98 protein-coding genes, 1 tRNA gene and 6 pseudogenes (1 of these 105 only partly in view) are annotated in these 113,139 nt (G+C 65.8%); 57 read left to right on the top strand and 48 right to left on the bottom strand.

What is annotated here, in order from left to right:
* Positions 1-179 carry the end of a GyrI-like domain-containing protein gene (locus AC2W7L_RS08205; RefSeq protein ID WP_167200536.1) on the top strand. Its footprint begins 334 nt before the window's first position, so only the last 179 of its 513 coding nucleotides appear in the window; the start codon falls outside the window, past its left edge; the stop codon is at positions 177-179.
* 63 nt (positions 180-242) lie between these two features.
* Here the strand turns inward: AC2W7L_RS08205 and pknB are convergent.
* The 7 genes and pseudogenes from pknB to AC2W7L_RS08170 all read right to left on the bottom strand — a co-directional run bounded on the left by pknB (position 243) and on the right by AC2W7L_RS08170 (position 9,985).
* Positions 243-2,128: pseudogene (pknB, locus tag AC2W7L_RS08200) on the bottom strand (Stk1 family PASTA domain-containing Ser/Thr kinase).
* Positions 2,129-2,244: 116 nt separating this feature from the next.
* Entirely contained in the window at positions 2,245-4,089 is a 1,845-nt protein-coding gene (locus tag AC2W7L_RS08195) for a protein kinase domain-containing protein (protein WP_486004053.1), read from the bottom strand.
* Positions 4,086-5,555 (bottom strand): peptidoglycan D,D-transpeptidase FtsI family protein, encoded by a 1,470-nt coding sequence (locus AC2W7L_RS08190; RefSeq protein WP_370035145.1) that lies wholly within the window; start codon positions 5,553-5,555, stop codon positions 4,086-4,088. Before AC2W7L_RS08190 ends, AC2W7L_RS08195 begins: the two co-directional genes overlap by 4 nt.
* The gene (locus AC2W7L_RS08185) at positions 5,552-7,192 is read right to left on the bottom strand and encodes an FtsW/RodA/SpoVE family cell cycle protein (protein ID WP_486004052.1); all 1,641 of its coding nucleotides are present in this window, start codon (positions 7,190-7,192) and stop codon (positions 5,552-5,554) included. Before AC2W7L_RS08185 ends, AC2W7L_RS08190 begins: the two co-directional genes overlap by 4 nt.
* A complete protein-coding gene (locus AC2W7L_RS08180; RefSeq protein WP_486004051.1) occupies positions 7,192-8,559 on the bottom strand; it encodes a PP2C family protein-serine/threonine phosphatase in 1,368 nt (455 codons plus the stop codon). Before AC2W7L_RS08180 ends, AC2W7L_RS08185 begins: the two co-directional genes overlap by 1 nt.
* A 53-nt stretch (positions 8,560-8,612) precedes the next feature.
* Complete coding sequence (locus AC2W7L_RS08175) at positions 8,613-9,122, bottom strand: FHA domain-containing protein FhaB/FipA (protein WP_486004050.1); 510 nt, start codon at positions 9,120-9,122, stop codon at positions 8,613-8,615.
* Positions 9,119-9,985 carry a DUF3662 and FHA domain-containing protein gene (locus tag AC2W7L_RS08170; RefSeq protein WP_369863825.1) on the bottom strand — a complete coding sequence of 289 codons (867 nt, stop codon included), beginning with the start codon at positions 9,983-9,985 and terminating at the stop codon, positions 9,119-9,121. The genes AC2W7L_RS08175 and AC2W7L_RS08170 overlap by 4 nt, the downstream gene beginning before the upstream one ends.
* A 431-nt stretch (positions 9,986-10,416) precedes the next feature.
* Here AC2W7L_RS08170 and AC2W7L_RS08165 point away from each other — a divergent pair.
* Positions 10,417-10,500, top strand: a tRNA-Leu gene (locus AC2W7L_RS08165).
* A gap of 453 nt (positions 10,501-10,953) precedes the next feature.
* Here the strand turns inward: AC2W7L_RS08165 and AC2W7L_RS08160 are convergent.
* From AC2W7L_RS08160 to AC2W7L_RS08125, 8 genes are read right to left on the bottom strand one after another with little or no spacing between them, the layout of a single operon-like run.
* The gene (locus AC2W7L_RS08160; RefSeq protein ID WP_486004049.1) at positions 10,954-12,180 is read right to left on the bottom strand and encodes a hydroxymethylglutaryl-CoA synthase; all 1,227 of its coding nucleotides are present in this window, start codon (positions 12,178-12,180) and stop codon (positions 10,954-10,956) included.
* Positions 12,177-13,280 (bottom strand): hydroxymethylglutaryl-CoA reductase, encoded by a 1,104-nt coding sequence (locus tag AC2W7L_RS08155; protein ID WP_486004048.1) that lies wholly within the window; start codon positions 13,278-13,280, stop codon positions 12,177-12,179. The genes AC2W7L_RS08160 and AC2W7L_RS08155 overlap by 4 nt, the downstream gene beginning before the upstream one ends.
* Entirely contained in the window at positions 13,277-14,455 is a 1,179-nt protein-coding gene (gene fni, locus AC2W7L_RS08150) for a type 2 isopentenyl-diphosphate Delta-isomerase (RefSeq protein ID WP_486004047.1), read from the bottom strand. The genes AC2W7L_RS08155 and fni overlap by 4 nt, the downstream gene beginning before the upstream one ends.
* Positions 14,445-14,756 carry a hypothetical protein gene (locus AC2W7L_RS08145; RefSeq protein ID WP_486004046.1) on the bottom strand — a complete coding sequence of 104 codons (312 nt, stop codon included), beginning with the start codon at positions 14,754-14,756 and terminating at the stop codon, positions 14,445-14,447. Before AC2W7L_RS08145 ends, fni begins: the two co-directional genes overlap by 11 nt.
* Positions 14,717-15,616, bottom strand: a complete 900-nt coding sequence (locus tag AC2W7L_RS08140; RefSeq protein ID WP_486004045.1) for a phosphomevalonate kinase — start codon at positions 15,614-15,616, stop codon at positions 14,717-14,719. Before AC2W7L_RS08140 ends, AC2W7L_RS08145 begins: the two co-directional genes overlap by 40 nt.
* Positions 15,613-16,629, bottom strand: coding sequence for a diphosphomevalonate decarboxylase (gene mvaD / locus AC2W7L_RS08135; RefSeq protein ID WP_486004044.1), 1,017 nt, complete (start codon positions 16,627-16,629; stop codon positions 15,613-15,615). The genes AC2W7L_RS08140 and mvaD overlap by 4 nt, the downstream gene beginning before the upstream one ends.
* Positions 16,626-16,940: a hypothetical protein gene (locus AC2W7L_RS08130; RefSeq protein WP_486004043.1), complete on the bottom strand. Its 315-nt coding sequence runs from the start codon at positions 16,938-16,940 to the stop codon at positions 16,626-16,628. Before AC2W7L_RS08130 ends, mvaD begins: the two co-directional genes overlap by 4 nt.
* Positions 16,937-17,299: a GHMP family kinase ATP-binding protein gene (locus tag AC2W7L_RS08125; protein ID WP_486004062.1), complete on the bottom strand. Its 363-nt coding sequence runs from the start codon at positions 17,297-17,299 to the stop codon at positions 16,937-16,939. Before AC2W7L_RS08125 ends, AC2W7L_RS08130 begins: the two co-directional genes overlap by 4 nt.
* Between AC2W7L_RS08125 and AC2W7L_RS08120 the strand changes: the two genes are divergently transcribed.
* Positions 17,202-17,495, top strand: a complete 294-nt coding sequence (locus tag AC2W7L_RS08120; protein ID WP_486004063.1) for a hypothetical protein — start codon at positions 17,202-17,204, stop codon at positions 17,493-17,495. The genes AC2W7L_RS08125 and AC2W7L_RS08120 overlap by 98 nt on opposite strands.
* Before the next feature lie 176 nt (positions 17,496-17,671).
* On the opposite strand, the gene AC2W7L_RS08115 is transcribed toward AC2W7L_RS08120, so the two are convergent.
* The 3 genes from AC2W7L_RS08115 to AC2W7L_RS08105 form a co-directional block, all read right to left on the bottom strand.
* A complete protein-coding gene (locus AC2W7L_RS08115) occupies positions 17,672-18,997 on the bottom strand; it encodes an RNA polymerase sigma factor (protein ID WP_486004042.1) in 1,326 nt (441 codons plus the stop codon).
* A 13-nt stretch (positions 18,998-19,010) separates the two neighbouring features.
* Positions 19,011-19,445: a YciI family protein gene (locus AC2W7L_RS08110; RefSeq protein WP_486004041.1), complete on the bottom strand. Its 435-nt coding sequence runs from the start codon at positions 19,443-19,445 to the stop codon at positions 19,011-19,013.
* 167 nt (positions 19,446-19,612) lie between these two features.
* Positions 19,613-20,986: an FAD-binding oxidoreductase gene (locus tag AC2W7L_RS08105; protein WP_486004040.1), complete on the bottom strand. Its 1,374-nt coding sequence runs from the start codon at positions 20,984-20,986 to the stop codon at positions 19,613-19,615.
* Between the two features lie 148 nt (positions 20,987-21,134).
* Here AC2W7L_RS08105 and AC2W7L_RS08100 point away from each other — a divergent pair, with 148 nt between their 5' ends.
* The 3 genes from AC2W7L_RS08100 (at position 21,135) to AC2W7L_RS08090 (ending at position 24,580) form a co-directional block, all read left to right on the top strand.
* Positions 21,135-22,937 (top strand): bifunctional 3'-5' exonuclease/DNA polymerase, encoded by a 1,803-nt coding sequence (locus AC2W7L_RS08100; protein WP_486004039.1) that lies wholly within the window; start codon positions 21,135-21,137, stop codon positions 22,935-22,937.
* Positions 22,938-23,019: 82 nt separating this feature from the next.
* Positions 23,020-24,096 (top strand): NAD(P)-dependent alcohol dehydrogenase, encoded by a 1,077-nt coding sequence (locus AC2W7L_RS08095; protein ID WP_486004038.1) that lies wholly within the window; start codon positions 23,020-23,022, stop codon positions 24,094-24,096.
* A 16-nt stretch (positions 24,097-24,112) separates the two neighbouring features.
* Positions 24,113-24,580 (top strand): VanZ family protein, encoded by a 468-nt coding sequence (locus AC2W7L_RS08090; RefSeq protein WP_486004037.1) that lies wholly within the window; start codon positions 24,113-24,115, stop codon positions 24,578-24,580.
* Positions 24,581-24,616: 36 nt separating this feature from the next.
* On the opposite strand, the gene AC2W7L_RS08085 is transcribed toward AC2W7L_RS08090, so the two are convergent.
* A complete protein-coding gene (locus AC2W7L_RS08085) occupies positions 24,617-25,090 on the bottom strand; it encodes a MarR family winged helix-turn-helix transcriptional regulator (RefSeq protein ID WP_486004036.1) in 474 nt (157 codons plus the stop codon).
* A gap of 98 nt (positions 25,091-25,188) precedes the next feature.
* On the opposite strand from AC2W7L_RS08085, the gene AC2W7L_RS08080 reads away from it, so the two are divergent.
* Positions 25,189-25,563 (top strand): VOC family protein, encoded by a 375-nt coding sequence (locus tag AC2W7L_RS08080; RefSeq protein WP_486004035.1) that lies wholly within the window; start codon positions 25,189-25,191, stop codon positions 25,561-25,563.
* Here the strand turns inward: AC2W7L_RS08080 and AC2W7L_RS08075 are convergent, their stop codons facing one another.
* The 4 genes from AC2W7L_RS08075 to AC2W7L_RS08060 all read right to left on the bottom strand — a co-directional run bounded on the left by AC2W7L_RS08075 (position 25,564) and on the right by AC2W7L_RS08060 (position 29,052).
* Positions 25,564-25,827: a DUF1905 domain-containing protein gene (locus AC2W7L_RS08075; protein ID WP_486004034.1), complete on the bottom strand. Its 264-nt coding sequence runs from the start codon at positions 25,825-25,827 to the stop codon at positions 25,564-25,566.
* Between the two features lie 45 nt (positions 25,828-25,872).
* The gene (locus AC2W7L_RS08070) at positions 25,873-26,844 is read right to left on the bottom strand and encodes a methyltransferase family protein (protein WP_486004033.1); all 972 of its coding nucleotides are present in this window, start codon (positions 26,842-26,844) and stop codon (positions 25,873-25,875) included.
* On the bottom strand, positions 26,841-27,746 hold the full coding sequence (locus AC2W7L_RS08065; RefSeq protein WP_486004032.1) for a PhzF family phenazine biosynthesis protein: 906 nt from the start codon (positions 27,744-27,746) through the stop codon (positions 26,841-26,843). Before AC2W7L_RS08065 ends, AC2W7L_RS08070 begins: the two co-directional genes overlap by 4 nt.
* A 118-nt stretch (positions 27,747-27,864) precedes the next feature.
* Complete coding sequence (locus tag AC2W7L_RS08060) at positions 27,865-29,052, bottom strand: ROK family transcriptional regulator (RefSeq protein WP_062240223.1); 1,188 nt, start codon at positions 29,050-29,052, stop codon at positions 27,865-27,867.
* 95 nt (positions 29,053-29,147) lie between these two features.
* Between AC2W7L_RS08060 and AC2W7L_RS08055 the strand changes: the two genes are divergently transcribed.
* From AC2W7L_RS08055 to AC2W7L_RS08010, 10 genes are all read left to right on the top strand, one after another.
* Positions 29,148-30,248, top strand: coding sequence for a Gfo/Idh/MocA family protein (locus AC2W7L_RS08055; protein WP_486004031.1), 1,101 nt, complete (start codon positions 29,148-29,150; stop codon positions 30,246-30,248).
* Positions 30,249-30,267: 19 nt separating this feature from the next.
* On the top strand, positions 30,268-31,782 hold the full coding sequence (locus AC2W7L_RS08050) for a sugar ABC transporter ATP-binding protein (RefSeq protein ID WP_486004030.1): 1,515 nt from the start codon (positions 30,268-30,270) through the stop codon (positions 31,780-31,782).
* Positions 31,779-32,864, top strand: coding sequence for an ABC transporter permease (locus AC2W7L_RS08045; protein ID WP_486004029.1), 1,086 nt, complete (start codon positions 31,779-31,781; stop codon positions 32,862-32,864). Before AC2W7L_RS08050 ends, AC2W7L_RS08045 begins: the two co-directional genes overlap by 4 nt.
* Positions 32,861-34,009: an ABC transporter permease gene (locus AC2W7L_RS08040; protein ID WP_486004028.1), complete on the top strand. Its 1,149-nt coding sequence runs from the start codon at positions 32,861-32,863 to the stop codon at positions 34,007-34,009. The genes AC2W7L_RS08045 and AC2W7L_RS08040 overlap by 4 nt, the downstream gene beginning before the upstream one ends.
* 16 nt (positions 34,010-34,025) lie before the next feature.
* Complete coding sequence (locus AC2W7L_RS08035) at positions 34,026-35,243, top strand: substrate-binding domain-containing protein (RefSeq protein WP_486004027.1); 1,218 nt, start codon at positions 34,026-34,028, stop codon at positions 35,241-35,243.
* A 22-nt stretch (positions 35,244-35,265) separates the two neighbouring features.
* Positions 35,266-36,171 carry a sugar phosphate isomerase/epimerase family protein gene (locus AC2W7L_RS08030; RefSeq protein WP_486004026.1) on the top strand — a complete coding sequence of 302 codons (906 nt, stop codon included), beginning with the start codon at positions 35,266-35,268 and terminating at the stop codon, positions 36,169-36,171.
* Positions 36,168-37,181 carry a sugar phosphate isomerase/epimerase family protein gene (locus AC2W7L_RS08025; RefSeq protein ID WP_486004025.1) on the top strand — a complete coding sequence of 338 codons (1,014 nt, stop codon included), beginning with the start codon at positions 36,168-36,170 and terminating at the stop codon, positions 37,179-37,181. The genes AC2W7L_RS08030 and AC2W7L_RS08025 overlap by 4 nt, the downstream gene beginning before the upstream one ends.
* Positions 37,182-37,401: 220 nt before the next feature.
* Complete coding sequence (locus AC2W7L_RS08020; RefSeq protein WP_486004024.1) at positions 37,402-38,151, top strand: M50 family metallopeptidase; 750 nt, start codon at positions 37,402-37,404, stop codon at positions 38,149-38,151.
* 113 nt (positions 38,152-38,264) lie between these two features.
* Entirely contained in the window at positions 38,265-38,942 is a 678-nt protein-coding gene (locus AC2W7L_RS08015; RefSeq protein WP_486004023.1) for an HAD family hydrolase, read from the top strand.
* A 398-nt stretch (positions 38,943-39,340) separates the two neighbouring features.
* Entirely contained in the window at positions 39,341-41,446 is a 2,106-nt protein-coding gene (locus tag AC2W7L_RS08010; protein ID WP_486004022.1) for an HNH endonuclease signature motif containing protein, read from the top strand.
* Between the two features lie 110 nt (positions 41,447-41,556).
* Here the strand turns inward: AC2W7L_RS08010 and AC2W7L_RS08005 are convergent, their stop codons facing one another.
* Entirely contained in the window at positions 41,557-43,170 is a 1,614-nt protein-coding gene (locus AC2W7L_RS08005) for a nucleobase:cation symporter-2 family protein (protein ID WP_486004021.1), read from the bottom strand.
* A gap of 533 nt (positions 43,171-43,703) precedes the next feature.
* Between AC2W7L_RS08005 and AC2W7L_RS08000 the strand changes: the two genes are divergently transcribed.
* Positions 43,704-45,167, top strand: coding sequence for an 8-oxoguanine deaminase (locus AC2W7L_RS08000; RefSeq protein ID WP_486004061.1), 1,464 nt, complete (start codon positions 43,704-43,706; stop codon positions 45,165-45,167).
* A 117-nt stretch (positions 45,168-45,284) separates the two neighbouring features.
* Positions 45,285-45,737 carry a DUF2871 domain-containing protein gene (locus AC2W7L_RS07995; protein WP_486004020.1) on the top strand — a complete coding sequence of 151 codons (453 nt, stop codon included), beginning with the start codon at positions 45,285-45,287 and terminating at the stop codon, positions 45,735-45,737.
* A 99-nt stretch (positions 45,738-45,836) separates the two neighbouring features.
* Here the strand turns inward: AC2W7L_RS07995 and AC2W7L_RS07990 are convergent, their stop codons facing one another.
* On the bottom strand, positions 45,837-46,649 hold the full coding sequence (locus AC2W7L_RS07990; protein ID WP_486004019.1) for a MerR family transcriptional regulator: 813 nt from the start codon (positions 46,647-46,649) through the stop codon (positions 45,837-45,839).
* A gap of 72 nt (positions 46,650-46,721) precedes the next feature.
* The gene (locus AC2W7L_RS07985; protein WP_486004018.1) at positions 46,722-47,468 is read right to left on the bottom strand and encodes a FadR/GntR family transcriptional regulator; all 747 of its coding nucleotides are present in this window, start codon (positions 47,466-47,468) and stop codon (positions 46,722-46,724) included.
* A gap of 186 nt (positions 47,469-47,654) precedes the next feature.
* On the opposite strand from AC2W7L_RS07985, the pseudogene eat reads away from it, so the two are divergent.
* The 8 genes and pseudogenes from eat (at position 47,655) to AC2W7L_RS07945 (ending at position 56,185) form a co-directional block, all read left to right on the top strand.
* Positions 47,655-49,090: pseudogene (eat, locus tag AC2W7L_RS07980) on the top strand (ethanolamine permease).
* 47 nt (positions 49,091-49,137) lie between these two features.
* Positions 49,138-50,556, top strand: coding sequence for a glutamine synthetase family protein (locus AC2W7L_RS07975; RefSeq protein WP_486004017.1), 1,419 nt, complete (start codon positions 49,138-49,140; stop codon positions 50,554-50,556).
* 25 nt (positions 50,557-50,581) lie between these two features.
* A pseudogene (locus AC2W7L_RS07970) lies at positions 50,582-50,845 on the top strand (gamma-glutamyl-gamma-aminobutyrate hydrolase family protein); the annotation flags it as partial.
* A 70-nt stretch (positions 50,846-50,915) separates the two neighbouring features.
* Complete coding sequence (locus tag AC2W7L_RS07965; protein WP_486004016.1) at positions 50,916-51,305, top strand: gamma-glutamyl-gamma-aminobutyrate hydrolase family protein; 390 nt, start codon at positions 50,916-50,918, stop codon at positions 51,303-51,305.
* Positions 51,302-52,668 (top strand): annotated as a pseudogene (locus AC2W7L_RS07960) (aldehyde dehydrogenase family protein). Before AC2W7L_RS07965 ends, AC2W7L_RS07960 begins: the two are co-directional and overlap by 4 nt.
* Positions 52,669-52,711: 43 nt before the next feature.
* The gene (locus AC2W7L_RS07955; RefSeq protein WP_486004015.1) at positions 52,712-53,488 is read left to right on the top strand and encodes a 3-oxoacyl-ACP reductase; all 777 of its coding nucleotides are present in this window, start codon (positions 52,712-52,714) and stop codon (positions 53,486-53,488) included.
* 29 nt (positions 53,489-53,517) lie between these two features.
* Complete coding sequence (locus AC2W7L_RS07950) at positions 53,518-54,285, top strand: type 1 glutamine amidotransferase (protein WP_486004014.1); 768 nt, start codon at positions 53,518-53,520, stop codon at positions 54,283-54,285.
* A 226-nt stretch (positions 54,286-54,511) separates the two neighbouring features.
* Positions 54,512-56,185 carry an alanine/glycine:cation symporter family protein gene (locus AC2W7L_RS07945; RefSeq protein WP_486004013.1) on the top strand — a complete coding sequence of 558 codons (1,674 nt, stop codon included), beginning with the start codon at positions 54,512-54,514 and terminating at the stop codon, positions 56,183-56,185.
* A 36-nt stretch (positions 56,186-56,221) separates the two neighbouring features.
* On the opposite strand, the gene AC2W7L_RS07940 is transcribed toward AC2W7L_RS07945, so the two are convergent.
* The 8 genes from AC2W7L_RS07940 to AC2W7L_RS07905 all read right to left on the bottom strand — a co-directional run bounded on the left by AC2W7L_RS07940 (position 56,222) and on the right by AC2W7L_RS07905 (position 63,895).
* On the bottom strand, positions 56,222-57,061 hold the full coding sequence (locus tag AC2W7L_RS07940) for a hypothetical protein (protein ID WP_486004012.1): 840 nt from the start codon (positions 57,059-57,061) through the stop codon (positions 56,222-56,224).
* Positions 57,058-57,672, bottom strand: coding sequence for a DUF6114 domain-containing protein (locus AC2W7L_RS07935; RefSeq protein WP_486004011.1), 615 nt, complete (start codon positions 57,670-57,672; stop codon positions 57,058-57,060). Before AC2W7L_RS07935 ends, AC2W7L_RS07940 begins: the two co-directional genes overlap by 4 nt.
* Positions 57,672-58,286, bottom strand: a complete 615-nt coding sequence (locus AC2W7L_RS07930; RefSeq protein WP_486004010.1) for a DUF6230 family protein — start codon at positions 58,284-58,286, stop codon at positions 57,672-57,674. The genes AC2W7L_RS07935 and AC2W7L_RS07930 overlap by 1 nt, the downstream gene beginning before the upstream one ends.
* 482 nt (positions 58,287-58,768) lie before the next feature.
* Positions 58,769-60,313 carry an AbgT family transporter gene (locus AC2W7L_RS07925; protein ID WP_486004009.1) on the bottom strand — a complete coding sequence of 515 codons (1,545 nt, stop codon included), beginning with the start codon at positions 60,311-60,313 and terminating at the stop codon, positions 58,769-58,771.
* A 58-nt stretch (positions 60,314-60,371) separates the two neighbouring features.
* On the bottom strand, positions 60,372-61,262 hold the full coding sequence (locus tag AC2W7L_RS07920) for a creatininase family protein (RefSeq protein ID WP_486004008.1): 891 nt from the start codon (positions 61,260-61,262) through the stop codon (positions 60,372-60,374).
* Complete coding sequence (locus AC2W7L_RS07915) at positions 61,262-61,954, bottom strand: FadR/GntR family transcriptional regulator (protein ID WP_486004007.1); 693 nt, start codon at positions 61,952-61,954, stop codon at positions 61,262-61,264. The genes AC2W7L_RS07920 and AC2W7L_RS07915 overlap by 1 nt, the downstream gene beginning before the upstream one ends.
* Before the next feature lie 58 nt (positions 61,955-62,012).
* Complete coding sequence (locus tag AC2W7L_RS07910) at positions 62,013-63,083, bottom strand: CE1 family esterase (protein WP_486004006.1); 1,071 nt, start codon at positions 63,081-63,083, stop codon at positions 62,013-62,015.
* Positions 63,084-63,235: 152 nt separating this feature from the next.
* Positions 63,236-63,895, bottom strand: a complete 660-nt coding sequence (locus tag AC2W7L_RS07905; protein WP_486004005.1) for a GntR family transcriptional regulator — start codon at positions 63,893-63,895, stop codon at positions 63,236-63,238.
* A 224-nt stretch (positions 63,896-64,119) separates the two neighbouring features.
* Between AC2W7L_RS07905 and AC2W7L_RS07900 the strand changes: the two genes are divergently transcribed.
* Positions 64,120-65,136 (top strand): 1-aminocyclopropane-1-carboxylate deaminase, encoded by a 1,017-nt coding sequence (locus AC2W7L_RS07900; protein ID WP_486004004.1) that lies wholly within the window; start codon positions 64,120-64,122, stop codon positions 65,134-65,136.
* Here the strand turns inward: AC2W7L_RS07900 and AC2W7L_RS07895 are convergent.
* Positions 65,111-65,401, bottom strand: coding sequence for a hypothetical protein (locus AC2W7L_RS07895; RefSeq protein WP_486004003.1), 291 nt, complete (start codon positions 65,399-65,401; stop codon positions 65,111-65,113). The two genes, AC2W7L_RS07900 and AC2W7L_RS07895, sit on opposite strands and share 26 nt — an antisense overlap.
* A 318-nt stretch (positions 65,402-65,719) precedes the next feature.
* Here AC2W7L_RS07895 and AC2W7L_RS07890 point away from each other — a divergent pair, with 318 nt between their 5' ends.
* Together AC2W7L_RS07890 and AC2W7L_RS07885 are read left to right on the top strand one after the other, a co-directional pair.
* The gene (locus AC2W7L_RS07890; protein ID WP_486004002.1) at positions 65,720-67,561 is read left to right on the top strand and encodes a transketolase-like TK C-terminal-containing protein; all 1,842 of its coding nucleotides are present in this window, start codon (positions 65,720-65,722) and stop codon (positions 67,559-67,561) included.
* 240 nt (positions 67,562-67,801) lie between these two features.
* Positions 67,802-69,196: an NAD-dependent succinate-semialdehyde dehydrogenase gene (locus AC2W7L_RS07885; RefSeq protein WP_486004001.1), complete on the top strand. Its 1,395-nt coding sequence runs from the start codon at positions 67,802-67,804 to the stop codon at positions 69,194-69,196.
* A 246-nt stretch (positions 69,197-69,442) separates the two neighbouring features.
* Here the strand turns inward: AC2W7L_RS07885 and AC2W7L_RS07880 are convergent, their stop codons facing one another.
* A complete protein-coding gene (locus AC2W7L_RS07880; RefSeq protein WP_486004000.1) occupies positions 69,443-70,099 on the bottom strand; it encodes a hypothetical protein in 657 nt (218 codons plus the stop codon).
* 132 nt (positions 70,100-70,231) lie between these two features.
* On the opposite strand from AC2W7L_RS07880, the gene AC2W7L_RS07875 reads away from it, so the two are divergent.
* The 4 genes and pseudogenes from AC2W7L_RS07875 to AC2W7L_RS07860 all read left to right on the top strand — a co-directional run bounded on the left by AC2W7L_RS07875 (position 70,232) and on the right by AC2W7L_RS07860 (position 73,761).
* Positions 70,232-71,176 (top strand): class I adenylate-forming enzyme family protein, encoded by a 945-nt coding sequence (locus AC2W7L_RS07875; protein WP_486003999.1) that lies wholly within the window; start codon positions 70,232-70,234, stop codon positions 71,174-71,176.
* Between the two features lie 35 nt (positions 71,177-71,211).
* Positions 71,212-71,535 (top strand): annotated as a pseudogene (locus tag AC2W7L_RS07870) (beta-ketoacyl synthase N-terminal-like domain-containing protein); the annotation flags it as partial.
* Positions 71,502-72,569, top strand: a complete 1,068-nt coding sequence (locus AC2W7L_RS07865) for a beta-ketoacyl-[acyl-carrier-protein] synthase family protein (RefSeq protein ID WP_486003998.1) — start codon at positions 71,502-71,504, stop codon at positions 72,567-72,569. The pseudogene AC2W7L_RS07870 and the gene AC2W7L_RS07865, both read left to right, overlap by 34 nt.
* Positions 72,556-73,761, top strand: coding sequence for an acyl-CoA dehydrogenase family protein (locus tag AC2W7L_RS07860; protein WP_486003997.1), 1,206 nt, complete (start codon positions 72,556-72,558; stop codon positions 73,759-73,761). Before AC2W7L_RS07865 ends, AC2W7L_RS07860 begins: the two co-directional genes overlap by 14 nt.
* An 89-nt stretch (positions 73,762-73,850) precedes the next feature.
* Here AC2W7L_RS07860 and AC2W7L_RS07855 read toward each other — a convergent pair whose 3' ends face one another.
* Positions 73,851-75,386, bottom strand: coding sequence for a sodium:solute symporter family protein (locus AC2W7L_RS07855; RefSeq protein ID WP_486003996.1), 1,536 nt, complete (start codon positions 75,384-75,386; stop codon positions 73,851-73,853).
* Positions 75,387-75,805: 419 nt separating this feature from the next.
* Here AC2W7L_RS07855 and AC2W7L_RS07850 point away from each other — a divergent pair, with 419 nt between their 5' ends.
* The 3 genes from AC2W7L_RS07850 to AC2W7L_RS07840 all read left to right on the top strand — a co-directional run bounded on the left by AC2W7L_RS07850 (position 75,806) and on the right by AC2W7L_RS07840 (position 78,418).
* Complete coding sequence (locus AC2W7L_RS07850) at positions 75,806-76,174, top strand: type II toxin-antitoxin system RelE/ParE family toxin (protein ID WP_486003995.1); 369 nt, start codon at positions 75,806-75,808, stop codon at positions 76,172-76,174.
* A complete protein-coding gene (locus AC2W7L_RS07845; protein ID WP_009884979.1) occupies positions 76,167-76,475 on the top strand; it encodes an addiction module antidote protein in 309 nt (102 codons plus the stop codon). The genes AC2W7L_RS07850 and AC2W7L_RS07845 overlap by 8 nt, the downstream gene beginning before the upstream one ends.
* 269 nt (positions 76,476-76,744) lie before the next feature.
* Positions 76,745-78,418 (top strand): ATP-binding cassette domain-containing protein, encoded by a 1,674-nt coding sequence (locus AC2W7L_RS07840; RefSeq protein ID WP_486003994.1) that lies wholly within the window; start codon positions 76,745-76,747, stop codon positions 78,416-78,418.
* 87 nt (positions 78,419-78,505) lie between these two features.
* Here the strand turns inward: AC2W7L_RS07840 and AC2W7L_RS07835 are convergent, their stop codons facing one another.
* The 5 genes from AC2W7L_RS07835 to AC2W7L_RS07815 all read right to left on the bottom strand — a co-directional run bounded on the left by AC2W7L_RS07835 (position 78,506) and on the right by AC2W7L_RS07815 (position 82,895).
* Positions 78,506-79,156: a dihydrolipoamide acetyltransferase family protein gene (locus AC2W7L_RS07835; protein ID WP_486003993.1), complete on the bottom strand. Its 651-nt coding sequence runs from the start codon at positions 79,154-79,156 to the stop codon at positions 78,506-78,508.
* Complete coding sequence (locus AC2W7L_RS07830) at positions 79,041-79,979, bottom strand: biotin/lipoyl-containing protein (protein ID WP_486003992.1); 939 nt, start codon at positions 79,977-79,979, stop codon at positions 79,041-79,043. Before AC2W7L_RS07830 ends, AC2W7L_RS07835 begins: the two co-directional genes overlap by 116 nt.
* Positions 79,979-81,085, bottom strand: a complete 1,107-nt coding sequence (locus AC2W7L_RS07825) for an alpha-ketoacid dehydrogenase subunit beta (RefSeq protein WP_486003991.1) — start codon at positions 81,083-81,085, stop codon at positions 79,979-79,981. Before AC2W7L_RS07825 ends, AC2W7L_RS07830 begins: the two co-directional genes overlap by 1 nt.
* Positions 81,082-82,188, bottom strand: a complete 1,107-nt coding sequence (pdhA, locus tag AC2W7L_RS07820; protein WP_486003990.1) for a pyruvate dehydrogenase (acetyl-transferring) E1 component subunit alpha — start codon at positions 82,186-82,188, stop codon at positions 81,082-81,084. The genes AC2W7L_RS07825 and pdhA overlap by 4 nt, the downstream gene beginning before the upstream one ends.
* 191 nt (positions 82,189-82,379) lie before the next feature.
* Positions 82,380-82,895: a YqeB family protein gene (locus AC2W7L_RS07815; protein ID WP_486003989.1), complete on the bottom strand. Its 516-nt coding sequence runs from the start codon at positions 82,893-82,895 to the stop codon at positions 82,380-82,382.
* Positions 82,896-83,010: 115 nt separating this feature from the next.
* On the opposite strand from AC2W7L_RS07815, the gene AC2W7L_RS07810 reads away from it, so the two are divergent.
* Both AC2W7L_RS07810 and AC2W7L_RS07805 read left to right on the top strand, forming a co-directional pair.
* Complete coding sequence (locus AC2W7L_RS07810) at positions 83,011-83,622, top strand: TetR/AcrR family transcriptional regulator (RefSeq protein WP_486004060.1); 612 nt, start codon at positions 83,011-83,013, stop codon at positions 83,620-83,622.
* Between the two features lie 172 nt (positions 83,623-83,794).
* Positions 83,795-85,750: a hypothetical protein gene (locus AC2W7L_RS07805; protein WP_486003988.1), complete on the top strand. Its 1,956-nt coding sequence runs from the start codon at positions 83,795-83,797 to the stop codon at positions 85,748-85,750.
* A 240-nt stretch (positions 85,751-85,990) separates the two neighbouring features.
* Here the strand turns inward: AC2W7L_RS07805 and AC2W7L_RS07800 are convergent, their stop codons facing one another.
* A complete protein-coding gene (locus AC2W7L_RS07800; RefSeq protein WP_025777249.1) occupies positions 85,991-86,446 on the bottom strand; it encodes an Lrp/AsnC family transcriptional regulator in 456 nt (151 codons plus the stop codon).
* Positions 86,447-86,808: 362 nt separating this feature from the next.
* On the opposite strand from AC2W7L_RS07800, the gene AC2W7L_RS07795 reads away from it, so the two are divergent.
* From AC2W7L_RS07795 to AC2W7L_RS07770, 6 genes are all read left to right on the top strand, one after another.
* Complete coding sequence (locus AC2W7L_RS07795) at positions 86,809-87,585, top strand: electron transfer flavoprotein subunit beta/FixA family protein (protein WP_486003987.1); 777 nt, start codon at positions 86,809-86,811, stop codon at positions 87,583-87,585.
* An 11-nt stretch (positions 87,586-87,596) separates the two neighbouring features.
* A complete protein-coding gene (locus AC2W7L_RS07790) occupies positions 87,597-88,574 on the top strand; it encodes an electron transfer flavoprotein subunit alpha/FixB family protein (protein ID WP_139906505.1) in 978 nt (325 codons plus the stop codon).
* Between the two features lies 1 nt (position 88,575).
* Complete coding sequence (locus AC2W7L_RS07785; protein ID WP_486003986.1) at positions 88,576-91,098, top strand: cytochrome b/b6 domain-containing protein; 2,523 nt, start codon at positions 88,576-88,578, stop codon at positions 91,096-91,098.
* A gap of 254 nt (positions 91,099-91,352) precedes the next feature.
* Positions 91,353-92,702 (top strand): MFS transporter, encoded by a 1,350-nt coding sequence (locus tag AC2W7L_RS07780; protein WP_062860490.1) that lies wholly within the window; start codon positions 91,353-91,355, stop codon positions 92,700-92,702.
* 68 nt (positions 92,703-92,770) lie between these two features.
* Entirely contained in the window at positions 92,771-94,024 is a 1,254-nt protein-coding gene (locus AC2W7L_RS07775) for an aminopeptidase P family protein (protein ID WP_486003985.1), read from the top strand.
* Positions 94,025-94,052: 28 nt separating this feature from the next.
* The gene (locus AC2W7L_RS07770; RefSeq protein WP_039211582.1) at positions 94,053-94,760 is read left to right on the top strand and encodes an IclR family transcriptional regulator; all 708 of its coding nucleotides are present in this window, start codon (positions 94,053-94,055) and stop codon (positions 94,758-94,760) included.
* Between the two features lie 51 nt (positions 94,761-94,811).
* On the opposite strand, the gene AC2W7L_RS07765 is transcribed toward AC2W7L_RS07770, so the two are convergent.
* Positions 94,812-95,474 carry a GntR family transcriptional regulator gene (locus tag AC2W7L_RS07765; protein WP_486003984.1) on the bottom strand — a complete coding sequence of 221 codons (663 nt, stop codon included), beginning with the start codon at positions 95,472-95,474 and terminating at the stop codon, positions 94,812-94,814.
* A gap of 136 nt (positions 95,475-95,610) precedes the next feature.
* Here AC2W7L_RS07765 and glyA point away from each other — a divergent pair, with 136 nt between their 5' ends.
* From glyA to AC2W7L_RS07725, 8 genes and pseudogenes are all read left to right on the top strand, one after another.
* The gene (glyA, locus tag AC2W7L_RS07760) at positions 95,611-96,972 is read left to right on the top strand and encodes a serine hydroxymethyltransferase (protein ID WP_486003983.1); all 1,362 of its coding nucleotides are present in this window, start codon (positions 95,611-95,613) and stop codon (positions 96,970-96,972) included.
* The gene (locus AC2W7L_RS07755; protein WP_486003982.1) at positions 96,972-98,189 is read left to right on the top strand and encodes a sarcosine oxidase subunit beta family protein; all 1,218 of its coding nucleotides are present in this window, start codon (positions 96,972-96,974) and stop codon (positions 98,187-98,189) included. Before glyA ends, AC2W7L_RS07755 begins: the two co-directional genes overlap by 1 nt.
* Before the next feature lie 22 nt (positions 98,190-98,211).
* A complete protein-coding gene (locus AC2W7L_RS07750; RefSeq protein WP_025777259.1) occupies positions 98,212-98,502 on the top strand; it encodes a sarcosine oxidase subunit delta in 291 nt (96 codons plus the stop codon).
* A pseudogene (locus AC2W7L_RS07745) lies at positions 98,499-101,425 on the top strand (2Fe-2S iron-sulfur cluster-binding protein). Before AC2W7L_RS07750 ends, AC2W7L_RS07745 begins: the two are co-directional and overlap by 4 nt.
* Positions 101,418-102,152: a sarcosine oxidase subunit gamma gene (locus AC2W7L_RS07740; protein WP_486003981.1), complete on the top strand. Its 735-nt coding sequence runs from the start codon at positions 101,418-101,420 to the stop codon at positions 102,150-102,152. Before AC2W7L_RS07745 ends, AC2W7L_RS07740 begins: the two are co-directional and overlap by 8 nt.
* Positions 102,152-103,618: an L-serine ammonia-lyase gene (locus AC2W7L_RS07735; protein WP_486003980.1), complete on the top strand. Its 1,467-nt coding sequence runs from the start codon at positions 102,152-102,154 to the stop codon at positions 103,616-103,618. Before AC2W7L_RS07740 ends, AC2W7L_RS07735 begins: the two co-directional genes overlap by 1 nt.
* 57 nt (positions 103,619-103,675) lie before the next feature.
* Positions 103,676-104,530, top strand: coding sequence for a formyltetrahydrofolate deformylase (purU, locus tag AC2W7L_RS07730; RefSeq protein WP_092009573.1), 855 nt, complete (start codon positions 103,676-103,678; stop codon positions 104,528-104,530).
* 80 nt (positions 104,531-104,610) lie between these two features.
* On the top strand, positions 104,611-105,291 hold the full coding sequence (locus AC2W7L_RS07725) for a GntR family transcriptional regulator (RefSeq protein ID WP_486003979.1): 681 nt from the start codon (positions 104,611-104,613) through the stop codon (positions 105,289-105,291).
* A 41-nt stretch (positions 105,292-105,332) separates the two neighbouring features.
* Here AC2W7L_RS07725 and AC2W7L_RS07720 read toward each other — a convergent pair whose 3' ends face one another.
* The 3 genes from AC2W7L_RS07720 to AC2W7L_RS07710 all read right to left on the bottom strand — a co-directional run bounded on the left by AC2W7L_RS07720 (position 105,333) and on the right by AC2W7L_RS07710 (position 108,617).
* Positions 105,333-106,316 carry an Ldh family oxidoreductase gene (locus tag AC2W7L_RS07720; RefSeq protein WP_486003978.1) on the bottom strand — a complete coding sequence of 328 codons (984 nt, stop codon included), beginning with the start codon at positions 106,314-106,316 and terminating at the stop codon, positions 105,333-105,335.
* A gap of 50 nt (positions 106,317-106,366) precedes the next feature.
* Positions 106,367-107,290 (bottom strand): IclR family transcriptional regulator, encoded by a 924-nt coding sequence (locus tag AC2W7L_RS07715; protein ID WP_486003977.1) that lies wholly within the window; start codon positions 107,288-107,290, stop codon positions 106,367-106,369.
* 88 nt (positions 107,291-107,378) lie between these two features.
* Positions 107,379-108,617 (bottom strand): PucR family transcriptional regulator, encoded by a 1,239-nt coding sequence (locus tag AC2W7L_RS07710; RefSeq protein WP_486003976.1) that lies wholly within the window; start codon positions 108,615-108,617, stop codon positions 107,379-107,381.
* Between the two features lie 209 nt (positions 108,618-108,826).
* Here AC2W7L_RS07710 and AC2W7L_RS07705 point away from each other — a divergent pair, with 209 nt between their 5' ends.
* The 4 genes from AC2W7L_RS07705 to AC2W7L_RS07690 all read left to right on the top strand — a co-directional run bounded on the left by AC2W7L_RS07705 (position 108,827) and on the right by AC2W7L_RS07690 (position 112,046).
* Positions 108,827-110,359, top strand: a complete 1,533-nt coding sequence (locus AC2W7L_RS07705) for a long-chain-fatty-acid--CoA ligase (RefSeq protein ID WP_486003975.1) — start codon at positions 108,827-108,829, stop codon at positions 110,357-110,359.
* A gap of 81 nt (positions 110,360-110,440) precedes the next feature.
* A complete protein-coding gene (locus tag AC2W7L_RS07700; protein WP_486003974.1) occupies positions 110,441-110,794 on the top strand; it encodes a nitroreductase family protein in 354 nt (117 codons plus the stop codon).
* A gap of 174 nt (positions 110,795-110,968) precedes the next feature.
* Positions 110,969-111,772 (top strand): ABC transporter ATP-binding protein, encoded by an 804-nt coding sequence (locus AC2W7L_RS07695; protein ID WP_486003973.1) that lies wholly within the window; start codon positions 110,969-110,971, stop codon positions 111,770-111,772.
* 82 nt (positions 111,773-111,854) lie between these two features.
* The gene (locus AC2W7L_RS07690) at positions 111,855-112,046 is read left to right on the top strand and encodes a hypothetical protein (RefSeq protein WP_446656423.1); all 192 of its coding nucleotides are present in this window, start codon (positions 111,855-111,857) and stop codon (positions 112,044-112,046) included.
* Positions 112,047-112,053: 7 nt separating this feature from the next.
* Here the strand turns inward: AC2W7L_RS07690 and AC2W7L_RS07685 are convergent, their stop codons facing one another.
* Positions 112,054-113,001, bottom strand: a complete 948-nt coding sequence (locus AC2W7L_RS07685; RefSeq protein ID WP_486003972.1) for a serine/threonine dehydratase — start codon at positions 112,999-113,001, stop codon at positions 112,054-112,056.
* Positions 113,002-113,139: the final 138 nt, after the last annotated feature.

Below are 113,139 nucleotides of genomic sequence, written 5' to 3'. Positions count from 1 at the left end.
TGCGCAGCCACCTCGGCGGATATGACGGGCTCGGGGAAGCCTGGGCGCAGCTGGTCAAGGACGCGATGGCGGCCGGGCATGGTCCGGGACTGCCGTTCATCGAGCTCTATGTCACCGAACCAAGCCCCGAGGCGGATCCCGCCGATATGCGCACCGACCTGTTCCTCACCCTGGAGTGAGAGACAGCGGCCGGGCCAGTCGATGACTGACCCGGCCGCTGTGCGCTGCGAGGACCGAGAGCTTCAGTTGCCGATGACTTCGGACCAGTTGTCGAAGAGCCCTCCGCCCATCGAATCCTTGTCCTTGTCTTTGTCTTCGTCATCTCCGCCGCCGTCATCTCCGCCGTTGTCGTCGCCGGGAACGGTCGGAATGCCGCCGGGGACCGAGGGAATCGAAGGCGAGGGCTCCGGCGGCTTCTTGGCCACCTTCACGGTGACCTCCGAGCCCTGCTTGACCTCGCTGCCGCCGGTCGCGGACTGTTCGAAGACCTTCTTTTCGGCGTGGTCGGCGGTCTCGACCTCTTCGGTCTTGCAGGTGAGCTGGTACTCATCGCCCTCGAGGGTCTGGCAGGCCTCCTCGGCGGTCTGACCGGTGACATCGGGGACCTCGACCATGCCCGAGGAGACGACGAGGTCGACATTCGAATCGACGTCGACTTCCTGACCGGTACCGGGCTTGGTCTCGATGACGACGCCCTTCTCCACATCCGGGGAATTCTGCGAGATATGGGTGCCGGCCTGCAGCTTCGCGTCGTTGATGACCTGCCGCGCCTCCTCCTCGGTCTTGCCGGAGACATCGGGGACCTTCACGGACTCGGGGCCCGACGAGATGATCAGCTTGACCACGCTGTCCTTCTCCACCCGCTGACCGCCGGGAGGATCGGTCTCGATCGCCTTGCCCTCGTCGACCTCGGCGCTGTACTTCTCGTCGCGGTCGACGCGCAGTCCCTGTTGGATGAGGGCTGCCTCTGCCTCGTCGGCGTCCATATCGGCCACATCCGTGACCTGGACCTGAATGACCTCGGGGGGTTTGTTGATCTCGTACACCCACAGGGCCACGGCGGCCAGGGCGAGGAGGACGAAGATGCTGCCGATCCAGACCCAGGCGCGCGACCGCTTCTGCGGCGGCCGCTCCTCCTGGTTGGTCATGATCGTCGAGACCGGCCCGGTCTCGGGAGCGGCCTCGGCCTCGTTGGCATGAGCCATCGGAGCGGTCATCGGCGGGGCCATCATCGGATACGCCTGCGTGGCGTCGACGTCGTCCTCGAAGCTCATGGGGCGGCCGTCGCGGGCGGCGAGTACGTCCTCACGGAAGGTGTAGGCGTCCTGATAGCGGGAGTCGCGATCCTTGAGCAGAGCGTGCAGCAGGAGCCGGTCGACGGCCGGTGGGATGTTCGGGTTAAAGAAGCTCGGCGGCTGCGGGGTCTCCCCGACGTGCTGGTAGGCCACGGCCAGCTGGGAGTCGCCGACGAATGGGGGACGGCCGGCCAGCAGCTCATAGAGGAGGCAGGCGGTCGAGTACAGGTCGGAGCGGGCATCGACGACCTCGCCGCGAGCCTGCTCGGGGGAGAGGTACTGGGCGGTGCCGACCACCGACTGGGTCTGCGTCAGACCCGAATTGTCCTTGAGCGCTCGGGCGATCCCGAAGTCCATGACTTTGATGTCGCCCTCGGGGTGAGCATGACGTTCGCAGGCTTGATGTCGCGGTGGACGATGCCGTTGCGGTGGGAGTACTCGAGTGGAGCCAGCACCCCGGCGATGACATTGAGGGCCTCGTCGACGGTGAGTGTGCCGTGCTCGTTGAGGACTTCGCGCAGGGTCTGACCCTCGACGTATTCCATGACGATGAACGGCACGGACACGGACGAGCCGCCGGATTCGACGAATTCCTCTTCTCCCGAATCGTAGACGGAGACGATTCCGGGATGATTGAGACCGGCAGCGGACTGGGCCTCGCGCTTGAGCCGGGTGTGGAACGACGGATCACGGGCGAGATCGGAACGCAGAAGTTTGATGGCCACGCGACGTCCGAGACGGTTGTCGACGCCCTCATGCACTTCTGCCATGCCCCCACGGCCGAGGAGCGCACGAACTTCGTAACGCCCCGACAGCACCTTGGGTTCACTCATGTATGTCCTCCGCTTGTCTCACCCGGTCTCACGGTTCATTCTCACCTGAACCGGGTCGAGTTTCAGTATCTCAAACTCTTCGCTTCTCGTAATCGCTGGTCAGTATCGCTCAATGTCTATTCATCGCCGGGGTTTCCGATCGGGTCGCCGAGGGCATCCGAGCTGCTCAGCCCGCCCGGATTGTCGCCTGCCCCGTCATTGCCGCTGTTCGGGTTCGAGCCGCCGTTGCTATCGGACGAAGCCGAATCTCCGGAACTCGACGAGTCCGAGCTGCTTGAGCTGTCCGACGAACTCGAGGAATCCGATTCGCTCGAGCTCCCGGAGTCCGACGAGGAATTCGAAGAGGAGTTCGACGAACTCGAGGAGTCCGAACCGGTGTCGCTGTTCGCCGAGTCGGATCCGGAGTCCGAACCCTGGTCCTGCGAATCGGACGAGGAACCGGAGTCCGAGCTCGACTCGGAGTCATTGCCCAGCCCCGAATCGGATCCGGAGTCAGAGGCCGGTTCCTCGGGCTGTTCGGCGGGTCCGGCAGAGATGTAGAGAGTCACGGTGTCGCCTTCTTCGAAGGTGTATCCGTTGTCGCCTTCGCCGACGTCCGCGACGGTGCCGGCTGCCCGATCCGAGTTGATATCGGTGGTTTCGACCTCGAGTCCCTTGTTCTCGAGGTTCTGCGTCGCCGAGGATTCCGTGAGTCCGATGTAATCGTTCTTATCGATCTCGATCGTCTTCGCCGCCTCCGAGGTGGGAGCCGAGGTGGACGGTTCCGGTTCGGGTTCGGCATTGCCTCCGCCGAGGAAGAACCACAGCAGGGAGCCGACGGCGATGAGGGCGATGATCGCGAGGATCCAGATGAGGATGCGGCCCTTGTTCGACTGCTTGTCCTTCTCCAGATCCTGGTTCTGCGGATCGTTGGGGTCGATCTGTCCCGTGTTTGCGGCGGCTGCACCCGCTCCTGCGGCACCCGCGCCGGCGATTCCGGCTGCGGCACCGTTCGGGTACACCTGAGTGGCGTCGTTCGACGAGGTGACGGGCAGGGTCTTCGTCGTGGCTGCCGGCTCCGGATTGTTGAAGACCTGGGTGAGCGCTTCGGACGCGGCGGCACCGTGACGCATCTGCGGCACGAGCTCCTCGGCTCCGGCGATGTCACCGGCGGAGAGCGCCTCGGCGGCCTTGGCGACCTTGAAGGCATCCGAGGGACGACGTTCGGGCTTCTTCTCCAGCAGGCAGTCGACGAAGCGGCGCAGCGGTTCGGAGACCGTGTCCGGCAGCGGCGGGTGTTGCTGATTGACCTGGGCGATGGCGATGGCCACCTGCGAGTCCCCGGTGAAGGGACGCTGACCGGCCAGGGCCTCATAGGCGATGATGCCCAGGGCGTAGAGATCGGATCCGGGTCCCGATCCCTTGCCGGTGGCCTGCTCGGGAGCGAGGTACTGGGCGGTGCCCATGACCTGCCCGGTCTTCGTCAGCGGGGCCTGGTCGGTGACTCGGGCGATGCCGAAGTCGGTGATCTTGACTCGGAAGTCCGGCGTCATGAGGATATTGCCGGGCTTGATGTCACGGTGGATCACACCCACCTTGTGCGCGGCGCCGAGGGCCTGAGCGGCCTGGGTGACGATCGAGAGCGTATCGGTCTCGGACAGGGGCGCGCTGCGTTCGATGATCGCCGACAGTGCTTCACCGGGCACGTATTCCATGACGAGGTAGGGCGAACCCTGCTCGTCGCCGTAGTCGTAGACACCGGCGATTCCCGGGTCGGAGACACGACCCATGTTCTGGGCCTCGGCACGGAACCGGGCGAGGAAGGTCGATTCGGAGAGGTATTCGTCCTTGAGGATCTTCGCGGCGACCTCACGGCCGAGTACGGAATCCACACCCTTCCAGACCTCACCCATGCCGCCGACGGCGATGCGGGAGGTGAGTTTGTAACGGTCGCCCAACAGGGTGCCTTCGACGGGTCTCATTTCTCGACCACCGCTTCCATCATGTTCTTCGCGATCGGTCCTGCGACCGTCGCACCATAAGCTTCATTGCCCGCGTTTCCGCCGTTCTCGACCACGACCGCGACCGCGACCTGAGGGTCATCGGCCGGGGCGAAGGAGATGAACCAGGCATGGGGCGCCGCGCCCGTGGCGTGCTGGGCGGTGCCGGTCTTCGCTGCGACCTTCGTGTCGCCCATCTTCGCCACCGAGGCGGTGCCGTCGTCGACGACACCGGTCATCATCTCGGTGAGCTTGTCGGCCGTATCTCCGGACACGGCGCGCGACATCTGACTCGGACGGGTCTCGGAGATCGGTTCGAGGGTGTTCGCATTGAGCACCCTGTCGACGAGCTGAGGCTTCATCATCTTTCCGCCGTTGGCGATTCCCGCAGTCATCATCGCCATCTGCAGCGGAGTCGACCGGACCTCGTACTGACCGAGCGAGGACTGAGCCAGCTGCGGCGGATTGAGGTCGGACGGGAATGAGGACGGGGTGACATTAAGAGGGATCTCGAGATCCTCGCCGAAGCCGAACTTCTCGGCCTGCTTCGCGATCGCGTCCTCTCCGAGGTCCATCCCGAGGGAGGCGAACGAGGTGTTGCAGGATTCGGCGAGCGAATCGGCCAGGGTCGGCTTGCCGCCGTTGCGGCACGCACCGGGATGCGAGTTGCCGATCGTCGCCGTCGTCTGCGGAAGATCGAGCGTTGCCGGTCCGTTGAGCTGCGAATCGGGATCGTAGTCACCTGATTCCAGAGCGGCCGCTGCAACGAGGACCTTGAATGTCGATCCGGGCGGGTACAGGTTGCCGCCGATCGCGCGGTTGTAGGCGGGCTTGCCGTCGGCAGCTTCGAGGTTCTTGTAGGCCTCGCTGGCTTCGGTCGAGTCGTGGCTGGCCAGGGCGTTGGGGTCCCAGCCCGGGGTCGAGGCCATGGCCAGGATCTTCCCGGTCTTCGGGTCGAGGGCCACGGCCGCACCGTTCTGGTTGCCCAGCCCGTCCCATGCGGCCTGCTGCACCTTCGGGTCGATGGTCAGCTCGACCGCTGCGCCGCGTGGCTGCTCACCGGTGAAGAAGCTGCCGACCTTGTCGTAGAACAGGGCGTCGGAATCGCCGGAGAGGTAGTCGCCGGCGGCGCGCTCCATGCCCGAGGCTCCGGACACGACGGAGTAGTAGCCGGTCAGCGAGGCGTAGGCGCGCGGATCGAGGTTCTCAGAGCCGTATTTGCGCTGGTACTTGTACTTGTCGTCGACAGGCTCCGAGTACGCGATCGGGGTGCCGTCGACGAGGATCGGACCGCGATCACGGGCCAGCTGGTCGAGGATCCGTCGGTTGTTCAGCGGATTGTTGTTCAGCGAATCCGCGGTCACGTACTGCACCCAACTCGTCGACCCGAACAGGAGCGCGAACATGACGAATCCGACGACGGCGATATGCGTCAATGGCTTCTTCATCGTTCACCTCCGGTGGGTCGTTGGTCGGTGGGATCGGTGTCGTTGGATGTCCCGCCGCGCTTGAGTGCGCGGTCATCCGCGGGCGGCAGGTTCGTCGTCGGGGCTTCGCCGTCGAACTCACGGGAATCGGCCGGCGGCAGATTCGTCGTGGGAGCATCCTCGTCGACGGTGCGCGCCGAGGCGGCCGTGCCCTGTGCGGGAACGGCTCCTTCCGCGTCCGCTGAGTCCACCTCCGCGGCGGGGGCGCCCGCGGGAACGGGCTCGGGATCCTCGGTGATGGTGAGCACGCCGGTGTGGAACTCCTCCACGGGGCGCCTGGCGTTGTCCGAGATCCGCAGCAGCAGGGCGATGATCATCCAGTTCGCGATGAGCGAGGATCCGCCTTGGGCGAGGAACGGCGTGGTCAGACCCGTCAGCGGGATGAGGCGCGTGACGCCGCCGACGACGACGAAGACCTGCAGGGCGATCGTGAACGACAGGCCCGTTGCCAGCAGGGTTCCGAAGCCGTCGCGCAGCTGCTGAGCGGTGCGGATTCCGCGCTGGAAGATGAAGAGGTAGCAGAGCAGGATGACGAAGAGTCCGGCCAGGCCGATCTCCTCACCGAAGCTGGCGTAGATGAAGTCGGATTCGGCGTAGGGGACCATATTCGGTCGGCCCTCGCCGAAGCCGGTGCCGATGAGTCCGCCGTTGGACATGCCGAACAGACCCTGCACGAGCTGGTAGGAGCCACCGGGAGACTTGTTGTACTCCTCGGCGGTCAGCGCATTGAGCCAACCGGACACACGCTGGCCCACATGGGAGAAGAGGAATGTGGCGGCAACCGCGCCGGCGGAGAAGAATCCGAGGCCGAGGATGATCCATGAGACCTTCGAGGTGGCCACGTAGAGCATGGCGACGAAGAGACCGAAGAAGAGCAGCGAGGTGCCGAGGTCACGTTCGAAGACGAGGACGCCGACGCTGGCGACCCAGGCGACGACGATGGGGCCGAAGTCGCGCAGACGGGGGAAGCGGATGCCGAGGATCTTCGGGCCGGCGGCGACGAGCTGGTCCTTGTAGGTGACGAGGTAGCCGGCGAAGAAGATGGCCAGCAGGATCTTCGCGATCTCACCGGGCTGGAACGACAGCGGACCGACGCCGATCCAGATACGGGCGCCGTTGATGGTCTTGCCGATGCCCGGGATGAGCGGAAGCAGAAGGAAGACCAGAGCGGCGAAGCCCGAGACATAGGTGTAGCGGCGCAGCCAGCGGTGGTCGCGGACGACGAAGATCACGACGATGGCCAGACCCACGCCGAGGCTCATCCACACCAGCTGGGTCATCGCCGAACCGAGGTATTCGTCGCGGCCGAGGTCGACACGGTAGATCATGGCCAGGCCGAGTCCGTTGAGCAGCACCGCGATCGGCACGAGCACGGGATCGGCGTACTTCGCCTTGATCCACACGATGATGTGGAGGATGACGCCGAGAGCCGCCAGCCATGCGGCATAGCCGTAGACATTGGCCGGGATGGTGTCTTCGACGCCGAGGCCGACCAGAGCATAGGCGCTGGTGGCGACGGCGATAGCCAGGATCAGGAGACCGAGCTCCGCCAGACGGTAGGTTCTGGGGCGCGCGGTCTGCGAGGGAGCCTGGTTCATCACTGCGACTCCCGGGTGATGGCGTCACTGGGGTCCGCGGACTTCGAATCCGGAGGTGATGGCGCCGGGTCGCTCGGACTCGTCGAGTCCTGCACGTCGCCGGACATGCCGGAGGAGCGATCGGATTCCTTGCGGAGATTGTCGATGATGCGATCGGCCTCATCGCGTGAGCCGGCGGGAATAGATCCGCGGAGGCGGTCCTGGGAGTAGCTGTTGAGGCTGCCGACCTCGATGTCCGTGGTGTCGACGAGGCGGCTGAGTTCGATGGGCCCGAGCGTCGTGTCGAGGCCGCGGTAGAGGGAGACCTTGCCGTCGTCGTTGGCGACGTAGTACTGGTGGCTGACGTAGTTATAGGCGAAGAATCCGCCGACGGCCAGCGCGACGATCACGATGGCGGTGATGATCCACCCGAGGTAGGACCTTTTCTCGACCTCTTCGTCGAGGTCGGCCTCCTCGTCTGCAGCGGTGTTGGTCCGCAGCTGCTGAGTAGTGCCGTCCCGAGCTTCGACGTCCTCGCCGTCTACGGTCTGGATCGGTGCCGTGTCGGCGGATGCGTCGTTGTCGGCGAAGGTTTCGTGGGCTTCGGTGTCAACGGCCGCCTCGGCGTCGGGGTTCGCACCGATCGCGGCGTAGCGGGGGTTGAGGTGGACGGAGCCGACGGACACGCCTTCGGTGGTCTCGACCTCGCCTTCGAGGACATCGCCGACGACGACGGTGACGTTGTCGGCTCCGCCGCCGGCCAGGGCCAGGTCGATGAGCTGACGGCAGGCCTCGTCGGGGTCGGCGACCTCTTTGAGCACGCGGGTGATGTCGTCGATGTCGGCGAATCCGGTCAGACCGTCCGAGCACAGCATCCAACGGTCACCGACCTGGGCCTCGCGCAGGGACAGGTCGAGGTCGGGGGAGGCCCCGACGTCGCCGAGGACCTTCATCACGACCGAGCGCTGCGGGTGGGTCTCGGCCTCCTCGGGGGTGATCCGGCCTTCGTCGACGAGCATCTGTACGAAGGTGTGGTCGTGGGTGATCGGCTGGAGCTTGTCGTCGCGCAGCACATAGCCGCGGGAGTCGCCGATATGGGCGAGAGCGAAGCGGTTGCCGGGAGCACGCAGGAGGGCGGTGACGGTGGTGCCCATTCCGGCGAGTTCGGGCTGTTCGCCGACGCCGCGGCAGATGCGGTCGTTGGCTTCGAGGATCGAGGTGCGCAGGATTTCGAGGGCGTCCTCGCCTCCGGGCTCGTGGTCGAGCTCGGCCAGGCGGGAGACGGTGATCGCCGAGGCGACGTCTCCGCCTGCGTGACCGCCCATTCCGTCGGCGATGAGCAGGAAATTGGGTCCCGCGTAGCCGGAGTCCTGGTTGTTCTTACGCACCAGCCCGGTGTGAGACCGGGCTGCCGAACGGAGAGTGATGGTACCGCCGGTCGTCACGATTGGGTCTCCAGGGTCGTATGTCCGATGGTGATCCGGGTGCCGATGGCCAGTTGGATGGGTCCGGTCATGCGTGAGCCGTCGACGATGGTGCCGTTGGTCGATCCGAGGTCTTCGAGCATCCATGCGCCGTTCTTCGCGGAGATCCGAGCATGATGGCTGGAGGCGAAGTCGTCATTGATGATGATCGTATTGTCGGGGGCTCGACCGAAGGTCACAGGTGCTCCCGAGAGCATGAGCGTCTGCCCGGCCAAGGGGCCGTCGGTGATGCGGATGGTGCCCGGATGGGCGTGGGTGACCGGGGCCGCCGCCGGACGCGGTGCGGGAGCCGGACGGGACGGTGCCGGCGGGGCGGACTTGGAGCCGCCTCGGCGGGATTTCCTTCCGGCACGGGTCTTCCGGGGGCCGAAGATGTCGCGCCGGAGGACTCCGGCGACTCCGAGGACGAAGAGCCAGAGGATGATGAAGAATGCCAACCGGAAGACGGTGACGGTGAATTCGCTCACTGGGCGTCCCGCTCGTTGTAGTGGACCTCGGCCTCGCCGGCGAGGAGGATGTCGCCGTCGGAGAGGGTCGCTGATGTCAGTTTGCGTCCGTGCAACAGTGTGCCGTTCGTCGATCCGAGGTCATTGGCCACGGCGCGGTCGCCCTCGACGACGATCTCGAAGTGACGGCGTGAGACGCCGGGATCGTCGATGACGAAGTCGGAGCTCGACGAGGAACGGCCGAAGGTGTTCGTGCCCTGTCGCAGCATCTGCGTGCGACCGTCGATGGTCACGCTGGCTTCGATGGTGCGAGCGGGTGCGGGTGCCGGGGCGGGGCGCGCGGCGGGGTTCGCCCGCGGTGGCGTAGCCGGGGCCGAACGCGCGGGTTCGGGAGTGCGGCGCGGGGTCACGGGGCGGGAACCGGAGTTCGGGGATTCGCCGACGATCGGATTCGCCCGCGAGATCGGGTCGTAGCCGCCGCGGTTGGCAGGCTGGGCGGCAGGAGATCCGTCGGGACGTTGGGTCGAGGACACGACGCGGTACATGCCCGTGTCGAGGTCGTCGGCGAGAGCGAATTCGACGGAGACGGGACCGACGAAGCTGTAGGCCTGTTCGACGGCGTGGTCGCCGACGATCTGGCGCAGATCGGAGCGCAGCTCGGACTCGAGGCCGGAGAGCCGGTCATGGTCGGTCTGCGAGAGCTCGATGACGTAGTGGTTGGCCGTCAGAGTGCGACCGCGGGAGACCACGGCGGCCTTGTTGTCGGCCTCACGGCGCAGTGCTCCGGCGAGTTCGACGGGTTCGACCTGGGATCGGAAAGCCTTGGCGAAGGCGCCGTTGACGACGTTCTCCAGCCCCTTCTCGAAGCGATCGAGTAACCCCATGGCACCTCCTCATCAGGTGTTGCCGTTGCCGGACGAACTCTTCGCCAAGCGTCTTTGAGTGCTCTGACCAGGTGGTCGTGATCACGTGCACTCTGGGCACATCAACACCCAATCCTAACGCGGTGAAGCTCTCAACTCACGTTACGCGAGTTCGCGGGGCGAAGCTGTGCCGGGATTCCCTGCGCGCGTCCAGGGAAGTTCGAGGGAATGCAGACGGTGCGGGCGGGTGGCTGTGCGGGGCCGGCGCGCGTGAAGCGGAGGGGGAGTGTGCGGGTGCGGCGGGGGGCTGTGCGGGATGTGCGCGGTTCGCGCAGGTGAACGAGTGTGGGCGGCTGTGCGGAGCGAAAATGTGAAGGTGGACACGTTTGAGCCGATTCGGCATTCTCGGTTTTAAGTTTCGCCTCCTCCGATGCTAGAGTCGTCTCTTGTTCGCGCGAGTGGCGGAATTGGTAGACGCGCTGGCTTCAGGTGCCAGTGGCCGCAAGGTCGTGGGGGTTCAAGTCCCCCCTCGCGCACAGCGAATGAGAAGCCCCTCACCAGGATCTGCAGAAGGTCCGGTGAGGGGCTTCTTCGCGTCCGCGCGGGTGGTCGCCGCAAACGGCCCAGTTTGAGGTGAGCAGCACGTGTTTGAACATGGGCTGCTCACCTTAAACAGTGCTGATTCCAATCTGAGTCGAAGGCACCTGGGCGCGGGGCGCTGGGTGCACCCGGGTGGCAGCGCAGCCCCGCAGCCCCGCAGTCGGCAGTCCGCGCTCGGCAGAATGCGAAATGGTGCTGTTTCCTCTGAAATGCACACAGAAGAACGTGAGCAGTTCAGAGAAGACAGCACCAATTACGACCTGAGGCCCACCTGAGGCCCACGTGAGGCCTACATGAGGGCCGCACGAGGGCCCGAGTGAGCCCTGGGGCTGCGAAAAGCCCGGCGTGAGGACCGAAGTGAGGCCTGCGTCGGGAGCCGGGGACCAGGCTCAGGCGCGCTCGTAGTGGCGGGCGCGGCCCTTGACGCCGGCGAAGCGGAACGGTCCCGCGGTCACCTTCGGCGTTGAGGCGTCCTCGGCGCTGGAGAGCTCGGCGGCGTGAAGTGCGCGATAAGCGTCGATTGACAGCGGCACTCGGGCGTCCAGTGCCTCCGTGACGGCCTGTCGGCGCGACTGCTGCTCGTAGCCGGGGACGACGCGGGCGGTGAAGAACTCGCCGACGCTGCCCGAGCCGTAGCTGAAGAGTCCGATGCGCTTGCCCGCGAGATCCGCATCGTGGTCGAGCAGCGAACACAGTCCCGCATAGAGAGAAGCGGTATAGGAGTTGCCGAGACGGCGGTTGTACAAGGTGCTCGTGGCCAGTCCGGTATCGCGCGGCCTGGTGGAAGCTGAGCCACCCGCAGTCCCCGCGACGATCTCCGTGTCGAGATCCTCACCGGTGAGTCCGGCGAGGTGGACCTGCGCCTTCTTCGCCATCTTCGTGAACGGCTGGTGGTAGAGCACGCGGTCGATCTCGGCCATCGCCGGTCCGCCCTGCGCGGCCAGATCGGTCCAGGCTCCGGTGAGCGCATCGAGGTAGGCGGTCACGGACAGGGCTCCGTCGACGATCGCGGTCGTCGAATCGTTCGGGCGCCAGAAGTCATCGACGTCGGCCGAGTTGAGACCCGAGACCGGTTCGATCTCGAGCAGCTTCGGATCCGCGGAGACGAGCATCGCCACGGCACCGGCGCCCTGAGTGGGCTCACCGGGTGTGTCGAGCTCGTAGCGGGCGACATCCGAGGCGATGACGAGCACCCGCTGTCCGGGAGACCGGGTGACGATGCCGACGGCGGCCTGCAGGGCGGCCGTCGCCGAGTAGCAGGCTTCTTTGACCTCGACGACCCGCATCTGCGACGGCAGGTCGAGCAGCGAGTGCACGGCCATGCCGGCGGCCTTCGACTGGTCGATGCCCGATTCGGTGGCGAACAGCATGGTGCGGATTCCCTCGGTCCCGCTGCGCTCGATGATCGGCGCAGCGGCCGCGGCGGCCATGGTGACGACGTCCTCATCGGGAGCTGGGAAGCTGAACTCGTCCTGGCCGAGGCCGAGGTGGAACTTCGCAGGATCGGTGCCGTTCGCCTCGGCGAAGTCATCGAGCCTGACGACATGGTGGCTGGTGGCCAGTTCGATGTCGTCGATGCCGATTGGTGCAGTGCCCGCAGCAGTGTGTGATGTCATGCGGCCTCGCCGTCCTCTCGCTGAGTCTCGGCAGCGCGCTGCTCGTCAGCCTTGCGTTCCATCTGACGGTGAGTGTCCATCAGCTCACCCGGGTTCGTCTGCGCGGCGAGCAGGGACAGCTCACCGCAGAGCACGGTGGCGGCCATGAGCGCCGCCAGGCGACGCGAATTCGCTCCCGGCTCGCGATCCTCGCGGCAGCCGAGGCGCTCCAGTGCCTCATCGACATGAGGCAGATCCTTGCCGTTGCCGACGGTGCCGACGATGAGGTGCGGCAGAGTCGTCGAGAAGTACAGGCCCTCGGGGCGGTTCTCCGCATAGGTGATGCCCTGTGAGCCCTCGACGATGTTCGCGGCATCCTGACCCGTGGCCAGGTAGAACGCGAGCAGCATATTCGCATAGTGGGCGTTCGCCGAGCGCAGGGCGCCCGCGATCGTCGACCCGACGAGGTCCTTGCGGATGACGATCTCCGTCATCTTCTCCGCGGTCGTGCGCAGGCGGCGCTCGACGACCTCGTGGGGCAGGAGGATCTCGGCGACGACATTGCGTCCGCGTCCGAGGATCCCGTTGACCGCGGTGGCCTTCTTGTCCGAGCAGTAGTTGCCGGACACCGACCCGTAGTCGAGGCCGAGGTGCCACGACAGGATGCGCTCCATGAGCGAGTCCGAGGCCTGGGTGACCATATTGTGGCCCGAGGCGTCATTCGTGCGGAAGGCGAAGCGGACGAAGAGCAGATTGCCGACGATCTCCGGATGGATCTCGATGAGCCGGCAGTGATTGGAACCGGCCTCGACGACCGATTCGAGTTCGGGAGTCCGGTGGCGGATGGCCCGCGCGGCCGCCTCGGCGCCGATCGCGGATTCGGCCACGAACAGCACGGACCGGGTCATCCGCTCATCGACGATGACGGTGCGGATCCCGTCCTCGATCTCACGCGAGATCGAGGCCCCGCGGCCGACGGAGGGCCACAGCGGGGTCTCATACGTTGCCAGGGGCACGGCCACCTCGGTGTGGGTGCCGTTCGGAGCCAGCGCTTCGCCGCTGACCCGCAGGGGACCGACCCACGTGGTGGGGATCCCGGTGATCGTGGTCTGCTGATTCACAGCTGATTCCTCCTCGAAAGAGCGTCGGTGCGGTGCGAGAGCGCGGTGGCGTCGATTCCGCGCAGACGGACGAACTCGCCGAGGCGACCCCGAGTGAGCAGGTCCGTGCCCGTGAGATCCGTGGATCGTTCGGCCCCGAGCAGTGCGAACAGAGCCGAGGTCTGAGTCTGCCAGGTGCGCACGAGGTCGACGAGTCCGTCCGGACCGTGGTCGAGCACTGTCTGCAGGAACGTGCCGGCGACGCCGACGGCGCGAGCACCGCAGGCCAGTGCCTTCACGACATCATAGGGGTTGCGCACTCCGCCGGAGGCCAGGAGCACACGGTTCGAGATTCCGTCGTCCATCAACGTTTCGGTCGTCCACTCAGGTGGGGCGTCGAGCAGGCAGGCCAGTGCCGACTGGCCGAACCCGGTGAGCATGGAGAAGTCTTCGGCCGGTGAGCGATCGTTCTCGATGCGCAGGAAGTCCGTGCCTCCGGCGCCGGAGACATCGGCGAACTGGACCCCGATCTCGGCGAGCAGCGTCAGCGTGCGGCGGCTGAGTCCGAATCCGACCTCTTTGACGACGACGGGCACGGGGCAGGCGGCGACGATGTCCTCGAGGCCGGACAGCCAGGTGGAGAAGTCGCGGGTGCCTTCGGGCATCGCGGTCTCCTGCACGGGGTTGATGTGCAGCTGGAGGGCATCGGCGCGCAGCAGTTCGACAGCGCGGCGGGCATCATCGGCGCTGCGACCGGCACCGAGGTTGCCCATGACGAAGCCGTCCGGGTTCTCCTCGCGGATGACGGTGAAGCCCTTGGCGGCCTCGGCGTCGTCGAGAGCCACGCTCATCGATCCGCAGGCCATGGGCAGACCGGTCTCGGCGGCGGCGATGGCCAGATCCCGATTGATCTTCGCCGTGGTCTCGGTGCCGCCGGTCATACCGTTGACGTAGAAGGGCGTCGGCCAGGTCCACTCGCCCAGCTCGACGCTGAGGTCGACGCGTTCGGGGCTCGTGCCCGAGAGCGCATGGTGGACGAATTCGAGGTCGTCGAAGTCGGTGCGGCGGGGACCTTCGGTCTGCTGCGCCGAGGCGAGGCGAACGTGGTCGTCCTTGCGGGAGGCCCGTGAGGCCTTGGTCTCCGGAGACTCTGCTGATGCCGCTGTTTCAACGGATGCCGGGGTCTCAGAACTCATCGATCTCGCCTTCCTCTCGGTGGGCACCGAGGTCCAGGGGTCGGATTCCGGCGGCTTCCCAGCCGCTGAGAATGGTCTGTGCTTCGGTGTGCGAGTGGGCGAGGGCGATTCCGCAGTCGCCGCCGCCGGCGCCGGAGGGCTTTGCGGCGGCACCGTGGGTTTCGGCGATCTCGCACAGATCGTGCAGGGCTTCGGTCTCGATGAGGCTGCCCGTGGAATCGCTCAGCCGTCGCAGCAGGGCGCGCACGGAGCGGATCGTGGTCAGGCTGGCCTCGGCGTCGTCGGCATCGAAGGCCGCCACGAGATCGTCGACGAGGATCTGGGACTCGGCGGCGAAGGAGACGAGCGGGCGGGTCTTCGCTGGAGGTGAGGCAACGGCCCCGGCCGGGTCGACTCGGCGGAAGTGTCGTCTGCCCGTTCGCTCGCGGTGTCGTCCGCCCGTTCGTTCGGGGAGTGGACGCGTGTGACGAGGTGTTCGGTCGACGCCGGTGATCCGGTCCAGCCGACGAGGAGGTCGAGCGAACTCGGGGGGGTGACCCGTCTGGCCGAGCAGTCGGCCCATTCCGCGCAGGTCATGGCGGAGACGACTCCGTGGGCTTCGCGATGAGCGTGCAGGGCCGCACGGTCGGGGGAGGAGTAGCGGATCCAGCCGCCGAAGGTGCTGGCGGCGAGATCCCCGCCGGAGGCCTTCGTGGAGATCGCGATGGTCGCGAGGACGGCGAGTTTGAAGCGTTCGGTCAGGGTGAGGCCGAGCCCATAGAACTCGTCGAGAGCGGCGATCGTCGCCACGGTCACCGCCGCCGATGAACCGAGGCCGAACTTCCGGCCGTCGGCGTCATTGAGTTCGCTGGAGATCTCGAGATCGAAGTAGCGGGGGCTGGCACCGCGGCCGGAGCGCAGCTCTTCGACGGTGGAGATCGCCGAGAGCACATAGTCGAAGGGACGCTCGTCGACGATGATGTGCTCACCATCGTCTTCGCGCCGCCAGATGACGGGGGCCTGACCGTATTCGCTCGAATGGATGCGGCCGGCGCCTTCGCTCTCGGTCAGACGCACGGTGATGCACCGGTCGACGGCGATGAGCACGGCGGGCTGTCCGGGTTCGACGACGGCGTACTCGCCGGCGATGAACAGCTTGCCGGGCGCCCGGGTCTCGATCATGCCCGGCTGCCTTCACCCGCAGCCGTGGTTGCTGCGTCTGCGGGCGGTACTTCGTCTGCGTCTGTGAGCAGGTGGGCTCCCGGTCCGGGGCCCACGACTCGGACGTCGCCGAAGCCGGAGAGCTTCTCGGCCAGCGCCTCGGCGTCATGGGGGCGGACGATGACGGCGACGTTCGGGCCGGCATCGGCGGTCGAATAGGCTTCGATCCCGTTCTCGCGGGCTTCGGCCACGGCGTCGAAGATCGCGTGGCTGGTCGGGTTGAGGAACCGGATCGGCGGCACCGTCGACTGGATGAGACCATGCATGCGCAGTGCGTGGGATTCGGTGATCTCACCGATGCGAGAGAAGTCCCCGGCAGCGCAGGCGGCGACCATCTGCTCCAGATAGTCCTCGGTCGAGGACACCCAGCCGGAGTAGAAGGGAGAGGTGGCGGCGGTCAGGCGCATGGCCTCGCGGGAGGACACGGCCTTCCGGGCCCGGTTGACGGTGACGATGATCATCCGCATATCAGGGGCGGACACGGTCTCGGCGAAGGACGATTCGTCGTCGCCGGCATGCCAGACGGCGATGCCATCGGGAATCGAGCGGCAGGCCGACCCCGAGCCGCGGCGGGCCAGACGGCTGAGATCCTTGGGCCCGAGATCGAGGTCGAATGCCGCGGCGGCCGCTGTGGCCAGGGCCGCGAACCCCGACGCCGAGGAGGCCAGACCGGCACCCGTGGGCACGGAGTTGCGGGACCGGACGAGGACCCGGTCATCGCGTCCGGCCAGGGCGCGGACGTGGTCGAGGAAGGTGGAGATGCGGTCGGTCTGACCGGGATCGGCGAGTGCGCCGTCGAGTTCGAGGACATCGGTCTCGGCGTCCGGGGCGGGCACCACGGTGGTCGTGGTCTCGAAGTGGTTCAGCGTCAGCGACAGACTGCCCGCGGCGGGCAGGATGAGCTCCTCATCGGCCTTGCCCCAGTACTTGACCAGGGCGATGTTCGGGTAGGCCCGCGCCGTCGTCGTTCTCATGTCGGTCTGACCTCCGTCGTCCAGGTGCGGGGTGCTCCCGCCTTGCGCAGGGCCTCGGCGAGCTCCTCGGCCGAATCATCGTCATCGGCCAGGGCGAGCACGCAGCCGCCGAGTCCGCCGCCGGTGAGTTTGGCACCCCAGGCTCCGGCCGCCGTGGCGGCGTCCACGAGGGAATCGAGAGTCGGGGTCGACACACCGAGGCTGCCGAGCAGCCCATGGGCTTCGTTCATCAGGGTGCCGATCGCCCCACGATCACCGGAGCGGATGTTGTCGACGGCGGAGTCGGTGATTTCGGCGAGACGGTCGATCATCCCCCCGATGCGCACAGGATCGGCGTCACGGCGGGCACGGACCCCTCCGACTGCCTCAGCGGTGGACCCGTGATGACCGGAGTCCGCGAGGACGAAGACGAGGCGCTGACCGACGTCGATGGTCTGGGCGCACCCGGTCTGGAAGCGGATGGGGGCGGGTTTGGCCACGGCCCAGGCGTCGATTCCGCTGGGTCGGCCATGGGCGACGGTCTCGGCCGCCTGCACGATCTCGTGGAGGGTGTTCTCGTCGAAGACCGTCGCATGCAGGTTCGCGACGGCGCGGCCACGGAGGTGGCCACGGCGGCGCTCGAGCCCAAGCCGCGGCTGTGGGGGATCGCCGAACGGATGAGCAACTCCACCTCGGCGTCGGGATTTCCCACGGCCTTCAGCGCGGCGTTGAGACCGGCGACGACGGGGCCCATCGGCTCCGGAGCGGTCTGCGCATTTCCGGAGAACAGCTGGCTCTCGATCCGGGTCTCCTGGTGCGGGGACCGGCGGATGTCGGTCTGGACTCCGAGCCCGTGCAATGGCACTGCGACGGCCGGAGAGCCGTAGACAACCGCGTGTTCGCCGAACAGGATCGCCTTTGCGTGGGCGAAGCCCTGGGATGTGCCCTGGGCGGGTTCGGTCTGAGAGGAATTGTGCATGCAGGATGGTTTCGGAGTCTGTGGATTGATTTCACCATCATATGCCGTACCCCGGCTCATCCCGAAGACGAGGTGACGTCCGTCTCAGGTGGGTCCTGCCGAGAGGTAGTCACGTTCGGCCGGATCGGTGGTCAGGTCGAGGGCGCGCCGACGGGCGGTGGTCGCCTCGTCGATGCGGCCGAGGCGGGTGAGCAGATGCGCCCGCAGCACCCAGGCAGGTTGGAAGGCGGAGACGCGCTTATCGTCTTGGCCGTCCGGGGCGACGCCCAGCGCGTCAAGAGCTGCCAGTCCCGCCTCGGGCCCCTCGATTTCGGCGAGGATGGCCGCCCGGGAGACCGAGCCGCCGAGGCTCGGCGCGAGCTTTGCGAGGTCGTCGTGGAGGCGCAGCAGCATCGGCCAATCCGTGGATCCGGTGCGGATTCCGGCCATATGGAGGAGTTGGATGGCCGCCTCGATGCCGAATCGGCCGACGTGTCCGCAGCGGTGGACCTCGACGAGGTGGCGCTCGCCGGCCTCGGTGAGTGTTCCGTCCCAGCGGTCCGGGTTCTGGTCGGACAGGGGCACGAATCGTCCGTCGTCGCTGCGGCGAGCGGGGAACCGGGCGGCGGAGAGGTGGATGAGGGCGGCCAGTCCGTGGGATTCGCCGTCACCGGGGCAGAGTTCGGCCACGAGGCGGGACAGGTACAGGGCCTCGCCGATCATGCCCTCCCGTGGCTGAGCGGCCGCCTGAGCCCATTCGATGGCGAAGGCCCCGTAGATCGTCTCAAACACATCGGGCAGACGGGACTCGAGGTCGAGACGGTCGGGACTGCCGAAGGCGACGCCGAGTCCGGCAACGCGCTTATTCGCCCTGGTCAGGCGGGCCGAGACGGTGGCGGCGGGCAGGGCCATGGCAGAGGCGATCTGCTTCGCCGTCATCCCCATCACGGCCGAGAGCATGAGCAGCGGCCGCGCGGGCGGGTCGATGTCCGGATGAGCGCACGCGGCGAGGAGTTCGAGTCGCCGGTCGGGCAGAGCGTCGGGATCGTGTTCGGCGGGATCAGTGCTGGAACCTGTGCTGGAACCTGTGCTGGCACTGGCGCCGTGATCGGTCCCGAGTTCGGAGGCACCGGCGCCGAGGCGGTCGATCGTCTCCTCGTCGAGGGCGGTCGAGGTCCGCGCCGCCGCCGATTTCCACACGTCTCGGCGGGCATTGAGCGCCACACGGTAGAGCCAGCCTTCCGGATTGGCGGGCGGTCCCTGGTCCCGCCACGCGGTGACGGCGGGTTCGAGCGCGGTGGACAGGGCATCCTCGGCGCCGGAGATATCGCCGTCGGCGGCCGCGATGAGCGCGATGATCCTGCCCCAGCCGTCCTGGGACAGGATCATCGCCCGCTCGGCAGGATCGGTGGTCTCTGCGGGCTCGGTCATCTTGGTCAGGCGTTCAGGACGACCGGTTCGGCCGGGACGGGCAGTCGCCCGGCTGGGACGGGCTGTCATCCGGTCGGGTCCAGGCCCCGTCGACGAAAGAGGTCGCGGCGGGTCGGACCTCGATCGTGCCGTAGTTCGTGCCGGGGAACTTCTCTGCCCAGGCCAGGGCCGCCTCGGTGTCGGGAACGTCGATGACGACGACCCCGGCCAGGGCCTCCTTCGCGGCGGCGAAGGGTCCGTCTTCGATGACGACCTCGCCCGTCCGCCGGGTCACGGTCTTCGTCTCCGTGTGGGGTGCGAGCATCTCCCAGGCGACGAAGACTCCGGCCGAGGTCAGGGCCTGGCCGAAGTCGTCCATGAGGCGCATCATCTCCTGGATATCCTCTGTGGTGGGGGCCGGGCCGTCGGCTCCGGGCTCGGGGGCGTGGAAGATCAGTGAATAGCGCATGGTTCGCTCCGTTCTGTGTGAGACGGCCGCGTTTCGGCCGCTCATCGTGAAGACGATCGAATCGACGGCGATTCGACACCATGCTCAAGATTCTTCCACGGAATCCCTCCGCCGAGGCGGCCCTGACCTATCCGGGGACGCCCCGACCGGCCCGAGGCCGGACCGTCTCAGACGAGTCCGGTGTAGACCGATCCCGGGTTGAAGATGTTGTCCGGATCGAGGGCCTGCTTGATCCGGTGATTGAGCTCCATGACATCTTCGCCGAGGTAGGGCGCGAGCCACGGTGCCTTGAGCCGGCCGACGCCGTGCTCACCGGTGATCGTCCCGCCGAGGCCGGTCGCCAGGTCCATGACCTCGCCATAGGCGATCTGCGCGCGCTTCTGCTGTTCCTCATCCTTGGGATCGAGGACGAGCAGGGGATGCGTGTTGCCGTCGCCGGCATGGGCGATGACGGCGATCGTCACCTCGCGGTCGGCCGCGATCTTCTCGATGCCGAGCACCAGATCGCCGAGCTTCGGCAGCGGCACGCCGACATCCTCGAGCAGCAGCGCACCCTTCTTCTCCACGGCCGGGATCGCGATCCGGCGAGCCGTGACGAAGGCTTCGCTCTCCTCGGGGTCGGTCGTGAGGTAGCACTCGGAGGCCGCGTTGCTGTTGCAGATCTCCTCGATGATCGCCGCCTGAGCGCTCGCGTGCTCTCCGGGTTCGTCGGACTGGATGACGAGCATGCCCTCGGCCTCACGGTCGAGACCCATCTTCAGCTCGTCCTCGACAGCGTTGATCGAGGGCTTGTCCATGAACTCGAGCATCGAGGGCCGCATCGCCTTCGCAATGTCGAGGACGGCGTTCGTGGCGTCGGCGAGCTTCGGGAACATCGCGACGACGGTCGTCGGGGGCAGCTGGGCGGGGATGAGGCGCAGGGTCACCTCGGTGATCACGCCCAGGGTCCCCTCCGAGCCGACGAACAGCTTCGTCAGCGGCAGACCAGCGACGTCCTTGAGCCGGGGTCCGCCGAGCTTCACGGCCCGACCGTCGGCGAGGACGACGGTCATCCCGAGGACGTAGTCCGTGGTCACGCCGTACTTCACGCAGCACAGTCCGCCGGCGTTCGTGGCGATGTTTCCGCCGATGGAGCAGAACTCGAAGGACGAGGGGTCCGGCGGGTACCAGAGGCCGTGCTCGGCCGCGGCGGCTTTGACCTCGGCGTTGAAGGCGCCCGGCTGGACGGTGGCCATGCGGGTGACCGGGTCGATGCTGATCTCGCACATCCTGTCCAGGGACAGCACGATTCCGCCGTCGATCGCGGAGCTGCCTCCCGACAGGCCGGAGCCGGCGCCGCGGGGCACGATCGGGACCTTCGCCTCGGCGGCGATGCGCACCACCGTCTGCACCTCCTCGGTGGTTCTCACCCGGACCACGGCGGCGGGCACCCCGGCATCGGGATCGTTCGCGCGGTCCCAGCGGTAGGCATCCATCGAATCGGGATCGGTGATGACTGCCCCGGCCGGCAGGGCGGAGGTGAGAGAGGAGACAACGTCCATGTTGCGTATCTGCCTTTCGAGCGGAGTTCGGCACCCGGAATTCGCTCTTGACGTTACCAGGATCACGTTCGCCGCAGAAGGCCAGGGTCACGGTGCGGACGGGCGCTCGGAAGGTCGTCCGCGAGCACCCGCGGCGTAGGCTGGATCCATGACCTCCGCCCCCGATCAGCCGCCCGCCGCCTGCGTCCTCGGCACGCTGCCCGGCACAGTGTTCGAAGGCCGTCGGATCGGGATCGTCGACCTCGATCGCGAGGGTCGGGAGATCGGTCGAATCGACCTCGCCGAGGAGGCCCTGCCCGACCATGTCCGTGACCGTGAGAACGGGGCCCGAGGAGGGCAGAGCGCATCCGGGGGAGAGCAGAACGGGGCCCGCCCGCGGTGGGTCTTCAGCGACACCCCGAAGTGGTATCCGCCCCTGTTGGCCGCCGGAGTGAGCATCGAACGCTGCCACGACCTGCGACTGGCTCATGCGATCCTCGCCCGTTCCGAACTCGTCACTGCACCCGAGGCGGTGCGCGCAGCCGCCGACTGGGATGCCGCGCCCGCCGATGCCGCCGCACCGGAACAAGCGGCCGCTCTCTTCGACGTCGATGCCGGGCGCGGATTCATCCCCCAGGTTCCGCACGATCTCGAGGCGACCCTGGCCGAATATGTGCGGCAGACCGCGGCGATCGAAACCGCGAGCGATCCGGGACGGCTGCGGCTGCTGCTCGCCGCGGAATCGGCGGGAGGACTCGTCGCTGCGGAGATGCGCGCGGCAGGTGTGCCCTGGGATGAGGCCGAACACGACCGAATACTGACCGAACTGCTCGGGCCCCGGCCGATCCGCGACGGGAAGCCGGAGAAGATGCTGGCCAAGGCCGAGGAGGTTCGGGCCGCTCTCGACGATCCGCGGGTCAACCTCGATTCGCCGAACCGACTGCTCGCGGCCCTGCGCAATGCGGGAATCAACGTCGCCTCGACCTCGAAATGGGAGCTGCAGACGAGCGAGCATCCCGCGATCGAACCCTTGCTCGAGTACAAGAAGATGGCCCGGCTGCTCTCCGCCAACGGCTGGCACTGGCTCGACGAGTGGGTCGACGAGGGCCGCTACCGGCCGGTCTATGTGCCCGGCGGGGTCGTCACCGGACGGTGGGCGGCCAGCGGGGGAGGGGCCCTGCAGATTCCACGGCAGCTGCGGCCGGCGCTGCGCGCCGACGAGGGGTGGCGGCTCGTCTCCGCCGACGTCGCCCAGCTCGAACCCCGCGCGCTGGCCGCAATGTCGGGCGACCGGGCGATGGCTGCAGCCGGCTACGGCCGCGACCTCTACTCCGGGCTCGTCGACGCCGGCGTCGTGGCCACCCGGCAGGAGGCGAAGATCGCCGTCCTCGGCGCGATGTACGGATCGACGACCGGGGAGGCCGGGGCCCTGGTGCCGCGGCTGCGGCAGAATTTCCCCGCCGCGATGCACCTCGTCGATTCCGCCGCCGAGGCGGGACGACAGGGCGGAGTCGTGTCCACTTGGCTGAGCCGGACCTCCCCGCCTCCGGGTGAGGGCTGGCAGCGACTGCAGAGGGCGGCGAACCGCTTCGACGCCACCGGCGCCGATGAGCAGAGAGCGCGTCGGGCCGCCGGTGACCAGGGACGCTTCACCCGCAACTTCGTCGTCCAGGGCACCGCTGCCGAATGGGCGCTGGCGTGGCTGGCCGACCTGCGCCTGCGGTTGGCACGGCTTCCTGAATTCGACGGCACCCGCCCAGCCGCAGCCTCGGGGCCGGTGTTCTCCCGTCGTGCCCACCTCGTGTTCTTTCTCCATGACGAGGTCATCGTCCATGCCCCGGCCGAACAGGCCGAGGAAGCGGCGGAGGCGATCAGGGCGGCGGCCGCCTCGGCGGGTCGATTGCTGTTCGAGGATGCCCCCGTCGATTTCCCGCTCGATCTGAGCATCGGCGAGCGGGCGATCAAAGAATAAGTCCATGTGCATGGAATAGACTGCGAGCCGCAGGTGCTGGACGATGTGGCCCAGCAACGGACACGGAATCCAAGGAGAGCACATGAGCATCAGCGTCAAGGCACTGCAGAAGACCGGACCGGACCAGCCGTTCCGCGTGGCCACGATCGAACGCCGGGATCCCCGACCCGATGACGTCGTCATCGACATCAAGGCCGCAGGCATCTGCCACAGCGACATCCACACCATCCGCAACGAATGGGGCGAGGCGCACTTTCCGCTCACCGTCGGCCACGAGATCGCCGGCGTCGTCGAAGCCGTGGGCTCGGACGTCACCGATTGGAAGGTCGGCGACCGCGTGGGAGTGGGCTGCATGGTGAATTCGTGCGGAGAGTGCGAGGAATGCGAGGCCGGACAGGAACAGAACTGCCTGAACGGCAACGTCGGCACCTACAACGTCGAAGATGTCGACGGCACGATCACCCAGGGCGGATACGCGCAGAAGGTCGTCGTCAACGAACGCTTCGTCTGCCGCATCCCCGAAGCCCTCGACTTCGACGTCGCGGCCCCGCTGCTGTGCGCGGGCATCACCACCTACGCACCGCTCAACCGCTGGGGTGCCGGAGAGAAGAAGAACGGTGCGCCCAAGAAGGTCGCCGTGCTCGGACTCGGCGGACTCGGCCACATGGGCGTGCAGATCGCCGCGGCCATGGGAGCTGAGGTGACCGTTCTCTCGCGCACGCTGAAGAAGGAAGCCGCGGCCCTGGAACTCGGGGCGACGCGGATGCTCGCCACCACCGAGGAGAACTTCTTCTCCGACCACGCCGGCGAGTTCGACCTCATCCTCAACACGATCAGCGCCGACATCCCGGTCAACCGCTACCTGCGTCTGCTCAAGCCGCGCGGGACTATGGCCGTCGTCGGACTGCCGCCCGAGAAGCAGGAGTTCTCCTTCGGCGCCGTCATCGGCGGGGCCAAGGCGATCGCCGGATCGAACATCGGCGGCATCGCCGAGACCCAGGAGATGCTCGACTTCTGCGCCGAACACGGCATCGCCGCGAAGATCGAGACGATCCCCGTCACCGAGGCGGACGCCGCCTACGACCGGGTCGTGGCCGGAGATGTGGTCTTCCGCGTCGTCATCGACACGGCGAGCTTCGACACGGTCGACGCCGTCTAGTCGGTCGGGGGGAGCGATGACGGGGTCGAGGCGCAGGCTGCGGACAGTGCCGTTGGTCCTGCTCATCCTCTACACGGTCTTCATCGGCCTCGTCACGCTCACACCCAACCAGATGGACACCGGACCCGGCTCGTTCATCGCGGGCCTGCTCGAGTTTCTCGCCTCCCACCGAGTGACCGCGTGGATCGACTACGACATCCTCGAGAAGCTCGCCAATGTCGGAATGTTCATCCCCTTCGGCCTGCTGGTAGCCCTCCAATGCGGCCGCAGACGCTGGTGGGTCGGCTGGGTCGCGGGAATCGCGTTCACCTGCATCATCGAGGGCACTCAGGCGACCCTGCTCTCACCCACGCGCTTCGGCACGGTCAGCGATCTCGTCACGAACAGCCTCGGTGCGGGAATCGGTGCGGTAGTCGGGCTCATCGTCATGACGATCTGGCAGCCGAGGATGGACCAGGTTCCCACTGACCACGAGGTCCGGTGAGGCCGGGTCCCGGTGACGGCCGTGTGCCGCCGACCCTCAGCCGTCCTCCGGCTCCTCGAGTGCCGCGATGCACTGCCCGAGTGCCTCGGTGACCATCGTCCGAGTCTCTTCGTCGAGCGGTGAGACCATGCGAGCCGTGACCACCTCGACTCGGGACACGGCCTGATCGAGCGCCTCAATGCCTGCCGGGGTGAGGCGAGTGGGCAGGACGCGACCGGAGTCCGCCTTGGCCGGTCTCGTGATCAGCCCCCGTTCCTGGAGTCCGCGCAGCAGAGTATTCATCGTCTGCCGGGTGACGAAGGCGCCGCGGGCGAGCTCGGAATTCGATGCTCCCGGCCGTCGCCGCAGCTGCTCGAGGCAGTTGTACTGCGGCGTGGTCAGCTCCAACGGTCGCAGCGTCTCATCCATCCGGGACCGCAGCGCCGACTGCAGATGCTTGAGCTGGTAGCCGAGCAGCGACTCGAGTCTGTCCTCCCCGACGGCTTCTCCAGCATTAGTCTCTTGACTCATGTAAGCATTCTGACATACATTTCTGATGTCAGGTTACTGACATAAGACGAGAGCGGGTCCTGCCATGCGGCGGGATGCCGAAAGAGAAGGAGAACACCATGAATGCGTCAGTGAGCGGTCCGGACTTCATCGCCCTGCAGGTGCGCGACGTGGAAGCGGCCGCACAGTTCTACGAATCGCAGCTCGGGCTGACCCGAGCCCCGGCCGCCCCGCCCGGAGCGGTCGTGTTCACGACCTCGCCGATTCCCTTTGCCGTGCGCGAACCGCTGCCCGGCGTCGACCTCGACTCCGGCGATCGCCCGGGAAACGGAGTGGCGCTGTGGCTGAGGTGCGATGATGCGCAGGCACTGCATGATTCCCTCGCCGAGGCGGGGGTGGAGATCCTCCGTGCGCCCGCACCCAGCCCCTTCGGGCTGACCTTCACGATCACCGATCCCGACGGCTATGCGGTGACCCTGCACGACGCGGGGTGATCAGCGCAGCGAATCGACGATCTTAGCGATCCGGCGATCGTGGGTCTCACCGCCGGCGACCCCGATCTTCTCCCGGTGTTCCTTGGCCAGCGGGAGCAGGTACTTCCCGCCCATCACCGCGGTCGTCGAGGGATAGGAATAGCCTTCGATCGTGACGATGACCGGGACCCGCTTGCCCACGCCGAAGCCGAGGACGATGTCCTCGGGAACCTCGATGCCGACATTGTTGCCCAGGGCGAGAAGTTCGGTGGTGAACGTGACCATGGGGCCTCCTCGGTGAGTGGTCGTTCTCAGCCGAGCGTAGGCCGATCAGTCCTCGTCGACAAGGTCGGGAGACGAATCGGCGGTCGAGAATGTCGGCCACCAGCAGCGCACCCGCTTGGCGTAGTCGCGGTATTCGTCTCCGAAGCGCTCGATGAGGTCGGCCTCCTCGTGGGGGCGGATGAGCCAGTTCCACAGCAGTGAGCCGATGAGGGCGTACACGACGACGAGCCACGAGCCGATGAGCAGGCCCATCGCCATCCCCTGGACGATGCCGGCGATGGCCATCGGGTTGCGGACGAAGGCATAGGGTCCGCGGGCGACGAGATGGTGGGCCATCTGCGAGGGCAGCGGGGTGCCGGAGCCGAAGTTCGCGATCGCTCGGGCCGACCAGACGCCGATGACGCTGGAGAGGGCGAGCAGGGCGAAGCCGACGACGACGAGGAGGATCGGGAACTTGTAGGCCAGATTCCACCGGTCTTCGAAGGCATTGATGATGACCGGGATGATGATGAGGAAGACGCCCCAGAAGACGACGATCTGAATGGTCGTGTGCACGAGCACGCGAGAACGCACTCGAGTATGGGAGCTGTGGAATGCGAAGGGTCCGATGAGGAGTTTCTCGGACGGGATGCGGCCGACGATCATGAGCACACCGGCAAGGAGGCTGCCGAGCGCGGCGAGGATCATGAGTACGGCACCGAGGCCCGCCTCGGTGGTGGCGGTGGCATAGATGACCATGCCCAGCGCTACGAGCACGGTCCATGCGGTGGCGATCCACACCGCCCAGCGGAAGTTGAGTGCGGCCAGGGCGGAGCCGATGACGAAGAGTGGGATGTCGACGAACGCGATAAGCAGCGGATTGATGCTGCCGAGCGTCGCGGTCGCCACTCCGGGGATCATCGCGGTGCCCAGCCACCATGCCGCTCCGGCGAGGGCCTGGAGGGCGAAGTACATGCGGCCGTGGAAGACGCGCACGCGCTTCTTCGGCTTGTTCGCTTCGGTGAGATGTCGATTCATGTGTGCACCGTCCCGCGGACGCAGATGGACGTGGCTCCGCTGACCCAGATCTCGTCGGCCTCGGCCGTGATGGAGATGACTCCGGAGCGGCCGAGCGCGGTTCCCTGAGTCGCGGTGTAGCGGTTCGGGGTGAGGTTCTCGCCGATGAGCCATTGGGCGACGGAGGCGTTGAGGCTGCCGGTCACCGGATCCTCGGCGACGCCGACTCCGGGCACGAAGGCGCGGATCTCGTATTCGTGGTCCGCTGCTTCCGGGTGGGCGCCGAGGACGCCGAGCTTCGCATCGGGGATCGCCGAGAAGTCGGGGTTGAGAGCGAGCACCTGTTCGGCGCTCGCCAGTCGCACGGCCGCCCAGCCGGGTCCGTTGTCGGCCCACTGGTGATCGAGGATCTCGGAGCGATCGACGCCGAGGGCGGTCGCGATCTGGTCGACGTACACGTCGTCGAGCGGCCCCGAGCGCAGGCGATCGGGGGCGGCGAAGGCGAGGGTCTCGGAGGGTTCGACGGTCGGGTCGGTCTGGTTGGTCAGGTCGATTGTTTGGGTCGGGCCGCCTCGGCGAGGGGATCTGCGGATGTCGACGAGGCCGGCACCGCATTCCTGGACGATGCGGTCCTCGTGCTTCGGGGCGCCGCCGGCGTCGAGCCAGGCCGCGGCCGAGCCGAGCGTGGGGTGGCCGGCGAAGGGCAGCTCCCGGTGCGGGGTGAAGATGCGCAGGCGGTAGTCGGCCCCGGGATCGTCGGGTGGGAGGACGAAGGTGGTCTCGGACAGGTTCGTCCAGTTCGCAATGCGGGCCATCTGCGTCTCATCGAGGCCATCGGCGTCGACGATGACCGCGACGGGGTTGCCCTGGAAGGGCACGGCAGAGAAGACATCGACCTGGGCGAAACGACGGTGCTGTGACAATGACACTCCTTCGCATGATGCGGACCACGCTGCGAGCGGGGGATTGCGCGGGCGCTTCTCACAGTGTAAAGGCCCAGGCCGGAGCGTCGGTGGATTGGCCCGCGGCGGCGCGGGGGTGTCAGGTGTGGAGGGCGGCGGATATCCGCTCGGGTGACAGCGCCGCATCAATGGCCAGACGGGCCGCGCCGAGGATTGCGGCGTCTCCGGCTGCACGCGAAGGGGCGATCGTGAGGTGCTCGGTCGACAGCGGGATCGACCGTGCGTAGACGACTTCCCTGACCCCTGCGACCAAGTGTTCTGCGGCCTGTGCCATGGTCCCGCCGATGAGGATGAGCGCCGGATTCATCAGGCTCACGCACGTGGTCAGCACCTCACCGAGATCGCGACCGGCTTGGCGGACGGCCTGAATGGCCTGCAGGTCCCCGTCTTTGGCGAGACGGACGACATCGCCGGGCGTAGCAGCGGGTATTCCGGAATTGGTCAGGTCCCGTGCAATCGCTCGTCCGGAGGCGACTGCTTCCAGACACCCGCGATTGCCGCATGCGCAGGGGATGTCCGCAGCACGGGAGAGTGCGACATGGCCGATATCGCCTGCTGCGCCGTGGGAGCCGCGGCGCAGGGAACCGCCGGAGATGATTCCGGCCCCGATGCCCGTGGCGACCTTGACGAAGATCAGGTCGGATGCTTCGGGCCAGGCCGCAGTCTGTTCGCCCAGTGCCATGATGTTGACATCATTGTCGACGAGGACCGGCGCCGAGAATGTCTTCTTCAGTGCTCCGGGGAGGTCGAACCGGTCCCAGCCGGGCATGATCGGAGGGTTGATCGGTCTGCCCGTTGAGAATTCGACGGGACCGGGCAGCCCGATTCCGATGCCGACGACTTCTCCGATGCTGCGCCCGGTCTGTTCGAGCAGTTGGAGGGCGGCAGTAGTCATCCAGTCGACGGCATCGTCGGGACCTGTGGAGATGGCGCGTTTGGCGCGATGATCGGCAAGCAGCTCGCCGGCCAGGTTCGTCACCGCGATCCGCGCATGTGAGGCCCCGAAATCGGCAGCGACGACGACGCGGGCCCGAGGATTGAAGGCGAACTGCGAGCTCGGTCGACCTCCAGTGGATACCGCATCATCGACCGGGGCGATGAGTCCCAGTCCCAGCAGCTGTTCGATCCGGTGCGCCACTGTCGGGCGAGACAGGCCTGTCGAGCGAACCAGTTCCGCTCGCGTCCGCGGTCGACTGTCACGCAGCAGCTGAAACAGGCCACCGGCATGGGACAGGTCGAAAGTGTGCGGATCGGTCGACAACGTCATCCATTCAGTTAACCACATTGCGACTTCTGAGCGATCGACTAAATACTTTTGAAAAAACATTGACAAAAGAGGTGATGCAGACAACATAATGGTTCATGGTCAATGTTGCTCAAGCGGTTCCGCAGGTCCCTCGAATCGGCCTCCTCGGCGGCGGTTTCATGGGTCGTGTCCACAGTCGAGCCGCACGTTCAGCCGGAGCCGTGCTCGACAGCGTCTCCGCCTCCAGCCCAACGCGAAGCGCCGAGGTCGCCGATGAATTGGGGTTCGGACGGCCGGCGTCGGGAACTGAGTTGTTTGAGCGATCGCTCGACGTAATCCACATCTGCACTCCCAACGACGTCCACGCTGCGCAATCCCTGCAGGCACTGGACGCAGGGGCGAACATCATCTGCGAAAAGCCGTTGGCCACGAATTCGTCGGACGCGCGTGCCGTGTTGGCCCGCGCCGAGGATGCCCGGCTGCTCGGGACGGTTCCCTTCGTCTACCGCTACCACCCGATGGTGCGTGAAGCCCGCGCCCGATTCCGCGAGGGCCGGGCCGGGACGCTGCTGACCGTCGACGCCGGATATCTGCAGGATTGGCTGCTTGGCTCGGGCGATGAGAACTGGCGCGTCGACTCCGAACGCGGCGGCCCCTCGCGGGCGTTCGCCGACATCGGCTCCCACCTCGTCGACCTCATCGAGTTCATCGTCGGCGACCGGATATCGTCACTGGTGGCGACGAGGAGAACCGTTCACCCGCGCCGAGGCGGCAGCGCAGTGACCACGGAGGACACCGTGGCGGTGACCGTCGAGTTCTCCGGCGGCGCCATCGGCTCGCTGCTCGTATCCCAGCTGGCGCCCGGCCGCAAGAACGGGCTGACCGTGGAGATCGCCGGCACCGAGGCGAGCATGCGCTTCGAGCAGGAGCGGCCCGAGCAGCTGTGGTTCGGTCAGCGTGCCGACAGTCGCCTCCTCGTCCGCGACCCCGACTCCCTGTCCGCCGACGCCGCCCGCCTGTGCAAGGTTCCGGCCGGGCACCCGCAGGGCTATCAGGATGCCTTCAATGCCTTCGTCGCCGACTCCTATGCGCTCTTCGCCGGCGAACAGAGAGAAGGGGTGCCGGTGTTGGCCGATGGTCTGCGCGCCCTGCTGATCACCGAAGCTGTTCTGAAGTCTGCCGACCATCGTTCTTGGGTCGAGGTCGAGTCGCTGTGATCACCGCAGGAGCACAGACATGAGTACTGCAGAATCGGTTTGTCCGGTCCTCTCGGCCGCCGGAATCACGAAGGGCTTCTTCGGAGTCGAAGTTCTCCACGGAGTATCGCTTGACGTTCGCTCCGGAACCGTCCACGGGCTCGTCGGTGAGAACGGGGCAGGAAAGTCCACTCTGATGAAGATCATCGCCGGAGTCCATCAGCGAGATTCCGGCGAGCTGCGGATCAACGGCGAACTGGTCGACTTCACTCATCCTGTCGAGGCCGAACGAGCCGGAGTCGCCACCGTGTTCCAGGAGTTCAATCTGCTGCCGGACCGTACGGTCGCACAGAATGTCTTCCTCGGACGCGAACCGCACAAATGGGGAATCGTCGACGCCGCCGCGATGAAGCGGCGGACCCAGGAGCTCCTCGACGAACTCGACGTCACCGGAATCACCCCAGAAGCGAAGGTCGGCTGGCTGACGGTAGCCGAGCAGCAGATCGTCGAGATCATCAAAGCACTGTCCGTCGATGCGAAGGTCATCTCGATGGACGAACCCACGGCGGCACTGTCGGACAACGAGGTGACCGTTCTCTATCGCGTAATCGACACGCTCAAGGCCAAAGGCGTCGCGATCATCTATGTGTCACACAGGCTGCAGGAGATCTTCGACCTTTGCGATGAGATCACCGTGCTGAAGGACGGATCCCTGGCGGCCTGCAGACCACGAGTCGAGTTCGACCATGCGAGCCTCGTGCGAGCGATGGTCGGCCGTCCCATCAGTGCATTCTTCCCGGAACCCGAACCTGGGACGACCATCGGAGAGCCTCTGTTGGAAGTGAACGACGGAGGGAATGAGCAGCTCGACAGCATCGAACTCGAACTGCGTGCCGGGGAGATCCTCGGCGTCTCCGGCCTCCAGGGCTCCGGGCGGACAGAACTGCTCGAAGCCCTCTTCGGAACTCAGCCGTTCACACGAGGTGCGGTTCGCCTGTCCGGGCAGTCGGTGAGCATCGGCACCGCTCGGCAGGGCGTGCGACACGGACTGGCTCTGGTGACGGAAGATCGCAAAGGCACTGGTCTGGCACTGTCGCAATCCATTTCGGACAATGCGCTGCTGGCTGTCCGAGCCGTGTTCCCGTCGAGAACTGCCCTGGTGAAGACGGAGATCCCGTCGATTCTCGAATCGCTCGAAATCATCAGCCGGGGACTCGATCAGGAAGTGCGAGCGCTGTCCGGAGGGAATCAGCAGAAGGTCGTCCTTGCGAAATGGCTGGCGATCTCGCCCCGGATCGTGCTGCTCGACGAACCTACCCGCGGGATCGACGTCGGAGCAAAGGTCGCGGTCTACCGACTGGTCCGGAGCCTGGCGCGCCGAGGCGTGGGGATCATCTTCGTTTCGAGTGAGCTTCCGGAGGTCCTGGGATTGGCCGACAGAATCCTGGTGATGGCCGATGGGCGGATCGCTGGAGAGCTGCCTCCCGGTTCGAGTGAAGAGGAGGTCCTGTCGATGGCGACCGGAACCGAAGCCCCGGTGGTGACAGAACGGTGAGAACTCGATTGCGCCGTCTCGATACGACGGCTCTGGTATACATCGCCTTGGTGATCGTGCTCATCATCGCCGCGATTCTCGTCTCCACAACGGGTCGCAACCTCTTCAGCCCCGGAAACATCCGAGACATCCTCACCGGTATGAGTGTGCTCGGCTTCGTTGCGATCGGACAGACACTCGTCATCCTCGGTGCATCCCTCGATCTGTCGGTTCCCTACGTCATGAGCCTGGCGAGCCTGATCGCTGCCCAGACGATGGACGGCAGAGACGGGATGGTGATCCCGGCAGTGCTGCTCACCGTGGCGATCACGGCTCTCATCGGGCTGGCCAACGGACTGTTCGTCACGGTGCTCAAAGTCCACGGCTTCGTCGCGACTCTCGGAGTCGGCCTGATGCTCAAGGGATACCTGGATACGAACTATCAGGGCACTGAAGGCGAAGTCCCCTGGTCATTCCAGCTCTTCGGAGCTTCGGGAATCGGGCCGGTTCCGATCTCGACGGTCGTCATGCTGGCCTTGGCTGCTCTTGTCGCCTTCATCCTCGTACGCACCACCTTCGGTCACCACCTCTTCGCCGCGGGAGGCAACGCAGAGGTCGCTCGCCTCTCAGGAGTCCGCGAACGCCTGCCGATCATCGGTGCGCATATCGGCAGTTCGGTCTGCGCGGGATTCGCAGGGCTGCTGCTGGCGAGTCGACTGGGAGTCGGAAGTCCGACCGTCGGCTCACAAGGCACTTACGATCTGCTGTCCATCGCGGCAGTCGTTCTCGGCGGCACAGTCCTCATGGGTGGGCGAGGATCGATCTGGGGAACCATCGGCGGAGTCGCGATCTTCGCGGTCCTCGACAACCTCATGAGTGTCATGCAGTTCAATCCCTTCCTCAAGGACGTCATCCGCGGGCTCGTCATCATCGTCGCCGTCGCGCTCTACGCGCGGCGCCGGATCACCGCCCGCCGGATCAGGTTCGCCCAAGCACCGCAGGGTCCGAACATCGCAACCGACAACCGCGCCGGCAGTGAGACTCCGCAGACTGAGAACCTCGGCGAGCGGGCGGCCGTCACCGGAGAGGGGAGCAGGTCATGATCTCCTCAACCGCGAACCCACGGTCGGGGCAGGCACAATCCGCGTCTTCACGGTCGGGGCAGGGCCGCCTCGGTGTCGGGGAACGGTTTGCCGAGCTCGGCCGGCGGGCACTCGATCCGAAGGGGATCGTCGTGGTCCTCCTCATCATCATCCTCCTGGCCATCGTCGTGCTCAATCCGAGCTTCGCTGAGCCCGGGTCACTGATGCGCTTCATCCAAAGGGTCGCACCCATCGCGATCGTGGCGATCGGACAGTATTTCGTCATCGTCAGCGGTGAGTTCGACCTGTCGATGGGAGCAGTCGTCACAGCTCAGGTGATGACGGTCGGGCATCTCGTCGGAGCCGATGAGTCGAAGACCGTTCCAGTGCTCTTCATCCTCGTCGGAATCGGCATCCTCGTCGGTCTGGTCAACGGATTGGCCACGACGCTGCTGCGCGTGCCCTCCTTCATCGTCACGCTGGGCACGATGCTCGTCATCCACGGTGCAATCATGTGGTGGACCGGAGGCGTGGCGACGAGCAACCCTGCCGAGAATTTCCGGCAGATCGGACGGGGCGGGTTCGCGGACATCCCGCTCATCGATTTCATTCCCTATGCCGTGCTCATTCTGGCGGCAGTGATCCTTCTGGCAGTGTGGCTGTCGCGTCGGCCCTTCGGCCGGACACTGGTTGCGATCGGAGACAATTCGGCGGCAGCGACCTTCGCGGGCACTCGGGTGTGGTGGACCAAGACCTCGGCCTTCGTGATCTCGTCACTGTCGGCCACAGTCGCCGGCGTACTGCTGGTCGGTTTCGCAGGGGTGCATCCCTCGGTGGGGCAGGGGTACGAATTCACGGCGATCACCGCCGTCGTCCTCGGCGGAGTGGTCCTCGGCGGAGGACGAGGCACTGTCCTCGGCGCTCTCACCGGAGCATTCACCTTGGAAGCCCTGTTCACCCTGCTCAACTTCACCGCGGTTCCGGCAACCATGCGCGATGCGATCCAAGGCGCGATCATCATCGCTGCGGTCGCCTATTCGGGAGTGGTCTTCGCCCGCCGACGCAGACGCGGCCGGACTCCAACCTCGACGGATTCACTGACCACCTCGGCGGAGACCACTCCGTCGACCACACCGGCCGGCGGCGATGATGCCGTACGGCAATGACAGAGGAGAAACCATCATGAGAACAGGACTGAGACCAGTGCTGAGGACAGCGGTCGCGCTGATCGGTGCCTCCGCGCTCATCGCTGTGGCCGGGTGCACAACCGACCCGACGGTGGAACCCGGCGGAGGTGAGGGCGGCGGCGAGGACTCCTCCGAGGAGTGGTTCGATCAGAAGCTCTATGATCGCCAGTTCGAAGAACGCGACGCCCTCCCCGAAGGGCCCGAGGACAAACCGTACCTGCAGATGATCAATCCCGAAATGGGAGACACCTCGGAGTTCAAGTCCGAGGGCGGGAAGAAGATGTGCTTCGCCAATGCTTCGATCTCGAACCCCTGGCGGCAGACCGGCTGGATCACCATGAACGAACAGCTGAAGGATCTCAAGAAGAACGGTGTCATCACCGAGATGGAGACCCGCGACGCGCAGGACAACGACGACACCCAGATCGCCGACATCGACTACTTCATCTCGGAAGGCGATTGCGACGGTTTCATCATCTCGCCGAACTCGACCTCGGCGATCACTCCAGCCGTTGAGCGCGCCTGCAAGACCGACAAGCCCGTCATCGTCTTCGACCGGGGTGTGGAGACCGATTGCGCTGTCACCTTCATCCATCCGATCGGCGGCTTCGCATGGGGCATCGACACCTCACAGTTCCTCATCGACAACCTGGAGAAGGGAGACAAGGTCGTCGCACTCCGGATTCTGCCCGGCGTCGATGTGCTCGAACAGCGGTGGGCGGCAGCCGAGAAGCTCTTCGCTGAGGCCGATATCGAGGTCGTGGACTACTTCACAGAGGGAGACCCGGCCGAGATCAAGAAGGTCGTCTCCGATGAACTCGCCAAGGGCGACGTTCAGGGGGTGTGGATGGACGCCGGCGATGGTGCAGTGTCTGCCGTCGAAGCCTTCGAGGATGCTGGAAAGGACTACCCGGTGATGACCGGCGAGGACGAGCTCAGCTTCCTGCGCAAATGGAAGGACACGGACATGACGGCTCTGGCCCCTGTGTACTCGAACTTCCAGTGGCGGACGCCGCTGCTCGCTGCGGAGATGATCTTCAAGGGTGAAGAGGTCCCGACCGAATGGGTGCTGCCGCAGAGCCCGATCACAGCCGAGGACCTCGATGAATACCTCGATCGGAACAAGGGAATGCCCGACGGGCACTATGCGAAGTTCGGCGGCGAGGACCTGTCCGGATTCCCTGAGGTGTGGCAGGACAGGGTCATTCCCTGAACCGTGAGAGTCGAGTCGGACCATGACACGTGAGATCGGAATCAACACCTGGGTGTGGTTGTCACCGCTGACGACCGACCGCCTCGGTGAGTTCGCCGGGCGTGCCCGTGAGTTCGGGTTCGATCTGCTCGAACTGCCGGTGGAGGCGCCGGGGGACTGGGATCCCGGTGCCGCCGCCGAGGCGGTGGCCGATGTGGGCCTGAGCGCGCGGATCGTCGGGGCGATGGGTCCTGGCCGGGATCTCATCGACCCGAGGTTCCGGGCGGATACACAGGAGTACCTCCGTCATTGCGTAGAGGTGGCTGTCCAGGTCGGTTCGTCCACTGTGGCCGGTCCGTTCACGGCATCGACCGGCCGCGTGTGGCGGATGGACGCCGGGGAACGGACCGCCGTGGTTCGGTCACTTCGAGAAGCTCTGCGTCCCGTTGCCGAATTTGCGGCTGCAAGAGGCGTGACTCTCGCCGTGGAGCCTCTCAACCGCTACGAGACGAGCATCATCAACACCGTCGAACAGGGGCTCGACGCGCTGGACCCCCTGCTGGGCGAAGGTATCGGCTTGGCACTGGACAGCTACCACCTCAATATCGAGGAACGGTCACCGGCCGCTGCGATCAGAGCCGCTGGGGAACACTGCCGGGTCGTGCAGGTCTGCGGCAACGATCGTGGGCCGGTGGGAGGCGATCACACGGATTGGGAGGCGTTCTTCGACGCGCTCGACGACATCGGCTACCTCGGTCCGCTCACTGTGGAGAGCTTCACCGGCGACAATGACACGATCGCCGTGGCTGCTTCGATCTGGCGACCGTTGGCAGAGACTCAGGACGCACTGGCGCGTTCGAGCGCTGAGTTCCTCACCGCGCTTCAGTCGGCGCGGGCCGGTGCAAACAAACACGATCACTCATCTAGTACTGCAGAGGAGCAGCCATGAGCGACAGTTCTCATCCCGTCACTCTTTTCACCGGCCAATGGGCCGATCTGCCGTTCGAGGAGGTGGCTCGGTTAGCTGCCTCTTGGGGTTACGACGGTTTGGAGATCGCTTGTTCCGGCGACCATCTCGATTTGGTCAGGGCCGATGAGGACCCTGCCTATCTGCGGTCGAGGCTCGAAGTCCTCGACCGGTATGGACTCAAGGTGTGGGCGATATCGAATCATCTCGCCGGTCAGTCCGTCTGCGACGATCCGATCGACTTCCGGCATCAGGCGATCGTCCGAGACTATGTGTGGGGCGACGGTGAGGCGGAAGGAGTGAGGCAGAGAGCCGCCGACGATATGAAGCGCGCAGCCCGGGTGGCGCGGGGCCTCGGGGTCGACACAGTCGTCGGATTCACCGGCTCGAAGATTTGGCCCTATGTCGCGATGTTCCCGCCTGTACCGGCGGCGGTCATCGACGAGGGGTATGAAGACTTCGCGAAGCGATGGAACCCGATTCTCGATGTCTTCGACGGTGAAGGGGTCAGATTCGCGCACGAGGTTCATCCCTCGGAGATCGCGTACGACTATTGGAGCACCGTACGGGCGCTGGAGGCGATCGACCATCGCGAAGCGTTCGGTCTCAACTGGGACCCCAGCCATCTGCTGTGGCAGGGAATCGACACAATCGGCTTCATCACGGACTTCGCAGATCGCATCTATCACGTCGATTGCAAGGACACCCGGCTGCGGCCCCCGACCGGCAGAAGCGGAATCCTCGGGTCTCATCTGGCCTGGGGCGATCCTCGGCGAGGGTGGGACTTCGTCTCGACTGGTCATGGCGATATGCACTGGGAGGACGCGTTCCGGGCGCTCGCTTCGATCGGATACAGCGGGCCGATCTCCATCGAATGGGAAGATGCCGGGATGGATCGGCTCCACGGCGCGGCCGAGGCGGTCGGTCGGATCCGCGAATTGCTGTGGAAACGACCGGAGACCTCCTTCGACGCAGCGTTTTCGAATCAGTGAGGCGACAAGAGCATCAGCCCAGGTGATGCTTGTCGCGGGGTCGCGGCGCACCGACCTCCCGAATCGCTCAGGCGCACTGAACTCCCAAAGCGCGCTGAGGCGCCTTGACCCCGCGATCTGTCTGGCCGCCCCTCCTCCTGAATCGCTGCGCCCATACCTCCCGAATCTCTGAGGAGGTCCTGAGGGTCCCGCTCAGGAGCGGTTCGTACACTGGTCCGCTATGGACTTCAAGCAGGCAACGGCGACGTGGTGGGACGCCATCACCTCGGGCTTCGGGCGACAGGACGGACTCGAGCTCGACGTCCTCGGGCTCGTGCTCGTCATCGGGATTCCCCTGGTCGTGACCGTGACTCCGGGGATCTGGAGGTTCTTCGGACTGTTCGTGACCTTCGTCCACGAGCTCGGTCACGCTTTCGCCGCCCTGATGACGGGGCGCGTGGTCAAAGGGATCTCGCTGAACTTCGACCATTCGGGGCAGATGAACTCCTTCGGCCGGGTCGGCTTCTCAGCCACCTGGGCGGGTTTCTGGGGATATCCGGCACCGGGCGTGCTCGGACTCGTTCTGGCCACCTCGGCGGTCTTCGGTTGGGCCCCCTTGGCCCTGTCGGTGGGTGCGCTGATCCTGTTGGTCGCACTCATCTTCATCCGGAACCTCGCCGGTGCGATCATCGCCGTGATTACGGCGATCGCGGCGCAGCTCGTCGTCGTGTTCCTGCCGTTGGAATGGATCTCGGTCTTCGTCGCAGCACTCGGCACGGCGCTGACGATCGGATCGCTCAAGGACCTCGTCAAGGTCATCCGCGTCCACACCCGCAGACGCCATGTGCAGCAGTCCGATGCCTATATCCTCGCCCAGGGCTCGTCGTTGCCCGCCGGTGGCTGGCTGACGCTGTTCGCGCTGGTCATCATCGTCTGCGCGATCGCCACAGCGCGGGTGCTGTACACGGCGGTGTCGGTCGGCGCGGTGTGATCGCGGGGTTCCCGGGGGTTATGAGGTTCCCGGGGTCCTGAGCTGGTGGGGCGAAGGAACCGTGAACCGGCGGGCCGTGATTCCGTGTCAGTGGCGGATGGCAGAATCGGAACATGGCCCCACATCCGAAATTCTCCGCTGTCCTCTTCGATTGTGACGGGGTCCTCGTCGACTCCGAAAGCATCACGAACGGCGTGCTCCACCAGATGCTGCAGGAGCTCGGCTGGCAGCTGACCGCCGAGGAGTGCATTGCGCGATTTGTCGGCAAGATGCTCCGCGACGAGGCCGATGTCATCGAGGAGCACACCGGATTCCGCATCGACATGGAGTGGATGGAAGAGTTCCGCCGGCGGCGCAATGCCCAGCTCGAGGCCTCCCTCAAGGCGATTCCGGGCGTCGTCGACGCGGTTCACCGCATCGCCGAGATCTACCCGGGCAGGATCGCCTGCGCCTCGGGAGCGGATCGCCCGAAGATCGAGTTGCAGCTGCGCAAGATCGGCCTCTTCGATGCCTTCGACGGCCGGATCTTCTCCGGCCTGGAGCAGCCGAATTCGAAGCCCGCCCCCGACGTCTACTTGGCTGCCGCCGAATCATTGCAGATCAACCCCGCCGAGGCGGCCGTGATCGAAGATTCCCCCACCGGCGTGATCGCCGGTGCTGCGACCGGATCCCATGTGCTCGGGTTCTGCCCGGATTCTCCCGTTCATCAGAGTGCGGAGACGCTGTTGGCTGCGGGTGCTGCCGAGACCTTCAGCGCGATGGAGCAGCTGCCTGCCCTGTTGACCGAGTAGGTGTCTGGTCCGGAGGGATGCCATTTCGGGCTTCAAGAGGACCGAGTGGCTGATGCGCGACTGGGATCGAGCTGACTTAACAAACTACATCAAACAGAAGTGAAAGCGTATGGGGTTCTTTTTGTAATTGAACTGTGACATTCATTTATTCTGTTTGAGGGTAAAATAGAACTAAGGCATTCACATCGACGTGAAAGGCGGTGAGACCGATGAAGGATCCTCAGGATCCAGGAGACAGCGGTCTCGAGCCTGCCTCGAATGAATCCGTTTCGGGCTCCCCTGCGTCTTCAACGGAACCCGCTTCCACGCCGCAGGTGTCTCTGATCGGCCCCGACTCGCCCCGTCGTCTCGACGTCGATCCTGATTCGCCTATGGCCGTTGTCGTCAGCCTGGCTCACTTGAGCACGGGCGTTCGTCTCGCCGAGTTCCAGGCCGTCGCCGGTCTGTTTCTGTCCGATGCGATCGAGAAGCTCCGCTACGCCGCGGGTGACAAGATCTACTACCACGCCACGTTCACCCAGACGGCCAATCGTTTCATCACGGCACGTGACGGCCTGCTCCCCGAAAAGGACGATTTCGTGGACCCCTGGGAGTGCACTGGCTTCGTTTTCGATGACAGCGCCCTCGATGAGCCTGATGACGCCGACCCAATCGCTGACGATTCCGCTGAAGCGGGAGCCGAAACAGACGACGCCGATGCCGCACCTGTCCCTTCGGCGTCAGCTGAGGTTGTTGCCGACGAAGACGGCAATGATGTTGCCGAAACTGGCGATGCTGCTGACGCGAGCACCGATGGCGGCGCCGACGATGACACCAGCGCTGATGCAAGTGCGGACTCCTGCGCCGCGGATAGCGTTGCTGAGCAGTCGCCGGCTCCGACGGCGAGTTTGCTTCCGAATTTCCCCAAGTTCGGGCTGCACAAGTCCTTCAACAGCTGGGTCCACGACCTTGCCACGCGCGAAGAGATCGCCGAACTGACCACGGTCCTCGGCTCGACGAGCGACGGGGCCTACAGCGAGATCACGAACGCCGTCACGCTGTCATTCGGACTGCCTAAGTTCCTGCAGCGCTGCCTCGCCGGTGAGTTCACGCTCGAGCATGTGCTTGCCGCGACCCGTGCCATCAAAGACGTCGCTTTCGAGTACCTGCCTCGCCTCGATTCCTACCTGGGTGACCGCCGTGCTGATATCACGCTTGAGACCTTCAGGAAGTCGCTCAATCTCAAGATTGCGGCGCTCGTGCCCGTCGATGACCGGACCGAACTGGCAGCCAAGCGCCGCCGGGTCGACATCATGACCTATCCCGATGGCACCGCCTCGGTGACTCTGTCCGGACCCGCCGTAGAACTCAACGCCTTCTACCTGCGCATCGAGGCTTTTGCACGAGCGATCCGCAACGGCAACATCTCGGCGCTCACCGACGAGAACACCGCTGGTTTCGAGGTTGCCGATCAGAACAGCATCGCCGCCCTCATGTTTGATATCGCCACGCGGGCAACGCCACAGATGGCCATTGTCGTGACAACGCACGACACGTCGACCGGTGAGACGACAACCAAGGAGATCGCCCTCGAGGCTGCAGACGAATCGGACCCTACAGCTCCGATCACTGCGGCCGAGGTCGACCGCACCGCGCAGGCTGCGCAACGTGAAGCTGAAGCGGCCGCCGGCACCGGCCTCGACGTGAAGACCACCATCAAGCTCGTCATGCCCACCCACGGACAGTGGGTGCGTGAACAGGCGAAGATGATGGTGACGGTTCCGTATCTCACTGCGGTGGGAAAGTCGGAGCTGCCGGGAACGTTCTCGGACGGCACTCCGGTGCCGCCGGATGCGGCTCGGGCCCTCGCGGGTGAGTGCCCCACTTGGCACCGGATACTCACTGATCCCGCTACCGGGACACCGATCGATGCTCGTTCACGCAGCTACTACATTCCAGCAGACGTGCGTGCGCCCTTGACCGGAAAATGGCAGTCCTGCACTGCTCCGGGGTGCAACCGACGGGCAGAGACCTCGGAAGTTGACCACATCATCCCCTTCGACCACGCAGATCCGGCCCGGGGCGGTCAGACGACGTTCGAGAATCTCCACCCACTGTGCAAACCCGACCACCAGGCAAAGACCGACCGCAAGTTCTCGATCCGAATGACCGAGGGCGGGGCGGTGGAGTATTCCTTCACCCGTGGGGTTGTCGCACGAATGTATCCGCCGGACAATCCGATCAACTCCGAGCACGCTCGACAGGTGGAGAACTATGCCCAACTGCCGAACCTGCTTGACCGAAGGAACTTCGGCAATACGGAAAAGCGTTGCGACGACGGAGATTCGAGCCCAGTTGGACGACTGGAGACCACGGATCCATCCCGCAGTTCCGGACGAGGGGACGAGTGTGTCCGAATCGTCGTGGCTGACGGCGGGAAAGCCCGTGCATCACAGAAGTCCAAGCCCGGCCAGGGGGCGGCGTGGAACGACTATTGGGACTCCGGAGATCCGCCACCGTTCTGACGGCGGTCCTGATCTGACGGCGAGCCTGTTCTGACAGCGGTCCTGATGCGAACGATGCCCCGGCCGCGCCTTCACAGGCTGCGACCGGGGCACGGGCGTTGCTTCTTGGACTAGTTCCCTTCATCCTCGGCGATGAGGCGGCGGACATCGTCCTGACTGCGGACCTCACCTTTCTGCGCAGCGTCGATGACCTTCTCGTGCTGCTCGTCGGTGACGACGGGAACTTCTTCTCCGTTGCAGTCGACGACCTTCCCGTCCTTGATGGTATCGCCTTCATAGAGGATGGCTTCGTTATCGATGAGGCGCTGCAGCTCTTCCTTGCGGATGACGCGTCCGGTGCCGGCCACGAAGACCGATCGGTCGGAGCGATCCTTCGTCTTCACTCCGATGTGGTTGAAGACGAGGTTGAGCAGCACGGCCATGAGCGTGGCCGAGGAGATGCCCGAGTGCAGGATGATGCCGACCCAATCGGGGAAGGCGTTGTAGAAGTCGGGCTCGACGACCGGAATGATGCCGAAGGCCAGCGAGACCGCCACGATGATCATATTGAGGTTGCCCTCGTACTCGACTTTCGACAGCGTGCGGATGCCCGATGCGGCGACCGTGCCGAACAGGACGATTCCCGCGCCGCCGAGAACCGGAGTCGGCACTGCGGCAATCAACCCGCCCATCACCGGCAGCAGACCGAGCACCACGAGGATCGCACCGCCGGCAGTGACGACGAAGCGCGACTTCACTCCCGTGATAGCGACCAGACCGACGTTCTGCGCAAAAGCCGACTGAGTGAAGGAGTTGAAGATCGGCGAGACCGCCGAGGACAGCATGTCAGCGCGCAGACCCGAAGAGATGCGCTTGGAGTCGACCTTCGTATCGACGATCTCGCCGACGGCGATGATGTCCGCAGTCGTCTCGGCGAAGGTGACGATGATGACGATGAACATCGAGATGATCGCCGCTGCCGAGAATGTCGGCATACCGAAGGCGAACGGCTCGGGGAACGCGAAGATTCCGCGATCGAGTACATGGGAGAAATCGGCCCAGCCGAAGATGAGGCAGCCGATGGTGCCGATGACGATGGCCAGCAGAATCGACAGCTGGGAGATCATGGCGACGGGAATTCGGCTGAGGATGAGCACGATGGCCAGGGTGACTACGGCGATGAGGATATTGCGCGCGCTGCCATAGTCGGCGGCCTCGGCGTCCCCGCCCATGGCCCAGCCTGCGGCCACGGGCATGAGTGACAGACCGATTGTGGTGATGACCGTTCCGGTGACCACCGGCGGGAAGAACTTCACGATGAGTGCGAACGCCGGAGCGACGATCAGACCGATCACCGAGGCGACCAGCACCGATCCGAAGACCGCAGGCAGGCCGTCGCCGCCGGCCAGAATGGACGTCATTGTGGCGACACCGGCGAACGAGACGCCCTGGACCAGCGGCAGCTGCGAGCCGAAGAACGGCACACCGACCGACTGCAGAATCGTTGCGAGACCACCGACGAACAGACAGGAGGCGATGAGGAGGCTGATGCCGTTGCCGTCGAGACCGGCGGCATTGCCGATGATGAGGGGAACGGCGATGATTCCGCCGTACATGGTGAGCACGTGCTGCAGACCGTAGGCGAACGAGCTGCCGACGGAGAGCCGTTCGTCCTCCGGGCGGGCTGGCTTGCTCGCGGCCGCAGACTTGCGGTCGTTGCTGGGCGACTGATGGGATACCGACATCTATCTCTCCATTGAGTGCGTCCTCGGGCGAAGACCTCACTGTGACTGACCGACCTCAGTGGCCGGTGTAGCGTGCGAGCGGGCATCAGATCGACCGAGGGATCGGTTGCATAATTCCGTTATGCGAAAGGAAACTTCCTTATCGCAAAACTCTAAAGGAATACCATTTGCGCCGCAAGCCATTTTAGTGACCCGCGGCACATGTTAGAGTTCACGGCAGTCGTGTACCCATCCCTCGACAATCTACTGATCGTTCGCTCAGTTCGATGGTTTTGGATCATCGTACCGTCTCGCCGACCGGTGGGTACATTCGGGGATCCCGGATGGGATACCGACCGGCGGAGCAGCAGACGCCGGAAAACCTGAGCTGGTGGCGTCGGCCCTAGTTCTGTCGCCACTGACCAATAGTGCGCGCTCGTCGCGCACGGTTCAAGAGGAAAGGCGACACGATGATCGGCAATAACGAAACCGAGACACCGACCGCAGGGAGCTCCTCGGCACCGGGGAGCTCCCCGACATCGGGGAACTCCCAAATGCCGGGCACCTCTCCCTCAGACCGGGTCTGGCTGCGCGATCCGCTGGCCGTCCACCTCGGTGCCGGTGTCGACCCGAACCGGGCGGCGCGGGGAATCGTCATCGATCGGACCACCGGGACCATCGTGGAACTCGTTCCCGCCGGTGGCGAGCCCAGATCCGGGGGTGTACCCACGTCCGGTGGCGAACCCACGTCCGCAGGGGCCGTAGGGGCTCTCGACGCCGGCGGGTCTCTCGAAATCATCGACGCCTCGGAACACGTCATCACTCCCGGACTGATCAATACGCATCATCACTTCTATCAGACGCTGACTCGGGCATGGGCGCCCGTCGCGGACCTGCCGCTGTTCGGGTGGCTGCAGAACCTCTATCCGATCTGGGCCAGACTGACTCCGCGCGCGCTCGAACTCGCCACGACCGTGGCGATGGCCGAACTCCTGGAATCCGGGTGCACGACCGCCGCCGATCACCACTACCTGTTCCCGACCGGCATGGACGAGGCCATCGACATCCAGGTCGACGTCGTCCGGAAACTCGGCATGCGCGCGATGCTCACCCGCGGGTCGATGTCCTTGGGTGAGGAGGACGGCGGACTGCCGCCGCAGCAGACCGTCCAGAAATCGGATGTCATCCTCGCCGACTCACGCCGCCTCGTCGAGACCTACCACCAGCGAGGACCCGGCGTGCAGATCCAGATCGGCTTCGCCCCGTGCTCCCCGTTCTCCGTAACCACCGAGCTCATGCGCGACAGCGCCGCACTCGCCGCCGACCTCGATGTCCGTCTCCACACCCACTTGGCCGAGACCATCGACGAAGAGGACTTCTGCCGCGAGACCTTCGGACTGCGCACCGTCGACTACCTCGAATCTGTCGGCTGGCTGGGGGAGCGGACCTGGTTGGCACACGGCGTGCACTTCGACGATTCGGAGATAGGTCGTCTCGGCGCCGCCGGGGTCTCCGTCGCACACTGCCCGACGTCGAACATGCGCCTGGCCTCGGGCATTGCCCGCGCTGTCGAACTCGAGGACGCCGGAGTCAATGTCGGGCTCGGCGTCGACGGATCCGCGTCGAACGATGCCTCGAACCTCATCCGCGAGGTCCGCCAGGCCCTCTACATCCAACGTCTGCGCTACGGCGCCGAGGCGGTCACCTGCGACCGCGTCCTCGACTGGGCGACGAAGGGATCGGCGGCGGCACTCGGTCGTGATGATATCGGCACCATCGAGGTCGGCAAGCAGGCCGACCTTGCGATGTTCCGTCTCGACGGCCTCGCATTCTCCGGATCCCACGACCCGATTCCCGCGCTCGTCCTCTGCGGCGCGGAGAAAGCCGATCGGGTGATGGTCGGCGGGCAGTGGCGGGTCATCGACGGCCAAGCCATCGGCGTGGACGGACACGCACTCGATAAGGAAGCGCTCATCGCCGCGCATCAGGAGGAGGCGCGCCGCCTCGTCGCCGGGTGAGAGATAGGGCGCCGTCGGCCCCACGCGCCTGTGTGATGGAACATCAATCGAAAGTTGGGGATGGAGTTCAATCCCGTGGGTCAGGAAATCGCGCCCACGAATTGATGAAGTGGAAGCATGAAGAAGATATTCAACGCAGCTTTCACGTACATGATCATCGGCGTTCTCTCGGGACTGTTCTACCGCGAGTTCACCAAGGCCAACGGCTTCCCGTCCGGTGAGTTCACACAGCTCGGCCTCGTCCACACTCACCTGCTCACGCTCGGTTTCATCGTCCTCCTCATCGTCCTTGCGCTCGACAAGGTGTTCGGACTCTCCGACACGAAGCTGTTCTCGTGGTTCTTCTGGCTCTACAACTCAGGCGTGATCCTCACCGCGTCGATGATGGTCTGGCACGGTTCCCTCACCGTCCTCGGCGAGGAGCCGAATGCCATGATCGCCGGAATCGCCGGCCTCGGGCACATCGCCCTGTCCGTCAGCCTCGTCCTGTTCTTCCTCGCCCTGCGCAAGAAGGTCGTGGCCGGCAAGGCCGTCACCGGTGGTGCGGAGGCGACTTCGCTGGCGCGCTGACCGGCACACCTTCGCCGAGGCGCGGCTGGGGCCCGCACCCAACGACGTCACCGTCGTGGTGCGGGCCTTCTGCCGTCTGCTTCGGCTGCGCCGAGGATGTCACACGATGATCGGCTGCTGGAGTTCGACGATCCATCCCGCTTGGACGGAGGTGTCGGAGGCGGCGTTGTCCCCCGTTTCGAGATAGACCTCGCGGCACGGGCCTGTCAGGGAATACCCCTGACTGATGCACCACTCGGAAAGGTGCTGCCAGCTGGCGCCGATGCGGCTCATCGACCCCTCGTGGATGAGAGTCGCCGCAGTGCACGACTTCAGCTCTGTGATCTGCAGATTCTCAAGCCCCTCAACTGATTCCGTGCGATACCCGCAGGTGACCTCGGTTCCGTGCCCGGTGTCGGAGTAGATGCCGACGCCGGCTGCGTGTCGTAGTCCCGCCTCAGCGAGACGGTCGGCCACGCTGCCGAACAGCGTTCCGATCTCAGACGTGTCGAACGGCGGCTCGCCGAGAACGACCGTCTGTCCGAGGACTCTCTCCGCAGGCAGTTCCTTGATGATGCAGTCTGGATGGCTCATGTCTGTCCCTTCGATGAGTGCCAGCCGAAATTCGACTTCGGCCAGCTTCGCGGCTGCTGCCGACTGTTCGGCTCGTAGTTGATGACGACGCAGATTGAGCATGCCGGTCAGCTCGGTCGTGCTGAGGTCGGCATCAAGAAGTTCGGCGATTTTCCGCAGCGGGATCCCTAGGGCGTTGAGCGCCATGATTCTGTTGAGCCGCGGCAGCTGCGCCACTGTGTAGTTGCGGTGTCCGGTGAACGGGTCGACCGAATCCGGTGTCAGCAGATCCATCGACTCATAGTGGCGGAGCATGCGCACCGACACTTGCCCCAGCTGCGCGAATTCACCGATCCTCATGTGCTCTCCTCGTCGTCAGCGACAGTCCACCACCTGACACGGTGTCAGGTTCAAGAGCATTCGCCGCTGGTCTCACCTCTGTTCGAGGAATCCGCGCAGCAGCTTCTCGGTGCCTTCCGCATGCTGTGCGGCGAGATCGGCGGCACGATCAGGGTCAGAGGCGAGTATGGCGTCGACGAGCTCTCGGTGCTGATCGCAGGAGTGCTCGACGTTCGTATGGATGAAGGGGATCCGGTCGAGCAGGGCGTTGACCCGATCGCGAGTGCTCGCTGAGGCGTAGATGAGTGACGGCATGTGCGTGAGTTCGGCGATCATGAGGTGGAATCTGGCATCGAGCACGCGGAACTGTTCGGCGGAGGCGAACACCGTACGACAATCCGTCTCCGCTGCGGTCAGGGCAGCGACCTCGGTCGGGGAGAGGTCTCGCTCGGCGACGATGCGGGCCGCGGCTGTCTCGAGAACCAAGCGAAACCGGACGGCATCATCGAGCTCGCCGGGGTCGATGCGCTCATCGGTGTCGGCGGACGGCAGTCGGGTCACAAAGGTGCCGCCGTAGCGACCGCGACGGGACGTGACGATGCCCGCAGTCTGAAGCTCGATGAGCGCCTGCCGCAGGGTCGCCCGCGAGACCCGGACCTGGGCGGCGAGTTCGCGCTCGGCCGGCAGTTTGTCGCCGACGAGGTACTTGCCGAGGCGGATCGCTCGCAGCAGCTCCGCAATCGTATGTTCGAACACATTTCCGCCGCGCACATGCTTGCCTCCCGGGCGGGGTTGGCTGCCCGCGGTCCCTGGGCCGCCAGGCTCTTCTGCTCTGTCCAAGTCTGCCTCCTCTCCTGGTCTCGCAACTCAACTCGTCTTCGTCGATTCTTCCACTCTCGCGGAAAATCCTTGACAGTCGTCTGTGAGTCAGATTACATTCGTCTCAGTCTAATGGTCTGGTAACGATCCATTGGGCGACTGTTCGACCACGACGAGATTGAGACTCACCAGAACCCGAGGGCAGCCATGACCAAGAACATCGAATACGGCAATGTCGATGAGCACTACCTCGAGAAGCGACAGCTGAAGAAGGGCGCGGCCGGCTGGATCCTCCTCGCAGGCCTCGGCGTCGCCTACGTCATCTCCGGAGACTTCTCCGGTTGGAACCTCGGGTTGGCCGAAGGCGGCTGGGGCGGTCTGCTCATCGCCTTCCTCCTCATGGGACTCATGTACGTGTGCATGGTCTTCGGCCTCGCCGAACTCTCCTCCACTCTGCCGACTGCCGGTGCAGGCTACGGCTTCGCCCGCCGAGCGCTCGGCCCGCTGGGCGGATTCGCCACCGGCATGGCGATCCTCATCGAGTACACGATGGCTCCGGCCGCGATCTCGACCTTCATCGCCGGCTACGTTCAGGCGCTCGGCATTCTGCCCGAATCGGTGCCTACCTGGACGATCTACCTCGTCGCCTACGCGGTCTTCATCGGAATCCACCTATGGGGAGTCGGTGAGGCCCTGCGGCTGATGTTCGTCATCACCGCCGTCGCGGTCATCGCCCTCATCGTCTTCGTGGTCGCCGCGGTCGGCCACTTCGATGCCGGCAATCTCTTCGACATCGAACCCACCGGCGCACTCGGGTCATCGGCATTCATGCCGATGGGCATCTCCGGCCTGCTCGCCTCGCTCGTCTTCGGTATCTGGTTCTTCCTCGCCGTCGAAGGCGTCCCGCTGGCCGCCGAGGAATCGGCGAACCCGAAGAAGGACATGCCGCGCGGCATCATCACGGCAATGGCCGTGCTCGTCGTCTTCGGCGCCCTCATGCTCCTCCTCGTCCCCGGACTCGCAGGCGCCTCGGCGATGGGGGAATCGGACAATCCGCTGCCCGAAGCCCTGCGCACGATCTACGGCGAGAACTCCGTCCTCGCGACCTTCGTCAACTGGGCGGGCTTGGCGGGACTCATCGCGAGCTTCTTCTCGATCATCTTCGCCTACTCGCGTCAGCTCTTCGCCCTCTCGCGCGCCGGCTACCTGCCAAAGTGGCTGTCCCTGACGGGAAAGCGCAAGACCCCGGTCCTCGCGCTCATCGTCCCCGGCACCATCGGCTTCATCCTCGCGATCGCGTCGACGGCAATGGCGGAGTCCTCCTCAACGTCGCGGTCTTCGGTGCCACGGTCTCCTACGTCCTGCTCAACCTCTCCCACATCCGACTGCGCGTCAAGGAACCCGATCTGCCCCGCGGCTACCGCACCCCCGGCGGCGTCGTCACCACCTCCATCGCCCTCGTGCTCGCCTCGGTGGCCGTCATCGCCACTTTCTTCGTCGACATCCTCGCCGCCGGCATCGCCGCCGGAGTCTTCCTCGTCGCGCTCGCCTACTTCTGGTTCTACTCCCGGCACCGCCTTGTCGCGAGCGCCCCCGAGGAGGAGTTCGCACAGATCGAGGCCGCCGAGAAGGGCCTCAAGTAGCCCGCACGACCCACCTCCAACCACCCCGCACAGCAAAGGAACGCCGCATGACCGAGATTCCGGTACCCACCTCGCCCACCTCGGAGCAGAGGACCTCCAGAGGGTCGATCCAGGCCGAACCGCTCACCGTCGACGAACTCCGCCGACTCGCCGCCGAGGGCACGATCGACACCGTGGTCGTTGCCATCACCGATCACATGGGTCGCCTGCAGGGCAAGAGACTCGGCGTCCAGTTCTTCCTCGAAGACGTCATGGACCACGGCTCCGAATGCTGCAACTACCTGCTCGCCGTCGACGTCGACATGGACACCGTCGACGGCTACGAGGTCTCCTCCTGGGAGACCGGATACGGCGACATGGTGATGAAGCCCGACCTTGCGACCCTGCGCCTCCTGCCCTGGCAGCCGGGCAGTGCGATGGTCAACTGCGACCTCCTGACGACCACCGGCGCCGAGGTGGCGCCCTCCCCACGTCAGATCCTCAAGCGCCAGCTCGCCCGCCTTGCCGACCATGGGCTGAGCGCCCATGTCGGCACCGAACTCGAGTTCATCACCTTCGACTCGAGCTACGAGGAGGCCTTCGCCTCGAAGTACACCGAGGTCACGCCCTCGAACCAGTACAACGTCGACTACTCCCTTCTCGGCACCGCCCGAGTCGAACCTCTGCTGCGCGACATCCGCAATTCGATGGCCGGGGCCGGGCTCTTCGTCGAAGGGGCCAAGGGTGAATGCAACTTCGGCCAACACGAGATCACGTTCCGCTACCAGCCCGCCCTCAGGGCGTGCGACGACCACGCGGTGTACAAGAACGGGGCGAAGGAGATCGCCGCCCAGCACGGGAAGTCGATCACCTTCATGGCCAAATACGACCAGAAGGAGGGCTCCTCGTGCCACATTCACCTGAGCTTCCGCTCGGCTGAGGGCGATATGGTCATGGCCGGAGACCGCGAACATGGATTCTCGACCCTCATGGAGCAATTCATCGCCGGTCAGCTCGCCTGCATCGAGGACTTCACCTACTTCTTCGCCCCGAACATCAACTCGTACAAGCGCTTCGTCGAAGGTTCGTTCGCCCCGACCGCAGTCGCCTGGGGCTTCGACAACCGCACCTGCGCCTTCCGCGTCGTCGGTTCGGGGCCCTCCCTGCGCGTGGAATGCCGAGTCGGCGGGGCCGATCTCAACCCGTACCTCGCCACCGCAGCTTTCATTGCGGCGGGACTTCACGGGATCGAGAAAGACCTCGAACTGCCCGCGATCACGGAAGGCAACGCCTACACCGCAGGTGCCTCCCGACTGCCCACCACCCTCCAGGGTGCCCGCGACCGGTTGGAGGTATCGCAGATCGCCGAGGACGCGTTCGGCGACTACGTCGTCCGCCACTACGTCCACGCGGCCGACATCGAACTCGAGGCCTACAACGCAACTGTCACCGACTGGGAGAGGCTCCGTGGCTTCGAACGACTCTGACCCCGTCATCGGCATCAGCTGCTACATGCAGCGGGCCCAGTGGGGAGTCTGGGACACCGAGGCGGCTCTCATCCCGGGCGACTACGTGCGCATGGTCGCCGCCTCCGGTGCCATCCCCGTACTCCTGCCGCCCCACGGTCAGGCCCCTGCGGTCCTCGACCGTGTCGATGGCCTGCTGTTGGCCGGAGGAGCCGATGTCGGTTCGTCCGAGTACGGTCAGGATCCGCACGAGACGACCGTGTCCCACCCGTTCCGCGACTCGAGCGAGATGATGCTCCTGGCGACCGCGCGGCAGCGCCGACTGCCTGTGCTCGGCATCTGCCGCGGGATGCAGGTCATCAACGTCGCGCCGGCGCACCTTGAGCCAGCATCTGCCGGAGTCGCTCGGGCATTCGGACTATCAGCCCGCCCCCGGCGTCTACGGCGAGGTCACGGTGACCACGGAAGCCGGGTCACTGGCCAGGGAGATCCTCGGCGAGGCAACCACGGCACCCTGCTATCACCATCAGGGGATCGACCGCCTCGGCGACGGTCTGCGGGCGACCGGACGCAGTCCCGAAGGACTCGTCGAGATCATCGAACCGGACCCGGCCGTGAATCAGACAGGAGATCCGGCTGACGGCGGATGGCTCTTCGCCGTCCAATGGCATCCCGAACACGCCCCCGATGACGACCGAGTCGTCCGCGCCCTCGTTCGAGCGGCACGACGACACGCGACAGACAGAGGAACAAGGAGAGCACCGAAGTGAGCATCTACACCGTCATCAACCCGGCGACGGAAGAGCCGATCGCCGACGTCGAACTCGCCGACCTCGAGCAGACGGACCGAGCGATCGAGAAGGCGGCGAGGGCCTTCGAATCCTGGCGGACCGTCGCCCCCGCCGATCGCGCCAGGCTCCTGCGGCGCTTCGCCGACAAAGTCGACGCGGCCAACGAAGAGCTCGCTCGGCTCGAGGTCGCCAACGCCGGACACACGATCGGCAACGCCCGATGGGAGGCCGGCAACGTCCGCGATGTCCTCGAATACTATGCGGCGGTGCCGGAGAGGCTCTTCGGTCGGCAGATCCCCGTCGACGGGGAGTGAACATCACCTTCGCCGAACCGCTCGGCGTCGTCGGCGTCATCGTCCCCTGGAACTTCCCGATGCCCATCGCCGGGTGGGGTTTCGCCCCTGCCCTGGCAGCCGGGAACACCGTGGTCCTCAAACCCGCCGAGATCACGCCCCTGACCGCGATCCGCATCGGCGAGCTCGCCCTCGAAGCGGGCTTGCCCGAGGGCGTTCTGCAGATCATCCCCGGCAAGGGATCCGTCGTCGGGGAGCGCTTCGTCACCCACCCGGCCGTACGCAAGGTCGTCTTCACCGGATCTACCGAGGTGGGCAAGAGGATCATGGCCGGCTGTGCAGCGCAGGTGAAGAACCTCACTCTCGAACTCGGCGGGAAGAACGCGAACATCGTCTTCGACGACGCCGATGTCGCGGCCGCCGCGGCCGCTGCCCCCGGAGGCGTCTTCGACAACTCCGGCCAGGATTGCTGCTCCCGATCCCGGCTGCTCGTCCAGCGCGGGATCTACGACGACTTCATGGCCGCACTCGAATCCTTCGTCGGGTCCTTCGCCTGTGCGGATCCTAGCCGCGAGGACACGGACATGGGTCCGCTGGTCACTGCAGCTCACCGAGAGAAGGTCGCCGGCTATGTGGCCGCCGCCGAGGTGGCCTTCACCGGCTCTGCACCCGAAGGCCCGGGCTTCTGGTTTCCGCCGACAGTGCTCACCCCGCCCGACACAGCGACGGCCGACTTCCGCGAGGAGATCTTCGGCCCCGTTCTCTCTGTCGTCCCCTTCGATACCGAAGAGGATGCTCTGCGCATCGCCAACGACACCGAATACGGACTCTCCGGCTCAATCTGGACGAACGATCTCGACCGGGCGATGCGGGTCTCCCGCGGAGTCGAGGCCGGCAACCTGTCGGTGAACTCGCACTCCTCGGTCCGCTACTCGACCCCGTTCGGTGGATTCAAGCAGTCCGGACTCGGCCGCGAACTCGGCCCCGACGCCGTGTCCGCATTCACCGAGGTCAAGAACGTCTTCTTCGCCACCCGGCCAGCGCGCTGACCAATCCACCTGCCACCTCATCACCACGATCATCAGGAGAATCATGACCACTGCGGCAAACCGACTCAAGGACAAGATCTGCGTCATCACCGGCGGTGCCTCGGGCATCGGACTCGCCAGCGCCCGCCGTCTGACCGAAGAAGGCGCGAAGGTCGTCATCGGCGACCTCGACGAAGTGCGTGGACCCGAGGTCGCCGACGAGCTCGGCGGACTCTTCGTGCGAGTCAACGTAGCCGATGAGGAGGACGTGAAGAACCTCTTCGCCCGCACCGTCGAGCACTTCGGACGCGTCGACGTCGCCTTCAACAACGCCGGTATCAACCCGACCGACGACAATTCGATCCTCACCACCGACATCGAGGCCTGGGCGAGGGTGCAGACGGTCAACCTCACCTCCGTCTACCTATGCAGCAAGTACGCCCTCGAGCACATGGTCAAGCAGGGCTCGGGGTCGGTCATCAATACGGCGTCATTCGTCGCGCTCATGGGAGCGGCGACTTCGCAGATCTCCTACTCGGCGTCGAAAGGCGGAGTCCTGTCGATGAGCCGTGAGCTCGGCGTCCAGTTCGCGAAGGACGGCATCCGCGTCAACGCACTGTGCCCGGGACCGGTGAACACCCCGTTGCTGCGTGAGCTCTTCGCCTCGGACCCCGTGCAGGCGCAGCGGCGACTCGTCCACTGCCCCGGTGGGCGCTTCGCCGAACCTGAGGAGATCGCCGCCGCCGTGGCCTTCCTCGCCAGCGACGACTCCTCCTTCGTCAACGCTTCGACCTTCACGGTCGACGGCGGTATCTCCTCGGCCTACGTCACCGCCGAATAGAGACGCATGGAGGGTGAGAGGATGGAGCCATGAGCATCGATTCCCAGCGCCGGGTGCGCATCCTCGCCATCGAACACGAACGTGGCACTGGACCGCAGCGGTTCGGTGAATGGCTGTCCGAAGCCGGCGCCGAGGTGGTGGTGACCCGTCCGTACCTCGGCGAGGTCATTCCGGAGCTCGGTTCGTTCGATGCTCTCATCGTCCTCGGCGGATCCGCAGGGCCCACCGAGGACGCTGAGAATCCCTGGTTCCCCGAGGTCAGGGACCTGCTTCGCCGGTCGATCACCGGGGAGTTCCCGAGCCTCAACATCTGTCTCGGTGGCGAGATGCTCGCTGTCGCCGGCGATGCTCCGATCACTCGGCGGGCACACCCGCAGATCGGGATCTACGAACTGGGTGTCACCTCCGCAAGGGAAGCCGACCCGGTCTTCGGGGCGCTGGCCGGTGGCGGGTCAACCGGCGCTGGGGAGACTGAAGGGGAGTCGCTGCCCTCCGTGCTCTTCCATCAGGAGGAGATGGCGCTGCCGCCCGGAGCCGAACTCCTGATCACTGGTTCCGACGCCCCGGTCCAGGCCTTCCGCCTCGGCGAATTCGCGTGGGGCACCCAGTTCCATCCTGAAACGGATGCGACACAGATCGCTCGCTGGTTGGACGGCAATGACTTGGCCCTGCCCGCAGGCAAGACCGAGGACTCGATCATCGCGGAGGTCGAGGCTCACGACGCAGAACTCCAGGAAGCAGGCCGCCGCTTGGCCGGATCCTTCGTCGACTTCCTCTCCGCTCGGCAGGACGGATAAGTCCGTCCGGCGGATAGGCGAGTGCAGTCCGATGGGCGAGGAGACGCTGCTCACTGGTCAGGGGAGTTCCGGAGGTCTTTGAAAACTCAAGAAATTGTGAGAACCCTCAGAGCCACGCACTTTTCCTGAGCGATCGCTGACACCGGTCTATCCGGTTGCTACGTTGATGACAGGTGCCGGTCCCGGACCAACCCTCCGGACGAAACGCAATGACGCGCCCGCAGATATGACTTCCATAACCGAAAATCTCGCCCACACCGCCTCCGCGGCCGACCTTTCCGCCACAGGGAACAATCTCGTCGCCGCCGGAGTCGACGAGGCCATCGAATCCTTCCTCGGTCCGGCGGCACAGACCTTCAGCAATATCGTCTTCTTCGAGCTGCAGATCGGCTCGCTCGGCATTCCGCTCATCGTCGTGTGGCTCATGGCCGCCGCCGTCTTCCTCACCGTCTACCTCCGCTTCCAGCCGATCACCGGAATCCGATACTCCATCGGCATCATCCGCGGGCGCTTCACCCGTAAGACCGACCCGGGACAGGTCTCGAGCTTCCAGGCGCTCGCCACCGAACTCTCCGGAACCGTCGGGTTGGGCAATATCGCCGGTGTGGCCGTGGCGATCACGATCGGCGGCCCCGGCGCCGCCCTGTGGATCATCATCTTCGGCTTCTTCGCCATGACCGTGAAGATGGCCGAGGCGACACTCGGCGTGAAATACCGGCAGATCAACGAGGACGGCACCGTCTCCGGCGGACCGATGTACTACCTACGGGCAGGCCTGGCCGAGATCGGCCGACCCAAGCTCGGGAAGTTCCTCGCCGCCTTCTACGCGCTCACCGCCGTACTCGGCGTCATTGGAGCCGGCAACCTGTTTCAAGCGAACCAGGCGGCCGCGATCATCGTTCAGGCCACCGGAGACGAGTCGAGCTTCTTCGCCGACAAACTCTGGCTCATCGGCGCGATCATCGCCGCCTTCACCGCACTGGTCATCCTCGGCGGGATCAGGAAGATCGGACAGTGGACGTCGAAGCTGACTCCCCTCATGGCGATTCTCTACTTCGTCTCGATCATCGTCATCCTCGTCCTCAACGCCGGGCAGATCCCCCATGCCTTCGCGCTCATGTTCACCGGTGCCTTCAGCCCCAGCGGAGCCGCCGGAGGCGCCGTGGGCGTGGCGATCGTCGGAATTCAGCGAGCTCTGTTCTCCAATGCCGCGGGAATCGGCTCCGCCGGTATGGCCCATGCCGCTTCGAAGACGACGAAGCCGGCCACGGAGGGATTCGTGGCGATGTGGGAGCCGCTCATCGACTCCGTCATCATCTGCACCCTGACCTCGCTGGCGATCATCACCACCGGCCTCTACAGGGAAAGCACCGAGGATGGAATCGGGCTGACCGCGCAGGCCTTCGGCACGGTCTCGAGCTGGTTCCCGATCCTGCTCACCATCGCCGTCGTGCTCTTCGCGTTCTCGACGATCCTCGCCTACGGCTACTACGGTCAGCAGGCGCTGGGCTACCTGACGAACAACTCGAAGGCCGCCGATAAGGGCTATCAGATCTTCTGGATCCTCGGCGTCATCGTCGGCGCATCGATGTCGCTGGACTCGGTCATCGCCTTCTCCGATGCGATCTTCTTCCTCATGGCGTTCCCGAACCTGCTCGGCATCTACTTCCTCGCCCGCATCCTCCGCCTCGAGATCCTGCGGCTGCGCAAGAAGATCGACGCCGGTGTGATGCGGGAGATCACCCCCGTCGAGCTCCAGGTCGGTATGGGTGACCACGAACCCACCCAGGAGCAGATCAAGGCCGCCGAAGCGGGGCGGAAGCGCAAACGCGACAAGCTGCGCGAGGTCCGCGATAATCTGCGCCGGAAGAAGCAGGAACGGCAGAAGGCCGCGGACTGAGTCCGCGGCCTTCGGGCCTTTCCCTCTGACTCAAGGTCAGTCTTCGGCCTTCTTGAGCTTCTGATCGGTGTTGGAGTAGGAGATCGAATCAGCGGTGGAGCCGACGAGCCCCATCGTGACTCGCAGAAGTCCGGGTTCGACGTCGTCCATGGGCGGAGGGGTCTCCGGCCCGATGGTCAGCGACTTCCCGTCCTTCGTCTGGGCGGTGATCGAACCGATGTAAGTAGTGACATTGCCACTGAGCGTCATCGTGTCGGCCGTGGTCACCAATCCCTCGTGCTCCTCGGGCGGCTTCACCGTCAGCGAGAATTCCTCGATCGTGATCTCGTCGGCCTGGATCTTCAGCACCACTATGGACCCGCCGTCAGCGGTGGGCACCGAGACGAACGAAATCCCCTTGAGGCCCTTGAACGACAGGGATTCGGATCCCATCGCAGCCGGAGTCTCCGTGAAGGTCGGCGCGTTCTCATCCATCTGTGCTTCGGATGGGAACTCTCCGTTGCCTTCTTCCTCCGAGTCCTCGTCCTCGGTCGGGTCGTCACTGGGCTCATCGAGTCCCAGGCCTCCTCCCGGGTCCGTGGGTTCTTCGGAAGGCTCCTCCGTCGGCTCCTCGCTCGGTTCATCCGTGGGGCCCGGTGCGGGCAGCGAGGGGTCGGACGTCGGCGGATCACTGGGCTTCACCGGCATGCCGGGAGACAGGTCATCCGCAGGTGCGGGGTCCTGGGTCTTTGCGGAATCCTTGTCATCGCAGGTGCCCACGAGTGAGCACAGCGGTGACGATTGGGCGGCTGCAACCGAACCCGCCCCGAGAGTCGTCGGGAGGATCAGGACAGCTGCCGCCAGGATTGAGGCCGTGCGGCGGCTGGGTGCCCTCATGCAGTCTCCCCCTCAGCGGCTTCGGACTCCTTCGGCCCGCGCGGTCCCATCCAGGCGACGATGAGGATCGCGCCGACGGAGGACAGCAGCATGCCGATGATGAACCCGCCGAGGTTCACTCCGATGAGTGAATAGACTGCGAGGACGAGGGCGATGATCCCGTAGAACACGTGATGCGTGGGGCGGAAGATCGACAGCAGAGCGAGGACGACGATGGCGATCGGCAAGACCGTCGCCTGCAGTCCCTCGATGCCGAACTGGATCTGCATGTTGCCGAGGTCCAACTGTCCGGAGAAGAACAGCTCGATTCCTCCGAGGACGGCAAGCACTCCTCCGATGAAGGGGCGCTGCCGACGCCAGTGCTTGAACCCCTGGCGTTTCTCGGCGCGTTCGCTCATCTCGGCTCCCTCGCTGCTGTCGGCATCCCCGGCCTCCGGCGCCGGGACGGCGAACTCGGCCGTCTCGACGCCGGATTCGGAAGAGTCGCTCTGCTCATCGGCGCGTCGACTCCGCCGGGACAGCGCAAGCAGGCTCGTCTTCTGCACGGTTGCCTCCTGATCGGCGGCCTCCCGTTCATCGGTCGGCTGCCCGTTGGCTGCTGAGTCCCTCATCAGTCGCACTGCTCAGATCCGTCGGTGAGCTTCAGCGACATGTCCTTGAGCGTGAAGACCGAGGCCGTGGTCGACCAGGAATCCTGCTTGAGGTCCTTGATGTTGACGGTATCGGCGTCCTGCGAGAAGTCGCCCTTGCTGCCCTTTTCCTTCGTGTTGACGTCGGAGGCATCGACGCCGATCCGGATGTTCTTGAACGACGCATCGCCCTCGAGTCCGGTCATGCCGATCTGCAGGTCCTTCGCCGTGGCTGGTTCGCCCTTGCCGCCGGCCTTGATGAGGATTCCGACCTTGCCCAGGGGAGTTTCCTGCACGGCCGACTGGCAGAGGTTCTCCAGGCTCGCGTTCTTGATGTTTGCGGTGACGACGGAGTGCTTGGCGCCTTCTGCGTCCTTGGCGACTCCGCTGTACTGGGAGAAGCCGGTTCCATCGAGCTCCGTCGAGGAGATCTTGAACTGAGTGCCGGAGATGGCGAACGAGACCGGCACCGCACCCTGGGCTACCCCGCCCATGAGCATGGCTGAGACGACGCCGGTGGGAATCGCGACCATGGCGATGCGACCGGCATGAGACGAGACGAGCCTGCGGATGAGGCTGGGGTTGCGGAACTTCATTGATCCTCCTTGACCACTTGACCACCGAAGGCTCGGTGGGCATCAGCGTGTGACGTAAGTTACTACGGGGTGTTACCCGACAGTATCGCGGCTGAAGTTTGAGCGTCAACATCTTTTGTTGCCGGTGTTCTCAAGGGGGGAGAGTTCGGGCGGCCGTATGACCGCGTGGAAAGCCTACCTGCCAGATCGGGCGTGGCGACATCATTCCAGATCAGATGCTGTATTCGTGGTCTTCGAATCGAGGGTCGGGCCCGCGTCCAGGGCCCGGAGGTTCGGACTCGGTGACGAGGAGCGGGCCGGGAAGAGCCGTGAACAAAACTTTCAAAACTCAGCTTTCAGAACTCGTTTCAGAAGTCAGTCACCCTTGCCGCGCACATCGTCCTGTTCGGCATGGAATCGGCCTTGCCCGGCCTGGCGTTGACCAGGTATCGGTGGCTGCGGCGAATACCGGAGCGGGCGCGGTCAGCGCATCTCAATGCACCTCAGCGCACTGGGGCATCGGGACCGAGTGGAATGCCCAGGCCCCACCACAGGAAGAACAGCAGACTCCAGCTGATCGTCATGCACACGGCCAACGGCAGGGTGTGCGAGGCGAGGGTGCCGATGCCGGCGTTCTTCTGATACTTCTGCATGAAGCCGAGCGCGAGGATGAAGTACGGGCTCATCGGGGTGATGGCCGTCGAACCCGAGTCGGCGATGCGGAAGATCGCCTGCGAGGTCTCCGGCGGCACCTCGAGCAGCATGAGCAGCGGCACGATGACCGGGGCCATGATCGCCCACATCGCCGAGCCGGACGTGATGAGCACGTTGACGACGGAGAGCACGAGCAGGACGAGGATGAACACCACCCACGTCGGCAGACCGAGCCCGGTGAAGAGTTCGGACACGGAGACCGAGACGAGCATGCCGATGTTCGTCCACTCGAAGTACTCGAGGAACTGGGCGATGGCGAAGAAGAGGACGAGGACCCCGGAGATCGAGGCGAGCCCCTGACCCATCAGCTTCGGCACGTCCGACCAGGTCTCGATCGTGCCCTCGCGGAAGCCGTAGACGATGCCGCCGATGCCGAAAAGCATGGCGATGAGGAAGGCGATTCCGGTGAGGAACGGGGACTCGCCGAAGGGGCCATCGCCGCGCAGGGGCGCACCGTCCGGGACGACGAGGACGACGATGGCGATGACCGCGGCGATGACGGCGAACATCGCGTAGCGCAGTGCCTTGCGCTCCGTGTCGGTGATGACGAGGTCTTCGTGCTCGGCATCCTCGTCGGCTTCGAGGTTGTCGCGCTTCATGAGCACGAGCTCGGTGACGATCGTGATGACGATGGCCAGGAGGAAGGAGCTGGCGATGTTGAAGTACCAGTTGCCGATCGGGGTGACGATGTAGTCGGGGTCGATGATGTTCGCCGCGGCGGTCGTGATGCCCGCGAAGATCGCGTCGTTCGGCGTCGGGATCGGGCTGGCGTCGTAGCCGGAGGCGATCGAGGTGTAGGCGACGATGACGCCGAGGACGGGGGAGCGGCCCACGGCCTTGAACACCATCCCGCCGAGCGGCACGAGGATGACATAGGCCGCCGCCGAGGCGACGTGGGAGACCGTGCCCATGAACGCAACCGTGAACACGATGAGTCCGGCGGGGACGCGGGCGATCGAGACCTTCATCGCCGTCGACAGCAGTCCCGTGCGCTCGGCCAGGGCCACGCCCATGATGACGACCATGATCGTGATCAGCGGGGGGAAGGTCTCATAGGCGTCGAGCGCGGTGCTCACGGCCATGGCGATGCCGCTGCCGCTGAGAAGATTGTTCACCGGGGTCCATTCCCCGGTGCCGGGATCCTCGACTCCCGCGCCGGCGAGGGAGAGGATGAGGCTGAGCACGGCGAGGATCGCCGCGAGGATCCAGAACAGCCAGAAGGGGTTCGGCAGCTTGTTGCCGACGACTTCGATGACGTTGAGGGCGCGGATGACCAGCGGCAGCTTCTCGTGCTCGTCGGTCTGCGCGGAGGCGGTGGTCTGGGTCGGTTTCATTGTGAGCTCCTGAGAGTTCAGGCGGGATTTTCGGGCAGGGTCCACCAGGGCACGGTGATTACGGCACTGGAATCGGGTGATCGGTGGTGGGGTGCTCGGCCGGGCGGCCGGTCAGTGAGAAGCGGGTGTCACAGTCTCTGCAGCTCCTGACAGTAGGCGACGAGTCGGTCGACGACCTCGCCGAGGATGTCCTCCCCGCCGCGGCCGTGGCGGTCCGTGGATCGCCGAGGACGCCGTTGTCGGCGTAGCGATCGAACGTCACCGCTGTTGACGGTGATTTCGTTCGCGAGAGTCGGGCGCGCGGGTCGAGATCGTCGAGCCGGGTGGCGCCGGGGTTGAGATGGCCAGAATCGACGAGGGATTCGTCGATGGCGAGCATCTGCGAGGTCTCGGACTCTCCGCAGTGGCCGCTGACCTCGGTACGGGGAAGGGCGGCAGTCGCCTCGGTGGCCAAGCCGGAGACCGGGGCGTAGGCGAAGACGAAGTCGGGGTGGGTGGCGAGCAGGGCCTGCTGGACCACGCCGAGGGCTGAGAGGTTGCCGCCGTGTCCGGTGATGACGAGGAGCCTGTCGAATCCGGCATCGGCGAGCTGGCGCACGATCGAGGAGACGAGGTCGATGAACAGCTGCGGGCCGATGTTGATCGTGCCGGGCAGGAAGCGATGGTGCGGGGAGACGCCGTAGTCGATGCCGGGCAGGACGAAGGCTCTGTTCTGATCTCCACCGGCGCGTTCATCGAGGACAGACAGTCTGTCGACGACGGCACGGGCGACGTGAGCGGCGCGGATGTTGTCGGTGCCCAGAGGCAGGCCGTCACCGTGCTGTTCACAGGCGCCGACGGGAAGGACGAGCAGGCTGTTTCGGTCCTTCGCGAGTTCGACCTCCAATGAAGTGAGTTCGGCGTAGTCGCGGATATGCGAGCGGATCTCCGTGATCGTGAGGCGGGTCATTACTGGGTTCCTTGCGCGGAGTCGGGTTCGTCGGTCCAATCGGCGAGGACGGCCGCCTTGATCGCTTCGAGGTGCTTGCGAGTGCGGTGGGAGGCTTCGAATCCGTCGCCGCGGCGGATCGCGTCGAGGATGTCCGCGTGCTCGTCGTGATCGCGCAGTCGGTCGTAGCTGGTGCGTGCCGCCTGTTGGGTGCGGGAGTGGATGGCCAGCAGGGACACGAGCATCTCGTGCAGCGCACGGTTGCCCGAAGCGCGAGCGAGTTCGACGTGGAAGTGACCGGCCGGGACCGCGGTCTCGACCTGCAGCGCATTGTCGAGCGCGGACTCCATGGAGGCCACGGCGTCGGGTGCCTGAACGGCCGCGGCGAGCTCGGCGATGCCGGGCTCGATCGCGATGCGGGCGTCGAGGAGTTCGATGGCCGCCGCGAGGTCGACGGGCACATAGTGCGGGTTGTCGAGGATGCGGCGGTTGATCGCTTCGCGGACGTAGGTGCCCGAACCGTGCTTGAGCTCGACCGAACCCGTGGCCTCGAGCCGGCGAAGGGCCTCCCGGACGGTGGGCACGGTGACCTCGAAGCGTGCGGCAAGGACCTTCGCCGAGGGTAGGGTCTGCCCGGGCTGCAGGTTCTCGGAGCGGATGGTGTCGACTATTTCGCGAGTGAGGCGTTCGACGAGTCCGACGGTGGACGTCATGGTGCTCTCCTTCAAGTGTTTAAGTCATCTAATCACTTTGGGGTGGACGTGTCAACGGTCACTTCTGGGCGGGGCCTTTGGTGGCGCCCGGGTGGTTGAGGAAGAAGTCCCAGATCGTGTCCGTGGCCGAGAAATCCTCAGTGACATATCCGCCGCCGCTGTAGACGACTTCACCTGGCCAGACGTGGCCGCCGTCGGCGACGGAGTAGAGCTCGACGGCGGCAGATCCGCCGGGCTTGCCGGGTGAGCGGCCGCCTTCTTTTCCTTCGCTGCACTGTGCCCACTGGGTGCGCACGACATCTTCGCCCTTGCGGCCGACCTGGCGGTCAGCGGACTTCGTGCAGCCGGAGGCCCCCGCCCAGGGCTGGATCCATTCGCGCACACCGGGGTAGTCCTCGCCTTGGCGGTGACCTCCCTCGTAGTGCATCGTGGCGTCACCCGTGCCGTGGATCGCGAGCATCGGCGTCGGGGTCGAGTAGTCGCAGCCCTCCGTCGACTGCGGGTAGTACGCGCCGGCGACGGGAGCGAATGCGGAGAAGCGATCGCGCAGGTGACAAGCGAGGACGGAGACCATGCCGCCGCCGTTCGACTTGCCGGTGGCATAGACCCGATTGAGGTCGATGCAGTGCTCGGATTCGATCGAATCGAGCAGATCGGCGACGAACGCGACGTCATCGGCACCGCTGGCGTAAGGAGCACCCTGCCAGGAACGTTTGCCATCGCTTTCGTCGCCGTCGGGGAAGACGGTGATCGCGGGCAGGGTCGGCAGTCCCGTGTAGTTCTGGAACTCGGCACCGTCGGACCCGTTGCCGTGGAACCCGAGGACGAGCGGCAGGGGAGTCTCAAGCTCGTAGTCGCGCGGGATGTTGATGCGGTAGCTGCGCTCGCCGTCTTCCGTAGGGATCGTCTTCTCATCATTGCCGGGCTTCTGCTCGGTGCCGCAGCCGGCCGACGGGGCGGCCGGTATCGTCGATGCCTTCTTGCCGGTGGTGTGAGCGGCGGCAGAATGCGCAGGTGCGGTCTGTGCTGTCTGTGCGGTGGCGGCCATTCCTGGGGCCGCAGCTGTACCGGTCAGAAGAGCAGCGCTCGCGGCGGTCGCGAGCAGGGTGGTCGTGATGCGTTTCGTCATTGATGACATCGTCAGTCCTTTGATCGTCGGTGATCGTGGTGAGGACTCTAGCACAAGTCATCAGATGACTAAATGAATTGGCTATGACGGTGGCGTTGTCGAGGAGGCAGTGGTGTTGCCGATTCGGAATCCGCAGTCGGAAGGTGTTCGACTCAGGCCGTCTGCGGCGAATCCCCTTCGATGGTTGACCAGTTCGCCTTCGTCAGTGCGACGGCATGCGCATGTTCACCGGCACGGACGGCGGCGATGATCTCGGTGTGCTGCTCCGGTGAGGCCGATCCCTCCACCGATTCGAAGTGCAGGAACTCCGCTCGGCGCAGAGTGGCGGTGACGACCTCGAGGTGATCGGGAATGAGGGGATTGCCGGATCGAGTGAGGGCCACCTCGTGGAAGTCGTCATCGGCCGCGATCGCCGCCTCGGCATCGCCGGCCGCGAGGGCCGCGCTCAATCGGCCGTTCGCCTGCTCCATCTCAGCCAGCGCCGCTTCGTCGAGGGCGGGGAAGGCGAGGTCGATCGCCAGACCGTGGAGTTCGGCGGCGATCTGCCGGGCAGCGAGGATGAGTTCCGGATCCTCTGGGGCCACGCGCGTCATCCGGCCCGGCTCCGCGACGACGAGTCCGGCTTGGGCGAGGCGCTGCAAGGCCTCGCGGACGGGGGTCCTGGACACCTGCAGCCAGGCGCCGAGCTCCTGATCACGCAGCTGTTCGCCGGGGGCGAGCTGGCCGCGGACGATGGCGTCGCGGATCGACCGATAGACGTCATCGCGCAGCAGGCTGCGCTGCGGGGTGGGGGAATCCGTGGGGATCGGCACGCTCGGTCACCTTGTCTCTGTGTGGGTAGGTCTCGTCCCGCGGGATGGGACTCGAACTCTGACCTATTGTAGCCATCTGCAGAATGCAATATATTGCATATTGCCGGATGCGATTCAGGACACACTGCGTGGCGAACGATCGCCCGGAGAGCACCAGCCGTCCCAGAGACAAACCCCAGATAACTCAGACCGCTGAGAACAGCCCCAGAGAAACAGAGGACACCATGGCCATCACCGATTTCGATCGCTACCCACTCACCTTCGGACCGAGCCCCGTGCACGAGCTTCCCCGACTGAGCGACCACCTCGGCGGGGCCCGCGTCTGGGCCAAGCGCGAAGACGTCAACTCCGGACTCGCCTTCGGCGGCAACAAGACCCGCAAGCTCGAGTACATCGTTCCCGACATCCTCGCCTCGGGCGCGGACACCCTCGTCTCGATCGGCGGCTACCAGTCCAACCACACCCGCCAAGTCGCCGCCGTCGCCGCTCACCTGGGACTGAAGGCGCGCCTCGTGCAGGAACGTTGGGTGGACTGGGAGGACCCGGTCAACGACAAGGTCGGCAATATCGAGCTCTCGCGCATCATGGGTGCCGACGTCCGCCTCGACGCGGCCGGATTCGACATCGGCATCCGCTCGAGCTGGGAGAACGCCCTGGCCGAGGTCGAAGAATCAGGCGGCAAGCCCTACCCGATCCCGGCCGGTGCCTCCGAGCACAAGTTCGGCGGACTCGGCTTCGCGAACTGGGCGTATGAGGTCGTCGAACAGGAGAAGGAACTCGGCGTCTTTTTCGACACCATCGTCGTGTGCACCGTGACCGGCTCGACCCATGCCGGAATGATCGCCGGATTCGCGGCTCTCGAAGCCGCCGGCGGGCGCCCTCGCAAGGTCATCGGAATCGATGCATCGGCCACGATCGAGAAGACCCGCGACCAGGTGAAGAGGATCGCGAACACCACTGCCGAACTCATCGGCCTCGGGCGTGAGATCACAGACGACGACGTCGATATCCGCACCGGTTGGGAAGGCCCGGCCTACGGCATCCCCGACGAGACGACCGTGAACGCGATCCGCACGACCGCGCAACTCGAAGGCGTCATCCTCGACCCCGTCTACGAGGGCAAGTCGATGGCCGGACTTCTCGACCTCGTCGGGGACGGCACGATCGGCAAGGATTCGACCGTCCTCTACGCCCACCTCGGCGGACAGCTCGCCCTCAACGCCTACTCCGAGATCTTCTGACGATGAGCACCGCACAGGAACCGAGCGCACAGGACATGGACCGCCACCAATTCGAGACCTCCTTGCAGGTCAGCCCGCCGGGGACGAACGACCGTCCGCTGCGGGCCTCGGCCTCCGGCGACGAGGAGGTCCTCGACGAGATCGCCCAGCGCGTGCTGTGGCTGGCGACGTCGATCATCGACCGTGCCAACCGGGGGCGAGTCAACCCGGACGGGGTCAAAGTCGGCGGCCACCAGTCCTCGTCGGCCTCGATGACGGGGATCATGACCGCACTGTGGTTCACCCGACTGCGCGCGATCGACCGCGTCTCGGTCAAACCGCATGCCTCGCCGGTCCTCCACGCGATCAACTATCTGCTCGGCGACCTCGGCGAGGAATTCCTCGATACGCTGCGCAGCCGCGGGGGGCTCCAGCCCTATCCGTCACGGACGAAGGACCCGGACACGGTGGACTTCTCCACCGGGTCCGTGGGCATCGGGGCGACCGCCCCGATTTGGGCGGCGCTGTCCCACCGCTACGTCTCCGACCGGTTCCCCGAGACCCCGGAGCCGGCCGTTTCTACTCCCTGCTCGGCGACGCGGAGATGGACGAAGGGGCGGTGTGGGAGGCGATCATCGATCCGGAGGTGCGCAGCCTCGGTGAGATCGTGTGGATCGTCGATCTCAACCGGCAGTCGCTCGACAGGGTCATTCCCGATGTCCAGATCCGCCGTCTGCAGGGCATGTTCGATGCCGCCGGGTGGCAGGTGCTCACCTGTCCGTGGGGGCGCCGACTCGAAGCCGTGTTCGCGGCCCCCGGCGGTGAGGCGCTCAAGAATCGGCTCGTGCAGATGCCCAATCCCGAATACCAGCGGCTGCTGCGCGCCCATCCGTCCGAGATCCACGACCGGCTGCTCGCGGGTCTCACCGACACCGAGGCGGCCGCCCTGTCCGCGGTCATCGACGGCTTCGACGCGGACGGTCTCGCTTCCCTCATCCGTGACCTGGGCGGACATGACCTCGGCCAACTCGTGTCGACGTTCGACGCCATCGACGACGACCGGCCGACGGTCGTCTTCGCCTACACGATCAAGGGCAAGGGGCTGGCCACGGAAGGCCATCCCGGCAACCATGCCGCGCAGCTGACCGAAGCGCAGATGCGCGAACTCGCTGCCGCCTCGGGGATGGACCTCGATGACCCTTGGGTCGCCTTCGCTCCGGACACCCCGGCCGGCCGATTCTGTGCCGAGACCGCGCAGCGGCTGCGGCGAGAGCCGGTCACCAACCATGCCGTGGCCGCGGTGCCTGCCGAACTGGGCTTCACCCCGCGACCGACGATCTCCACGCAGGCGGCGCTTGGCCGGTTCCTCTCCGACCTCAAGCACGTCGCCCCCGAGGTGGCCCAGCGCGTTGTGACCCTGTCGCCGGACGTCGCGACCTCGACAAACCTCGGCGGATGGATCAACAAGACTGGGATCTGGTCCCCGGCTGGCCGGCATGACTGGTTCTCCGATGACCGGGAACGGGTGCTGCGCTGGCAGGAGGGCACGAGCGGACAGCACATCGAACTCGGCATCGCCGAGGTCAATCTCGTCTCCCTGGCCGGAGAGCTCGGGTCCACCGGGCAGCGCTGGGGACAGCCGCTGCTGCCGATCGCCACGATCTACGATCCCTTCATCAACCGGGCCCTGGAACCCTGGACCTTCAGCCTCTACGCGGGTGGGCGTTCGATCATGGTCGGCACGCCCTCGGGTGTGTCGCTCGCGCCGGAAGGTGGGGCGCACCAGTCGTTCAACACACCCTCGGTGACTCTGGAGATCCCGGGCCTGACGAGCTGGGAGCCGGCCTTCGCCCAGGACCTCGAGTGGACCCTGCTCGAAGCGCTGCGCGAACTCGCCGACCCGGACGGCGACTCCGGCTACTTCCGGCTGACGACGCGGCCCGTGGCCCAGGAGCTCGCGAGCGTGCCCGAGGATCCGCTGCTGCGGGAACGCCGCCGTGACCAGGTCATCGCCGGCGGCTACCGGCTTTCGGCCAGACCGGCCGCCGAGGACGAGGTCACCCTCGTCGGCGCCGGGGCCATCATGACCGAAGTGATCGCGGCGGCGGCCCGACTGGAATCCCTGGGTGTGCGGGCCGGAGTCGTCTGCCTCAGCTCACCGTCGAAGGTGTTCCGGTCGGTGCAGGATCGGTCTCGGGTCCGCTCGAGTGTCCGCTCGGCCATCGCCGACGAGCTCTTCCCCGCCGAACATCCCGCACCGCTGGTCACCGTCCTCGACGGTCACCCGCACACTCTGGCGTTCCTGTCAGGGGTGCGCGGGGATCGCACACGGAACCTCGGCGTCACCGACTTCGGTCAGGCCTCCTCGGTGGGGGAGGCCCACGAGATCCACGGGATCGACACGGACTCTATCGTGCGCGCCGGGCTCGACCTCGTCGGTCGGTGAGTTCCCGCCGCCGGGCGGTTCGGATTTCGTCGTGATCGATTCGGAATCCGCACCGCCTCGGCGAGAGGACCATGGGCGATCGGGGACAGAGGATTCCCCCAGGTTTCGGCACTTGTTGCACGGGTCACGTATTGATAGCGTGGGTGGCAGGCATACGCATTCCGTCGATTCGGGCGGCAAAGAGGTATGCAATTGCTTCAGCGGCGCCAACAGGCGCGCACAAAGTCAAAGGAGTCTGGAATGAGCAACGTAGGCAGTTCTGCAGGCGGCTACCGTGTCGAGAACCCGGCCACCGGTGAAGTCGTCGAGAAGTTCGACAATGCCACCGACGAAGAGGTCCAGCAGGTCCTCGAATCCGCACACAAGGGCTACCTGAGCTGGCGCGAGAAGACGATGGAGGAACGCGCAGCGATCGTCAACAAGGTCGCCGCTCTCTTCGGCGAGCACAAAGAAGAGCTCGCGAAGATCATCGCTGAGGAGATGGGCAAGCCCACCGCGGAAGGAGAGGAAGAGGCCGAGTTCTGCGAGGCGATCTTCAACTATTACGCCGACAACGGACCGAAGTTCGCCGCCGATGAGCCGATCGAGTCGATGTCGGGCGGCAAGGCCTTCATCCAGCGTCGCCCGGTCGGTGCGCTGCTGGGCATCATGCCCTGGAACTTCCCGTACTACCAGGTCGCTCGCTTCGCCGCACCGAACCTCGTGCTCGGCAACACGATCATCCTCAAGCATGCGGAGATCTGCCCGCGCTCCTCGGCGAAGATCGCCGAGCTCATGAAGGAAGGCGGCATTCCCGAGGGTGTGTACAACAACATCTACGCCACTCATGAGCAGATCGAGACGATCATCGCTGATGACCGCGTCGAAGGTGTGTCCCTGACCGGTTCCGAGCGCGCCGGATCGGCCGTGGCCGCGACCGCGGGCAAGTACCTCAAGAAGGCCGTGCTCGAGCTCGGCGGTTCCGACCCCTACATCGTCCTCGACACCGATGATATGAACGAGGCCGTCGACACCGCCTGGGGCACCCGCCTGTACAACACCGGCCAGGTCTGCAACGCGAACAAGCGGATGATCGTCATGGACGACATCTACGACGACTTCGTGTCCGGACTGACCGAACGTGCCCAGTCCTGGGAGAAGGGCACCCCCGCCGAGGCGGGCGACGGGAAGTACTCGCCCCTGTCGTCGCGTTCGGCCGCCGAGAATCTGCGCAAGCAGCTCGACCGCGCCGTCGAGCAGGGTGCGACTCTCGTCGGCGGCGAACTCGCCGCCGACGGTTCGGCCTACGTCTCGCCTGCCGTGCTCACCGGAGTCACCTCGGAGATGGACGCCTACCGCGAAGAGCTCTTCGGTCCCGTGGCCACCGTGTACAAGGTCAGCAGCGATGACGAGGCACTGGCCCTGGCCAATGACTCTCGCTTCGGCCTCGGCGGCGCCGTGTTCGCTAAGGATGAGGAGCGCGCCGCGAAGCTCGCCCAGCGCCTCGACGTCGGCATGTCGAATGTCAACACCCCTGCCGGTGAAGGCGCGGAGATCCCGTTCGGCGGCACGAAGCGTTCGGGCTTCGGCCGCGAGCTCGGCCCCTACGGCATGGACGAGTTCGTCAACAAGCGCATGTACTACGTGGCTGACTGACTCGAGGTTGGCCTCAACCTTCGTCGAGAAACGGGATGGGTGTCGAGAAACGCGTGTGCGCATGCGTTTCTCGACACCCAGCCCGTTCTTCGCTGTCTTGAATGTGGGCCAGCCCTTTCTGCGTGGGCAGGGGTGTTCTCTGCGGGTGGATCCACCTCGAACTCTGCGCGGATGTCGCGGCGAAGCCATTCGCAGGAGGCACGTCGGCGGAGGACAACCCTGACCCACGGGCCGATCGAGCCGCTCCTATACTGAGGATCTGTGCCCGGGGCAGGCTGACGCCGGCTGAGGAATGGGCACGTGCTGGCCCGGAACGGGCCCGCGAGGAACGAGTTCGAGGAGGACGGAAATGCCCATCACGTCGAGGATCCTCGAGGTTGCGGCCGCCGATCCGGATCGGTTGGCGCTGGTGGGAAGCCCCTCCGGTGGATCTGCCTCGGACGAGAGCGCCGACTCTGCCGAGGGCGCACAAGTCCAGCGCTCCCTCACGTATGCCGAACTCGTCACGGACTCGGCCACGTTGTGCGCCGCCGTCGACGCCCTCCACGGCGCCCAGACCGCCCCGCCGGCGCCTGCTCCCGAAACCCAGGACATCCCGATCACGGCGGTGAGCCTCACCTCGGCGTTCGAGACCTCTCGCATCATCGCGGGCCTCGCCGGCTTTCGCGCGGTCTCGGCCACCATCGACCCCCGCTGGCCGCTGAGCCACCAGGTCGGAGTCATCACGACCACGGGAATCGGCCTCGTCATCAGCGACTCGGACGTCCTCGCCGAGGCGCTCGCCGCCGCCGGCTGGACCGGAACCGTCATCACCGCGGCCAAGCTGCATGCCTGCGAGGCCGCCGTCGATCCCGCCGATACGACCTCGCCGACCGTCCGCGAACCGTCCGAGCCGTTCCTCATGCTCTTCTCCTCCGGCACGACGAGCAACCCGAAGGCCTTCATCAAAACCCGCCAGCAGTACCGCGACAACGTGGCCGTGTCCTCGGCCCACCTCGAACCTTTCCCCGGGGTGGCCACCTGGCACCGGGCCCCGTGTCCTACAGCCTCACCCTCTACGCCGTCATCGAAAGCCTCGCCACCGGCGGCAGCGTCCACGTCGCCGATGACTTCGACCCCTTCACCATGGGCTCGCGCATCACCGACGAAGCCATCACCCGCATCGTCGCCGTGCCCGCCGTGGTCAAGGCCCTCGCCGAGGCGGCCCGCCGAACGCCGGCCCGCTTCCACGGTCTCGACCTCGTCGTCACCGGGGGAGCGAATCTGCCGGCATCCATCCGTTCGGCACTCGCCGAGGTCCTCCCCGACACCCGTCTGATCAGCTACTACGGTGCCGCCGAGATCGGATTCATCGGCGACAGCCGTGACGGCGACGGCACCTGGATCTCGATCTACGACACCATCAGCGTCGAGGTCCGTGACGAATCCGGTGCCCGCCTGCCCGACGGAGTCATCGGCACGGTCTGGATCAGGGCCGCCGCCTGCTCGGACGGCTATGTCACCGGCACCACCGATGCTCAGCTGCGGCGCCCCGACGGCTGGGCCACGGTCGGTGACCAGGGACGGATCGAGAACGGACTCCTCCAGCTCGCCGGACGGGCCGGCGACATCGCGATCACCGGAGGACACAAGGTGTCCCTGCCCGAGGTCGAGCGAGCCTTCGAGGAATTCGACCGCGGGGATCGCCGGTCGGAGCGGGGCCGCCTCGGCGAGGTCTGCGCGATCGCACTGCCCGACGACGGTCTCGGCAGCATCGTCGCCCTCGTCATCGAACCGGCCTCCGACTCCGCAGGCGGAGCCGGCACCTCGAGCAGGCCCGACAAAGCAGCACTGCTCGACCACGCCCGGGCGGAACTGGCCCCGCAGTTCGTGCCGCGACGGTTCTACTTGCTCGACCGGCTGCCGCGGACCGTCGGCGGGAAGATTCGCCGCCACGAAACCGTTGACCTGGTCATGAGCGGAAAGGCACAGCGGCTGTGAACGCATCCCGGAGCAATCGGCACTGGACAGATGGCATGCGCGACGTCGTCATCACCGGACTCGGCGCCATCACTCCGAGCGGTCAGAATCCCGAAGCCCTCTGGCAGTCAGTGCGGGACGGCATCAGCGCCATCGACGTCCTCGCAGGGGAGCGGTTCGACGACCTTGCAGTGCGGATCGGCGGGCAGATCACGGACTTCGACGCCGAGGCGGTCCTGCCCCGGGCGCTCGCCCGCCGTCTCAGCCCCGTCCAGCACTGGGCCATCGCCGCCGCCGACCAGGCGCTCGACCACGCGGGAGTCCCCGCCCCGGCCGAGGAGCTGCCGTGGGACCGCGACCGTGTGGCCGTCATCGCCGCCACCGGTTCCGGGCCCGTCGACGCCATGCAGGAGGCCACCCGTGCCCTCGATGCAGACGGCCCCAGATCCGTGCCGCTGACCCTGTCCATCCACGTGCACCGGATTCCGCGGCCGCGCTCATCAGCCAGCGCTTCGACCTGCGCGGGCCTGGGCAGGGAGTCTCGGCGACGTGTGCTTCAGGGGCGATCGGCCTCGGCGAGGCGATGCGCCGCATCCGCCACGGCTATGCCGATGCCGTGCTCGTCGTCGGCATGGAGGACTGCCTCGGTCCGGTCAATCTCGCCTCGAACGCGAACATGCGCGCGCTCGCCGCCGGATTCGAAGGCGATCCGACCGCCGCCAGCCGACCCTTCGACCAGGGCCGCAACGGCTTCGTCATGAGTCAGGGTGCGGCCGCGATCCTCCTCGAATCCGCCGACTCCGCGGCCTCACGTGGGACGACGCCGTTGGCCGAGCTCGCCGGATTCGGCGCCGCCAGCGATGCCCACCACCCGACGAACCCGCATCCGCAGGGACGGGGAGCCGCCTCGGCGGTGGTCCAGGCTGTGAGCGATGCTGGGCTGGAACCCGGCGATATCGACCACATCAACGCCCACGCCACGGGCACACCGGCCGGCGACCGAGCCGAACTCGCAGCCTTCGACTCCGCCCTGGGGGAGGTCGGACGGACGATTCCGATCTCGGCGACGAAATCGACGACGGGGCACCTGCTCGGCGCATCGGGGGTCGTCGAGGCGATCATCGCGATCATGTCGATGCGTGATCAGACGCTGCCCCCGACGCTCAACCTCGACGACAACGAATTCCCCGAATGGAATATCGTCGCAGGTCACGCCCGTGAGATGGGTGGTGAACCGAACCTCGCCGAGGCGGCCGGCGACACTGTGCTGTCCACGTCGTTCGGCTTCGGCGGGCACAACGGCGCGATCATCCTGCGCCGCACCGCGCAGACCGCGACACCCTCGACTGACGCGACCGACCCTCGACAGACGCAGACGACCCCTCGACGAAGGAGAGCCGATGACCGACCGTGAGACACGTGTGAGCGAGCTCGCCGCGCGGTACCTGCCCGATGATGTGCTCGAACGATTCCGCGAACGAGCCGATGTCTATGACCGGGAGAACCGATTCTTCGACGAAGACCTCGCCGAACTCACGGAACTCGGCTATCCTCAGCTGTTCGTCCCGCAGTCGCATGGCGGGCCAGGGCTGAGCCTGTTCGAGGTCTCCCGACTTCAGCAGCGGCTGGCATCGGCAGCCCCGGGAACGGCGCTGGCCATCAACATGCACCTCATGACCACCGGAGTGGTCAAGGCGCTGGCCGACCGCGGCGACGACTCGCTGAACTGGGTGTTCGACGAGGTCAGGGCCGGTGAGATCTTCGCCTTCGGCATCTCCGAGCCGTCGAACGACTGGGTCCTGCAGGGCTCGAACACCGAGGCGGTGCCGACGGCCGACGGCGGATACGAACTGACCGGGGTGAAGATCTTCACCTCGCTGTCTCCCGTGTGGACCAGGCTCATCGTCCACGGTGCCGTGGCCTCCGACGACGACGGGATCGCCGGTCCCGATGCGGACGAGCCGGCCGAGGGGCGGCTCGTGTACGGATTCATCGAACGCGATGCACCCGGGATCACGGTCTCCGACGAATGGGATGTGCTGGGAATGCGGGCCTCGCAGTCGCGGGCGACGATCCTCGACCACGTGCCGATGAAACCCGAACGGGTCTCACGCGTCATCCCCGCCGGCAAGCACCCCGATCTGCTCACCTTCGCGATCACGAGCAACTTCCAGCTGCTCATCGCCGCCGTCTACGCCGGAGTCGCGGCCCGTGCGCTCGAGCTGGGCGCAGCCGGGCTGCACAACCGGAAGTCCGCGAAGGCCGGCGTCACCTTCGCCGAGGTGCCCGAAGCTCGGACCCGCCTGGCCGATGCGCACCTTGACTTCATGCCCGTGACCGCGATGATCGATGCCTACGCTCGGGACTTCGACGACCTCGTCGACCACGGCGCCGGCTGGCCGCTGCGCCTGGTGGGGGCCAGGATCAAATCGGCCGAGGCGGCCCGCCGCAGCGCGGAGGCCGCGCTCATGTGCACGAGCGGCAGCGGGTTCGGCAACAAGCACGAGCTCTCGCGCCTCTTCCGCGATGCCACGGCCGGACTCTTCCACCCGCCGAGCGCGGATGCGGCACGTCCGATGTACGCGGCAGCGCTGCTCGACGGGTGAGCTCGCTTCCGCTCAGTCAACGCGAAACTCGAAAAAGTCGTCGCCAGTGACGACCTTTTTGAGATTCGCGCTGATCGAGGGGCTCGCACCTACAACGCCGCCGCCTCGGTGCGCGTCTGCCGCTGGGCTTTCGGCACCCACCGTGGGTCCGGCTTGGCCAGAGTGACGATGACGACCACGATGAGGTTCGCCGCAACAGCCCACAGGCCGCCGTTGATTCCGAGCAGCGGGTCGAGTCCCGTGTAGTGGAGGGCGACCATGACGACGGACCCGACGACGAGGCCCCCGGCCGCCGCCTGCTTGCTCATGCGCGGCCAGTACAGGGACAACAGCGCGGCCGGCACGACCTGCGCGAGTCCTTCATAGCTGAGCACGGAGAGCTCGACGAGCGCATCCGGCATGAGCAGGCTCATGATCAGGGCGATGATGCCGACGGCCAGGCACACCCACTGGGACAGTGTCTTCTGCCGCAGGCCCCGTGCGTTCAGCTGCTCAGGCGTCATCGAAGCGGCGTTCTTCGGTCCGGCCAAGCCGCCGCCCAATACGGTCCGTCCCCACATCGAGCCGATCGAGAGCATGTACACGCTCATTGGCACGATCGCGGAGAGCGCGCCTGCGACGCCGATGATCGCGACGATCGGCGCGGGCAGGGAATCGATGACGACGGAGAACAGGGCCAGGTCGGCGTCTTTGAGGGCAGGGACGACGAAGAGTGCAGCCACACCGACCATCATCGGCACGAGGAGCAGCAGCTGATACCACGGCAGAATGATCGAGTTGCGCCGCAGAGCATTCGCCGAGGTGCCCGACAGGTAGCCGGCGATCGACGTGGGGAACACGGTGATCGTGATCCCGTTGAGGATGATCGTCGAGATGAACCATGCACCCCCGTAGATGCCGTCGCCTGCACCGGGGAAGGTCAGCCACTGAGACTTCTCACTCACGACGCGGTCAAGCAGAGGAGCCAGTCCGTCGAAATAGTGCAGCGGAACGTAGATCGCGAGGAACGCAACAGCGAGGATGACCAGCCCGTCCTTGAGGACGCTGACCCAGGCGGAACCGCGCAGTCCGGAGAAGAGGATGAACGCCTCGGCGACGATGAAGGAGACGATGGCGGCGACCTTGAGGTCGATCGCGCCGTAGCTCATCGCGTTGACGACTGCACCCATGCCCTGAATCTGCAGCTGGATATAGGGGACGATGAAGATCGTCGCGAGGACAGCCACGAGGATCGCCAAACCGCGTGAGCGGAAGCGATGTTCGACGATGTCGGAGAGGCTGACGAGCTTGTGCCGGGCAGCATAGGTCCAGAACAGCGGTCCGACGAGGTAGGCGACGACGAGCCCGATGCTCAGATACCCGATGAGGTAGAGGATCGGCACGCCGTAGGAATACGACCAGCCGGCAGTGCCGAGGAACGAGAAGCTCGTATAGGTCTCACCGGCCATGAGCAGCAGGATGAAGACGACGCCGAGCCCGCGCCCGGAGACCGACCATTCGTCGAGGGACTTCTCGCGCCGCGGCCGGACCAGACCCCGATGCCGATGGTGGCGAGCATGGCGAGACCGAAGATGAGGCAGGCGATGATCGCGGAGGTGCTCATTTCTCGACCTCCTCGATCTCATAGTCCTCACCGAATGCGACATCGGAGGGGATGTGCTCGGGCAGATCGTGCCGGTAGTACCGGTCGCAGCGAGCGGTCATCCACACGAAGAGCCAGGTGAAGGATCGTGACCGCGATCGTATAGGTGAGGATGAAGGGCAATCCGGCGACGCGCGGCTCGACCGAGTTCGCCACGACCGGGGTGAGGACGTAGAGGATGACGGGAACGATGAGGAGGACCAGCGAATACCGCCGCCGAGGTGGCCCTGACGTTGGGGCCGAATCGTCAGATTGCGATATGAGCGACCTTCTTTCACTCGACACCGGCAGCCGGTCGGCAGCCTCGGCAAGGTTAGTGCCGTGAGTCACAGACGAAATGGCCGTCCGAAGTGTGGAATCGGAGAGCTATGCTGACGGAGATGACCGAGCAGTCAGCTGACAATGTGGATCCTGGTGCAGCGCAAAAGTGTCAGATATAATCGACACGTGGCTGTTGTTCGAACTACCCGAACATTTGATCGTTGGCTCAGGGGCCTCAAGGATGAGAAAGCTCGTGTCCGCATTCTGCTTCGACTGGATCGGCTTGCGCACGGGAATCCTGGCCAGGTGGCACCGATCGGAAACGGGTTGTCTGAACTCAAGATCAATTCCGGTCCCGGTTACAGGATCTATTTCCTTCAGAGCGGGTCTGAGTTGGTCGTGCTGCTCTGCGGTGGTGACAAGTCGACGCAGGGTAAGGACATAGCCGCTGCGAAGAAGCTTGCTGATACTTGGAAGCTGGACCAGAGGAAGGAGGGTGGACATGACTGACGACGTGAAGTATCCGATCTTCGACGCCGCTGATCACATTGCCACTGCCGATGATGCCGCGATCTTGCTGGAGACGGCCCTTGAAGATGCCGCGGATGACCCAGGTGCCCTTCCGGCGGCGCTCGGCATCATCGCTCGATCAGGAAATATGAGCGACCTGGCTCGCCGAGTCGGCATGAGCCGCGACGGCCTCTACAGGGCGTTGTCGGAGGATGGAAATCCGACCTGGTCAACAGTCCTGCAAGTGACCAAGGCGCTGAACCTGCGGGTTGAGATCCATCCGGAGCCGCGCTCGGCCTGATCGTCTGGACCTGGAATGGCTGGAACTTCGACCACACCGCTCGCCCTGTCGTTTGGGACGACCCCGCCAGTGGCTCGCTGTCCCCGGGACTAATACAGAAATATCTCGCTGTTAGAATTGGTGCCATGAACTTCGGTATGCCCTCCAGAAGGCTCCGCAGCCGCCGCTGACGGCGGCGGGACCCTTCACATCACTCTCGTGCGCCGTCCTGGCCCTCGCCGGACGGTGGTTTTATGCTGTCCGGCTCCACGACGAGCTGAAAGACCACGATGCCGAAATCAACATCTTCATCCCCCGAACTCGACCTGCCCGCAGGATCTGCCGCACACATCCGCGCCGAAGGCATTCACATCATGCGCGGCGACCGCGAGATCCTCACCGGTCTCTACCTGACGGTCTCTGTCGGTACGCGACTGGCTGTCGTCGGCGAGAACGGCAGCGGCAAGACGACCTTGCTCCACGTCCTCGCCGGTACGCTTCCTCCCGACCAAGGAGTGCTGAGGCGGTCAGGTACCGTCACCCTGCTCGAACAGGCCCTTGACGCCGATGACAACCGCACAGTCGGCGACCTCATCAATGAGTCCCTGAGCCAGGAGAAGGCCGCATTGGCCGCTCTCGACGCAGCCGGCGAGGCGATGGCACGAGACGAACCCGGGGCAGACGAGGCCTTCACCCACGCCCTTGAATGGGCGACCCGCCTCGACGCATGGGACGGTGAGCGTCGCATCGACACGGCACTGTCGGGGCTGTCCGCGTGCTCGGACCGGACGCGGAGCCTCGCGAGCCTCTCGGTGGGCCAGCGGTACCGGGTGCGTCTGGCCGTCGTCCTCGGCTCGAGCACGGACATCCTGCTTCTCGACGAACCGACGAACCACCTCGACGCCCAGTCACTGGCGTTCCTCACCGAGCGACTGCGCACCCGACACGGCGGATTCGCCCTGGTCAGCCATGACAGGGCGCTGCTTCACGATGTCGCCGACGAATTCCTCGATCTCGACCCGAGTCGCGACGGACGCCACCGGAACTACTCCGGCGGCTACCGCGGATGGGTGGCGGGGAAACGTCGGGACCGTGAGAAGTGGGAGCAGGACTACCTCGCCGAGGTGGCCGAGCACGCCCGACTGTCCGAAGCCGCCGATGACGCCCGATCTCGATTGAGCACGGGGTGGCGTCCGCCGAAGGGAACCGGCAAGCACACTCGCGCGACGAGGACCGCCGGCGTCGTGCAGGCCTTCAACCGTCGCGTCGAAGACCTCGAACGGCACGCCGTGGAAGTGCCCGAACCGCCTCTGCGTCTGCAGTGCCCGGACGTATCGGAATCCGAGGACGAGCGGTGGGAAGCGGAAGGCTGCTCACTGCTGGCAGCGGAATCGGTCACCGTTGAAGGGCGGATGAGGCAGACGGTGTCTCTGAGCATCGCTCCCGGCGACCGCCTGCTCATCACCGGCGCGAACGGCACCGGCAAGTCGACGCTTCTCGACGTCCTCACCGGCCGTCTCGATCCGAGTTCCGGAGAGGTGCACAGACATCCGCAGGCACGGGTGGAGTTGCTCAGTCAGGAGGTTCCCGAATGGAACGCCGCCGACACCGCCGCCCGTGTGTTCGAGGACTATGTACTACGGTCGTCGCTGTCCGGCGACCTTACCCTGCAGGACCTCGGGCTGCTTTCGGCGGATGACTCGACGATACCGGTCCACCGACTTTCGCAGGGTCAGCAGCGCAGACTCCAGCTGGCGATGTGTCTGGCAGTCGAACCCGACGTGCTCATCCTCGATGAACCGACGAACCACCTGTCCGCCTCGCTGGTCGACGAACTCACGGAGTCCTTCGGGACCGCCTCGGCGGCGCTCATCGTCGTCACCCACGACCGGCAGATGTTGGCGGATCTCGCGGACTGGCCGCGTCTCGACATCGGAAGAGCAGCAGCGCCGCTCGGTGCCTGAGTTCGTCCCCGCTCAGTCAACGCGAAACTCGAAAAAGTCGTCGCGAGTGACGACTTTTTCGAGCTTCGAGTTGATCGAGAGCGCTCGTCAGAGCTCGGGCAGCAACGAGATCGGGTTCTCGATGCAGTCGGCCACGAAGGTGAGGAACTCGCTCGGCTCCTGACCGTCACACGCCCGGTGGTCGAAGACGAACGACAGGTACATCACCTTGCGCACGGTCAGCTCACCGTCGACGACCCACGGGCGGTCCTTGATCCGGCCGAGGCCGAGCATGGCCACCTCGGGGAGATTGATGATCGGGGTCGAACCGTCGACGCCGAACACCCCGTAGTTGTTCAAGGTGAACGTGCCGCCGGAGAGCTCGGACGGATCGAACTTGCCCGAGGCGGCCTTCCCGACGGTCTCGGACACGGAGTCGCGCATCTGCCTCAGACTCATCTCGCCGGCCCCGTGGACGACGGGAACCATGAGCCCGCGCGGGGTCTGCGCGGCCAGACCGAGGTTGATGTCACCATGGGTGACGATCTCGCCGGCGGCTGTATCGATCGAGGAGTTGATGATCGGGTACTTCTTCAGCCCGGCCACGACGAAGCGAGCGACGAGGGACAGCAGCGAATACTTCTCACCCGTGCGCGCCTCGAGCGCGCGCTTCGTGTTCAGCAGCTCGGTGGCGTCGACATCGAGCCAGATCGTCGCCTCGGGGATCTCCTGCCGCGACCGGGTCAGGCGTTCGGACACGACCTTCCGCAGCCCCGTGATCGGGGTGCGAGTATCGCGGTCGGTCTGGCCGACAGAGGCAGGCACCGTCGCCGAGGTGGATGTTCCCGAGGCGGGCACGCTCGCCGAAGCGGCAGTCCGTTCCGCCCCCATGTGAGGCCGGGACTCCCGCGGGGACGCGTGTGGCGGCTGCGCCCTCCCCAGATTCGATGGCGGCAAGTACGTCGGACCTGGTCACGACCCCGCCGGGGCCGGTGCCGGGCAGATGCTTGGCACTGATGCCGTGGTCCTTCGCAAGCTTGCGCACGAGGGGTGAGGACACGGGGGAGACGCGGTCGTTCGCAGTCGTCGATGACGTATCGGTGGCGGACGACGCGAACGCTGCGGTGGACGACGCGACCGGTGCGGCTGCATGCTTGCCGCCGAACGAGCGCTTCTTCGTCGAGCGGGTCTTCGGTTCGGAGGTGCCGTAGCCGATGAGGTTCGCACCGCTCGACTCGGGATGTCCGCCATCTGCGCTCGCGCTCGCCGCCTCGCCACCATCCGACGCCGGCGCATCGCCCCCAGCCCCCGCCTCGGCGACCGAAAGCAGCGCCTGACCTGCACTGACGGTGTCCCCGGCGTTCGCGTGAAGGCTGACGATGCGTCCGGCGTACGGGCAGGGGAGCTCGACGACGGACTTCGCGGACTCGACCTCGACGACCATCTGATCGACGTGGACCTCATCGCCGATCTCGACCTTCCAGGAGATCAGCTCCGCCTCGGTGAGGCCCTCACCGAGGTCGGGAAGGATGAACTCGCGCGTACCCGTGTCGCGCATACCTGCACTCAGATCAGCACTCATCACAGCTCCCAATCCCAGGACTCGAGCGCATCGAGCACGCGTTCGATGGTGGGCAAGTAGAACTCCTCGAGCTTCGGCGACGGATACGGCACGTCGAACCCGGTGACCCGCAGGATCGGGGCCGACAGATAGGTGAAGTTGCGTTCGGTGAGGCGGGCGGCCACCTCGGCGCCGTATCCGCCGAACTGGGCGGCCTCGTGGATGATCGCCGTGCGCGAGGTCTTGCGCACAGACTGAGACACCGTCTCGTCGTCGAACGGCGAGAGCGTGCGCAGGTCGATGACCTCGATGGACAGTCCGTGCTCGGCTCCCGCCTCGGCGGAATCCAGCGCCGTCCGCACGGTCGGTCCATAGGCGAGCAGGGTGGCGTCGGTGCCCTCGCGGATGACCTGAGCGCGGATCATCGGTGCCGTGGACACGGGCAGGCTCAGCGTCTCCTTCATCCAGTACCGCGACTTCGGCTCCATGAACACGACCGGATCATCGGAGGCGATCGACTCGCGCAGAAGCGAATACGCATCGGCCGGATTCGACGGCGTGACGACGGTCAGACCCGGCGTCGACGTCCAATAGGCCTCGGACGAATCCGAGTGATGCTCGACCCCGCCGATGTCGCCGGCATAGGGAATCCGGATCGTGATCGGCAGGCTGACCCGGCCTTTCGTCCGGTTCCGCATCTTCGCCGCATGGGACACGATCTGCTCGAACGCAGGGTAGGCGTAGGCGTCGAACTGCATCTCGACGACCGGGCGCATCCCGTTCATCGCCATGCCGATCGCGGTGCCGATGATGCCGGACTCCGCAAGTGGGGAATCCCATACTCGGTTCGACCCGAATTCGGCCCGCAGTCCTTCGGTGACCCGGAAGACCCCGCCGAGGCGGCCGACATCCTCACCGAAGATGAGCACAGTGTCGTCGTCGGCCAGGGAGTCCCGCAGGGCTTGGTTGAGTGCCTTCGTCATCGTCACCGAGGACGCGGCGGGGCCGGCCTCGGGGGCCCGCGCAGTGCCGGGCGCGGTGTCGCCCTTTGCCGAGGCGGCTGTGGCGGTTTCGTCGTTCATCTCAGTCGAATCAGTGTCCGGGTCGATGCCTGTTTCAACGCTCATGCGCGGCCTGCCGCGGCGAGTTCGGTTTCGAGGACCTGCTGCTGTTCGGCAAGAGCCGTGCGCGGGCTCGCGTAGACGTGCGCGAAGAGTTCGCGCGGGTCGATTTCGGCCTCGGTGTTCATCGCATCGCGAACGGACGCGGCCAGGGTCTCGGCCGCCTCGGCGATCTCCTCGACGCCGGCATCGTCGAGGGCACCGGTCTGTCGCAGGTACTTCTCGAGACGGTCGATGGGATCGAACTGCTTCCAGTGCTCGACCTCCTCGGTGTCACGGTACTTCGTCGGATCGTCGGAGTTCGTGTGCGACTCCATCCGGTAGGTGAGGCACTCGATGAGGGTCGGACCATCTCCGTTGCGACCGCGCGCCAGCGCCGCGGAGACGGCGGCGAATACGGCGGCGACGTCATTGCCGTCGACGCGCAGGCCCGGCATTCCGTAGCCGGCGGCCCGGTCGGCGAGCATCGTCGCATTCGTCTGCTCCCGCAGGGGAGTGGAGATCGCGTACTGGTTGTTCTGCAGCACGAAGACCGTCGGGGTCTGCCACACGGAGGCGAAGTTGAATGCCTCGTGGGTGTCGCCTTCGCTGCTGGCGCCGTCGCCGAGGAAGGTCAGGGTCGCTGTGTCCTCGCCCTTGAGCTTCGCGGCCATCGCGAATCCCGTGGCATGAAGGGTCTGCGTTGCCAGCGGTGTCGCCGCAGGTGAGGCGTGATATTCGTGCGGGTCGAAACCGCAGTGCCAGTCCCCGCGGAAGGCGGCGAGGATCTCGGCCACGGGCACACCGCGGGTCAGCAGCGCTGCCGAATCGCGGTAGGTGGGGAAGAGCCAATCGTTCGGGGCCAGCGCGGTGGTGGCCCCCACCTCGGCGGCTTCCTGACCTGCCGCGGAGGGGTAGGTCGCGAGCCGACCCTGCCGGGTCAGGTGCGTGACCTGCGCTTCGAACCGGCGGACGAGGACCATCTGCCGGTAGAGACCGGTGAGGGTGGCATCGCTGGGGATCCGCAGCCCTTCGGTCGGAGTGTCGGTGAGCCGGCCATCTGCGCCGATGAAGCTGATCGGCTGCAGCTGGGGCAGTGAGCGGCCTGTGGTGGGAACGTCAATGGTCATGGCCCCATGGTGGCGTGAGCCGAGTCACGATTCCATGGCCAACGTGCAGGTGAGGACGGGCGGCCAAACGTGTCGCGAACTCGGGACGAAGGGACCGGTTCCGGCAGGCCGAGTGGACGTTTGGCTGGGCGAGGAGGCGGGAGTAGGTCGGAGGGGAGAGGCGCCGGTCGGAGGGGGCGGCGTCGTGGCCCTCAGATCTCGCCCCACCGGTATCCGCGGGAGGTGAAGGCCTCGGCGATCGCGTCCTTCTTGCCCTCGACGTCGCCCTTGAAAGCTTGATGCCCGCCCTTGGTGACGACGACCAGCTTGCCGTCGGCGAAGTATGCGGTCGAGAACGAGGCGCGGGAGATGTGCAGCGGATGGTTGTCGTCTCGTCCGATGGTGATTCCGTGGTCGTCGACGTGCAGGGGTGTCGACGAGGCGGCGATGGCGAAGGTGGCGATGAGTCCGAGCGCCCCGCCGATGATCGGCCGAGCGATGACGACCCAGGCCTGGTCGAACCGGCTGAGCTTCTCGATGACGTCCCCGAAGGGGATGGGGAATGTCGCGGCAATCGATCCGAGAGCTGGGAGGAAGAATCCGAGCGCCACACCGATGCCGATGCACACGAGGCCGATGACGACGACGTCGGTCCGACTGAGCGCGAACGTCTCAGAGGCATGCGGCCGCTGGGCGGTGAAATCGTTCTTCTGTTGGGGCTGATTCATCGTGTGCTCAATCCTCGAAGGTGTTTTGGGTACTTCATAATACCAAAGTGGAACAAGCTTGTTCCACAAGTAGACTGCTCTGTATCGTTCAACGAATCAGGGAGGGGTAGTGCCGATGCAGGGCATGCGTCGATTGGGCCGAGACGCCCTGGTCAGCGAGGCGCTGACCCAGCTTGCCGCGAAACCGCAGGCGTCGATGATCGAGCTCTCGCAGTCGATCGGCGTCGGCCGCACCACTCTTTACCGACATTTCGGTGATCGGGAGGCGCTCGTCGGTGCGGCGGCGAGGCTTGGTGCCCGACGATTCGGTGAGGCGGTCATGAAGGCCCGTCCTGGCGAAGGGGCCGGGCTGGCTGCGCTCGAACGGATCTGTGCAGAGCTGTTCACTCTGCCCGATGTGCTCACCCTGCTCTTCACCGACAACCCGATCATCACCGATGAGACCTTCGCCGAGGCGGCCGCCGAGTCCCGCGCGGATGCCGAGGCTCGGACGGGTGCGGACGCCGAGGACGATCCGCTCGAAGCCGTCATCGCGAGAGGGCAGGCGGACGGTTCCATCGATGACGGCGTACCGATCGGCTGGGCGGCAGCGTTCGTCTACCTCACCATCGGCTCCGGGCACCTCTACAGCGTGAGCGTCGGCGTCGACGATCCGACCGCACGCGCCCAGTCTCTCGAGCTGACCATCAGGGCGGTGCGGAAGACCCTCGCTTCTCCGGGAGGCTGAGCGCTGACCAGGGCGTGAACACCGACCGGGCCCGCAGACCTGTGTTCGGTACCGCCGACTCCCGAAATGTGATCTCGGCAAAGCCGTGGGGCCATGCCGGGCCGGTTGTGCGGCAGACGAGGTCGGACTTGTTACCGTTATTGCTTCAGTTCATCCTCGGCAGGAGCAGTGCGTGTCTACTTTCTTCGACAGTCCCGAATTCCACGGTATGGCAGCGGGCGGCAATGTCAGCCACAGCCCCGGCATGGGCGATCGGACGATGCGGGAGCTGGCACCGTACCTCAAAGCCGAAGGCATCGACATCGACGATCCGAATGCGGATTTCACCGAAGCCGACTTCCACGCAGCTATGGAAAAGGCACAGGGGGCGTACAACCACCGACTCTTCAACCCGGCCGGCGCCCACCGCGGACTGGCACTGGGGAAGCTGCGGTCCTTCGCCCTTGCCTTCGCCGAGGGCGATATCGAACGCGCCGAGGCTGTTGTGGCCTCCCTGCCGTCCGACCCTGAGGACTTCGCCCCGAGCGTCGCCCAGGTGACCGGAGCGGCCATGGGCCTGGTCGACGAATGGTTCACCGACGAAACTCACGGACCGAAGCTCGGCGGAGTGATGGCACCGAAGTGGCCTGCGAAGAAGTCCCGTGCCGTAGCCCGCGACATCCTGGCCCTGGCGCATAAGGGACGCGTCGTCGACAGTCTCGACCGCCTCATCACCAGCAACAGCGGACGACCCGTCCTCGAAGGGTCCATGCTCGCTGTGGCCGCCGCGGTCGTGCGGCTGACCAAGAGGGACAAGGTCTCGGAGCAGGACGTCGTCGAGGATCTCATGCCCCTCGGCGGTTATCCAGAACCGGTCGCCGGCACCTACGGCACGACGAATCGAATCGTCCAAGGGGCCCAGGATGCCCCGGATGCTCAGGGAACCCCTGCCATGGAACAAGACCTGCCGGAGTGGCTCGGCGGTTCGAACGCTGCCGATGATGCAGCCGGTGCGGCCGCTGACTCGTCGGGCATCGACGAGCGCATGGACGAGGTCGAGAAGACTGTCTACGAGATGCCACTCTACCAGCGCTTTCGCGACTGGCTGGCCGAGACCTACGACGATGTCAACGAGGACTCACAGGTCTTCGACATCGCCCACCTCCTCTTCTGCATCGCCGTGTCCTCCCGCGCAGATATCGACGAGCCGGAGGGAATCGACGACCTCCTCGACGTCCTCGAAAGCTTTGGAGCCGACGGGCAGGAGGAATCCGAGAAGACCGATGGCGAATCGCCTTCGACGGTGATCTTCCTCGACAGCATCGAAGCCCTCGACAACTACCTCCGGTTCCGCATCGACACCGACGAGACTCCTGAACGCTGGAAGGCCGCTCGCGCCCGAGTCGAGGTTGCGAGCATGCGCACCGACCCGCTGCCATCGGCGCTCATGGCCGCCGTCGAAGCCAATGCCCTGAACGAGGAGGAGCTCGCGCAGCCCTTGCCGCACAACCACCTCGTTGCGGGCGCGGTCGGCATCCTCGAATGGATCGGCGACTCCCGACAGGTGACCGGAACGGGGCGGGTGAAGCGCGCAGATATCGCCGAGGCGGCCGGAAAGTTCGGCATCAACGCCGTCGGAGTCGCGTCGAACGCCCGGTACGAAGACGGCGTGAACTATGCGCGCAGCGCCGATGAGGTGCCCGTCCTCGAAGCGATGTGGGCCGTTATGCAGAGTGCGGAGATCATCGAGATCACCGGGACGAAGGTCCGGCCCGCCGGCGCTGCCGACCAGTGGCGCTCAGGCGAGGTCAGCGCGGACGCCGCGCTGCCGGTCATCGGTGCGTTCATCTACGAACGGCTCCTCGATGTGGTCAACCTCGTCCCCGGAGAAGACTTCGCGGCCCCGGCGATCACGATCGCCCAGCGCCTCATCGAGATCATCACTCCCGATTCCGCACCGGAACGTCCCGAACTCGACATCGACGAGGAGCGTGAGAAACGGCTCTCCACACTGCTGGCCGACGAGTTGCAGGAACTCGCCGAGCTCGGACTCCTGAGAGTCGACGGTGAAGCCTTCTCCGTCGAGCCGGTGTACCGGCGCATCGTCGCCGGGGCCGGGCTCATGCTGCTCGCGGGACCGGCTGAATAGGAGCCCGGCGAAAAAGTCAGCACCAAACTGTTGTGCACTCCCGAACCCCGGGTTAGGCTAGCCTATGAGAGTTACGCAACGCGGGTCTTTCCTAAGGCGGTTGACACGCTAGCTTGAAGTGTTGGATACGGCGTGCGCGGTTCTCTCTGTTTCACGTCATGAAGCCCTCGGCGCAAATTCCGGCGCCGGGGGCTTCGCTCTGTCAGCAGTGAGTGGGGTCAGAAGCGAGTGGGGAGGTCTTCATCCCGCGCCGGGACGGCGGCCTTCGGCCTCGTCGAGGATGAGCAGCGAGCGGGAGGAGACGACTCCGGCCACCTCGTGGATGCGGCGCAGGATCACCTGCGACAGCGCAGTGTTATCCGGGGCATTGACCGTCACCAAGGCGTCGATATCCCCGCTGACGGCTTGGACCTTCTCGACGAATGGAAGGGCTGCCAGGTCGTCACGGACCTGCGGCCAGGGGCGCTCGCCGATCTTGACGACGACGACCGCGGTCACGGTCATGCCGAGGGCCTCGCGGTCCACCTCGGCGGTGAATTTTCTGATCGCGCCGGATTCGATGAGGGTGGTGAAGCGCTTGTGCGCAGCCGAGCGGGAGATATGGACGCGTTCGGCCAGCTGACGCACGCTCAGCCGCGAATCCTCGACAAGGGCAGCGATGATGCTGCGGTCGATGTCGTCGAGGTCGAAAGCCACGGGGAGCTCCTTCACCATTGATGTCTGCGTCTGGTCTGGGACCTCTGCGTCCAGCCTGCTCGGATGCACTCGCGCGGAGAGGCGGCGATGTCCACCGGGAGGAATGGTCGGTCTCCTTCCCATTCTAGGGCCCCGCCTCGGCGAGGGAATCCGGCGTGATTGCGGAATCCGACGCATTGGACAAATTCTGTCGATCGTTCGTACAGTAACGGAGATATCTGTGGTGCCTACCACGTACCATGGGTGATGGACATGACCGGTTCCGACTGGACCCGGTCAACGGACGGAAATCAGTCACCTGTAGATTATGAGACGAAAGTCTCACGCAGCTGGAACTGCTTCACGAACCTAAGGAGACATCCTTGAAGATCGCGGTGTTGGTCAAAGAGGTCCCGGATACGTACGGCGACCGCAAGCTGAACTTGGAAACCGGGCTCGCCGATCGTGGCGCCTCGGAAGCCGTCCTCGACGAGATCGGTGAGCGTGCCCTCGAGGTCGCCCTGACGCAGAAGGACAGCGACGGCGACACCGAGGTGACCGTCATCTCGATGGCGCCCGATACCGCGACCGCCACGATCCGCAAGGGTCTGGCTATGGGCGCCGACAATGCCGTGCACGTGGCCGATGAAGGTTTGGCCGGTGCGGATCTGGGCCTGACCGCCGAGGTGCTCGCTGCGGCTCTGCGCCGCGGTGAGTTCGACCTCGTCGTGACCGGCAACGTCTCCACCGACGGCAACGGCGGCATGATGCCGGCGATGCTCGCCGAGCACCTCGACTACCCACACGTGACCGGTCTGTCGACCGTCGAGCTTGCCGATGGCAAGGTCTCGGGCACTCGCGGCGTCGAAGGCGGCCAGCAGCAGGTCTCGGCCGAACTGCCCGCCGTCATCTCCATCACCGAGGCGCTCCCCGAAGCCCGCTTCCCCAACTTCAAGGGCATCATGGCTGCAAAGAAGAAGCCCTTCGAGGTCATCAGCCTGTCCGATCTCGACATCGATGCCGAGGACCAGTCCGTGGCTCGCTCGATCATGGTCACCGTCGCCGAGAAGCCGCCGCGCGAAGCCGGCGAGAAGGTCGTCGACGAAGGCAACGGCGGAGTCGAACTCGCCGAATACCTCACCAAGAACCGTCTGGCCTAAGGAGAATCGTCATGTCAGAATTCCCACAGGATTCCATTCTCGTCGTCCTCACCGCCGATGCCGAAGGCCAGCTGGAGAAGCCGGCCGCCGAACTGCTCGGCGGCGCCGCTGAGATCGGCTCGCCCGTCGCCCTCGTGCTCGCCGCCGGCAGTGCCGACGCTGCTGCCGAGAAGGCCGCCGAGCTCGGCGCCGTGGCGACCCTGACCGCCGCAGCCACCGAGGGCAACCTCGGCACTGCGGCCGTCGACGCCGTCGCCGCAGCCGCGGAGCTCACCGCTCCCGACGCCGTTCTCGTGCCCAATACTCTCGACGGTCGTGACATCGCCGGTCGCTACGCCGTGCGCAGCGGATCGGCTGTGTCCGTCGACGCCACCGGACTCGAACGCGACTCCGAGGGCATTGTGGCCAACCACTCTGTCTACGGCGGCGGCTACACCGCTTCCTCGGCCCCGACTTTCGGTGCCCCCATCGTCACCGTGCGCCTGGGCTCGATCGAGGCTCGCGCGGAAGCGCAATCCGCGAACACGCAGGCTCTCGAGGTCGCCGACTCCGGTAAGCGCTCGGCTGCGATCGACTCGTTCGAAGCCGTTGTCGAAACCTCTTCACGTCCCGAGCTGCGCGGTGCGCAGAAGGTCGTCTCCGGTGGTCGCGGCGTCGGTTCGGAGGAGTCCTTCGAGCTCGTCGGCGAATTCGCCGACACCCTCGGCGCTGCCGTCGGCGCCTCCCGCGCGGCCGTCGACGCCGGCTACATCGCCCAGTCGCACCAGGTCGGGCAGACCGGTGTATCGGTGTCCCCGCAGCTCTACGTGGCTCTCGGCATCTCCGGCGCAATCCAGCACAAGGCCGGAATGCAGACCTCGAAGACCATCGTCGCGGTCAACAAGGACGCCGAAGCACCGATCTTCGACATCGCCGACTTCGGCGTCGTCGGTGACCTGTTCAAGGTCGTTCCCCAGGCCATCGAATCACTGAACGAGAACAAATCCTGATATGGCAACCTATTCCAGTTCGCTGCGCTCGGGTCTGCCCCGGGTCGAAGGCGGAGACCCCTGGCCCCCGGAGGGCACCATCGGCGAACCCTTGGAAGAGGGCGCGTCGTGGCTGCCGGAGACTGCCGAGACGGAGGAACTGGATGAAGGTTCCCCCGCCGAGGCGGTCGAGTCCGATGTGACCGACGCCGAGGAATCGACGGGGACCGAGGCTTCCGCTGAAGCCGAAGAGCCCGTCGAGGATTCGGTCGAGGAGCCTGCTGAGGCGTCCGTTTCCGAATCGTCTGAGAGCTCATCGAACGGCGCCGCGGTTGCGGCCGGTGCTGCCGGTGTCGCCGCTGGTGCGGCTGGTGTTGCCGGAGCCGGTGCCGATGACGCTGAAGTGCCTCTGCGCCGCGGTCTTCCGCGCGTCGAGGGCGGAGAGCCCTGGCCGCCGGAAGGTCTTGCTCCGGCCGGAGTGAAGGCCACCGGTGCCTCAGCTGCTCCTGTCGCGTCAGCTGAATCGGACGAAGAGTCTTCTGCTGCCCCAGCTGCTGCAGCGACGGCTGGTGCCGGAGTGGCTGCCGGCGCCGCCGTTGCTGCTTCCGGTTCGGACGATGAGTCTGAAGCGGCAGAACCTGCCGCCGCCGATGCCGCACCCGCTGCGGAATCCGCTCCTGCCGCCGAGGTTCCACTGCGTCGCGGTCTGCCGCGTATTGCCGGTGGAGAGCCCTGGCCGCCGGAAGGCTTCGCGCCCGCCGGAGCCAAGCCCGCAGGCGGATCCACCGCCGGCACCGCTGCACCGGCAGCGGCCGCGTCCGCTCCTGCCGACAGCACTGCGGAGGATTCCGCCGCTCAGGCTGACTCTGCCGAAACCGCTTCGGCTGATACTTCAGCCGATTCCGCTTCCGAGTCCTCGTCCGCTGCTCCTGCGGCGGCCGCCGTAGCTGGTGCTGGCGTTGCCGGTGCCGGTGTGGCTGCAGCAGCCGCGAACGGCTCGGGCTCCGGAGAACTCTCCGATGTACCGTTGCGCCGCGGACTGCCCCGCACCGCCGGGGGAGACCCCTGGCCCCCGGAAGGCTTTGCTCCAGCACACGCTGCTAAACCTGCCGCAGGCTCGGCTGCCACTTCGGCTCCGGACGAAGAGAAGGCCGCCGGCGCCACGTCGACCGATGCCGCATCTGCCGAGGCAGACAAGCCGGCCGAGGCCACACAGTCCGGCGAAGCCGCGAAGCAGGAATCGAAGCCGGCCGCCAAGGCCGAGGACGATTCCGCTGAGAAGAAGCCCCAGGGGCGGCGCACCGGAATCGGCGGCGTCGGTGCCGGCGCGGCAGCCGCAGGTGCGGGAGCCGCCGCCGGCGCAGGTGCCGCAGCAGCGGGAGCCGCCTCGGCGTCGGACAAGTCTTCCGGCGGAGCCGAGAAGAAGCCCGCTCAGCGCAAACCGATGGCGAAGCCCGCGGCGAAGACCACGGACAAGCCCGCTCAGCGCAAGCCGATGGCCAAGCCGGCCGCGAAAGCCGACGACAAGGCTGCGGCTCGCACCGCGGACAAGCCGGCCGCGAAGACGGCACCGGCGGCGAAGGCCACATCGTCCGGTTCGGGCAGCGCCGCCTCGGCGAAGCCTGCAGCGAAGAAGGAACCGGTCATGATCGGTTCGAAGTCGCTGGGACAGTGGTCGAAGATCGTCGGGCTGGGACTCGGCGGACTCATCGTCGTGGCCGGGATCCTCATCCTCGCCGCTCGCGGTGTCACGACACTGCCGGGTGTGCCGGAGTTCCTCGAGCGCTACCCGGGCGAATACCACATCCCGGAATTCGTCGATCCCGGCTTCCCGGGCTGGGTGCGGTGGACGCACTTCCTCAACATCTTCTTCATGGTGCTCATTATCCGTTCGGGTCTGCAGGTGCGTCACCAGCAGAAGCCGCCGGCGTTCTACACCCCGAAGAAGGGTGGAAAGAAGATCAGCATCAACCTCTGGCTGCACACGAGCCTCGATCTGCTGTGGCTGGCCAATGGTGTGGTCTTCGTCGTGCTGCTCTTCGTCTCCGGGCACTGGGCACGCATCGTGCCGACCAGTTGGGAAGTCTTCCCGAACGCGCTGTCGGCGGCGCTGCAGTACGGAACGATGGAATGGCCGATGGAAGATGCGTGGGTCAACTACAACGCTCTCCAGCAGCTGATGTACTTCATCATCGTGTTCATCGCCGCCCCGCTGGCCGCGATCACGGGTGTGCGGATGAGCGAATGGTGGCCGAAGAACGCCACGACGCTGAACAAGATCTACCCGGCGCCGCTGGCGCGGGCGATCCACTTCCCGACGATGCTGTTCTTCGTGTTCTTCATCCTCGTCCACGTGTTCCTCGTGTTCACGACCGGACTGCGGCACAACCTCGGCTACATGTTCGCGGGTACCGAGATGCTCGGTTGGGCCGGACTCGTCTGGTTCCTCATCGCGATGGTCGTGGTCGTGGCCGGTTGGTTCGCCGCCAGGCCGCTGCTGCTGGCCCCGATCGCGAATCTCTTCGGACGCGTCTCGAGCAGGTAGGCGACACCGGACGCATCAGCGAAGCCCCGCACGATCGAATGGTCGTGCGGGGCTTCGCTGTGTCGGTGAGTACAGTTCCAAGGCCCTGTCGGACATGCAGTCCGGCAGGGCCTTTCGCCTGCCGCTTTCCGATTGCGCGCAGTTCTGAGCAGAAATCTCTTGACCGGGTGACCGGGACACAATAACCTTAAACGCAACGCAGTTGTAAAGAATGCAACACCGCGTTGTCACCGTTCACAACGATGGAGAAGACAATGAAGTCCGACCTCGCTCCAGAGGACAACGACGCTGTGAAATCAGATGCGTCGGCGACCGCGCAGCCGAATATCGAGCAGAAGCGGACGCTGCGGCGCGTCGTCTCCGCCAGTTTCGTCGGCAACTTCGTCGAATGGTTCGACTACGGCGTCTACGGGTATTTTGCGACGACCATTGCGATCGTCTTCTTCCCTGAGTCCGAAGGCAATCTCGCGCTTCTGTCCACCTTTGCGGTCTTCGCCGTCTCCTTCGTCGTCCGCCCCATCGGCGGCTTCATCTGGGGTCATATCGGAGACAAGATCGGACGACGTTCCGCACTGTCCGTCTCGATTCTCATCATGTCTGTCTCGACCTTTGCGATCGGTCTGCTGCCGAGCTTCGCGGTCGCCGGCTTCCTCGCTCCGGTGCTGCTGCTCGTCGTCCGCCTCGTCCAAGGATTCTCTGCGGCAGGCGAATATGCGGGGGCCTCGGCGTTCCTCGTCGAATACGCACCACCGCGGCGACGCGGACTGTACGCGGCAGTGGTTCCCGCCAGCACCGCCACCGGATTGCTATTGGGATCGGTGCTCGCCGCAGTCCTCTCGTCGACGCTGAGCGATGGACAGCTGGAGAGCTGGGGTTGGAGGCTCCCATTCTTCCTTGCCGCGCCCATGGGACTGATCGGCCGCTATATCCGAACCCGACTCGAGGACACGCCGGCATTCCGTGAACTCGCTCAGCAGGATGAAGTGATCAAAGCCCCGGTCTTCGCCATGTTCCGGGACCACTGGCGGCCCCTGGTCATCTCGATGTGCGCAGTGCTGCTCAACGCCGTCGGGTTCTATGTCGTCCTGACCTATATGCCCACCTATCTCACGACCGAGCTCGGCTACGGGGCTGCTGAATCATTCCTCGCCACCACCATCGCTCTCGTCACCTATATCGGTTTCATCCTGCTCACCGGTCTGGCCTCGGATCGGTTCGGTCGCAAAAGGATGCTCATCATCGCGTCAGTCACTTTCATCGTCCTCACGGTGCCGGCCTTCATGCTGCTGGACGCCGGCAGCTTCACCCTCGTCGTCCTTGTCGAGATCGGACTCGGAGCCATGCTCACCCTCAACGACGGCACTCTGCCGAGCTTCCTTGCCGAGATGTTCCCGACACGTATCCGGTACACCGGGTTTGCCGTGAGCTTCAACGTGTCGAACGCCCTGTTCGGCGGCACCGCACCTTTTATGGCCACTCTGCTCATCGGCCTGACCAATTCGCATCTTGCCCCCGGTTGGTACCTCATGGCTGCGGCCGCAATCTGTCTCGGTGCAGTCATCTGCGCCAAGGAGACCTTCCATAAGCCTCTGCGCGACGTCTGAAGTCGTCCAGAACCCCACCACACCGCCGCGGCACCGAGATGGCGGTGTCGAACGAATAGGAGAAACCCATGACCACCTTTGCTGACAACGCCTCCGTCGCTGACCTCGAGCGGCTCAAGGTCCTCCACAACGGGTCCAAGACACCGCTGACCTTCTCCGATGGGGAGATGGAGCGGAGACTGACCGGACTGCGCGCCATTATGGCCGAGAAGGAGCTCGACGCAGTGGTCCTCACCTCTTATCACAACATCAAGTACTACTCGGACTTCCTCTTCACCTACTTCGGTCGCTCATATGCCATGGTCGTCACGGCCGACGACACGGTGACGATCACCGCGAATATCGATGCAGGCATGCCGTGGCGAACCAGCTACGGGGAGAACATCGTGTACACGGATTGGCGTCGTGACAACTACTACTACGCGATCCAGGAGGGCCTGCGTCAGCGCGGAATCGGAAACCCGCGCCGTCTCGGCGTCGAAGACGACAACCTGCCCCTCGAGAATCGCAGCAGGCTCCAAGATGCCTTCCCTGCAGCGGAACTCGTCGACATCTCGAAGGAGTCGATGCGCCAGCGGATGATCAAGTCACCCGAGGAGATCGAGGTGATCAAGCACAGCGCTCGAATCGGCGACCTCGGCGGTGAGGCGATCAAGGCCGCCATCACCGAAGGCATCAGCGAGTACGAACTCGCGCTCATCGGCACTGAGGCGATGACTCATGAGATCGCTAGGACGTTCCCTGACCAGGAAATCCGTGATACCTGGGTGTGGTTCCAATCGGGTATCAACACCGATGGCGCGCACAATTGGGCGACGACCCGCAAGATCCGAAAAGGTGACATCCTCAGCCTCAACTGCTTCGCCATGCCGACCGGCTATTACACCGCGCTGGAGCGCACACTGTTCTACGGAGAGCCCGACGCTCGGTCGCTCGAGCTGTGGAACGTCAACGTCGAAGTGCACAAGCGCGGAATCGAACTCATCAAGCCCGGAGCTGTGTGCAAGGACATCGCCGCCGAACTCAATGAGATCTACTTCGAGCACGGACTCTTCGAAAACCGCACCTTCGGGTACGGACACTCATTCGGAGTGCTCAGCCACTACTACGGGCGTGAGGCCGGGCTTGAATTGAGAGAAGACATCGAGACCGTCATCGAGCCGGGAATGGTCATCTCCATGGAGCCGATGATCACCATTCCCGAGGGGCAGCCGGGTGCCGGCGGTTACCGCGAACATGACATCGTCGTCGTCGGGGAAAGCGGTTCCGAAGACATCACGAAGTTCCCGTTCGGGGCCGAACACAACATCATTCCGGCCTGAGGCACCGGCTGGCGAATATACTCGCACCATGTCCCGACAATCGCCTGACAACCCACGCCGCGGTGCCTCGGTCATCGAAAACACCGTCGCCATCCTGCGCTGTTTCGCGCCGGACCGGCAGGAGCTCGGTGTCACCGAGATCGCACCGCGCGTGGGGCTGCACAAGAGTTCGGTGTCGCGGATTCTCGCCTCGCTCGAGCAGGAGGGGATCGTCGAACAGGCGCCGTCCAGGCGGTATCGGCTGGGTCTGGGAATCATCGCGATCGCGGGCCCTCTGTTGGCCGATCTTGATGTTCGCAGGGCAGCGTATCCCATCCTGCAGGCACTCACGCGGGCCACTTCCGAGACGAGTGCGCTGATGGTGTGGGACGGCGCCGAGGCGGTCACCGTCGAACAGGTTCCGAGTCCCGAGCCGGTCAAGCATACGTCCAGTCTGGGGTCGCGATATCGGACGGAGGGAAGTGCCTCGGTGAAGGTGTTCCGCGACGCCGGCGACGGCCCGGATCGCGCCGGCGGTCCCGCTTATGCACTCAACGATGCCGAGACCTCTCCGCACGAGGTCGGCATCGCCGCACCCGTGCACGACCATCGCGGTGAAGTGGTCGCGGCCGTCCTCATCGCCGCACCGAAGTTCCGCACCGATGCGACCCGCATCGCCGAGCTCGGCGAACACTGCGTTCAGGCGGCGGAGCGGGTCTCGCTGCGCCTCGGTGGTTCAGGGCGGCAGCGACTCTGAATCTGTGTGCGATGACGGGACCGTGAAGCGCGGGTCCAGTTCTGGCTGGGCTCAGCGCAAGGTGGCGCGGACGGTCTTGTCGAATTCGCGGACGTGCTCGGCGGCGCGGGCGGCGACGGTCTGTTCGTCGCCGTCGAGGATCGCCTCGAGCAGATCGATGTGCTCGCGGATGTGCGTGACGAGATCCGGGATCCCCGGGATGACGAGACACCAGATACGAGTGGCCAGATCGTCGAGGCGGATGAGCGTCTCCGACAGGTGTGGATTGTCCACGGAGCTGTAGATGAGGCGGTGGACGTCGAGATCGCGTTCCATGAGGGTCCGCTGCTCGTCGGTCGCCTCGAGTGCCTTGAGGTCGGCGATCGCTGCCATGAAATCCGCGCGCCGCTCAGGTGTGAGGTTGCGTGCAGCGCGCCTGGCGGCGATCGGCTCGAGTGCTTCGCGCATCTCCGAGATCGTCGACAGGTCGGTGAGATCGACATTGGTGGCGAAGGTGCCGCGCCGCGGATAGGACACGACGAGGTGATCGCGCTCGAGGCGCTTGAGAGCCTCACGGATCGGAGTGCGGCCGACCTCGAGCTCGGCGCTCAGTGCCGCCTCGTTGATCGGATCGCCCGGAGCGATGTCGAGCATGATGAGGCGGTGGCGGAGGATCTCATAGGCGTGATTCGCCAAGGACGTCGTCGGTGACGTCGCGTCGGCGGATGTGCTCATGAGAAGGCTCCTCACAATCTCTGCGGCAGATGTATTGCGTCGGCTGGAATTCTCTGCCTACACTACAGGAACGCATCTGATATATTAGCTGCCGATCAGCCGGGGAGGGCTGATCGCGACAGGTCGAAGGAGATCCATGACAGAGCAACTCGCACACCCCGCCGACGTGGCAGAGACCTTCCCCAGCCGTGAACCCGTCGAACTGAGCACCTCGATCGCTGAACTCGATCCGCAGATCGCCGGATTCATCGATGCCGAACTGGCCCGGCAGCGCGAGGGACTGGAGATGATCGCCTCGGAGAACCACACCGCCTCGGCCGTCATGGAAGCTCAAGGGTCAGTGCTCACGAACAAGTACGCCGAGGGCTACCCGGGTCGCCGCTACTACGGTGGCTGCGAACACGTCGACGAGATCGAACGCATCGCCATCGACCGCGTCAAGGCACTCTTCGGAGCCGCGTACGCGAACGTCCAGCCGCACTCCGGCGCCCAGGCCAACGCCTCGGTCATGCACGCCCTCATCCGTCCCGGCGACACCGTCCTCGGACTCAACCTCGCCCACGGCGGCCACCTCACCCACGGGATGAAGATCAACTTCTCCGGCCGCCTCTACTCGATCGTCCCCTACGGCCTCGATGCCGAGACCGGACGCGTCGACATGGCCGAGGTCGAACGCCTCGCCCACGAGCACCAGCCGAAGCTCATCGTCGCCGGCTGGTCGGCCTACACCCGGCAGCTCGACTTCGCCGAATTCCGCCGCATCGCCGACTCCGTCGGTGCCTACCTCATGGTCGACATGGCTCACTTCGCCGGACTCGTCGCCGCCGGCCTCCACCCCTCACCGGTCCCGCACGCCCACGTCGTGTCATCGACGACGCACAAGACCCTCGGCGGCCCCCGAGGCGGCATCATCCTCACCAATGACGCGGACATCGCGAAGAAGATCAACTCCGCCGTCTTCCCCGGTCAGCAGGGAGGACCGCTCGAACACGTCATCGCCGGCAAGGCCGTGGCCTTCGGCCTGGCCGCCACCGACACCTTCGTCGACAAGCAGAAGCGGACCTTGGCCGGGGCAGCGGAACTCGCCCGCCGCCTGACCGAGGACGACGTCGCCGAACGCGGAATCTCCGTCCTCACCGGCGGCACCGACGTCCACCTCGTGCTCGTCGATCTGCGCAACTCGACCCTCGACGGAGCCCAGGCCGAAGATCTGCTCGCCCAGATCGGCATCACCGTCAACCGCAACGCCGTCCCCGACGACCCCCGACCGCCGATGGTCACCTCCGGTCTGCGGATCGGCACCCCGGCGCTCGCCAGTCGCGGATTCGGCAGCGAAGCATTCGCCGAGGTCGCCGACATCATCGCCGAGGTGCTCAAGGCCGGCACCGACGAGAACGGCGCGAGCCCGGAGACCATCGCCGAACTGGGCGAACGCGTCACCCGACTGGCGAACGACCACCCCCTGTACCCCACCCTCACCGCGATCGGAGCACGCTGATGGCTGACCAGCTTCCCGAACACCCCGACTTCCTGTGGCGCAATCCGGAGCCGAAGAAGTCCTACGAAGCCGTCATCGTCGGCGGCGGCGGACACGGACTCGCCACCGCCTACTACCTGGCGAAGAACCACGGAATGACGAACATCGCCATTCTCGAGAGGGGTTGGCTCGCCGGGGGCAACATGGCCCGCAACACGACGATCATCCGGTCGAACTACCTGTGGGACGAATCCGCCGCGATCTACGAGAAGTCCCTCAAGCTCTGGGAACAGCTGCCCGAAGAACTCGAGTACGACTTCCTCTTCTCCCAGCGCGGCGTGCTCAACCTCGCCCACACCCTCCAGGACGTGCGTGAATCCCAGCGCCGGGTGAACGCGAACAAGCTCAACGGTGTCGACGCCGAATGGCTCGATCCGAAACAGGTCAAGGAAGTCTGCCCGATCATCAACATCGGCGACGACCTCCGCTACCCCGTGATGGGCGGCACCTACCAGCCGCGCGCCGGCATCGCCAAGCACGACCACGTCGCCTGGGCTTTCGCCCGCAAGGCCGACGAGATGGGCGTCGACATCATCCAGAACTGCGAGGTCACCGGCATCGAACGCATCGGCGACCAGGTCGTCGGCGTGCAGACGAACCGCGGACCGATCGCCACCGAGAAGGTCGCCCTGGCCGTGGCCGGTGACTCCTCGGTGCTCGCCGACATGGCCGGGATCCGCCTGCCGATCCAGACCCACCCGCTGCAGGCGCTGGTCTCCGAACTCTTCGAACCCGTGCACCCGACCGTGGTCATGTCCAACCACGTCCACGTCTACGTCTCCCAAGCGCACAAAGGCGAACTCGTCATGGGCGCCGGCGTCGACTCCTACAACGGCTACGGTCAACGAGGCGGCTTCCACGTCATCGAGGAGCAGCTGGCCGCCGCGGTCGAGCTGTTCCCGATCTTCGCCCGCGCCCACGTGCTGCGCACCTGGGGCGGCAACGTCGACGTCACCCTCGACGCCTCACCGATCGTGTCGAAGACGGAAGTCCAAGGACTCTACGCCAACTGTGGCTGGGGCACCGGCGGCTTCAAGGGAACCCCGGCGGCGGGCTTCACCTACGCCCACACCATCGCGAACGACGAACCCCACCCGCTCAACGCCCCATTCGCCCTCGACCGCTTCGAAACCGGTCACCTCATCGACGAACACGGCGCCGCAGCCGTGGCCCACTGAGCGGAAGGAAAGAGACACCGACATGCTGCTCATCCACTGCCCGAACTGCGGGCCACGCGACGAAACCGAATTCCACTACGGCGGACAGGCCCACGTTGCCTACCCCGAAGACCCGTACGCCCTGACCGACAGGGAATGGGCCGAGTACCTCTTTTACCGTGAGAACAGCCGCGGTGCCTTCGCCGAGATGTGGAGCCACAGCGCCGGCTGCCGGAAGTGGTTCAACGCCGTCCGCGACACGGCCACCTACGACTTCACCGCGATCTACCCGATCGGCTCGCCCCGTCCCGACACACAAGGAGAGGTTCGATGACGAACACCACCCGTCTGCACTCCGCTTCTCGTCTGCCCTCCGCCACCGGCATCGACACCACCCGCCCGATCGACTTCACCGTCGACGGAGCGACCTACTCGGGCTTCGCCGGTGACACGATCGCCAGCGCGCTGATCGCCTCCGGCCGCATCGACTGCGGCAACTCGACCTACCTCGGACGTGCCCGCGGCATCCTCGGTGCCGGCGTCGAGGAGTCCAATGCGCTCGTGCGCGTGCACTCCCGGTTCCCCGGAGACGTCTCCGAGTCGATGCTGCCCGCCACCCGCGTCGCCATCGCCGAAGGGCTCGAGGCCGACTACCTCGCCGGACTCGGCATCCTCGACCCCGGCCAGGACGAACTGACCTACGAGCACAAGCATGTGCACACCGACGTCCTCATCGTCGCGCCGGCCCCGCCGGACTCGCCGCCGCACGCGAGGCCGGCAAGTCCGGTGCCCGTACCCTGCTCCTCGACGACCAGTCGATTCCCGGCGGCTCGCTGCTCGCCGCGGGACCGGCCACGGCCGAAACGATCGACGACGTCGACGCCCTGGCGTGGGTCGAGTCCACCGTCGCCGGATTCGCCGAGCATGAAGAGCTCATGTACGTGCCGAACACCACGGTCTTCGGCAGCTACGACTCGAACTACTTCGTCGCCCTCGAAGACCGCACCGACGCCGTCGCCGCGGCCGATGGCCGCGGAGTGCGCCAGAAGGTCTGGCATGTCCGCGCCGGTCAGGTCGTGCTCGCCACCGGCACCCACGACCGCCCGATCGTCTTCGCCGACAACGACCGCCCCGGCATCATGCTCGCCTCGGCCGTGCGCACCTACCTCGGCCGCTACGGTGTGGCCGCCGGGCAGAACGTGGCCGTGGCGACGACGAACGACTCCGCCTACGATCTCGTCACCGACCTCCATGCGGCAGGCATCACCGTCCCCGCGGTCATCGACTCCCGTCCGACCGCCTCGGCGATCGCCGAATCCGTCACCGCAGCCACGGGCACCCGGCTCATCCTCGACTCCGCCGTCACCGGCACCGCCGGTGAGGGACCGGCCGGTCGGGTCAGTGCGATCACCGTCGCAGCGCTCGACGATGACGGCGTCGCGGCTGCTGAGGGTGAGGAGATCGCCGTCGATCTGCTCGCCGTATCCGGCGGCCACTCACCGGTCATCCATCTGCACGGTCAGCGCAAGGGCGCGATCCACTGGAACGTCGACATTGCGGCCTTCGTGCCGACGACGCCCGTGCGTGACCAGTTCACGGTCGGATCCGTGACCGGGGACTACTCGCTCGAAGCGGCTCTGCGGCAGGGCGCCGAGGCGGGGAACCAGGCGGCGAACCGCACCGGCTTCCCGGCCGCGCTCACCGTCCCTGCCGCCTCGGCGATGGCGTATGCCCCGGCGCGCCCATTGTGGCTGGTCACCTCGGCGCAGGACGATCACCAGAACCTGAGCACTCACTTCATCGATTTCCAGCGTGACCAGACCGTCGCCGACGTGCAGCGGGCGATGGGCGCAGGCATGCGCTCGGTCGAGCACATCAAGCGCTACACCTCGATCTCGACGGCGAACGATCAGGGCAAGACCTCAGCGGTCAACGCCATCGGCGCGATCGCCTCGGTGCTGGGGGAGGCCGACGACCTCGGCCAGGTCGGGCACACGACCTTCCGCGCCCCCTTCGCACCGGTGCCCTTCGCGGCACTGGCCGGACGACGCAAGGGCGAACTCTTCGACCCAGCCAGGGTCACCTCGATCCACCCCTGGCACGTCGCCCACGGCGCCGAGTTCGAAGACGTCGGGCAGTGGAAACGGCCCTGGTACTACCCGAAGCCGGGCGAGGACATGGACGCGGCGGTGCTGCGCGAGGGCAAGGCCGTGCGCGAATCCGTCGGATTCCAGGACGCCTCGACGCTCGGCAAGATCGAGATCCGCGGGAAGGACGCCGGAGAGTTCCTCGGCCGGATCTACACGAACGGCTTCAAGAAGCTCAAGGTCGGCAAGGGTCGCTACGGGCTGATGTGCAAGCCCGACGGCATGATCTTCGACGACGGGGTGACCCTGCGCGTGGCCGAGGACCGCTACTACATGACGACGACCACCGGCGGAGCGGCGACCGTCCTCGAATGGCTCGAGGAATGGCATCAGACCGAATGGCCGGACCTCGACGTCGTCTTCACCTCGGTGACCGAACAGTGGTCGACCGTCGCCGTGGCCGGCCCCCGGTCGCGCGACGTCATCGCGAAGGTCGCCCCGAACCTCGACGTTTCCAACGACGCCTTCGAGTTCATGGGCTTCCGCGAGACCACGCTGGCGAACGGCATCCCGGCCCGGATCTGCCGGATCTCGTTCTCCGGTGAGCTCGCCTTCGAGATCAACGTCGACACGTTCTACGGGCTGACCGTCTGGGAAGCCGTCGCCGAGGCGGGTGCCGAATTCGACATCACCCCGTACGGCACCGAGGTCATGCACGTGCTGCGTGCCGAGAAGGGCTTCATCATCGTCGGACAGGATACCGACGGCACCGTCACCCCGCAGGACGCGGGCATGGAATGGATCGTGTCGAAGGTCAAGGACTTCATCGGCAAACGCTCCTACTCCCGGGCCGACACGTCACGGGAGGACCGCAAGCACCTCGTCGGGGTGCTGCCCGTCGACGGCACGACCCGCCTCGCCGAAGGCGCCCAGCTCATCACCTCGGGCACCCCGGTCACACCGGAGGCCGGACCGGTGCCGATGATCGGCCACGTCACCTCGTCCTATATCTCGCCGAGCCTCGACCGGCCGTTCGGACTCGCGCTCGTCGAGAACGGCCGCAACCGCGAAGGTGAGATCGTCAAGTCCCCCTTCGGCGACACCCTCGTCGACGTCGAGATCACCTCTCCCGTCTTCTACGATCCGGAAGGAAACCGCCGCGATGGCTGACACTACCTATTCCACCCCTTCGACGGCACAGTCCCCGTCCGCCGCGACTGCCACGGCAGAGGCCGGCACCGCGGGCACCGGGTCGAGCGGACTCGATGATCTGCGGGTCTCTCCGGCCGCGCACCTGGCCGGGCTGATGTCCGAGGCGAGCGCGGCGGGCGGCCGCAGCGTGGGCTTGCGCGAACTGCCCTTCACCGTGCAGATCGGCCTGCGGGCACAGCCGGATTCCGCATCATGGAAGTCGCTCGAGGACACGTTCGGCCTGCGCCTGCCCCGCGGCGTCGGTGAAGTCACCGGTGATCCGGCGGCTCAGCACGTGCTGTGGCTGAGCCCCGACGAGTTCCTCGCCGTCGATGTCTCCCGCGAGCAGCAGCCGGGAGAGACGATCGTCGCCGAGGCAGGACTCGAGGGACTGCCCGGACAGGCCGTCGATCTCTCGGCCAACCGGACGATCCTCGAACTCACCGGTGAGAAGGCCCGCGAGGTGCTCGAGAAGAGCTGCCGCGCCGATCTCCACCCTCGCGCCTTCGGCATCGGATCCGCGATCGTCACGGCGCTGGGTCCCGTGCCGGTCATCCTCCACCACAGCGATGAGGACACCTACCGCGTCTACCCGCGGGCAAGCTTCGCGGACTTCACGGTCCGTTGGCTGCTCGATGGAATGGCGGAGTTCCTCGACAGCGTCGATGCCAGCGGAGCCTCGGCGCGTGAAGAGGACGTCGGCTGATGAGCCTCGGGGTCCTCGATCTGTTCTCGATCGGCATCGGCCCCTCCTCCTCACACACGGTGGGGCCGATGCGTGCAGCCTTGCGATTCGTCGACGAACTCGAGGGGCAAGGTCTCCTGCACCGGGTGCGTCGGGTCCGGGTCGGACTCTATGGTTCGCTGGCCGCGACCGGCATCGGGCACGGTTCGGATTCGGCGGTGCTCGTAGGTCTGAGCGGTTTCGATCCCGAAACGCTCGACCCCGACCAGGTGGGTCCGCTGGTCGCCGAGGTGAAGACCCAACGCAAGCTCCACCTCGGCGGGCGTCTCGTCATCGCATTCGAACCGGAGACGGATCTCGTCCTGCACATGCGGAAGAATCTTCCTGGCCATCCCAATGGGATGCTCATCCGCGCCGAGGTCGATGATGAGGTCATCGAGCGCGAGTACTACTCGGTCGGTGGGGGATTCGTCGTCACCGCCGAGGAGCTCGCGGCCGAGAAGGACGCTGCGGAGACGATCGAGGCGTCTGAACAGGCCGGGCAGGAAGTCGGTCGGACGATTGATTTCGCCACGGCCGATGAACTCCTCGCCCGCTGCCGCGAGCATGGGCTGAGCATCGCCGAGCTCATGGCCGTCAACGAACGCGTGACTCGCAATGATGAGCAGCTGCGGGAGAAGCTTTTGGCGATCTGGGCGGTGATGCGCGAATGCGTGCACAACGGGTGCACGCGGGAGGAGACGACGCTGCCCGGCGGGCTCAAGGTCCGCAGGCGCGCCCCCGAACTGCGGGCGAAGCTCGAGGACGCGGACTACCGGGCATCGGGTTCGCTCGATGCCCTTGAGTGGGTCAACCTCTATGCCTTGGCCGTCAACGAGGAGAACGCCTCGGGCGGGCGGATCGTCACTGCCCCGACGAACGGGGCCGCGGGCATCATTCCCGCGGTGCTCCATTACATGGACCGGTTCGTCACCGGCGACGGGACGGCTGGCGGGGATGCGAGCTCCGGTGACGGAGCAGGCACCGCCGCTGGTGCGAGTGCTGCCGACGATGCCGTCGTGCAATTCCTGCTCACGGCCGGGGCGATTGGGATCCTCTTCAAACGCAATGCGTCGATCTCCGGCGCCGAGGTGGGCTGCCAGGGGGAGGTCGGATCGGCCTGTGCGATGGCTGCCGCAGGACTGTGCGCCGTGCTCGGCGGAAGTCCCGAGCAGGTGGAGAACGCCGCCGAGATCGGGCTCGAACACAACCTCGGGCTGACCTGCGATCCCGTCGGCGGGCTCGTGCAGGTGCCGTGCATCGAACGCAACGCCATCGCCTCGGTGAAGGCGATCAACGCGGCCCGGCTGGCCATGCACGGCGACGGCTCCCACCGGGTGAGTCTCGATCAGGCGATCGAGACCATGCGGCAGACTGGAGCCGATATGAAATCGAAGTACAAGGAGACATCGCGCGGCGGACTCGCCGTCAACGTCGTCGAATGCTGAGCACCATCCCGACCTTGCACCACACAGGCCTTGCCCCACGGACAGAAGGACACGGACATGCAGGATTACATCTTCACCCTCGAATGCGCCGAGCGCCCCGGAATCACCCATGCCGTGACCGGTGCCCTGCTCACCCACGGCGGAGACATCAAGGAACTCAAACAGTTCGATGACCAGTCGACCCAGCAGCTGTTCCTGCGCATCGACTTCAGCGTCTCCGACGAGCCCGGCAATGGTGTCGAGGCTCTGCGGACCGACTTCGAAGCGATCGGTGAGGAGTTCGGCGCGACCTGGCAGCTGTGGCCGCAGGGGGAGAAGCGGCGGGTGCTCATCATGGTCTCGAAGTTCGAGCATTGCCTCAACGACCTGCTCTTCCGCGCCCGGGTCGGCGAGCTGCCGATCGAGATCGCCGCCGTCGTGTCGAACCACCCCGATCACCGTGAGCTCGTCGAATGGCACCACATTCCCTTCTTCCGGATCCCCGTGACGAAGGAGACGAAGCCCGAGGCCGAGGCGAAGCTGCTCGAACTCGTCGACCGCTTCGAGGTCGACCTCGTGGTGCTCGCCCGCTATATGCAGATCCTGTCCGACGACCTCGCCCGCGAACTCACCGGACGGGCCATCAACATCCACCACTCGTTCCTGCCGTCGTTCAAGGGGGCGAAGCCCTACCACCAGGCGTGGGAGCGCGGGGTGAAGACCGTCGGGGCGACCGCGCACTTCGTCAACAGCGAACTCGACGAAGGTCCGATCATCGCCCAGCAGCTCGTCGAGGTCGACCACGCCTTCACCCCCGAGGACCTCGTGGCCGCCGGCCGCGATGCCGAATGCAAGGCCCTGTCCAATGCCGTGAAGTGGCACTGCGACGGCCGCGTGTTCCTCTCGGGCAAGAGGACCATCGTCCTGCGCTGAGCGGTCGGCGATTTGCAGCTGAGTTGGACGGAGGCCATGAACTCACTGCATGCCGCCTCGGCGTGGATAGACTGTCGATTATGAGTGAGATCCAGTCCGAGATCGGTCCGCGCATCGGCGACCAGGTGTTCGAAGCGCTGCAGGCGAGCATTCTCTCAGGCGAATATCGCAGCGGGGACCGACTGCGGATCCGTCAGCTCGCGGCGTCCCTCGGCACGAGCGTCATGCCCGTGCGGGAGTCGCTGGCCCGGCTCGAGGCGGTCGGGCTCGTCGAGACCAGCCCGCACCGTGGAGCGGTGGTCAAGACCTTCACCGCCGAGGAGCTGCTGCAGATCTACTCCGTGCGTCGCATCCTCGAGGTCGAGGCGACGGTCCAGGGTGCTCAGAAGCTCGATGAGGTGGGCCGGGCACGATTGGATGAGGAATTCGCGGCGATGGAGGCGGCTCTCGACTCCGGCGATGCCTCGAAGTACCTCGACCACGACGAAGAGCTGCTTGCGACGATCTATTCCGCCTCGGGCAATCCCGTCCTCGTCGAGACGATCCGGGCTCTGTGGCTGCGCTGCCGGGCCTACAAGCTCGTCGGAGCGAGGCTCGAGATCGCCGCTGCGGACACGGTGCCGCTGCTCAAACATCAGCGCCGACTCATGGACGCCGTCGACGCGGGAGACCCCGCAGCAGCCGCCGAGGTGACCGCGGAGTCCTTCGACGACGCCGTCCGTCGTATTCGTGCGGGACTGGGAGATCAAGCCGCCGTCTAGTTCGGAATCCGCTCAGCCGAGTTCTGGGAAGGTGTGACGCCTCAGCCGCGGCTGAGGAGAGCTGAATGGAGCTCGCGGGGCAGTTCGACGACGTCGAGGCTGCGTTTGCGACCGAAATCGACGCCGAACTGCGAGTGCAGACGATCGAGGTGCTCGGCGACCCGCTCCGAATAGCCAGGGTCGAAGGCGTCTGCCGCGATCGCGATGACGAACAGTCCCGTGCCCGGGTTCTCCTGTCCCGAGTCGAAGGCGGGTGCGTCGACGGAGAAGCGGCCCCCGCCGTGGACGGCGAGGAGTTCGATCATGAGCGCGACATTGCTGCCCTTGACCCCGCCGAATGGCAGCAGGGAACCGGCGAGGGCGGCCTCGGCATTGTTCGTGGCCGCCCCGTCGGGTGCGAGCGCCCATCCGTCGGGGATCGTCTCTGACCGATCGGCGGCGTCGCGGACGTTGACCCAGGCGGTCGCACTGGTCGCCTGATCGAACATGCGCGGGCCGTCGGCATGGGGAACGGCGAAAGAGAAGGGGTTCGTTCCGGTCGCCGAGCCCGGTGAGCTGAACAGCGACATCAGCGCCGGTGAGTTGGCCCCTGCCAGCGCCACCAGGCCTCGCTCGGCAAGCCGTGTCGTGTAATAGCCGAGTTCGCCGGCAGTGAAGGCATTGGAGATGTTGAGGACCGAGGTGCCGAGGTTCGCGGCAGACGAGGCGAAGTCATCGACAACTGCGTCGAACGCGAGCTGCGCAGTGCCGCGGTCGGCGTCGACGTGGTGTGCTGCGGGTAGGCGGTTCGTAACCTTCGGCCGTGCCTGCCCGTTGATGCGGCCGGCTTCGAGCCCATCGAGGTAGTCGAAGAGGTGCGCCGTGCCGACGGCGGTCTTGCCTCGACGTTCGGCGGCTACGGTCGCCTTGGCCAGGGACTGCGCCAGTGCGGTCGACCCGCCGGCCGCGGTGATCGCAGCGATGCACAGGTCGCGCAGTTCGGTGATCGGCAGGGACACGGTCGTGGAATCAGGAGGCTCCGGCATGCCCATCACGCTACCGGAGTCCGCCTCCTGCGCCGGCGCTGAGGGGCGGCTCAGAGGTCGCCGGAGTCCGGGGTGAGGTCGGACTGCGAACTGAGCGCCTCGGCGATGGCCTTCGACTCACGGCGCAGCAGAGCGACGAGACGTTCGACTCGGGAGCCGGTGACACGGTCGGCGATCGAGGCGATCGACAGAGCCGCACGTGGGCGGGAACCGCGGATGCGCAGCGGCACTGCCACCGCCCACGACCCCTTGGCGAAGAGCCCCGGATTGTGGACGAAGCCGTCGATGCGGGCCTGATCGATGATGTCGCGCAGGTGCGGAACGGAGACCTTCGGATACCTCTCGGCGAGGATCTCGGCGTTGGCCTCGAACTGGGCGTCCACCTCGGCGGGGGAGAGCTCGGAGAGGATCGCCAGCGATCCGGCCCCGATGCCCAAGGGGTGTCGGTCGCCCACGGACAGGGCGTTGTTGAAGATCTCACCGAAGCCCTCCTCGCGGCGGGCGCAGATCGAATAGCTGCCCGTGCGCAGGGTAAGGAAGACGGTGTCCTGACTGAGTTCGGCCAAGCGCATCAGACTCGACTCGGACTCCGTGACCAGGGGGTCCACCGATTTCTGGGCCAGCTGACCGAGGATCTGCGACTGCACGCCGAGGCGGTACCCGCCCTCTTCGAGGCGTTCGACGTAGCCCATGGCGATGAGCGCCTGGAGCATGCGGTGGACGCTGGCCTTCGGGCGGCCGCTGATCGACGCGAGCTCGGACAGGCTCGCACCCTCGCGCCTCTCACCGGCGATGAGGCCGACGAGGTTGAGCAGAGTCAGCGCGCGTTGGATGCTCTGTGCGCCGGTACCGGGTTCGAGGCTGTCGACGGCGTGGGCGACATTGAAGGACGCGGACCGGCGCAGAAGCCGACCGCGCATCTTGATGCGGTACTCCTCGCGGAGGTCCTCATTCGAATCGGCGGCATCATGCATGCCTCCATTATGGCCCGGGTCTGAACCTGCACCGGCCGCAGACTCAGCTGAACTGACCGACGAAGGGTCGCCTCGGTGCGGGGATCGTTCACCCCGAAACGGGAATGTCTCCGCGTGCGGTGAGCATGCGGATGGCGATGATCGTCTCCTGCAGGTCGGTGAAGCTGCGGACGTTGCGGCCGGTGCGGTCGGCTGCGGTGTCGAGTCGGTAGTACGCGGTGTTCACGTGGACATGGAGGTGCTCGGCGGCGAGTTTGGCGTTGAGGTCACAAGCCGCGTATTCGAGCAGCGTTTCGATGAGGACACCGCCGGCGACGAGATCGTCCTCGACGAAGCGGCGCAGTTCGGGGCGGATGAGGCGGTGGGCGACCTCGTCGTCGAGGGTGACGAGGTAGTCGAGCGGAGTGAGGGCATACAGCGACCTCACTCCCGGCACACCGTTGAGACTCTCCCTGGCGAGCACGGCCTCGCGGTACGCCTCGGGCACGTGTTCCAGGCCTTCGTGGACGGTGGAAGTGCCCACACACAGGTCGGTTCCGTGGCGGGACAGATCCCGGTGGACCCGTTCGAGATCGGCCAGGGTGGCCGAACCGTCGGAGGTCACCGGGGTGATGCCGACGATCTGATCCTGGAGGACCACGGCGATGCCGCGACGGCCGACGTCGAAGACCGAACGCAGCGCCGTGACGACCTCACGCAGCCCGCGATCATCACTCAGCGGAGCCCGCGAGGTGGCCGTGGCGACGAGCACGCGTGAATCCGGGCGGAGGTCGGACACCTCGGCGAGGTCGGCACTGGGCCCCGGCGCCAGGCGTCGACCGGACAGCAGATCGTCCATGAGTTCACGGCGGACCCGGTCGCCCTCGGCCATGTCGAGCTGCTGGGTCTGGAGGTAGGCGACGGCCCCGACGGAGCTGCCGACCTCGATGACGCTCATGACGTGGATGACGATGTGCAGAGCCTCGTCGCGGGTCTCCCGCTCGGAATTCGAGGCATCGACGATCGCCTCCCACAGGGTTTCCTGACCGATCCGGAATCCGGTGAGGAAGTCCGGCAGGGTCACTCCCTGCCGCAGTCGCCGCCGGGCTTGGGAGGCGGTGATCGGGAAGTCCTCGGCGGTGGCGCGGCGTCCCTCTTCCAAAGGGGTGAGCGCGGCTTCGAAGACGGTGAACGTGTGTGCGGTGAGATCCTCGGCGAGGTTCTTGTCCGGGCTGGCCGGGTATGCGGGCACTTCGCGCCAGGTGCGGCTGACCGACCGTTGGACCGTGGCCGGTAGCGTCGCTCGGACACGGTCGACGATGCGCAGGACGAGTGGATTGGCGACCATGGCAGAAGCATACGGGCATCCTTGTCGTCCGCCCACAATCGATGGCTCGTGATTCTGTTGTGCATCCCGTTGTCTGCAGCCGTCGGCAGCGGCAGAGTGGGCACCATAGAGCCGGACGACGGGAGTCGAACCCGACCGGTCAGTCGACTCTTCTCCTGTGCTGGGGCTTACAACCTGTGGTGGTTCCAGCGCCAGCACCGAGCCGATCAATGACGAACGAATCAAGCCTGGAGGAAGCTATGACGAACCTCGCCGACAATCTCACCGCCACCGCGAGCCGGCACGCAGATCGACCTGCCGTCCGCCTCGGCGATTCCGTGCTGACGTATGCGCAGCTGCAGGATCGGGCGCAGCGGGTGTCGACGATGCTCAGGGACAGGGGAATCGGGCCCGGCGACCGCGTCGGACTCGTCCTGCCCAACGTCCTCGAGTTCCCCGTCCTCTTCTACGGTGCACTGTCCGTCGGTGCGATCGTCGTGCCGATGAACCCGATGCTCAAGGACCGCGAGGTGCAGTACTACCTCGAGGACTCCGGGGCCGCGCTCGTCTTCGCCTGGAAGGACATGGCCGGCGAGGCCGGGAAGGCCGCAGCAGCGGTCGGCATCGAATGCGTTCGCGTCGACCCCGCCGACTTCGCCGATCAGCTCTCCGCCTTCGATCCGACGACCGAAGTGGTGTCCCGAGCCGACGACGACACCGTCGTCCTCCTCTACACCTCGGGCACCACCGGGCAGCCGAAGGGTGCGGAACTCACGCACTTCAACATGATGAGCAACGCGGCCGTGACCGCCGAGACCCTCACCCACCTCACCGAGGACGATATGGTCATGGGCTGCCTGCCGCTGTTCCACTGCTTCGGCCTGACCTGCGGACTCAATGCCTCTGTGCTCAGCGGATCCTGCCTCGCCCTCGTCCCCCGCTTCGACCCGATCGAGGCCCTCGAGACCATCCAGGGGGCGCAAGTCAGCATCTTCATCGGTGTGCCGACGATGTATGCGCGCATGCTCAACGCCGAAGGGCGGGAGAACTTCGACGTGTCCAGCCTGCGCTCGTGCATATCCGGCGGATCGGCGATGCCCGTCGAAGTGATGAAGAACTTCGAATCCGCCTTCGACTGCATCATCCTCGAAGGCTACGGGCTGTCCGAGACCTCACCCGTGGCGTGCTTCAACCAGCCGGGAATGGAACGCAAGACCGGCACCATCGGCGTCCCCGTGCGCGGCGTCGAGATGAAGCTCGTCGACGATGACGACAATGACGTTCCCGTCGGCGAGATCGGCGAGATCGCGATCAAGGGCGAGCCCGTCATGAAGGGATACTGGGGGCGACCGGAGGCGACTCGGGAGGCCATCCGCGACGGCTGGTTCCACTCCGGCGACCTCGCCCAGCAGGACGCCGACGGCTACTTCACGATCGTCGACCGGAAGAAGGACCTGATCATCCGCGGCGGCTTCAACGTCTACCCGCGTGAGGTCGAGGAAGCGCTCTACGAGCACGAAGCCGTCGCCGAGGCGGCCGTGGTCGGCATCGCGAACGACGACCTCGGTGAGGAGATCGGTGCCGCCGTCGCCCTCAAGGCCGGCAGCAGCATCGACGCCGAGGCGCTGCGGGAGTTCGCGAAGGACCGCGTCGCCGCGTACAAGTACCCCCGCAACGTGTGGATCGTCGACGAACTGCCCAAGGGCCCGACCGGCAAGATCCTCCGCCGCGAGATCTCCGCACCGGAGGACGCGCTGAGCTGAAGCTGTGCTGAACTGGCGGGCCGCGCTGAGTTGCGCAGAATGGCGTCGGCATCGGCAAGGCTCCCCGCTGGAGTTAGAGCCATGAACGGTGCAGGCGGAGCGGATGACAGGAGCGTGCGCGAGGACGAGAGTGCCGGCATCGCTTCACTTCTGCGGCAGCGGCGATCGACGAAGTCGTATCGGCAGAAGTCCGTCGATGCTGCCGACCTCGAGGCAGCCAATGGGCATTTCGCCGAGCAGGGACCTCACAGAGGGGAGGGGTTCAGCTGGCTGGAAACGGGCCTCATCGCGCAGACCGTCCAGCTCTATGTTGCTGAGAAGGGACTCGGGACCGTTGTGCTGGGTGGACTAGTCGGCGTGGATTCTTCAGCGCACAGTTGGCTGCCGGATTCTCACACGATCCTTGCGCTGATGCCATTGGGGCATCCGGCCTGACGGTCGCGAACGAAGCGGTGCCGCTCGGTTTCGGCGAATCCACTTTCGCCGAACTCAGATCCACGATGCGGAACGTCGGTCTCTCGACCCGGCAGCCGCCTCGGCGAGGGGAGGCCTAGACTCGGATCGGCCCCACCGGACGGTGGGCCGTCGATCTTAAGGGGTGAGTGAGACGTGGCAGGGACCGTCCTCGATATCGTCGATGTGACGTTCCGGCGGGGGCAGACACAGATCCTCCACGGCATCGACCTGCGCATCGACGCCGGCGAGCACTGGGTGCTCATCGGGCCGAACGGGGCGGGAAAGTCGACCCTGCTGAGCTTCGCCTCGGCGCAGGTGTTCCCGACCTCGGGCACCGTCGATATCCTCGGATCACGCATGGGCCGGGTCGAGCTCGCCGCGCTGCGCCGCCTCATCGGACACGTCAACCCGCGGCATCCCCTGCGCTCGAACCTCACCGTCCGCGAGGTCGTCCTCACCGGACTGACCGGCACCGTCGAACTTCCCATGCGGTGGGAACCCTCACCCGAGGATGTCGTCAAAGCCGATGCTCAGATCGCCGAGGTGGGGCGGGAGCCCCGTGCCGACGCAGGGTGGAAGGTGCTGTCACAGGGGGAGCGCGGACGTGCGCTCGTCGCCAGGTCGCTCATCGCCGATCCTCAGCTGCTGCTTTTCGACGAGCCGACCACCGGCCTCGACGTGGCCGCCCGCGAACAGCTGCTCGAGACCATCGACTCTCTGTCGCTGCGCTCGCCGGAACTGTCGACGCTGTTGGTCACCCACCATCTCGAGGAGATCCCCGAGACCACGACCCACGCCGCGCTCATCGCCGACGGTCGGCTGACCGCCGCAGGTCCCATCGCCGAGGTGCTCACCTCGGAACAGGTCTCCGCGGCCTTCGACCATCCGATCGACGTGGGCTTCGCCGACCGCCGCTGGTCCGCCCGCGCGGTTCGGTCCGACGCAATGCTTGGCTGACGAGCTGCGTCAGTGCTGAGGATCGTCTGGAACGATCAGCGCGCGCATTGCACGGCGGTGCGCTCGGGCCTAGGCTTGAAGCATGAAGATGAGTACCGTGTGGAGCATCGTCGGCGCGATCATCGCCATCATCATCGCGTGGTGGGTGGTCAACGTCGCGTTCTCCATTGCCTGGTTCCTCGTCAAGGCCATCATCACCGTCGTCGTGGCGCTCGCGATCTTCGGCCTCATCAAGGCCTCGCTGAAGTCCAAGGACCGCGACCGAACGCGCTGACTGCGCCTCAGAGATCGCCGAGGCTCGTGTTCGCCCCGCAGAGGACGACACAGACCTTTTCCCCCTCAGCCGTGACATAGCCGCCGGCCCTCTTGCCGGCACCCGAACCGCTGACTCCCGCCAGGGCAGTGGCCGCGGCATGCTCGACCGCCAGCCGGTGTTCGTCCCACAGGTGCTGCCGCGCTGCGATGATCGCATCGTCGCTGACCAGCGCCGAGGTGACCAGATCCGACCGTGCCGCGTCCAGTGCCAGCGGTGTGGCACGACGAGCACCGAGCGAATCCGACGCCACCGAATCGACCGTGACGTCGACCGGCTCGCCCGCTTCCACTGCTGCATTCAGCGCCCGACAGTTCTCCGGCTCGACCGCCACCGTCCGTACTCCGTGATGAGTCGCGGCCGTCGCGACTCCGGCGAACAGTCCGCCGCCTCCGACGGAGACGACGACCGTGTCGAGGTCGGGCACTTGCGCCAGGATCTCGGTCATCAGCGTGCCTGCACCGGCCGCGATGAGCGGATGGTCGTAGGCGTGCGAGGCCAACGCCCCCGATGAGTCGACGAATTCCTGGCAGGCCGCAGCCGCCTCGGCGAATTCGGACCCGACCAACTCCACTTGCGCACCATAGGAACGCAGCCGTTCGACCTTCACACTCGGGGCCGTGGTCGGCAGGAACACGGTCGCTGGGACCTGCGCTGCACGGGCAGCCCACGCGCAGGCGAGACCGGCGTTGCCGCCCGACGCGATCGTCACTCCCGCCTCGGGGAAGGTGCCCTCCGCAAGGTGCGCCTGGATGAAGTTCTGCGCACCGCGGGCCTTGAAGGTGCCGGTGTGCTGCATGAACTCGAGGGCGAAGTGAAGGCCGCCCTCGTCGGCCGGGGCCACGGTCACCGGGCGCACCTTCCCCTTGACCCGTGCGCCGGCGGCTTCGATATCGGGATACGTCAGCTCAGTCATCCCATCAGCCTATGCGAGGGCTGCTGAGTGGGTGCGCCGCCTCGGTGGATTGTTGGGTCGATCCACGGCGTTTTCGAGGCGGAGGAATCACGTGATCGACCAGGAATCGAAGTGCAGGTGAGGAACCAGGGGTTCGCG

The organism is Brevibacterium sp. LAARM3_SD1 (assembly GCF_057364765.1).
The sequence above is the reverse complement of the archived record's forward strand: the minus strand, read 5'-3'. Positions and strand labels throughout refer to the sequence as shown.

What these genes read in the sequence shown, in the direction of transcription:
- AC2W7L_RS08015 (WP_486004023.1), top strand. Translation starts at nt 38,265, where the DNA reads ATGGCCCCACATCCGAAATTCTCCGCTGTCCTCTTCGATTGTGACGGG.
- AC2W7L_RS07845 (WP_009884979.1), top strand. Translation starts at nt 76,167, where the DNA reads ATGACTGACGACGTGAAGTATCCGATCTTCGACGCCGCTGATCACATT.
- AC2W7L_RS07915 (WP_486004007.1), bottom strand. Translation starts at nt 61,954, where the DNA reads ATGACGTCCACCGTCGGACTCGTCGAACGCCTCACTCGCGAAATAGTC.
- AC2W7L_RS07685 (WP_486003972.1), bottom strand. Translation starts at nt 113,001, where the DNA reads ATGACTGAGCTGACGTATCCCGATATCGAAGCCGCCGGCGCACGGGTC.
- AC2W7L_RS07990 (WP_486004019.1), bottom strand. Translation starts at nt 46,649, where the DNA reads ATGAGGATCGGTGAATTCGCGCAGCTGGGGCAAGTGTCGGTGCGCATG.
- AC2W7L_RS07830 (WP_486003992.1), bottom strand. Translation starts at nt 79,979, where the DNA reads ATGAGTGCTGATCTGAGTGCAGGTATGCGCGACACGGGTACGCGCGAG.
- AC2W7L_RS07975 (WP_486004017.1), top strand. Translation starts at nt 49,138, where the DNA reads ATGACCGAGATTCCGGTACCCACCTCGCCCACCTCGGAGCAGAGGACC.
- AC2W7L_RS07840 (WP_486003994.1), top strand. Translation starts at nt 76,745, where the DNA reads ATGCCGAAATCAACATCTTCATCCCCCGAACTCGACCTGCCCGCAGGA.
- AC2W7L_RS07750 (WP_025777259.1), top strand. Translation starts at nt 98,212, where the DNA reads ATGCTGCTCATCCACTGCCCGAACTGCGGGCCACGCGACGAAACCGAA.
- glyA (WP_486003983.1), top strand. Translation starts at nt 95,611, where the DNA reads ATGACAGAGCAACTCGCACACCCCGCCGACGTGGCAGAGACCTTCCCC.
- AC2W7L_RS08190 (WP_370035145.1), bottom strand. Translation starts at nt 5,555, where the DNA reads ATGAAGAAGCCATTGACGCATATCGCCGTCGTCGGATTCGTCATGTTC.
- AC2W7L_RS07895 (WP_486004003.1), bottom strand. Translation starts at nt 65,401, where the DNA reads ATGATCCCCGTCATCGAGGCCGACGAGGACTGGTGGCCGCCGACTTTG.
- AC2W7L_RS08075 (WP_486004034.1), bottom strand. Translation starts at nt 25,827, where the DNA reads ATGGTCACGTTCACCACCGAACTTCTCGCCCTGGGCAACAATGTCGGC.
- purU (WP_092009573.1), top strand. Translation starts at nt 103,676, where the DNA reads ATGCAGGATTACATCTTCACCCTCGAATGCGCCGAGCGCCCCGGAATC.
- AC2W7L_RS07725 (WP_486003979.1), top strand. Translation starts at nt 104,611, where the DNA reads ATGAGTGAGATCCAGTCCGAGATCGGTCCGCGCATCGGCGACCAGGTG.
- AC2W7L_RS07935 (WP_486004011.1), bottom strand. Translation starts at nt 57,672, where the DNA reads ATGAGGGACTCAGCAGCCAACGGGCAGCCGACCGATGAACGGGAGGCC.
- AC2W7L_RS07720 (WP_486003978.1), bottom strand. Translation starts at nt 106,316, where the DNA reads ATGCCGGAGCCTCCTGATTCCACGACCGTGTCCCTGCCGATCACCGAA.
- AC2W7L_RS08185 (WP_486004052.1), bottom strand. Translation starts at nt 7,192, where the DNA reads ATGAACCAGGCTCCCTCGCAGACCGCGCGCCCCAGAACCTACCGTCTG.
- AC2W7L_RS07850 (WP_486003995.1), top strand. Translation starts at nt 75,806, where the DNA reads ATGTGGATCCTGGTGCAGCGCAAAAGTGTCAGATATAATCGACACGTG.
- AC2W7L_RS07890 (WP_486004002.1), top strand. Translation starts at nt 65,720, where the DNA reads ATGGACGAAGGGGCGGTGTGGGAGGCGATCATCGATCCGGAGGTGCGC.
- mvaD (WP_486004044.1), bottom strand. Translation starts at nt 16,629, where the DNA reads ATGAGAACGACGACGGCGCGGGCCTACCCGAACATCGCCCTGGTCAAG.
- AC2W7L_RS07770 (WP_039211582.1), top strand. Translation starts at nt 94,053, where the DNA reads ATGTCCCGACAATCGCCTGACAACCCACGCCGCGGTGCCTCGGTCATC.
- AC2W7L_RS07810 (WP_486004060.1), top strand. Translation starts at nt 83,011, where the DNA reads ATGCAGGGCATGCGTCGATTGGGCCGAGACGCCCTGGTCAGCGAGGCG.
- fni (WP_486004047.1), bottom strand. Translation starts at nt 14,455, where the DNA reads ATGAGTTCTGAGACCCCGGCATCCGTTGAAACAGCGGCATCAGCAGAG.
- AC2W7L_RS08020 (WP_486004024.1), top strand. Translation starts at nt 37,402, where the DNA reads ATGGACTTCAAGCAGGCAACGGCGACGTGGTGGGACGCCATCACCTCG.
- AC2W7L_RS08105 (WP_486004040.1), bottom strand. Translation starts at nt 20,986, where the DNA reads ATGGACGTTGTCTCCTCTCTCACCTCCGCCCTGCCGGCCGGGGCAGTC.
- AC2W7L_RS08005 (WP_486004021.1), bottom strand. Translation starts at nt 43,170, where the DNA reads ATGTCGGTATCCCATCAGTCGCCCAGCAACGACCGCAAGTCTGCGGCC.
- AC2W7L_RS07945 (WP_486004013.1), top strand. Translation starts at nt 54,512, where the DNA reads ATGACTTCCATAACCGAAAATCTCGCCCACACCGCCTCCGCGGCCGAC.
- AC2W7L_RS07705 (WP_486003975.1), top strand. Translation starts at nt 108,827, where the DNA reads ATGACGAACGAATCAAGCCTGGAGGAAGCTATGACGAACCTCGCCGAC.
- AC2W7L_RS07765 (WP_486003984.1), bottom strand. Translation starts at nt 95,474, where the DNA reads ATGAGCACATCCGCCGACGCGACGTCACCGACGACGTCCTTGGCGAAT.
- AC2W7L_RS07825 (WP_486003991.1), bottom strand. Translation starts at nt 81,085, where the DNA reads ATGAGCGTTGAAACAGGCATCGACCCGGACACTGATTCGACTGAGATG.
- AC2W7L_RS07950 (WP_486004014.1), top strand. Translation starts at nt 53,518, where the DNA reads ATGAGCATCGATTCCCAGCGCCGGGTGCGCATCCTCGCCATCGAACAC.
- AC2W7L_RS08070 (WP_486004033.1), bottom strand. Translation starts at nt 26,844, where the DNA reads ATGAATCGACATCTCACCGAAGCGAACAAGCCGAAGAAGCGCGTGCGC.
- AC2W7L_RS08130 (WP_486004043.1), bottom strand. Translation starts at nt 16,940, where the DNA reads ATGATCGACCGTCTCGCCGAAATCACCGACTCCGCCGTCGACAACATC.
- AC2W7L_RS07690 (WP_446656423.1), top strand. Translation starts at nt 111,855, where the DNA reads ATGAAGATGAGTACCGTGTGGAGCATCGTCGGCGCGATCATCGCCATC.
- AC2W7L_RS07925 (WP_486004009.1), bottom strand. Translation starts at nt 60,313, where the DNA reads ATGAAACCGACCCAGACCACCGCCTCCGCGCAGACCGACGAGCACGAG.
- AC2W7L_RS08040 (WP_486004028.1), top strand. Translation starts at nt 32,861, where the DNA reads ATGATCTCCTCAACCGCGAACCCACGGTCGGGGCAGGCACAATCCGCG.
- AC2W7L_RS07790 (WP_139906505.1), top strand. Translation starts at nt 87,597, where the DNA reads ATGTCAGAATTCCCACAGGATTCCATTCTCGTCGTCCTCACCGCCGAT.
- AC2W7L_RS08140 (WP_486004045.1), bottom strand. Translation starts at nt 15,616, where the DNA reads ATGATCGAGACCCGGGCGCCCGGCAAGCTGTTCATCGCCGGCGAGTAC.
- AC2W7L_RS07940 (WP_486004012.1), bottom strand. Translation starts at nt 57,061, where the DNA reads ATGAGGGCACCCAGCCGCCGCACGGCCTCAATCCTGGCGGCAGCTGTC.
- AC2W7L_RS08035 (WP_486004027.1), top strand. Translation starts at nt 34,026, where the DNA reads ATGAGAACAGGACTGAGACCAGTGCTGAGGACAGCGGTCGCGCTGATC.
- AC2W7L_RS07780 (WP_062860490.1), top strand. Translation starts at nt 91,353, where the DNA reads ATGAAGTCCGACCTCGCTCCAGAGGACAACGACGCTGTGAAATCAGAT.
- AC2W7L_RS08160 (WP_486004049.1), bottom strand. Translation starts at nt 12,180, where the DNA reads ATGACATCACACACTGCTGCGGGCACTGCACCAATCGGCATCGACGAC.
- AC2W7L_RS07880 (WP_486004000.1), bottom strand. Translation starts at nt 70,099, where the DNA reads ATGAGGAACGGCTCGGACGGTTCGCGGACGGTCGGCGAGGTCGTATCG.
- AC2W7L_RS07815 (WP_486003989.1), bottom strand. Translation starts at nt 82,895, where the DNA reads ATGAATCAGCCCCAACAGAAGAACGATTTCACCGCCCAGCGGCCGCAT.
- AC2W7L_RS08000 (WP_486004061.1), top strand. Translation starts at nt 43,704, where the DNA reads ATGCCGGGCACCTCTCCCTCAGACCGGGTCTGGCTGCGCGATCCGCTG.
- AC2W7L_RS08110 (WP_486004041.1), bottom strand. Translation starts at nt 19,445, where the DNA reads ATGCGCTATTCACTGATCTTCCACGCCCCCGAGCCCGGAGCCGACGGC.
- AC2W7L_RS08120 (WP_486004063.1), top strand. Translation starts at nt 17,202, where the DNA reads ATGCAGGTTCGCGACGGCGCGGCCACGGAGGTGGCCACGGCGGCGCTC.
- AC2W7L_RS08055 (WP_486004031.1), top strand. Translation starts at nt 29,148, where the DNA reads ATGGTCAATGTTGCTCAAGCGGTTCCGCAGGTCCCTCGAATCGGCCTC.
- AC2W7L_RS08100 (WP_486004039.1), top strand. Translation starts at nt 21,135, where the DNA reads ATGACCTCCGCCCCCGATCAGCCGCCCGCCGCCTGCGTCCTCGGCACG.
- AC2W7L_RS07955 (WP_486004015.1), top strand. Translation starts at nt 52,712, where the DNA reads ATGACCACTGCGGCAAACCGACTCAAGGACAAGATCTGCGTCATCACC.
- AC2W7L_RS07755 (WP_486003982.1), top strand. Translation starts at nt 96,972, where the DNA reads ATGGCTGACCAGCTTCCCGAACACCCCGACTTCCTGTGGCGCAATCCG.
- AC2W7L_RS07855 (WP_486003996.1), bottom strand. Translation starts at nt 75,386, where the DNA reads ATGAGATCGAGGAGGTCGAGAAATGAGCACCTCCGCGATCATCGCCTG.
- AC2W7L_RS08195 (WP_486004053.1), bottom strand. Translation starts at nt 4,089, where the DNA reads ATGAGACCCGTCGAAGGCACCCTGTTGGGCGACCGTTACAAACTCACC.
- AC2W7L_RS08115 (WP_486004042.1), bottom strand. Translation starts at nt 18,997, where the DNA reads ATGACCGAGCCCGCAGAGACCACCGATCCTGCCGAGCGGGCGATGATC.
- AC2W7L_RS07710 (WP_486003976.1), bottom strand. Translation starts at nt 108,617, where the DNA reads ATGGTCGCCAATCCACTCGTCCTGCGCATCGTCGACCGTGTCCGAGCG.
- AC2W7L_RS07900 (WP_486004004.1), top strand. Translation starts at nt 64,120, where the DNA reads ATGGCCATCACCGATTTCGATCGCTACCCACTCACCTTCGGACCGAGC.
- pdhA (WP_486003990.1), bottom strand. Translation starts at nt 82,188, where the DNA reads ATGACCATTGACGTTCCCACCACAGGCCGCTCACTGCCCCAGCTGCAG.
- AC2W7L_RS07930 (WP_486004010.1), bottom strand. Translation starts at nt 58,286, where the DNA reads ATGAAGTTCCGCAACCCCAGCCTCATCCGCAGGCTCGTCTCGTCTCAT.
- AC2W7L_RS08025 (WP_486004025.1), top strand. Translation starts at nt 36,168, where the DNA reads ATGAGCGACAGTTCTCATCCCGTCACTCTTTTCACCGGCCAATGGGCC.
- AC2W7L_RS08090 (WP_486004037.1), top strand. Translation starts at nt 24,113, where the DNA reads ATGACGGGGTCGAGGCGCAGGCTGCGGACAGTGCCGTTGGTCCTGCTC.
- AC2W7L_RS07700 (WP_486003974.1), top strand. Translation starts at nt 110,441, where the DNA reads ATGAACGGTGCAGGCGGAGCGGATGACAGGAGCGTGCGCGAGGACGAG.
- AC2W7L_RS08170 (WP_369863825.1), bottom strand. Translation starts at nt 9,985, where the DNA reads ATGGGGTTACTCGATCGCTTCGAGAAGGGGCTGGAGAACGTCGTCAAC.
- AC2W7L_RS07775 (WP_486003985.1), top strand. Translation starts at nt 92,771, where the DNA reads ATGACCACCTTTGCTGACAACGCCTCCGTCGCTGACCTCGAGCGGCTC.
- AC2W7L_RS07785 (WP_486003986.1), top strand. Translation starts at nt 88,576, where the DNA reads ATGGCAACCTATTCCAGTTCGCTGCGCTCGGGTCTGCCCCGGGTCGAA.
- AC2W7L_RS08095 (WP_486004038.1), top strand. Translation starts at nt 23,020, where the DNA reads ATGAGCATCAGCGTCAAGGCACTGCAGAAGACCGGACCGGACCAGCCG.
- AC2W7L_RS07860 (WP_486003997.1), top strand. Translation starts at nt 72,556, where the DNA reads ATGACCGACCGTGAGACACGTGTGAGCGAGCTCGCCGCGCGGTACCTG.
- AC2W7L_RS07920 (WP_486004008.1), bottom strand. Translation starts at nt 61,262, where the DNA reads ATGACCCGCCTCACGATCACGGAGATCCGCTCGCATATCCGCGACTAC.
- AC2W7L_RS07995 (WP_486004020.1), top strand. Translation starts at nt 45,285, where the DNA reads ATGAAGAAGATATTCAACGCAGCTTTCACGTACATGATCATCGGCGTT.
- AC2W7L_RS07740 (WP_486003981.1), top strand. Translation starts at nt 101,418, where the DNA reads ATGGCTGACACTACCTATTCCACCCCTTCGACGGCACAGTCCCCGTCC.
- AC2W7L_RS07735 (WP_486003980.1), top strand. Translation starts at nt 102,152, where the DNA reads ATGAGCCTCGGGGTCCTCGATCTGTTCTCGATCGGCATCGGCCCCTCC.
- AC2W7L_RS08085 (WP_486004036.1), bottom strand. Translation starts at nt 25,090, where the DNA reads ATGAGTCAAGAGACTAATGCTGGAGAAGCCGTCGGGGAGGACAGACTC.
- AC2W7L_RS08060 (WP_062240223.1), bottom strand. Translation starts at nt 29,052, where the DNA reads ATGACGTTGTCGACCGATCCGCACACTTTCGACCTGTCCCATGCCGGT.
- AC2W7L_RS07885 (WP_486004001.1), top strand. Translation starts at nt 67,802, where the DNA reads ATGAGCAACGTAGGCAGTTCTGCAGGCGGCTACCGTGTCGAGAACCCG.
- AC2W7L_RS08030 (WP_486004026.1), top strand. Translation starts at nt 35,266, where the DNA reads ATGACACGTGAGATCGGAATCAACACCTGGGTGTGGTTGTCACCGCTG.
- AC2W7L_RS07910 (WP_486004006.1), bottom strand. Translation starts at nt 63,083, where the DNA reads ATGACGAAACGCATCACGACCACCCTGCTCGCGACCGCCGCGAGCGCT.
- AC2W7L_RS07715 (WP_486003977.1), bottom strand. Translation starts at nt 107,290, where the DNA reads ATGCATGATGCCGCCGATTCGAATGAGGACCTCCGCGAGGAGTACCGC.
- AC2W7L_RS08080 (WP_486004035.1), top strand. Translation starts at nt 25,189, where the DNA reads ATGAATGCGTCAGTGAGCGGTCCGGACTTCATCGCCCTGCAGGTGCGC.
- AC2W7L_RS08050 (WP_486004030.1), top strand. Translation starts at nt 30,268, where the DNA reads ATGAGTACTGCAGAATCGGTTTGTCCGGTCCTCTCGGCCGCCGGAATC.